Origin of the sequence: Paenibacillus sp. GCM10023250 (assembly GCF_042653205.1) — a bacterium.
In the GTDB taxonomy this organism is placed as follows: Bacteria; Bacillota; Bacilli; order Paenibacillales; family Paenibacillaceae; genus Paenibacillus_Z.
Map to the genome: position 1 here is coordinate 57,672 of NZ_JBHSHY010000009.1, position 100,332 is coordinate 158,003.

At 59.2% G+C, this 100,332-nt stretch carries 89 protein-coding genes (1 of these 89 cut by a window edge); 21 read left to right on the forward strand and 68 right to left on the reverse strand.

Annotation, left to right across the window (positions count from 1 at the left end):
* The 4 genes from ACFPB1_RS10080 to ACFPB1_RS10095 form a co-directional block, all read right to left on the reverse strand.
* Nucleotides 1–827 carry the 5' portion of a hypothetical protein gene (locus ACFPB1_RS10080; RefSeq protein ID WP_379224647.1) on the reverse strand. The gene continues 2,743 nt to the left of window position 1, outside the view, so 827 of the gene's 3,570 nt are visible here — the first part of the coding sequence; its start codon is at nt 825–827; its stop codon lies beyond the left edge, outside the window.
* Entirely contained in the window at nt 805–2,064 is a 1,260-nt protein-coding gene (locus tag ACFPB1_RS10085; RefSeq protein ID WP_379224649.1) for a tetratricopeptide repeat protein, read from the reverse strand. The genes ACFPB1_RS10080 and ACFPB1_RS10085 overlap by 23 nt, the downstream gene beginning before the upstream one ends.
* Nucleotides 2,065–2,087: 23 nt before the next feature.
* The gene (locus ACFPB1_RS10090) at nt 2,088–3,239 is read right to left on the reverse strand and encodes a HupE/UreJ family protein (RefSeq protein WP_379224651.1); all 1,152 of its coding nucleotides are present in this window, start codon (nt 3,237–3,239) and stop codon (nt 2,088–2,090) included.
* Between the two features lie 245 nt (nt 3,240–3,484).
* The gene (locus ACFPB1_RS10095; RefSeq protein ID WP_379224653.1) at nt 3,485–6,520 is read right to left on the reverse strand and encodes an S-layer homology domain-containing protein; all 3,036 of its coding nucleotides are present in this window, start codon (nt 6,518–6,520) and stop codon (nt 3,485–3,487) included.
* A 416-nt stretch (nt 6,521–6,936) separates the two neighbouring features.
* On the opposite strand from ACFPB1_RS10095, the gene ACFPB1_RS10100 reads away from it, so the two are divergent.
* From ACFPB1_RS10100 to ACFPB1_RS10115, 4 genes are read left to right on the forward strand one after another with little or no spacing between them, the layout of a single operon-like run.
* On the forward strand, nt 6,937–7,500 hold the full coding sequence (locus tag ACFPB1_RS10100) for a hypothetical protein (protein WP_379224655.1): 564 nt from the start codon (nt 6,937–6,939) through the stop codon (nt 7,498–7,500).
* Nucleotides 7,501–7,532: 32 nt separating this feature from the next.
* Nucleotides 7,533–7,925: a hypothetical protein gene (locus ACFPB1_RS10105; protein WP_379224657.1), complete on the forward strand. Its 393-nt coding sequence runs from the start codon at nt 7,533–7,535 to the stop codon at nt 7,923–7,925.
* 4 nt (nt 7,926–7,929) lie between these two features.
* Nucleotides 7,930–9,354 carry a hypothetical protein gene (locus tag ACFPB1_RS10110; protein WP_379224659.1) on the forward strand — a complete coding sequence of 475 codons (1,425 nt, stop codon included), beginning with the start codon at nt 7,930–7,932 and terminating at the stop codon, nt 9,352–9,354.
* On the forward strand, nt 9,354–9,737 hold the full coding sequence (locus ACFPB1_RS10115) for a hypothetical protein (protein ID WP_379224661.1): 384 nt from the start codon (nt 9,354–9,356) through the stop codon (nt 9,735–9,737). The genes ACFPB1_RS10110 and ACFPB1_RS10115 overlap by 1 nt, the downstream gene beginning before the upstream one ends.
* 90 nt (nt 9,738–9,827) lie before the next feature.
* On the opposite strand, the gene ACFPB1_RS10120 is transcribed toward ACFPB1_RS10115, so the two are convergent.
* Nucleotides 9,828–11,759 carry a fructose-1,6-bisphosphatase gene (locus ACFPB1_RS10120; protein ID WP_379224663.1) on the reverse strand — a complete coding sequence of 644 codons (1,932 nt, stop codon included), beginning with the start codon at nt 11,757–11,759 and terminating at the stop codon, nt 9,828–9,830.
* A gap of 592 nt (nt 11,760–12,351) precedes the next feature.
* Between ACFPB1_RS10120 and ACFPB1_RS10125 the strand changes: the two genes are divergently transcribed.
* The gene (locus tag ACFPB1_RS10125; RefSeq protein WP_379224665.1) at nt 12,352–12,756 is read left to right on the forward strand and encodes a VOC family protein; all 405 of its coding nucleotides are present in this window, start codon (nt 12,352–12,354) and stop codon (nt 12,754–12,756) included.
* Between the two features lie 226 nt (nt 12,757–12,982).
* Here ACFPB1_RS10125 and ACFPB1_RS10130 read toward each other — a convergent pair whose 3' ends face one another.
* The 8 genes from ACFPB1_RS10130 to ACFPB1_RS10165 form a co-directional block, all read right to left on the reverse strand.
* Nucleotides 12,983–13,324 carry a DUF2512 family protein gene (locus ACFPB1_RS10130; RefSeq protein WP_379224667.1) on the reverse strand — a complete coding sequence of 114 codons (342 nt, stop codon included), beginning with the start codon at nt 13,322–13,324 and terminating at the stop codon, nt 12,983–12,985.
* A 259-nt stretch (nt 13,325–13,583) separates the two neighbouring features.
* On the reverse strand, nt 13,584–14,222 hold the full coding sequence (locus tag ACFPB1_RS10135; protein ID WP_379224669.1) for an HD domain-containing protein: 639 nt from the start codon (nt 14,220–14,222) through the stop codon (nt 13,584–13,586).
* A 167-nt stretch (nt 14,223–14,389) separates the two neighbouring features.
* A complete protein-coding gene (locus ACFPB1_RS10140) occupies nt 14,390–15,559 on the reverse strand; it encodes an acyltransferase family protein (protein ID WP_379224671.1) in 1,170 nt (389 codons plus the stop codon).
* A gap of 157 nt (nt 15,560–15,716) precedes the next feature.
* Nucleotides 15,717–16,235 (reverse strand): peptide-methionine (S)-S-oxide reductase MsrA, encoded by a 519-nt coding sequence (gene msrA / locus ACFPB1_RS10145; RefSeq protein ID WP_379224673.1) that lies wholly within the window; start codon nt 16,233–16,235, stop codon nt 15,717–15,719.
* Between the two features lie 222 nt (nt 16,236–16,457).
* Complete coding sequence (locus ACFPB1_RS10150) at nt 16,458–16,871, reverse strand: antibiotic biosynthesis monooxygenase (protein WP_379224675.1); 414 nt, start codon at nt 16,869–16,871, stop codon at nt 16,458–16,460.
* 90 nt (nt 16,872–16,961) lie between these two features.
* The gene (locus tag ACFPB1_RS10155) at nt 16,962–17,801 is read right to left on the reverse strand and encodes an ABC transporter ATP-binding protein (protein ID WP_379224677.1); all 840 of its coding nucleotides are present in this window, start codon (nt 17,799–17,801) and stop codon (nt 16,962–16,964) included.
* Nucleotides 17,798–18,826 carry a FecCD family ABC transporter permease gene (locus ACFPB1_RS10160; RefSeq protein ID WP_379224679.1) on the reverse strand — a complete coding sequence of 343 codons (1,029 nt, stop codon included), beginning with the start codon at nt 18,824–18,826 and terminating at the stop codon, nt 17,798–17,800. The genes ACFPB1_RS10155 and ACFPB1_RS10160 overlap by 4 nt, the downstream gene beginning before the upstream one ends.
* A 5-nt stretch (nt 18,827–18,831) precedes the next feature.
* Nucleotides 18,832–20,103 carry an ABC transporter substrate-binding protein gene (locus ACFPB1_RS10165; RefSeq protein WP_379224681.1) on the reverse strand — a complete coding sequence of 424 codons (1,272 nt, stop codon included), beginning with the start codon at nt 20,101–20,103 and terminating at the stop codon, nt 18,832–18,834.
* A gap of 281 nt (nt 20,104–20,384) precedes the next feature.
* Here ACFPB1_RS10165 and mraY point away from each other — a divergent pair, with 281 nt between their 5' ends.
* Nucleotides 20,385–21,326 (forward strand): phospho-N-acetylmuramoyl-pentapeptide-transferase, encoded by a 942-nt coding sequence (gene mraY / locus ACFPB1_RS10170; protein ID WP_379224828.1) that lies wholly within the window; start codon nt 20,385–20,387, stop codon nt 21,324–21,326.
* Between the two features lie 144 nt (nt 21,327–21,470).
* A complete protein-coding gene (locus ACFPB1_RS10175) occupies nt 21,471–21,746 on the forward strand; it encodes a hypothetical protein (RefSeq protein ID WP_379224683.1) in 276 nt (91 codons plus the stop codon).
* Between the two features lie 267 nt (nt 21,747–22,013).
* Here ACFPB1_RS10175 and ACFPB1_RS10180 read toward each other — a convergent pair whose 3' ends face one another.
* The 6 genes from ACFPB1_RS10180 to ACFPB1_RS10205 all read right to left on the reverse strand — a co-directional run bounded on the left by ACFPB1_RS10180 (nt 22,014) and on the right by ACFPB1_RS10205 (nt 30,183).
* On the reverse strand, nt 22,014–23,027 hold the full coding sequence (locus ACFPB1_RS10180) for a polysaccharide deacetylase family protein (RefSeq protein ID WP_379224685.1): 1,014 nt from the start codon (nt 23,025–23,027) through the stop codon (nt 22,014–22,016).
* 417 nt (nt 23,028–23,444) lie between these two features.
* Nucleotides 23,445–24,920: a sulfatase-like hydrolase/transferase gene (locus tag ACFPB1_RS10185; RefSeq protein ID WP_379224688.1), complete on the reverse strand. Its 1,476-nt coding sequence runs from the start codon at nt 24,918–24,920 to the stop codon at nt 23,445–23,447.
* A gap of 48 nt (nt 24,921–24,968) precedes the next feature.
* Nucleotides 24,969–25,808 carry a carbohydrate ABC transporter permease gene (locus tag ACFPB1_RS10190; RefSeq protein WP_379224690.1) on the reverse strand — a complete coding sequence of 280 codons (840 nt, stop codon included), beginning with the start codon at nt 25,806–25,808 and terminating at the stop codon, nt 24,969–24,971.
* Entirely contained in the window at nt 25,808–26,806 is a 999-nt protein-coding gene (locus ACFPB1_RS10195) for a carbohydrate ABC transporter permease (RefSeq protein ID WP_379224692.1), read from the reverse strand. Before ACFPB1_RS10195 ends, ACFPB1_RS10190 begins: the two co-directional genes overlap by 1 nt.
* A gap of 143 nt (nt 26,807–26,949) precedes the next feature.
* The gene (locus ACFPB1_RS10200) at nt 26,950–28,491 is read right to left on the reverse strand and encodes an ABC transporter substrate-binding protein (RefSeq protein WP_379224694.1); all 1,542 of its coding nucleotides are present in this window, start codon (nt 28,489–28,491) and stop codon (nt 26,950–26,952) included.
* 249 nt (nt 28,492–28,740) lie between these two features.
* Nucleotides 28,741–30,183 carry a response regulator transcription factor gene (locus ACFPB1_RS10205; RefSeq protein WP_379224696.1) on the reverse strand — a complete coding sequence of 481 codons (1,443 nt, stop codon included), beginning with the start codon at nt 30,181–30,183 and terminating at the stop codon, nt 28,741–28,743.
* An 82-nt stretch (nt 30,184–30,265) separates the two neighbouring features.
* Here ACFPB1_RS10205 and ACFPB1_RS10210 point away from each other — a divergent pair, with 82 nt between their 5' ends.
* Complete coding sequence (locus ACFPB1_RS10210; protein WP_379224698.1) at nt 30,266–32,059, forward strand: sensor histidine kinase; 1,794 nt, start codon at nt 30,266–30,268, stop codon at nt 32,057–32,059.
* Nucleotides 32,060–32,192: 133 nt separating this feature from the next.
* Here ACFPB1_RS10210 and ACFPB1_RS10215 read toward each other — a convergent pair whose 3' ends face one another.
* The 4 genes from ACFPB1_RS10215 to ACFPB1_RS10230 all read right to left on the reverse strand — a co-directional run bounded on the left by ACFPB1_RS10215 (nt 32,193) and on the right by ACFPB1_RS10230 (nt 36,015).
* Entirely contained in the window at nt 32,193–33,581 is a 1,389-nt protein-coding gene (locus tag ACFPB1_RS10215) for a sugar phosphate nucleotidyltransferase (protein WP_379224700.1), read from the reverse strand.
* An 85-nt stretch (nt 33,582–33,666) separates the two neighbouring features.
* Complete coding sequence (locus ACFPB1_RS10220) at nt 33,667–34,455, reverse strand: DUF6492 family protein (protein WP_379224830.1); 789 nt, start codon at nt 34,453–34,455, stop codon at nt 33,667–33,669.
* A 173-nt stretch (nt 34,456–34,628) separates the two neighbouring features.
* Complete coding sequence (locus tag ACFPB1_RS10225) at nt 34,629–35,393, reverse strand: YheC/YheD family protein (RefSeq protein WP_379224702.1); 765 nt, start codon at nt 35,391–35,393, stop codon at nt 34,629–34,631.
* A gap of 211 nt (nt 35,394–35,604) precedes the next feature.
* Nucleotides 35,605–36,015, reverse strand: a complete 411-nt coding sequence (locus ACFPB1_RS10230) for an RDD family protein (protein WP_379224704.1) — start codon at nt 36,013–36,015, stop codon at nt 35,605–35,607.
* Between the two features lie 324 nt (nt 36,016–36,339).
* Here ACFPB1_RS10230 and ACFPB1_RS10235 point away from each other — a divergent pair, with 324 nt between their 5' ends.
* Entirely contained in the window at nt 36,340–36,744 is a 405-nt protein-coding gene (locus ACFPB1_RS10235; protein ID WP_379224706.1) for a CBS domain-containing protein, read from the forward strand.
* Between the two features lie 150 nt (nt 36,745–36,894).
* Here ACFPB1_RS10235 and ACFPB1_RS10240 read toward each other — a convergent pair whose 3' ends face one another.
* The 8 genes from ACFPB1_RS10240 to cls form a co-directional block, all read right to left on the reverse strand.
* Nucleotides 36,895–37,350: a GNAT family N-acetyltransferase gene (locus ACFPB1_RS10240; protein ID WP_379224832.1), complete on the reverse strand. Its 456-nt coding sequence runs from the start codon at nt 37,348–37,350 to the stop codon at nt 36,895–36,897.
* 152 nt (nt 37,351–37,502) lie between these two features.
* Nucleotides 37,503–39,266 (reverse strand): ABC transporter substrate-binding protein, encoded by a 1,764-nt coding sequence (locus ACFPB1_RS10245; protein ID WP_379224708.1) that lies wholly within the window; start codon nt 39,264–39,266, stop codon nt 37,503–37,505.
* A 324-nt stretch (nt 39,267–39,590) separates the two neighbouring features.
* The gene (locus tag ACFPB1_RS10250; protein WP_379224710.1) at nt 39,591–40,496 is read right to left on the reverse strand and encodes a carbohydrate ABC transporter permease; all 906 of its coding nucleotides are present in this window, start codon (nt 40,494–40,496) and stop codon (nt 39,591–39,593) included.
* A 13-nt stretch (nt 40,497–40,509) separates the two neighbouring features.
* A complete protein-coding gene (locus ACFPB1_RS10255; RefSeq protein WP_379224712.1) occupies nt 40,510–41,466 on the reverse strand; it encodes an ABC transporter permease in 957 nt (318 codons plus the stop codon).
* Between the two features lie 114 nt (nt 41,467–41,580).
* Nucleotides 41,581–43,179, reverse strand: a complete 1,599-nt coding sequence (locus ACFPB1_RS10260; RefSeq protein ID WP_379224714.1) for a response regulator — start codon at nt 43,177–43,179, stop codon at nt 41,581–41,583.
* Nucleotides 43,172–44,938 (reverse strand): sensor histidine kinase, encoded by a 1,767-nt coding sequence (locus tag ACFPB1_RS10265; protein WP_379224716.1) that lies wholly within the window; start codon nt 44,936–44,938, stop codon nt 43,172–43,174. Before ACFPB1_RS10265 ends, ACFPB1_RS10260 begins: the two co-directional genes overlap by 8 nt.
* Nucleotides 44,939–45,201: 263 nt before the next feature.
* Nucleotides 45,202–45,870: a GTP pyrophosphokinase gene (locus ACFPB1_RS10270; protein ID WP_379224718.1), complete on the reverse strand. Its 669-nt coding sequence runs from the start codon at nt 45,868–45,870 to the stop codon at nt 45,202–45,204.
* Nucleotides 45,871–45,916: 46 nt separating this feature from the next.
* The gene (gene cls / locus ACFPB1_RS10275) at nt 45,917–47,371 is read right to left on the reverse strand and encodes a cardiolipin synthase (RefSeq protein WP_379224720.1); all 1,455 of its coding nucleotides are present in this window, start codon (nt 47,369–47,371) and stop codon (nt 45,917–45,919) included.
* A gap of 185 nt (nt 47,372–47,556) precedes the next feature.
* Here cls and ACFPB1_RS10280 point away from each other — a divergent pair, with 185 nt between their 5' ends.
* Genes ACFPB1_RS10280 through ACFPB1_RS10290 form a run of 3 tightly spaced genes read left to right on the forward strand, consistent with a single transcriptional unit; the run spans nt 47,557 to nt 51,380 of the window.
* A complete protein-coding gene (locus ACFPB1_RS10280) occupies nt 47,557–49,056 on the forward strand; it encodes a spore germination protein (RefSeq protein WP_379224722.1) in 1,500 nt (499 codons plus the stop codon).
* Nucleotides 49,057–49,071: 15 nt separating this feature from the next.
* Complete coding sequence (locus ACFPB1_RS10285) at nt 49,072–50,256, forward strand: Ger(x)C family spore germination protein (RefSeq protein ID WP_379224724.1); 1,185 nt, start codon at nt 49,072–49,074, stop codon at nt 50,254–50,256.
* A 20-nt stretch (nt 50,257–50,276) separates the two neighbouring features.
* A complete protein-coding gene (locus ACFPB1_RS10290; protein WP_379224726.1) occupies nt 50,277–51,380 on the forward strand; it encodes a GerAB/ArcD/ProY family transporter in 1,104 nt (367 codons plus the stop codon).
* Nucleotides 51,381–51,390: 10 nt separating this feature from the next.
* Here ACFPB1_RS10290 and ACFPB1_RS10295 read toward each other — a convergent pair whose 3' ends face one another.
* The 15 genes from ACFPB1_RS10295 to ACFPB1_RS10365 form a co-directional block, all read right to left on the reverse strand.
* Nucleotides 51,391–51,606 (reverse strand): hypothetical protein, encoded by a 216-nt coding sequence (locus ACFPB1_RS10295; RefSeq protein ID WP_379224729.1) that lies wholly within the window; start codon nt 51,604–51,606, stop codon nt 51,391–51,393.
* Between the two features lie 174 nt (nt 51,607–51,780).
* A complete protein-coding gene (locus ACFPB1_RS10300) occupies nt 51,781–52,494 on the reverse strand; it encodes a FadR/GntR family transcriptional regulator (protein ID WP_379224731.1) in 714 nt (237 codons plus the stop codon).
* A gap of 22 nt (nt 52,495–52,516) precedes the next feature.
* Nucleotides 52,517–53,248 carry a LutC/YkgG family protein gene (locus ACFPB1_RS10305; RefSeq protein ID WP_379224733.1) on the reverse strand — a complete coding sequence of 244 codons (732 nt, stop codon included), beginning with the start codon at nt 53,246–53,248 and terminating at the stop codon, nt 52,517–52,519.
* Nucleotides 53,241–54,761, reverse strand: a complete 1,521-nt coding sequence (locus ACFPB1_RS10310) for a LutB/LldF family L-lactate oxidation iron-sulfur protein (RefSeq protein ID WP_379224834.1) — start codon at nt 54,759–54,761, stop codon at nt 53,241–53,243. Before ACFPB1_RS10310 ends, ACFPB1_RS10305 begins: the two co-directional genes overlap by 8 nt.
* Nucleotides 54,762–54,766: 5 nt before the next feature.
* Complete coding sequence (locus ACFPB1_RS10315) at nt 54,767–55,495, reverse strand: (Fe-S)-binding protein (RefSeq protein ID WP_379224735.1); 729 nt, start codon at nt 55,493–55,495, stop codon at nt 54,767–54,769.
* A gap of 152 nt (nt 55,496–55,647) precedes the next feature.
* Complete coding sequence (locus ACFPB1_RS10320) at nt 55,648–56,541, reverse strand: phosphotransferase enzyme family protein (protein ID WP_379224737.1); 894 nt, start codon at nt 56,539–56,541, stop codon at nt 55,648–55,650.
* Nucleotides 56,542–56,823: 282 nt separating this feature from the next.
* Complete coding sequence (locus tag ACFPB1_RS10325; protein WP_379224739.1) at nt 56,824–57,594, reverse strand: DeoR/GlpR family DNA-binding transcription regulator; 771 nt, start codon at nt 57,592–57,594, stop codon at nt 56,824–56,826.
* An 82-nt stretch (nt 57,595–57,676) separates the two neighbouring features.
* The gene (locus tag ACFPB1_RS10330; RefSeq protein WP_379224741.1) at nt 57,677–59,149 is read right to left on the reverse strand and encodes a rhamnulokinase; all 1,473 of its coding nucleotides are present in this window, start codon (nt 59,147–59,149) and stop codon (nt 57,677–57,679) included.
* 110 nt (nt 59,150–59,259) lie between these two features.
* The gene (gene rhaA / locus ACFPB1_RS10335) at nt 59,260–60,543 is read right to left on the reverse strand and encodes an L-rhamnose isomerase (protein WP_379224743.1); all 1,284 of its coding nucleotides are present in this window, start codon (nt 60,541–60,543) and stop codon (nt 59,260–59,262) included.
* 19 nt (nt 60,544–60,562) lie between these two features.
* The gene (locus tag ACFPB1_RS10340) at nt 60,563–60,940 is read right to left on the reverse strand and encodes a sensory rhodopsin transducer (protein ID WP_379224745.1); all 378 of its coding nucleotides are present in this window, start codon (nt 60,938–60,940) and stop codon (nt 60,563–60,565) included.
* Between the two features lie 133 nt (nt 60,941–61,073).
* The gene (locus ACFPB1_RS10345; protein WP_379224747.1) at nt 61,074–63,143 is read right to left on the reverse strand and encodes a bifunctional aldolase/short-chain dehydrogenase; all 2,070 of its coding nucleotides are present in this window, start codon (nt 63,141–63,143) and stop codon (nt 61,074–61,076) included.
* Nucleotides 63,144–63,737: 594 nt separating this feature from the next.
* A complete protein-coding gene (gene phnW / locus ACFPB1_RS10350; protein ID WP_379224836.1) occupies nt 63,738–64,907 on the reverse strand; it encodes a 2-aminoethylphosphonate--pyruvate transaminase in 1,170 nt (389 codons plus the stop codon).
* Entirely contained in the window at nt 64,907–65,704 is a 798-nt protein-coding gene (gene phnX, locus ACFPB1_RS10355) for a phosphonoacetaldehyde hydrolase (RefSeq protein WP_379224749.1), read from the reverse strand. The genes phnW and phnX overlap by 1 nt, the downstream gene beginning before the upstream one ends.
* 302 nt (nt 65,705–66,006) lie before the next feature.
* On the reverse strand, nt 66,007–66,492 hold the full coding sequence (locus ACFPB1_RS10360) for a GNAT family N-acetyltransferase (protein ID WP_379224751.1): 486 nt from the start codon (nt 66,490–66,492) through the stop codon (nt 66,007–66,009).
* Between the two features lie 220 nt (nt 66,493–66,712).
* Nucleotides 66,713–67,540 (reverse strand): phytanoyl-CoA dioxygenase family protein, encoded by an 828-nt coding sequence (locus tag ACFPB1_RS10365; protein ID WP_379224753.1) that lies wholly within the window; start codon nt 67,538–67,540, stop codon nt 66,713–66,715.
* A gap of 182 nt (nt 67,541–67,722) precedes the next feature.
* Here ACFPB1_RS10365 and ACFPB1_RS10370 point away from each other — a divergent pair, with 182 nt between their 5' ends.
* Entirely contained in the window at nt 67,723–68,610 is an 888-nt protein-coding gene (locus ACFPB1_RS10370) for a helix-turn-helix transcriptional regulator (protein ID WP_379224755.1), read from the forward strand.
* An 80-nt stretch (nt 68,611–68,690) separates the two neighbouring features.
* A complete protein-coding gene (locus ACFPB1_RS10375) occupies nt 68,691–69,926 on the forward strand; it encodes an MFS transporter (protein WP_379224757.1) in 1,236 nt (411 codons plus the stop codon).
* Between the two features lie 80 nt (nt 69,927–70,006).
* On the opposite strand, the gene ACFPB1_RS10380 is transcribed toward ACFPB1_RS10375, so the two are convergent.
* The 8 genes from ACFPB1_RS10380 to ACFPB1_RS10415 form a co-directional block, all read right to left on the reverse strand.
* Complete coding sequence (locus ACFPB1_RS10380) at nt 70,007–70,744, reverse strand: class I SAM-dependent methyltransferase (RefSeq protein WP_379224759.1); 738 nt, start codon at nt 70,742–70,744, stop codon at nt 70,007–70,009.
* Between the two features lie 134 nt (nt 70,745–70,878).
* Nucleotides 70,879–74,004 carry an efflux RND transporter permease subunit gene (locus tag ACFPB1_RS10385; RefSeq protein WP_379224761.1) on the reverse strand — a complete coding sequence of 1,042 codons (3,126 nt, stop codon included), beginning with the start codon at nt 74,002–74,004 and terminating at the stop codon, nt 70,879–70,881.
* A gap of 81 nt (nt 74,005–74,085) precedes the next feature.
* On the reverse strand, nt 74,086–75,477 hold the full coding sequence (locus tag ACFPB1_RS10390; RefSeq protein ID WP_379224763.1) for a sensor histidine kinase: 1,392 nt from the start codon (nt 75,475–75,477) through the stop codon (nt 74,086–74,088).
* The gene (locus ACFPB1_RS10395; RefSeq protein ID WP_379224765.1) at nt 75,470–76,153 is read right to left on the reverse strand and encodes a response regulator transcription factor; all 684 of its coding nucleotides are present in this window, start codon (nt 76,151–76,153) and stop codon (nt 75,470–75,472) included. Before ACFPB1_RS10395 ends, ACFPB1_RS10390 begins: the two co-directional genes overlap by 8 nt.
* A gap of 299 nt (nt 76,154–76,452) precedes the next feature.
* Nucleotides 76,453–77,217, reverse strand: a complete 765-nt coding sequence (locus ACFPB1_RS10400; RefSeq protein ID WP_379224767.1) for an SDR family NAD(P)-dependent oxidoreductase — start codon at nt 77,215–77,217, stop codon at nt 76,453–76,455.
* A 2-nt stretch (nt 77,218–77,219) separates the two neighbouring features.
* Nucleotides 77,220–77,513, reverse strand: coding sequence for a hypothetical protein (locus tag ACFPB1_RS10405; protein ID WP_379224769.1), 294 nt, complete (start codon nt 77,511–77,513; stop codon nt 77,220–77,222).
* A 161-nt stretch (nt 77,514–77,674) separates the two neighbouring features.
* Nucleotides 77,675–78,946 (reverse strand): serpin family protein, encoded by a 1,272-nt coding sequence (locus ACFPB1_RS10410; protein ID WP_379224771.1) that lies wholly within the window; start codon nt 78,944–78,946, stop codon nt 77,675–77,677.
* Nucleotides 78,947–79,280: 334 nt separating this feature from the next.
* Nucleotides 79,281–79,730, reverse strand: coding sequence for a hypothetical protein (locus tag ACFPB1_RS10415; RefSeq protein WP_379224773.1), 450 nt, complete (start codon nt 79,728–79,730; stop codon nt 79,281–79,283).
* Between the two features lie 261 nt (nt 79,731–79,991).
* On the opposite strand from ACFPB1_RS10415, the gene ACFPB1_RS10420 reads away from it, so the two are divergent.
* Nucleotides 79,992–80,684 (forward strand): NAD(P)H-dependent oxidoreductase, encoded by a 693-nt coding sequence (locus ACFPB1_RS10420; protein ID WP_379224775.1) that lies wholly within the window; start codon nt 79,992–79,994, stop codon nt 80,682–80,684.
* Between the two features lie 394 nt (nt 80,685–81,078).
* On the opposite strand, the gene ACFPB1_RS10425 is transcribed toward ACFPB1_RS10420, so the two are convergent.
* The 3 genes from ACFPB1_RS10425 to ACFPB1_RS10435 all read right to left on the reverse strand — a co-directional run bounded on the left by ACFPB1_RS10425 (nt 81,079) and on the right by ACFPB1_RS10435 (nt 83,397).
* On the reverse strand, nt 81,079–81,570 hold the full coding sequence (locus ACFPB1_RS10425) for a DinB family protein (protein WP_379224777.1): 492 nt from the start codon (nt 81,568–81,570) through the stop codon (nt 81,079–81,081).
* A 262-nt stretch (nt 81,571–81,832) separates the two neighbouring features.
* Nucleotides 81,833–82,216 carry a VOC family protein gene (locus ACFPB1_RS10430; protein WP_379224779.1) on the reverse strand — a complete coding sequence of 128 codons (384 nt, stop codon included), beginning with the start codon at nt 82,214–82,216 and terminating at the stop codon, nt 81,833–81,835.
* A gap of 23 nt (nt 82,217–82,239) precedes the next feature.
* Nucleotides 82,240–83,397 (reverse strand): helix-turn-helix domain-containing protein, encoded by a 1,158-nt coding sequence (locus ACFPB1_RS10435; RefSeq protein ID WP_379224781.1) that lies wholly within the window; start codon nt 83,395–83,397, stop codon nt 82,240–82,242.
* A 257-nt stretch (nt 83,398–83,654) separates the two neighbouring features.
* On the opposite strand from ACFPB1_RS10435, the gene ACFPB1_RS10440 reads away from it, so the two are divergent.
* Complete coding sequence (locus ACFPB1_RS10440) at nt 83,655–84,059, forward strand: hypothetical protein (protein ID WP_379224783.1); 405 nt, start codon at nt 83,655–83,657, stop codon at nt 84,057–84,059.
* Between the two features lie 127 nt (nt 84,060–84,186).
* Here ACFPB1_RS10440 and ACFPB1_RS10445 read toward each other — a convergent pair whose 3' ends face one another.
* On the reverse strand, nt 84,187–84,750 hold the full coding sequence (locus ACFPB1_RS10445; RefSeq protein ID WP_379224785.1) for an NAD(P)/FAD-dependent oxidoreductase: 564 nt from the start codon (nt 84,748–84,750) through the stop codon (nt 84,187–84,189).
* 122 nt (nt 84,751–84,872) lie between these two features.
* The gene (locus ACFPB1_RS10450; protein ID WP_379224787.1) at nt 84,873–85,991 is read right to left on the reverse strand and encodes a Gfo/Idh/MocA family protein; all 1,119 of its coding nucleotides are present in this window, start codon (nt 85,989–85,991) and stop codon (nt 84,873–84,875) included.
* A gap of 157 nt (nt 85,992–86,148) precedes the next feature.
* On the opposite strand from ACFPB1_RS10450, the gene trpB reads away from it, so the two are divergent.
* Nucleotides 86,149–87,312 carry a tryptophan synthase subunit beta gene (gene trpB, locus ACFPB1_RS10455; protein WP_379224789.1) on the forward strand — a complete coding sequence of 388 codons (1,164 nt, stop codon included), beginning with the start codon at nt 86,149–86,151 and terminating at the stop codon, nt 87,310–87,312.
* Between the two features lie 54 nt (nt 87,313–87,366).
* On the forward strand, nt 87,367–88,620 hold the full coding sequence (locus ACFPB1_RS10460) for an MFS transporter (RefSeq protein WP_379224791.1): 1,254 nt from the start codon (nt 87,367–87,369) through the stop codon (nt 88,618–88,620).
* 215 nt (nt 88,621–88,835) lie between these two features.
* Here ACFPB1_RS10460 and ACFPB1_RS10465 read toward each other — a convergent pair whose 3' ends face one another.
* Both ACFPB1_RS10465 and ACFPB1_RS10470 read right to left on the reverse strand, forming a co-directional pair.
* A complete protein-coding gene (locus tag ACFPB1_RS10465) occupies nt 88,836–89,285 on the reverse strand; it encodes a DinB family protein (RefSeq protein ID WP_379224793.1) in 450 nt (149 codons plus the stop codon).
* 139 nt (nt 89,286–89,424) lie between these two features.
* On the reverse strand, nt 89,425–90,081 hold the full coding sequence (locus ACFPB1_RS10470) for a DJ-1/PfpI family protein (RefSeq protein ID WP_379224795.1): 657 nt from the start codon (nt 90,079–90,081) through the stop codon (nt 89,425–89,427).
* Between the two features lie 222 nt (nt 90,082–90,303).
* On the opposite strand from ACFPB1_RS10470, the gene ACFPB1_RS10475 reads away from it, so the two are divergent.
* Complete coding sequence (locus ACFPB1_RS10475; protein ID WP_379224797.1) at nt 90,304–91,287, forward strand: GntR family transcriptional regulator; 984 nt, start codon at nt 90,304–90,306, stop codon at nt 91,285–91,287.
* 170 nt (nt 91,288–91,457) lie between these two features.
* Here ACFPB1_RS10475 and ACFPB1_RS10480 read toward each other — a convergent pair whose 3' ends face one another.
* The 7 genes from ACFPB1_RS10480 to ACFPB1_RS10510 form a co-directional block, all read right to left on the reverse strand.
* Nucleotides 91,458–92,810 carry an acyltransferase family protein gene (locus ACFPB1_RS10480; RefSeq protein WP_379224799.1) on the reverse strand — a complete coding sequence of 451 codons (1,353 nt, stop codon included), beginning with the start codon at nt 92,808–92,810 and terminating at the stop codon, nt 91,458–91,460.
* Nucleotides 92,696–93,496, reverse strand: coding sequence for a carbohydrate ABC transporter permease (locus tag ACFPB1_RS10485; RefSeq protein ID WP_379224801.1), 801 nt, complete (start codon nt 93,494–93,496; stop codon nt 92,696–92,698). Before ACFPB1_RS10485 ends, ACFPB1_RS10480 begins: the two co-directional genes overlap by 115 nt.
* 79 nt (nt 93,497–93,575) lie before the next feature.
* A complete protein-coding gene (locus ACFPB1_RS10490; protein WP_379224803.1) occupies nt 93,576–94,493 on the reverse strand; it encodes a carbohydrate ABC transporter permease in 918 nt (305 codons plus the stop codon).
* Nucleotides 94,494–94,532: 39 nt separating this feature from the next.
* Nucleotides 94,533–95,873 (reverse strand): ABC transporter substrate-binding protein, encoded by a 1,341-nt coding sequence (locus ACFPB1_RS10495; protein ID WP_379224805.1) that lies wholly within the window; start codon nt 95,871–95,873, stop codon nt 94,533–94,535.
* A 41-nt stretch (nt 95,874–95,914) separates the two neighbouring features.
* Nucleotides 95,915–96,790 (reverse strand): Gfo/Idh/MocA family protein, encoded by an 876-nt coding sequence (locus ACFPB1_RS10500; protein WP_379224807.1) that lies wholly within the window; start codon nt 96,788–96,790, stop codon nt 95,915–95,917.
* Nucleotides 96,787–97,845, reverse strand: coding sequence for a Gfo/Idh/MocA family protein (locus ACFPB1_RS10505; protein WP_379224809.1), 1,059 nt, complete (start codon nt 97,843–97,845; stop codon nt 96,787–96,789). The genes ACFPB1_RS10500 and ACFPB1_RS10505 overlap by 4 nt, the downstream gene beginning before the upstream one ends.
* An 84-nt stretch (nt 97,846–97,929) precedes the next feature.
* On the reverse strand, nt 97,930–98,832 hold the full coding sequence (locus tag ACFPB1_RS10510) for an AraC family transcriptional regulator (protein WP_379224811.1): 903 nt from the start codon (nt 98,830–98,832) through the stop codon (nt 97,930–97,932).
* Nucleotides 98,833–99,024: 192 nt separating this feature from the next.
* On the opposite strand from ACFPB1_RS10510, the gene ACFPB1_RS10515 reads away from it, so the two are divergent.
* Both ACFPB1_RS10515 and ACFPB1_RS10520 read left to right on the forward strand, forming a co-directional pair.
* Nucleotides 99,025–99,546: a hypothetical protein gene (locus tag ACFPB1_RS10515; RefSeq protein WP_379224813.1), complete on the forward strand. Its 522-nt coding sequence runs from the start codon at nt 99,025–99,027 to the stop codon at nt 99,544–99,546.
* A 133-nt stretch (nt 99,547–99,679) separates the two neighbouring features.
* Entirely contained in the window at nt 99,680–100,180 is a 501-nt protein-coding gene (locus tag ACFPB1_RS10520; protein ID WP_379224815.1) for a hypothetical protein, read from the forward strand.
* Nucleotides 100,181–100,332 lie beyond the last annotated feature (152 nt).

Genomic DNA, 100,332 nt, shown 5'->3' on the forward strand with positions numbered 1-100,332 from the left:
TCTTGCTTCTCGCCTGCGGTATACTGCTGCAGGTTTGCTCGCAAGGTGGTCAGCTGGATCGTATACCGTTTGGACGTGCCATCTTCGGCAACGACGGTTAACGTGTCGTGATTCACGATTTCATCGGCTGGCTTTTTTTCGTTGCCCGATGGATCCGTAACCGAATACTGCTGAAACGAATGGTCCGTCGAATCAATCTCGGCAAGCAATTGTTCGACATGGTACTGCGGGATCATCGAGATCGTGCGATGCGCGTTGTCGACGCTTGCTAGGTGAATGGCGTTATTCAGCAGCCGAAGCTGCGTGTTGGACGAGCTTCTGGGCTTGAAGGCGGCCTTCTTCAGCGATACCGCGGAATGGCGAATTTGCAGCGTGTACGATTTGGCACGATCCAGCGCGGGCAAATTCGTGATCGAATAAGCGATGCCGTCCGTACCCTTGAGTACGCTGATCGCAGCATGCGACAGATCGATAGGCCCCGTTCCGTCATGGATGGAGATGTACGAAGGAACGCTCCCGCTGGTCATATGCAAGAGATCGGTCGTGGAAGAGGTGCTGAACGAAAAGGTGTCCGACGCTCTAACGTTCGACGAGAAGCCCAAAGGCGTGATTTTCACAGCTTGTCCGTGATGATCATGCTTCGCCGGATTCAAGCTGTCGCCGGATTGCGGATTAGACGCGGCCCATGCGCCGTAAGCCTGACTGAACAACAGGGTCAGCGCAATCATAACGGATACAACCAACTTGTTCTTCAACGTTTCGCTCACTTCTTTCTGTTCATGTGAATGTAATGCGAGTACGCCGTCATTGGGGCTTTGCTTTTGCATATCTGAAACCGGCGATCATCGCGATGAGCAAGCTTGCGGCCATCGAGCTCCACAGCAGGATGATGTAGGTGGTGGTCAAGGGGTCTCGATCCACCTCGATCGCCGTGTTAATGACGATCTTCTTGCCGCTATACACCGTTAAGTAATAAGCCATGAACGAAGCGGCGGCCATATGCAGCCCCGTCATCGAGATGAAGCCGAATCTGCCGGTGATGCGCGACAACGGAGCGAGAAGCTTGACTGCAAGGATGGATACGATCGCCAATCCCGCTTGCCAGAAGAAAAACCGCAGGTTCGCTTCCGGCTCTTGGCTGAGCTTCAGAAATACAATAGGTCCAAGCGAAACGAGAGCAAGCAGGACCACCGGCCTGACGAGCCGCTCCAAGCCATGACCGGCGCGGGAATAACGCCGCATCAACAGGAGGACGACGGCTAGATAATAGCTCAGGCAGCCGATAAAGCCCGCCAGCATGTTCCTGTGCTTGATAATTTCGGTCCTCTTCACGGCATCGTTGAAGTTCTCTTCCGGACCTCCGAGTGCGATCGCCCGATCCAGCGCTCGAATGGCCTTGTTGAGATGATGCTGCTTCACGAGAATGCCGGCATATAAGCGCAGCGCCGAGGCTTGGTCTGCGGGATCCGTCATGCCGGCCTGGCCGAAGCTGTCGATCAAGGCTGCCGCATGCTCGCCTGCGGCTTGATAGTCGGGAATCGCCGCATATAGATTCGCCAGATAGAGATGCATCTCCGGCGCAATCAACGCGTTTTCGTTCTTCGACAGTAGGGTTTCGACGGCAGCCAGCCTTTCTTGAACGGAACGATGGTCATCTTCGGACTGCACGCTTCGAAATTCCCGCAAGGCTTGCCATTCGGAGCGTCTCTCCTCGAGATAGGTCACTCTGTCCCGAAAGTCGCCCGCAAATATCCCGTTCGGGAAACGGTCGAGATACGTATGGTACAAGGTCAACGCCTGATCGAACTCAAACAGGTAGTCATCATAGATATGGGTTAATTGCTTGTACACGATTTCATCCGTCAAGTCCGGATTCCGGGCCAGCAGTTCTTCCAGCACCGACGCCGCCTGCTCGTATTGTTGAGCGGCAACGAATTGATTCGCTTGCGCGCGGTAATCTTGTACGTCGGCGCCGGAATTGCCTGAAGCCATGCAAGTACCGGACACCAGCATGAGGAACAGCCCTAGGATGAAAGCAAAGCAATACGGTGCGCGATTCTTCATGGGTTCCTCTCTTCCCGCTTTCATTAGAAGGGTACCAGCTGCAAGTTGAACAGCCGATCGATGAACCAAGCGAGCCCAACGATAAAAATAGCGGCGGACGCGACAAGGGTCACGGTTCGGGACGAGACCTTCTTCCTGAGTAAATAGAGAAGGGGCAACGTGACTAATAAGATCGAGAGTTGTCCGACTTCTACGCCGACATTAAACGAAACCACCGAGCGAACGAGATTCGATTTGTCCGCGACGTATTCCTGAAGGACGCTGGCAAAGCCGAATCCATGAACCAAGCCGAACAAGAAGGTGACCAGCCAGCGATAATTGATCTGTTTGGACACCAGGTTCTCCACCGCGATATAACAGATGGACAGGGCAATGACGCTTTCGACGAACCTCGAGTTCAGGTTGACGATATTCATGGCCGCCAGCAGCAACGTAATGCTATGCGCGATGGTAAACGCCGTGATGATCTTCAAGGCTTCCCTGACGGATAAGCCGATAACAATCAGAGCCAGCAAGAACGCGATGTGATCATACCCGGTCAAAATATGCTTGATGCCGAGTACGATGAAAGTCGCGATGTCGGACAAGAACGACGCGGATTTATCCGTGAATTCCCATTCGGTGTGATCGGAGTCGAAGATATACTGCAGGCTCGGCTGGGTCTTATCGAAGACCGCCTGCACCGAATCGTCATCGGCATCGGTATAATAGACGTAACCGATACTCACGTGCTGATTATTGGTTTCATCAAGCAGAAGGTGATACCCAATCTTCACCTCGTTGTCTTGCCAATTAAAATCCAGATCGCTGATCTTCAGCCAGATTTCCCACAATGTCCCTTCCCGCGTGATTTTAACGACCTGCTCCGGATAGGCGCGGCCATTAATGGAGACAGACAGCTTCTCGTCGATATAGGGCTGGATGACCTTCGCGGTCATGTCGCGGAGCTGATCGTCGGTCAGATGGTCGAGGTCATACCCGAGTTCCTTAATCCCCTTGATCTGCTCAAATACGCCGGGGTCGAGCTCTACCGCGGACAAAATACGATCCTTGCCGAAGGCCCATTTCGTGCTTCCGAGATACATGTCGTGAGCAAAAACGGGCGTAACCCCGAACAGGAAAATCGCCATTCCCACGAGCAGTGCCGCTAGTTTCTTGAATCCATGTCTACGCATACGATGCACTCTTTTCTTCTTCGTGTTAGGATGCGCTCCCGGCCTGCCGGAAGTACGCAGCCAGGCTGAGGCTGAACCCCATTGCCTTGTACCCGTTTATTTTATGAAATCTATGTATGCCGAACGTTAAGGTAATATTGAGGTCTTGTTAACGTCGCTTGCTGCTCTTCAGGCATTCATCCGCTAAATAAGCAATGGCGGCGAAAGGATAGACTCCTAACGCCGCCATTGTCGAACCTATGTGCTTAGTTGCTGCCGTTTTGCTGCAGCAGCTGATAGAGATGGTAGATCATTTGCGCGGTTTCCGCTCTAGTCGCCTGACCCGTCGGGTTCAGTGCCGAGCCGCTGCCTTGGACAACGCCCGCTTTCACCATTTGAGCTGCCGCTTCGACTGCGTAAGGCGCGATTTTCGCCTTGTCGCTGAAGCCGTTCAACTCAGCCGGCTCGCCGCTCAGGTTCAGCTTGCCGGTAACTTCCATCGCCCGGCTAATCAGCACCATCATGTCCTGACGCGAGATGAATTCGCGCGGATTGAACTTGTTGTCGCCCGTGCCGTTCGCGATGCCGAGCGTCTTGACGATGCCAAGCGTTTGATAATAGTAGTCGGTCGCCTTAACGTCGCTGAAGTTGGACGTCACATCCGCCTTCAGGTCCAGCATGCGGACGAGCATCGCCATGAAGTCAGCGCGCGTAATCTGCTTGCCCGGCTCGAAGGTCGTAGCCGACGTGCCGTTGATGATGCCCTTGTCGGCCAGCACCGCGATCGCGTCCTTCGCCCAAGCGTAATGCGAATCCACGTCCTTGAACGGATTGGCCGGAATGACCGGCGTGCTGCCGCCATTGTTCGGCGTGCCGCCATTGTTCGGCGTGCCTCCGCCATTGTTCGGCGTACCGCCGCCGTTGTCCGGCGTACCGCCGCCGTTACCGCCGCCGTTACCGCCGCCGTTGCCGCCGCCGTTGCCGCCGCCGTCACCCGGGTTCGTCGTATCCGCGGTTTTGTAGATGACATGGAGCTGCGGAATTTGATCTGCGTTGTCGCCTGCGCCTTCAGAGGACTCGGCGGAGCGAGTGCCTTGACCGGCTAACAGGAAGGTCAGCGCATTTCCGGCTTTCCAGTCGGACTTATCTACGATTTCCTGAACCAAGGATGCAACGTTAGGCGTTTGCTGATCCGGACCGGCTTCATGCTCTACCGTCCACTCAGGCGCATCCTTCCAGCTTACGAAATCCTGCGTCTTCACGCGTCCAGACACGTTGCCCGGCTTCTCCAGAAGCGAGTTCGCAATGTCCTCTGCGTAAATATTTACTTCGAACGGATTCAGGTTCTTCTCAGGCTCGTCGACGGAGAACTGAATGTAAGCGTCGAGAATCTTAGCCCCTTGCGGAATAGCCAGCTCGGCGAATCGGAGCGCGATTTGCTGATTGGTTTCTTCCTGTACGATCTCGAGGTCGGAGCTTTCCAGATCCAACGAACCGTCTGCGCGTTCTTCCGTATCGTCGTAAGGATTAATAATCGACGCCACGAGCGCTTGGGCACCTTCCGCCGAAGGGCCGACGATAATCGATACCTTGTTGCTGTCGATCGTGATGCCATTGACGGTCACGACTGCCTGTACGGTCACGGCCGTCGTGCGTTCCGGCTGCTTCTTCACCGTTACGGTGCCGTCTGCGGAGATCGACAGAATATCCTCCAGGCTCGTCTTGTAGGTCACTTCAGCCTTGGACAGATCGATGGCTTTCTCCGTGTTGTCTTTCGCCGTCAAGCTCAGCTTGGCCGAAGCGTCGCCGGACAACGAACCGTGATCCGAAGCCAGGGTTACTTCTGCCAGCCCGTCCGGATTTTGAATATGGACGGTCACTTTATTACTCGTAACCAGCTTGCTGCCGTCATAGATCTCGGCCCACACTTGAGCCGATGTATTAAATACTGGCTTTTTCTTCAGCGACACGGTGCCGTCCGCCGCAATGTTCAGGTTGTCCGGCTTATCCGTGTAATATTTGACCAGGGCACCGGCCAGATCCACATTGGCACCCTTGCTGTCGACAGCCGCCAGACCGAGCTTCACCTGGCTATCAGGCGTAGCCGTCGGCAGCGTTGCTTCGTCCGGCGTCATGGTCAGCTTGGAAATATCCAATTGAACCGGTTGGTTCTTCACCGTGATGGTCTCGATTACCGTGCCGTCGATCCGACGGGAGGTGACCTTCATCGTATCTCCTTCAACATCGAACTCGCTTAAGAAGTACGATTTATCGGCCGCCACGATGTTCGGCCAGGACGGGTTCACATCATACGACGGAGCGCCGCCGCCGCCGGAGGTGACGTATTGAATGCCGTCAACCACGGCACGCGCATAGTTGTGATTATGTCCGTTCAGATACAGCGGTACCCCGAATTGCTTCAGGATAGGATGGATGTATTTTTGCAGATCCGTATTGTTCTCATGCGTGCCTGCACCCCAAGCCGGTTGATGGCCCATGACGATCTTCCACGGCTTGGTCGTGGTGGCCAGATCGTTGATCAGCCAATTATACTGCTTCGAGTCAGGCTTGAAATCCGCGTACTCGTCCAGGACGGAGACGTGGATCGGACCGTAATCGAAGGACCAGTAGAAGTTGTCCACGTACGGATACGGGTAATATTTCCCGTAGACCGAACCTACGCCCTCATGGTTGCCCCTGGCTCCCATCATCGGCACCTCGGCCTGAAGCGCGTGCATCTGCGGGTAAGCGGACTCGGGAACGAAATACTGAGCGGTCCAGTTGCTCTCGGTGTCGCTCGACGCAATATCCCCGCTGTTCAGGAGCAGCGTCTGGTAAGCCGGGTCGGCGGCATACGCCTTGCGCGCCAGGTCGGCTACCTGATCCTGCATATTCGGTTGGGTACGGCTGTCGCCGTAGGAGAGGAACTTCACGGACGTCGCGTCATCCGCAGGCGCCGTGACGAACGAACCAGCCTGACCGTCTACCTCGTAATAATACTTGGTACCCGGTTCCAGTCCGGTGATGTCGAACTTATGCTGATTATCGTCGCCGTACGTTACGACGGATTGTTCCCCCATCGTGTACTTCGTGTCTGTTCCCCACTTGATCGTATTCGGCTGGCTGTCGCTCGTCTGCCACATCACGCTCATCGACGTGTTCGATCCTTCGAACAGCAGATACGGCCCCTTGATGATCGTGCTCTCGGCAGATACGTTGTAAATGCCAATGGTGAACAGAATCGTGCATACGAACAGAGCCAAGGTTAACCCTTTCCACTTGGCCTTTAACTTCACCTTCACTTCGTCATCCCCTTCTCTGTCATTAGCAGTCGGCCATGGAACCCCGTTCACTTCCATCTGCCAATCCATTACTAGATAATGATTGCCTCCTCACCCTGCTGACATCGGCGCACCGCCTCGTGTGTTGCTGGCGCGCTAACACTCTCGTTGAATCACGAAATGGATGGCGGAAATAACAGAATATTCCCGTTCACCGTCTGCCCTAGCCATTATACTCGCAATCGATGATGTACAAATTTAAGATAAAGTTAACTTTATGTGAAGCTAATGTTAAGGCCGAAGCCGCCTCGCCCTTCACTCGGAACTGGCTCGTTCGGCCGCATTTGCAATTTCATAAACTAACATTAACATTCTATTGACAATTCTTTTCTACAATTATCGACATCCTAATCCCTAACGAAAGAGATGGACTGTCGATGAAATCATTATTTAATGCAAGAGATTTTGCGGTTACGCAAGCGAGCGTAGCCGCACTGCTTTTTTTGTCGATCCCGCTGTTTAATGTCATCGGGTACAGCAATCATAAGCTGGAAGCCGTACTGCACGGATTAGGCGCGACCATCACCGTGATCCTGAGCTGTCAGGTGCTTCATTTGACCTATCCCATGCTGCGGGGCAAGCAGGGAGCGGCGGTCAAGCTCGAACGGGTGCTCTGGCTGACGAACATTCTCGTTCTGGCGACGATCGTCCTCGGTAATTGGCTGTACATCGCTTACCGCGGACCGGACGGTCCCCAGCAGTGGCTGATGTACCGCAGTCCCGAGGCGCACTTAATCGTGATGGAATATAAAGAATTCGTCTCGCTGTACCCGCTGCCCTTGGGAATCGCGGCGGCCGTGCTGCTGCGCCGGTTTCGCCACCGGCTCGAAGCGGGCTCGCCCGTCGGCGGCATCATCGCTTTGCTGATCACGCTGTTCTGGATCTGTATGCTGATCGGTCTTGCCTGCGGATTCGGCTTAACCAAACTGAAAATGGTATGAAGTCCAACATGATTGATAGGGAGAGACAAAAGGTGAACGAACCCAAACAACGAAAAACCGGCGAAATTGCCGCCGTGCTGCTTTCCGTATGGCTCGGTATCGCAGCGACGACGGTCTGTCATTTGTGGAGCTATTACAATCCGATTCAGGCGAATCCGATTCTGCTGAAATGGGGGTCCTGGATCCCTTCTTGGTGGGGCATCGGTCCTTATACCGGCAAAGAAACGGCGGGACTGGTCGTCTGGCTCGGCACATGGGCGATCCTTCATTGGACCCTCGGACGGGCGGAGGTCAAGCTGAAGCCATGGACGATCGGATTCGCGATTGCCTTTATGGCCAATCTGATCTTCCTCTGGCCGACCGTGTACCACACCATCATGTGGTGGCCTGCCCTGCCGAACACTTTACCGGGAGGAGAGGGGTAAGCTTATGGCGGTCTTCAACAAATATAAGCTTTCTTTATCGCTGCTAGCGTTAATCGCGGTGCTGTTCGGTTCCTTCTATTGGACAAGGGTCCCCATGGAGGGATTCAAGTCCTACGCCGCGTCCCCGACATCGTTTCGGATGGGGTATTTCAGCCAGCAGGAGGGGGACATCGGGGAGTGGATGAGCCAATTCCAGGACATCTCGTATTTTGCCGCGTCCAACCGGTTGATGGAGCAGCATCCGGAGGCGCGGTCGTTCCGGCTGTACCCCGTCTTCGACGGTTCCACGACGGAACAGAAGTTCAACCAGGCCTATCCTCACGTGCCTAACGAGACGCTTCCGGGTTACGGGAAAACCGTTTACGCGGTCAAGCAAGGAAACGCCAAACTCTTCTTCCTGAACGCCGAACGGCTGCAAGAGGCGGGAGACAGCCAATTGCAATGGATCCGCACGACGATGAAAGATAACAAGCAAACCTTCGCCCTAGCTTGGCTGAGCGAAGATCCGAAACGTCCCGAGATGTGGGGTTCGCTCCGGACCGCCGGCATAAGCGCGGTCATCATTCGCGATACCGTGTACGTCCTTCATGTCGGCGTGTCCCAGACGCCGTCCGATTATCAGCCCTCCGGCTATCGAGACTGGGACATCTGGGAATTGTCCGAGATGAAGGAAGCGCCTGTCATGACGGAGCTGGAAGCCGATGCCAACACGTTGACCATTCAAGCGGTGGACGAACAGGGGCAGCCATTGGATCAGCTGAAATTGAGCGCGGATAATCTGGCTTCGTGGGATCTGGCCGCGTTGAAGGAGAAGGAAGAAATCCCGCTCGTGGGCATCCAATCCTTATGGCATTATCACCCCGGCGACGATTCGATCAAATCCATCATCCCGGAAGGCGTCGACCCGGTGGGCGAAGGTCCGATCATTGAGACGTCCCACACGGAACCGGTTCCGCTGCCGGCTGACGACTGGCGCAGTCCGGATTACGACGACTCCGGCTGGGAGACCGGCAGAGCGCCTTTGGGGTATACGAATAATCAAGAGCGGAAGACTACGCTTCAAACCACCGTGGAGACCGTCGCGTCCCCGACGTATTACTTCCGCAAGACGTTTGAATTGGATCGCGATCCGAAGAAGCTGTCCGGATTAATCTTGCACATCGCTTTCGAGGACGGTTACGTGGTCTACCTGAACGGGCAAGAAGTCTCGCGTGACGCCATAATAACCGGGGTCCTGACCGAATCCTCGCTCGCGTTTCCGAACGAATATACCTTCTATAAGCGAGTCGATCTCAAGGCTCATCTCAACAAGCTGGTGAAGGGGACCAATGAAATCGCCGTTGAAGTACACCGCGGCCATCCTGGCGCGCCTAATCTGTTCTTCGACCTCGGCCTGTCTGTTGAATCCAATGGAGAGGAACGTCAATAATGCGCACAAACCTGCAGACCTGCATTCGAAAACCCGGCATCAGGGGTGTTGCGTCATGCTCGCTGATCGCCTTCCTGGCCTTCTTGTTGAGCGGATGCGTCCCCGCTCCCAAAAGCACGATTCCGATCGCGGACATTGCCGTTACGAACAATCACCTGATTCTCATCAACGAGACCGGCTATATCTGGTATGATGCCAAGCTGACCATTGACGGCAAGTACACGTATAAAGCGTCGATGATCACCGCCGGCAAGTCCGGCATACCGCTGGCGAAATTCGTTGACGACCAAGGCCATGCGTACAAGCGCGATCGGCTGAGCATCCGCAATCTGAAGATCGATATTACCGACACGCTAGGCCGAGAGAAGCACTTTACCTGGTAAGATCGATACCCACAAGCAATGGCCGTCGAGAACGTCTCGACGGCCATTTGCTTATCCGATTCGTTCGGTTCATCGCCGCGCGAAGCCGGTTCATTTCATGTAGCGATATTCCAGAAGATGCTTCAAATTCGAGATTTTCGCCAGCAGCTTCTCCCCGACATTGGTTTCCCGCACCAGCTTCCGCTTTAGTTCTTGGTCCACCAGCCGTTTGACGGACAATACGTCCGTGCCGTTGCACAGCACGTCCTCCTTCGAAATGAATTTCTGATGGGCCACGAGCTGCATGCCGAAGGAATTATACAACAAGGTATAGCCGGCGATGCCCGTCGTGGATTGATAGGCTTTGGAGAACCCGCCGTCAATGACGACCAGCCGCCCGTTTGCTTTAACGGGGTTCTCGCCGCGAATTTCCTTCACCGGCGTGTGGCCGTTGATGATATGCCCGTGATCCGGATTCATGCCGAACTCCAGCAGAATTTTCCGGCAGATCTCTTCGTTTTCGCGCAGCTGGTAATACGGATTCTTTCGCTCCTTATAGGTTTCTTTATCTGCGATAAAATACCGTTCAAAGGTGGTCATTTCCCGCTTCCCGAAGAGCGAGGAGCATTCCCCTGTCCAGATGTACCACACCATATCCGTGGCCAGATCATCCGTTATTTCCGGGTGCGCGAAGGCGTAACGCAAATAAGCTTCAAACGCATCGAGCAGCCGGCGGCCCGAATACGTCTGGTCTTCAATCCGCATTTCTTCCAGGCTGCCGTCTTCATCCAGAGGAATGCACCCGTGAAATAACAAATTCCCGTTGTATTTTAAGTACAGGCTGCCCTTCTTCATCAGAAACTTCATATGTCTGGCCAGCTTCTCGGAATGCTGAACGGAGAACAGGAGCTTGTCCATCACCTGCCGTTCTTCCTCCAGCAGCTCTTCGGGCCGCTCTGGATTGACGGTGGCGAAGCAGGTGTTTTCCAGCGGGTACGTCTTGCCGCCGAGCTCGATTTCCGCTTTGTCGTAATCGATCTGCTCCAGCATGCGCCGCTTCGACATGTTGAAGTAGGGGCGCCGCTTCATAATCGGGAGTTCAAGCTTGAACTGGATCATGGCAATGGCTTGATGGATCTTGGTAATCTGCAGGATTTCCTGCTCCGAGCCGTTATGGTCGGTCTGCAGCTTCGGTCTGAAGGCCGGATTGTCCCCGTAGTAGTGCTCCGCCAAGTTCAGCAGCGGGCGAAGATTGATGCCGTACACGTCCTCGATGATGTCCAGGTTGTCGTACCGGGCGCAGATCCGGATAATGTTCGCCAGGCAGACGAGGGAACCCGAATAGGCGCCGATCCACAGAACATCATGGTTCCCCCACTGAATGTCGACCGAATGGTAGTTGATCAGCGTGTCCATAATTTTATCGGGGTCCGGCCCGCGGTCATAGATGTCTCCGACGACGTGAAGATGATCGACCACCAGACGCTGAGTCGTATAAGCCAGGCCGATCAGGAGCTTATCCGCCTGGCCGAGCGATATCACTTGCCGGTAGATCTCCTCGTAATACGGGTCCTTGTTGTTGGTCGAATCCGTCTTGTACAGCAGCTCTTCGACGATATAGACGAACTGCGCCGGCAGCGCTTTGCGCAATTTCGCGCGCGTATACTTGGACGACGCGAACGAGATGAGCTTCAGCATCTGTTCGATCGTTTGCCTGTACCATCGGTTCAAGGCTTGTTTATCGCACAAGTCCGCTTTCACCAGACTGATTTTCTCTTCCGGATAATACACGAGCGCCGTAAAATCATTGATGTCCTGCTCCGTCCATACCTCGCGGAACACGGCTTTGATCTTCTCTTTTACGGTACCCGAACCGTTTCTCAGGACATGCTGAAACGCCTGGTACTCCCCATGCAAATCGCTGACGAAATGCTCCGTTCCCTTGGGAAGATTGGTAATCGCTTCAAGGTTGATGATCTCGGTGATCACTTTCTCTTCCGTATCGTACTGCTGGGCCAATAAATCCAGAAACTGCGCGTCCAAGACAGACGTCCCCCCTTTTGGACTAGTTTACCATGCCGCCGATTGAAATATCCGCCCGATAATGGAAAAAGGCTGCCGTTCTCGCCGGCAGCCTGGCATAGGAAACGTCCTTTCTGACATGCGGCGCGCGAAACGCGGCAGCGGCTTAGCTAACTAGACCGGGAGCTCGTACGCGGGTCCGATTTCACCAATTCAGCATGACTGGGTTGAATGCCATGGAGTTTTTTAAAAAAAGCCAGCGCATCGCTTGGCGTCTTAATCGTCGGGCCGTAGATGATTTTGTTGTCAAACCGCCCGTTCAGCTTGAACCATACGCGAAAATGCAAATAGTGCTCCATCCCTCTTCCCCCATTCGTAATAGCGTTACCAATAGTATAACGTATGCATGCCGAATATATTGTCAAAACCTGACATCTGCTAGATTCATATCGTGGGACTTTTGTCGGCTTTAGACTGACAGCCCGTTGTCAGCAGAGGTTATATATAATCGGGACAAGCAACCTTAAAGGAGTGGGAGACACATGCAGCGTATTTTGCTTTGGAAGAATAGAAGGCCGTCTTGTAGCCTCAATGCCAGGAAGGAGGGGATCTCGTGAAATTTGATTCCGTACGCCTCATTACCGACGACGTGGATCGTCTCTCCGCGTTCTATGAGAAGGTCATGGGCATTTCGGCGGAACGCCCCGCGCCCGTCTTTGCCGAGCTCGTGTCGTCCTCGTGCACCTTGGCAATCGGCCATTCGCAGACGGTGCAGCTGTTCGGCGCTGGATCCGCCGTGGCGGCCGCCAACCGCACGGCCATCCTCGAATTCCGCGTCCACGATGTCGATGCCGAATACGAGCGCTTGAAGCCGTTTGTCGGCGAGTGGGTGAAGGAACCGACCACCATGCCATGGGGGAACCGTGCCGCGCTGTTTCGCGATCCCGACGGCAATCTCGTTAACCTCTTCGCACCGGTGACCGAGGAAGCGATCAGACGGTTTGGCGGCAGGCCGTAATCGGATCTCTAGCGGCTTGGGAGGGCCGCTGAAGGGTTCGCGCCATGCCGCTCCCTAGCCGCCTTCTTCCATGAGAAAACCGTACCCCGGGGACACCTTGGTACGGTTTCATGAAGAAGATCCTTTTTCAAGAGCGCCGCGAGATCCTCCCGGTCGCATTTCCCGATCGTCTGGCTGCATGCGACCAACCCGGCCGCCAACTATCTGAATGCGAACCCCGTTCGGATCATGCGCGCTGAACCTTCAAATCGCCTTGCAGCACGTAACGATGAATAAACCACTCTGCGATGCCTAGGACGATCGCGATAACCAAGAGTTCCCCGGCGCTCAGAGGCCAGTTAAAAGAATCGGCCGCGAGCCATAATAGCACATAAGCAAGTATCGCATCCGAGACCGTGGCCACCAGATTGTTCGTCATCCGCAGAATCAACTGGTCGCCCAGGAAATAAGCAATGATCGTGATGACGGTCGCCGTCACGATGGCATACCAGAGCGAAGCGTCCGCGTAATACATCAATGACGCAACCATAATCGCACCGTTCACGATCCACTTGAGTACAAACTTCACGGATATCCCCTCCATATTAGGTTGTCTTGATCTTCCCAAGTTTGTTTCCTAAGGACACTCCAATGTTACGTTCTCCTGCCGAGAGCCTTGTTATTCGACCCTTGTCCTCCGGCGTCGAGCACGGAAGTCCGCCGGCCGGCGAAAAAAACAGGACAGCCGGCCGCTGGCCTGCTGTCCTTTCCATATCCATAAATGCTTCGCTGTATGCGTTCGCGCCGCGAAGCCGAGCTGCCGGGACTCGCGAACCTTCGCGATTCGATTACTCTTCCCATCTGGAATGCATGACGTGGCGGCAGAAGTTCGGACGCTCATAACCCGGCAGCAGCAGCTCGCAGATATCGGCGTTAATCGTGCCGTAGGTCGTTTCCGGTTTATGCTTGAAGCCTTCTAGGAAGGCGTTCAGGATGTCCTGCTTGAACCGATTGCGCGGGAACGCGTGGACGATTTGGCGGCGCACTTCTTCCGTAATGAGGTCGAAGTTCTTCCCAACGACGTCGTACGCGACGCCGAAGTTCATCAGCGCGGCCTCGGCTTCCTTGTACTCGACGATGCCGATCGTCGTATGCAGCGCCACGGCATCCCAGACCAGCCGGATCGATTCCTCCGGTACGCCGCGGCTGCGCAGGAAATCGCGAGCGGCATTCGCCCCATCCACCTCGAATCGCTTGTCCGGACTGCGGAATGCGGGCGTGAGGCCCAGATCGTGAAAGAGCGAACTGATATAGAGCAATTCCGGATCGTACTTCGTTTGCTGCAGCTTGCCTTGGATCGACGCGAACAGAAATACCCGGTTCGAATGGTTCCACAGCAGCTCGCCTCCATGCTCGCGCAGCAATTCGGCCGCTTCGACGGCCAGCTTGCTGTCGGGGATAATAATATCTGCGATTGACGTTGTCATGGTTGATGACCTCCTAGGTGTCGTTAACCTCATACTAGAGGTTCCCCGAACGCAGATCAATGCGGCTGTTTCTATGATGATCATCGATCCGGTCAATGATTCAGCCAAGTCGCGCTGCATCGCGGTCTGATCCGTCACCGGTCCGTCAATGAAGGGTCATCGGCCGATCACCTTTTCGCCGACAGGTCGCCTTGATAGGCCGGGCGGATGATTCTGCCGCGGGTAAGGTAACGTCCAAGACGGATGGAGGGCAGCTCGATATACCGGTATGACAGCGCGGCGAGCGCCAGGCTGAGGCCCACGGTGCCGATCAGCAGCCAATACGGCGAGATATAATAGCGCGCATAATCCTCGGGATACAGGAGGGAGGATGGATTGGTGAACAAGTTCATTAGCGCGAGCAGGACGACCAGGTGCACGAGATAGAAGCTGTACGAGACGCGTCCAACAAACGCGATCGGCCGCCAGTCGAGAACGGCCTTCAGCCGCATCGACGCGATGGCCGCGATCATACAGAAGCCCGAAGCGAGCATCGTGAACCAATCCGACACCAGGTTCCCGAGCAGTCCCCCGAAGTCCCAACCGAGATTGTTGCCCCACGTATAGACGAGGAATGCGATGATCCCCCAGACCAGCCGGGTGACCATCCGGAGGCGCTTGAAGCGATCCACCAGGCGATGGCGGTGCTTCGCCAGAATGGCGCCCACGACAAAGATGAAGACGTAGTGCGCGGTATCGAAATAATTCGTGAAGAAGTCGATGCTATCTTGATAGCGTACATGCAGCAATATCCCGCAGCACGAGAGCACGAACCCGATCAAGACGCTCCATATCCAGTTGGCCTTCAGGACGAACCAGACCAGGAACGGGAAAATAAGCGCAATGCGCATCTCCATGACAAGCGACCAGACGACCGGATTGAAGTACTGCTGATGGAATTGACCGATCATGACCACGTGCTGCAAGATCGGAATCCAGCCGATCGGCCTGGACCACAGGTCGTTAATCGGAACCCGGTAGCAGAGCAGGCGCAGGGCGAGTCCAAAGGCCAGCGAGGCGATATAGGGCGGATACAGCCGGCTCAGACGCCGCAGCATGAAGCTGCCGTACCCGCGCGACTTCCCTTCGGCAAACGGCAAGGTCAACACGAATCCGCTGAGGAGAAAGAAGAAAATCACCGCCTGATGACCCGCCAGCAAGATCTGAAGCGGCGTATGATACAGCCAGGGCAATGCAGCCATGATGCCAAGCAGCGAAGCGGAATGATACAGCACCACGCTCAAGGAAGCGATTCCACGAAGAGAGTCTAATTCACTTAACCGCCCATGTTCAGCCATCCGATGTTATCCTCCTCATTATCCGATGCTTGAAGTATTCGCGACATCGTGAAGCGATCCTGCTCGCTGCTTCCACAAAAATACAATCGGTCCGTTCATAGGAAGACATATACGGCCGCAATAAAAAAAGCCGCGGCAAGCGCGGCTCTGCATCCGATTACGTCGTCCAATTGTCTTGAATAAACCGGTCGCGGCCGGACTTCTCGCGGTCTTCCTTATAATGCTTCGGATTCTTCTTGTGGTAGTCCTGATGGTACTCTTCGGCTTCGTAGAACGTCGCGGCCGGCAAAATCTTCGTCACGATCGGTTTATCGAACCGGCCGCTGGCTGCGAGCGCTTGCTTCGATTGAAGCGCCAGCTCCAACTGCTGTTCATTGTGATAAAAGATCGCGGTCGTATACTGCGTCCCGCGGTCATGGAATTGTCCGAATTCATCCGTCGGATCGATCTGCTGCCAGAACAGCTCCAATAGCCGCTCGTATGGGAAGACTGCGGGGTCAAACGTAATTTGCACGGCCTCGAGGTGGCCTGTCTCGCCCGTCTTCACCTCTTCATACGTAGGATTCTCCTTCGTGCCCCCCGTGTAGCCCGATACGATGCCCAGAATGCCGGGCAGTTCGTCGAACGGCGTCACCATGCACCAGAAGCATCCGCCGGCAAAGGTCGCCTTCTCCATCTCTATCATCCTCCTGCGATGTCGATCGCCTATCGTGTAAGCCAAGCGCTTCAAGTCAGCGCGGATTCCATCATCATATCATATTTTCGCGGTCGCGCTGGAGCCCGAAGCAAAACTTGCCATGAACTTGATGCGTCCGCGCCGGGAGCGTTCGCACAACCAAAAAGCCGCCAGAACGGCGGCTTCAAGGATCAATCAATCGGATATCCCGCTCCAGACCAACTACGCTTGTCCGGCAGCTGCGGCGGAATCGGATTCGGGCAGGTGGGAGACGAATACTTGGTAAATCGTGACTTTATTGCCGATCACGGGGCCGCTTTCGTTCGCTTCCGGCGAACCGCCATGAGCATGACCCGAAGCCGAGGGGGCTTCCCCCGCCGGACGCGCGTTCTCCTCGGCGCGGCGGCCATGCGCGCCGCGAAACGCTTGGCTGTTCGCCCAGCCTTGGAACGATTCCTCGTCCTGCCATGTCGTGCATACCCGAATCTCGTCGTTGCCTGCTTCATTGACGCTGTGCAGCACGTCCATCCGAACGAAGCCCGGAAACGTATGAACCATTTTCGGCTGACGGAAACGTTCCATGACGCTTTCGCCGAACCCTTTTTTCACTTCAATCCGATTTTCCACGAGAATCATGCCGTATCGCTCCTTCTCTTCATCCTATTCAACGGTTTCAATAACCTCAGATCATCGACGGCTTCCGACGGCCTTGCGGTTCCATCGCTCCTATCGTAACAAGCCGGGGTCAGCTTCGCAAATGCGACCTGCCGCCGATTCGGAACGGGCGATCCCGCAGGGTAGATACACCGGCACGCCCTCGTCCAGGAAGACCTTCGCCTCGATGTCGAACACGTCCCGGAAGAAGGCCGGCCGGAACACCGCCGCCGGCGTGCCTTCCGCCACGACGGCGCCTTGCTTCACGGCTATGATGCGGCTGCAGTAGCGCGCCGCTTGATTCAAGTCGTGAAGGACCATGACGACGGTCATTCCTTTGTCGGCATTAAGCTTGCGAATCAGCTCCATCAGCTCCACCTGATGCGCGATGTCCAGGTACGTGGTCGGCTCGTCCAGCAGCAGCGTTTCCGGGGTTTGCGCCATGCTCATCGCCAGCCAGGCGCGCTGCCGCTCGCCGCCGGACAATGCCGGCAGCAAGCGGTATTGGAGCCGCTCGAGGCCGGTAGCCGCGATGGCCCAGTCGACCACCGCTTCATGCGCCCCGCGGCACTCCTCATACCACCGCAGATGCGGATTGCGGCCCCGGCGCACGAGCTCCCGCACGGTAATCTCCGGCACGCTCTCCTGCGATTGCGCCAGCATGGTCAGCTGCCGGGCGACCGACTTGGCCGGCAGCCGGGCGATATTCTGCCCGTCCAGCCACACCGTTCCCCGCTGCGGGGCGAGGAGGCGCGCCAGCAGCCGAAGCACGGTGGACTTGCCGGAGCCGTTCGGACCGACGATGCCGACCCACTCGCCTCGGGTGACCGACAAGTCCAATCCGCTCACGACGGGCTGCGCGCGGTAGCCGTAGGCCACGTCCGATGCGCGCAAGACTTCCGTTTCCGTCATCGCCTGTCCCCCTTCCGCAGCAAATAAAGAAAGAACGGCGCCCCCAGCACCGCCAGCAGGATGCCGACGGGAAATTCAATGGGATCGAACCAGCTGCGCGCCGCCGTATCCGCGGCCACGACCAGCGCGCCGCCGCCGATAGCGGACACGGGCAGGAAGATCCGATAGTCGCCGCCGACCAGCAGCCGGGCCATATGCGGCACGACGAGGCCGACGAACCCCACCATGCCGACGATGCTGATCGCCGCGCCCGCCATGAACGTAGCGAGCAATATGATCCACAGCCGGCCGAGCTCGACGCGGCTGCCAAGCACCTTCGCCGCGTCGTCCCCGAGGACGAGCAGGTTCGCCTGCTTCATCAGCAAGACGGAGGCGATCAGGCCGATCGCCGTATACGGAAGCAGGCTGTCGAAGTGCGGCCAGCTGCGTCCGTTCAAGCTGCCGGACATCCACGGGAGCACCGCCTGCACCTTCTCGCTGTTCAAAATCATGAGCCCCGCCATGACCGCGCCGAGCAGCGAATTGACCGCGACGCCGGCCAGGATGAGCCGGATCGGCGATGCGCCGCCTTTCCACGCCAGCGCATAGACGGCCGCGGCCGCTGCCAACGCGCCGAGGAACGCCGAGATCGGCAGGTAAGCGATCTGCTCCGGGAACAAGATCATGATCGCGACCGCCGCCAAACCTCCGCCCGACGACACGCCGATAATGCCCGGATCCGCGAGCGGATTGCGGAATACCCCTTGCAGGAAGGCGCCGGCTACGCTCAGGCAGATGCCGGCCAGCATGCCGGTCAGCACGCGGGGAAGCCGGAGGTTCCAGACGATCTGGCGCGCTTCCGAATCCGAGGCATGGAACAGAGCGTTCACGACCTCGCGAGCCGGAATCGCGATCGCGCCGGACATCAAGCCGGTTAACAAGGCCAGGAGCAGCAGGGCGATGCCGATCGTCAGCACCGCTGCGCTTCGCGCTGCGGCCGGGTTCTTCGCCGGTACGGCGATTGGGTTGGATACCGTGACCGCCACCCGCGTTATTTCACCTCCAGCAGGATTTTGTTGATCATCGAGATGGCTTCCGGGGCGCGAAGACCGGGGTTCGCGGCGAACAGATCGGAAGGCAGCACGTCGAATCGGTCGTTCTTCACGGCGCCAAGGCTCTTCCAAGCCGGGTTCGATTCGAACTGTTTCTTGAAGCTGGCCTTCACTTCGGCCGCATCGCCGTGCGTGATCAGCAGAATCAGGTCGGGATTCGCCGCCACGATGCGCTCCAGGCTAAGCTCGGCGTATTGCGGCATCCCGTCCATTTTCGGGAAGCCCGCGGCTGCGTTCTTGCCCCCGGCCAGCTCCAGGAAATTGCCCGGATAGCTCGTCGGCAGCGCGACGACGAAGCTGCCCGGCGCGCCGTACACGATGAGCGTTGTCGGCGCAGCCGCGGGCTTGACCAGTCCGCTGACCTTCGCGTCCATGCCTTCGATCAATTGGCCGGCCTTCGTTTCTTTGCCGAGAATCTTGCCGTACAGGCGAACCGAAGCTTGAATGTCGGCATATGTATTGTGCGAATTGAAGATCACCTGCGTGCCCAAGGCTTGGATCGTCGCCTTCTGGGCTTGCAGGGCAGGGCTCGCGATGACCAGATCCGGCTTGACGGCCGCGAGCTTCTCGAACAGAATGCCGTGCGTGCTGCCGATCTCCGGTACGGACGCCGCTTGAGGCGGATTCACGGCGCCCAGCGCGGTCGGGCGTCCGACGACGGAGCCGCCGAGCGCGTAGATGATCTCCGTATCCGACGAAGTAAGCGTCGCGATCCGGCTCGGCTTCTTCTTCAACGTCACCGGACCGGAGCTGGTCGTCACGGTGAGCTCGCTGCGGAGGGCGATCGTGGCGTCCGGTTTGCTGTAGCTGACCCACTTGCCGAAGGTTTCGGAGATGAAGCGAAGCGGTACGAACATGGCGCCGTTCACGATGGCCGGGGCCGCGTCAAGCGATTGACTCGCATTGTTGACGACGGCCTTCTTCATGCCCACCGTCAATGTCACGTTCACGTCCTTGCTCGCGACGGTGACCGTTTTGGCCGAAGCGTTCCATGTCGCCTTGCCGCCCAGCGCCGAGACGATGCTGGCATACGGCACCAGCGTGTAATTGTTCACGATGCGCGGCTGCGCGTTCATCGGCACCGATTTTCCGTCCAGCGTCACTTTGATCGCGCTTCCTGCAGCGGACGCGTTCGAGCCAGCGCTTGCCAGCGTTGGCGCCAGCAGCAGCGCTGCGGCCAGCATCCCGCGCGTAAATACGTTTCTTAACATGAAACAACCCCCTAAGAGAATGATAATCAATATCATTTATCACTATAATGATAATGATTATCATTGTCAAATAGAATTTTGGTAAGTTTCGGATGCCGATCATTCTCGCTTTTAGCTCTTCCCCCGTCCGTTCATTCAACAAGTGCGGCAAAAATAAGAAATAACCCCCGATAAACCTTCTCTTTTATGGGATGCCAAGCTTCGGTAGAGTGAATGCAGAGGCATGGCCGCATCTTGAATGCATAAAATGGATAGGAAAGGAGGTTGTTGGCATGAACGACATGTTGGCGATCGCGGGTCTAGCTTTCGTGCTCGTGGCTTTCGTTACGCCGCTGCTCATATGGGGGCTTCGCCGCCTGGAGCTGACGCAGCCCATACGCGCCGAGCTGCCTGCCGACCATCACGCGAAGAAGGGAACGCCGTTGATGGCCGGCCTCGTCCTGCTGATCGGCGTCGCCGCCTGCATGCAATTCCGTCCCGCGCCGCTGACGACGCTGCTTTGCGTGACGTTTCTCTTATTCAGCGCGATCGGGTTCCTCGACGATTTCAAGAAGGCCGCCTGGCAGGATCCATCCGGCATTTCCGGGCGGACCAAGCTGGTGCTGCAATTCGCGTGTACGGGCCTGCTGCTATTCGTCTTATTCCGTTCGTTCGGGTTGACGAGCGGCATCCCGCTGTTCCACGGCGTTCAGCTCCACTTGCCCGTCTTCGCGTACGTTATCGTCCTTGCCTTGTTCGTGGTGGGTTCTGCGAATGCCATCAATTTTACGGACGGGCTGGACGGATTGCTGATTAACGTCGCGATTCCAACGTACTTTTTCTTTGTTCTCATCTCGGACAAGCCGGAGGTCCGAACCTTCTCGTTGGTCATGATCGGCTGCTTGATCGCCCTCTTCTTCTACAATATTTTTCCCGCCAGAGCGTTCATGGGAGATACCGGATCGCTGGCCATCGGGGGCTCGCTCTCCATCCTGGCGGTCATCGAGAAGGTAGAGCTGCTCATTCCCCTCTTGTTCTCCGTCTACCTGGCCGAACAATGGTCGGTCATGCTGCAGGTGTGGTACTACAAGCGGACGAAGCGGCGCTTGTTCCGCATGGCGCCGATTCATTTTCATTTTCGGTTAAAGTACGGCTGGAGCGAGAATACGATCGTCATGGTGTTCGGTTTCGTGTCTTGGGCATCCGCGCTCGGCAGCTGGCTGCTGTGGAAGTTCGCCTTTTAGGCGCGCCGCTGCGCGTCCCGTTCGGACAGGCTTGCAATCCACATGCCGCCGAAAGCTCGCGGACGAGGGAGGAAACGACGCGGTTTACGTCGAATGTGATATACGCATCAGTGTCTTTAACATGTTTACGGGAGTTGACCAGGAGTGGCAAGAGGAATTAACGGCGTTACGATGGAAATTGACTTTGAAGGCGGCAAGCGCGTACGGATCCGCAGCGAGTACGACCCGGTCAACAACGAAATGGACTTCAAATTCACGGACAAGCATAAGCGGCCGCTTCGGCTGGAGCAATGGGAGGCGGAGGACTGCCGCATCCTGTTCATGGGGCTGGCGCAAATGTTCGGGTCGGCCGCGTCGGGAACGAACGCTCCGGAGGACAAGCACGTGGACGCGAGCACGCTTCGCCAGCAAGAGCGCTAATCGAGTTGCGAAGAAGAATGGTATTGGAGCGTAGCGTCTCCGAAGCCGTCTCCGGCAGCTGCAGAACGATCTCTCGTACCACGTAATAAGGTGCCGGCTTCAGCTGGCACCTTTTTGGATTTCCTGCATAAAAAAACAGCCGAACGTAATCGGACCGCCCCCCAAAGGTTAAACACCATCGAACAACTGGAGAGGCGGTTCCAATTCGCCGGCTGCCTTCGCGTCGATATGGAATGCTCGTATCCCGTTCGCCGCAGCTTGACTCGGTTACGCCAAGCCGTTTTTTTGCGTAAAGGTGCCCCGAGCCCGTTTCGCCCGCATGAGCTTGTACGCCGCTTCCGTCCACAGGACCGCGACGATGCCCATGGCCGCGAGCGTCCACAAGGCCTGCCGCTTTCGTTCGGGCGCCCGGTCGAAATGCGCATGCCCCAGCCGCTGCTGCGCATGCTTCATCAGCGCCAGCTGCAGATCGGGATCATTTTGCATGCCGCCGGCATTGAGGCGGAAGCCGTTGCTCTGGGACCGGCGATCCAAGCCATCCTTCACCGTCAATGTGACGTCGATGCCGAGCTGCTCGCAAATCGCCAGCAGCGGCTTGGAGAACGCGCCGTAAGGAAATGCCAGCACATGGTTCGGCGCGCCAAGCTCGCGCTCCAGGATGGCATTCGCTTGCTTGAGATCGGTCTTCACACGCAACTCGTACTCCTGCTCCGTCTCCCGTCTGCCTTTGTCGGGCAAGTAGATCGGTCCGGACAACGCGGCAATGGTATACTTGCCCCCGGCATCCGTAGGCGCGTACAGATGGGAATCAAATGAATGGCTGTAAAACGAAATGCCGTTTCGTTTCATCTCCCTGACCTGATCCCACGTCAGCTTAGGCACCCCCGGGTGATGCGGGTTGCTCACCGTGCTAACGATCAGGAAACTAGTCGCAGGCGCCCCGTACTTCCGCAGGATCGGATACGCATCCTGGTAAAACGAGGCATACCCGTCGTCGAAGGTCAGCAGTACGGCATTGTCGGGGATCGGGTCTCCGTGCAGGATGAAGCCGCGGTATTGATCCATCGTGATCCAGTGGAAATTGTTGGCCTTCATCATCTGGAGCTGGCGCTCGAACTTGGCGGTGGACAGCGCTCCGGCATCCTGCGGAACCGGCACGACCTCGTGGTACATCAGCACGATCACGCGGCCCCGGTAATACGTGCCATGAGGTTCGTCGGGACCGGGCTTCAGCCCGCCGTACAAGGCAGAAGCGTCCCCCGGATTACCGATGCCGATCACCCTCCCCGCGCCAGGGAACATGCGCCCCACGATCGGCACGCGGCCATGATTGGCCTGGAGGATGAGAACCACGCAAAGCGCGGTTAAGCCAAGCAGCAAAAATGTAAGAAAACCGATTCTCGTCTTAAGTGACATCACTGACTGCTCCCGTGTGTGTTGTGTAGTCGCGGCGAACCGCAAAAATGAAAACGTCAGTATATCGACGCAGGAAACGCGTCGGAGGTTGCTGGTTTCCATAAACTTTAAGAAGGGCATCCGAAATCGCGCATCCTTTCTCGGTGAATGGGCAAAAAAGGCGATCCGGCTGACTGCCGGACCGCCTGAATTAATGAAACTTAACATCAAGAAAGGCACCCGATCGTCCCCGATCGGCTGCCTTTTTGCTGTGATCATACCCTCAGCGCGCGTCCGGCCTCATCACATCCGCCGGTTCGTCTTCAATGGCACGACGTCCGACGTCTCCATATAAAACGTCAACAACCGCTCCTTGAGCGCAGCCAGCACGTCCCTCAGCTCCGGATCGTCGATCCGGTTGTCAACCTCCATCGGATCGCGCCGAAGATCGTAGAGCTCATCCGGCTCATAGAACCGCCGCACGTATTTGTAATCGCGCGTTCGGCACATGACCGCCTTCGTATGCTCCGGCCCTTCTTGCTGCTGCAAGCCGACGCGCGGCCAATAGAGACCGCTCGGCGAGCTCATCGACGTGCTCTCTAGCTCCATCGCCTGCGTCTCGCCGTGGAGCCGCCCTCCCTCCGCGAATACCGCATCGCGGTGCTCGTCCGTCTCACCGGCCAGCAGCGGCAGCAGCGAACGGCCAAAGTGAGTATGGCCGGGCGTCAGCTCAAGAAGCGCCTCGACCGTCGCCGGGAAGTCAATCAACTCGACCAGCGCCTCGCTGACGCGCGGCTTCACTGGCACGCCTCGCGGCGGCTTAACAACGAACGGCACATTAGTCAGACAATCCTCAAAGGTGTTCTGCGTCTTCTCCACAAGCCCGTAATCGCCGGTGAAGTCGCCGTGATCGGAGAAAAAGAACACCGCCGTATCATCGTAGATGCCCGCCTCCTTTAGCGCGTCCAGCACGAGGCCGAATTGATGATCGACGCGGGCACACATCCCATAGTAGGTCCCGCGAAGCTCGGTCCATCGATCCTCGGTCCAGCCCTGCAGCTTCTGCCGGTCGTAGATGCCTTTCAGGAGGCTCGGCTTCTTCGACCAGTCGGGCGCCGGCGTCCGCTCGGGCAGCTTGCCGCGATCGATCGCCCCGTACCAAGGCTCCTCGACGCCGTACGGCGGATGCGGATACAGCAGCGGCAAATAAATGCACATCGGCCGATCCTGCGGCGCACTGCGGATAAAATCGATCGCGCCGAGCACCATTGCCCAGTCCCCGTCGTAGTAAGCCTTCTCATCCGGCGCCTTCTCCAGCTTTCCGGCGTAGAACGAGTAGTAATTGTCCCCATCGGGATCGCCGCGCCAGCCGTCGGCGCCATGCAGGTTCGTCTCCGGCCGCGGCCGTTTCTCCGGCACGTATTTAACGTCGCAATACGCATCGAAGCCATTCTCGGCGGGGACGAGATCGTTCTTGCCGCCCCACCATACCGTATATCCTTCGTCCTTGAGCGTCTTGAGCAGCACCGGCTCGTCCTCCCGCATCATGTGGAACATCGTCCGGTGACCGCGGACATGGGGATACCAGCCACTCATGAATGAACATCGGCTGGGCGTGCATACGGGGTTCTGGCAGAACGCGCCCCGAAACGATACCGCTTCGCTCTCCACGAGGCGATCCAGGTTCGGCGTGACCGCCGCCGGATTACCGAAGTGGCCGATGACGTCCGCGCGCCATTGGTCGGGATTGAAAATCAGGATATGCGGCCTTTTGGACATGACGATACCTCCTCTTTCGTCGTATTCGATGCCGTGATGCCGGTTCGGTCAACCCTTGACCGAACCGGCAATGCCGTTAATGAAGTAGCGTTGAAACAAAATGAACACAAGAATGACGGGAAGCAGAGAGATCGAGGCGCCGGCGGCCATCCCCGTCCAATCGACGGTATTCTCCCCGGTGAACGCGAACATGCCGACCGCCAGCGTCCGAAGCTCAGGCTTGTTCAGGGTGAAAATGAGCGGAACGAAAAACGAGTTCCACGTCCAAATGAACTGCATGATGACCGTCGTGGAGACGACCGGCATGGACAGCGGCAGCATGATCTGACGGAACGTGCGGAAGAATCCGCTGCCGTCGATCTCCGCCGATTCCTCCAGCTCCTTGGGCAGTGAGCGGAAATGCGCCGCGTACAGTAAAATGAAGAGCACATGGGCGCCGGACGATTCGGCCAGGATGACGCCGGGAATCGTATTCAGCAGCCCGAGATGCTTGATGATCTGATACACCGGAATGATTGTGTACCCTTTCGGAATGAACATCGTCGCCGTAAACGCCAGCAGCAGCCATTTCGCGCCAGGGAAACGCACACGCCCCAGCGCGTAGCCCGCCAGCGCGGCCACGACGACGACCAACAAGACAGTGGCGGCCGTCACGATCGCCGAGTTGAGAAAGTAGGTCGAGAAATGGCCGACCCGCCATGCGCGGGCGAAGTTGTCCCACTGCGCCGCTTCCGGCAGCAGCCGGATGCCGGCGGCGATATATTCGGTATTCGTCTTCAGCGAGGAGAAGAACATCCAGACGAACGGGTAGACCCATGCCGCACCGACCGCCAGCAGGAACAGATGGAGCAGTGCGTCGGGTCCGCGCTTCGAGAAGTGCCGCTTCATCACCCGACACTCCTCTCCGGGCTGCCGGGCAGGACTCCGCCGCGGCCGCCTGCGGAACGAACCAGCAGGCCGAGCAGCAGCGTGATCACGAAGATCGCCAACCCGTACACGATGCCAGCCGAGGACGCGTAGCCGATCTGCGGAAATCCGCTCGTATTGAAGGCATAATCGTAAATATGCAAATCCACCGTCTCCGTCGCGTAGAACGGTCCGCCCCCCGTCAGCGTCTTGACCAGATCGAACACATGCATGCTGTTGACGACGGTGAGGAGCAGCACGACGGCAGCGACCGGCTTCAGCAGCGGCAGCGTCACGTATAGCAGTGTCTGCCCGCCGCGCGCGCCGTCGATTTTGGCCGCCTCGAACACTTCGCCGGGCAGCGATTGCAATCCTGCCAGCCAGTAAATCATCACCATGCCGAAGAACTTCCAGGAGCCGACGAGAATGAGCACGCCCATTGCCGTGCCCGCCTGTCCGAGCCACGGGACGGGAGTGGAGAGCAGCCCCAGCCGCTGCAGCAGCTCGTTGACCAACGCATTCTCGTTGCCGAATATAAATTTCATGAGGATGCCCACCGTCGAAGCCGCCGTGACGACGGGCAGGAAATAGACCGTTCGGTAAACCACTTTGCCCCGGAACAGCGATCGGTTCAAGACGAGCGCCAACAGCAGAGACGAAGGCAGCAAGAGGACCGCAGTGGCGCCGATATAGATCAGGCTGTTGCGAAAGGCGTTCCAGAACGAAGGGTCCGCAGTCAGCTTGGCGAAATTAGCCCACCCGACGAATGTCTCGAGCGGCCCGATGCCGCTCCAGTCGAAGAACGAATACACGTAGCTCATGACGATCGGATAGACAGTGAATACGACGAACAGCAGCAGCTGCGGCAATATAAACAGATACGCCCACAAGAAACGGATGCGCTTCCGGCCGGACACGGTCCCCGCGGGACGGTCCGTGCCGGCCGTAGCGCCGGCCGCACGCGCGTTGGCAGCAAGCATGAAGCAATTCAACCCCTTTCGTAGCGGAACTACGTCCCAAAGCGCCAAAGCGCGATACAAACGAAGGAGCCAGCTCGCCGGCCCCTCTTCGGCTTTAGTTTGTTGAAATTGATGGTTGCGATCGGTTGACGTCATGGATACTGTTACGGCTGCGACTTCGGCAAATCCTCGTACAGATCGCTCGTATACGGCGTGAACGGCGTCCAGTTCGGGAACCGATAATCGTCCGCGCTAATGCGCTGTCCGGACCGGTCCGCTTTCTCGATCGATTCCTTAAGCGCCTGGTTGTAGCCGGCACTCAGCTGCGCGAGCTGACTCTTCACGTCCGCGATTTGGCCGGTCAGGTACCCTTCGACGATCTTGCCGACGGTCTCCTTCGGCTTCTTGCCGTTCAGCTCCGTGTTGACCTGCACGGCCGCCTTGTTGCGCGTATACGGATGCGGCGACAGGATGAATGTCTTATCCTGAATCTCCTGCGCCCGGTTGAACTGCGGATTGTCGACCTGGGTCGTCTCGTTCTGCTTGATAATCGGCGAGCCTTCGACGCCGAGCTTCAACTGGTTGACGTAGAAGTGGTCCATGTAATAGTTCAGAAACAGCTTAACTTCCTCATAATGCTTCGTGTTCTTGCTCACGTGCACCGTCGCCTTGGTTTCGCCCTGGAAGGCGTAATAGGAGGGCTTGCCGTCCTTGGTCGGCAGCGGCGCCACGCCGAAGTGTTCGAATTTGTTGTTCTGCTGCAGCTCTGACGAGAGGAACGTCCCGTCGATGATGAAGGCAGCTTTGCCGGCGGCGAACAAGCTGGACGCTTCTCGGTAATCGATGACGAGGCTGTTTGGGTGCAGCACTTTGTCGTCCTGCAGCTTCTTTAAGAATTCAATCGACTCCACATAACCCGGCGAATCAAATTCGTATTGACCCGTCTTCAAATTGAACCCGTCGTTCGGCACGACGTCCGGCTTGATCGCGGTCGCCATCTGCCCGACGTATCCGGTAACGAGCCAGTCCGTCTTGATACCGAGGATGAGCGGATAGACGTCGCTTCCGGCTTGCCGGATCTTGCCGCTTGCCCGCACAAGTTCCTCCCATGACTTAGGCACGTCGTTCTCCGTCAATCCGGCCTTCTCCAGAACATCCTTGTTGTAGTAGAGCACGTGGGCGTAACGGCGCGGCGTGAAATGCGGCAGCGCGTAGACGCTTCCGTCCAGCGTCGTGTAGCCTTCCGTCCACGTCCCTTCGTAAAATTGCGTTCTTCGTCCGTCCGTCAGCACATCGTCGAGATTGTGAATGAGTCCCAACCGATTCAACTGATCGATCGGCGCGGCGTTGGCATTAGCGAAAATATCGGGCAGGCTATTGCTCGATATCGCCGCCTGCAGCTGGGCGGTGTACTGCGAGGAGACGATCTCCGGTAAATTCACGTGAATATTCGGATACTCCGCTTCGAACTGCTGGATCGTCTGTTCGATGGCCTGGCGCGATTCCGGCCAGCGGCTCCAATACGTGATTGTAACTTTCTCGCCTCCGGCCGGCTTCGCTCCGGATGCCTCGGATACGGTCGGCCCCTTACCCCCGTTGCCGCTGTTGGCGGAGTTGACAGGGCTGCCGTCGTTACCGGAGCAGCCGGACAGCAGCAACATGGCGGCGGCGGTTGTTGCAAGCATAGCGAGTGGTTTGTTTTTCATGACGACATTCTCCTCGGATGAAAGATGGATGTTGCGTTCCGCCTTCTTTCCTCCGGTGGTCCGGTCGTCGCTGGCGTATAACATATTTCTCTGATGTATTAACTCGGAATAAATGATGTGCTATCTCTGTCGCTGATCTCTGCTCCCCATTATAAGAGCACGGAGCAGCGGCCCGCATCGGGAAAAATTTAGCGCGGCGTAGGAATTTATTAGCCCTCGCCGGCGGATAACTCAACCGGAGCTGGAGTGTTAAACATGCGGCGACCTGCCGTTGCGCTTGCGGTAATTGCCCGGCGTCACGCCGAACGACTGTTTGAATAACCTGCTGAAATATCGAAGATCAGCATAGCCAACCTTCTCCGCGATCGCGGTGACGGAATCACGGCCTTCCAGCAGCAGCTCCCGCGCTTTGTCCATGCGCCGCTGCGCCATATAGCGGACGAAGTTCGTGCCGTTGTGCTGCTTGAACAACCGGCTGAACGTGACCGGGTGAATGCCCGCCCGCGCGGCCGCTTCCTCCAGCGTCAAGACCGGCCCCGCCCGATCCTCCAGCACCCGCATCGCAGCCTCCCAGGCATCCGGCGGCGGTGCGTCTCGCGCTTCCCGATCCGCTGGCATATAGCCGCACAAGGTATCGCGCAGCCAGCCACGTAGCTCGGTCCAAGTCCGCGTCGTGGCGATAACAGCCGTCCGCCGGCGGACGGCTTCCGCGGACGGCTGCCCCGATCCCCGCCCCGCGAGCACGCCGTCGTCCAGCATCGTCAGCAGATTCCCGCATTCACGGCGAAGGGAATCGACGCGCATCGCTTCGAGCGCGCGTAGCCACAGCTCCGTGGCCTGTTCCAGCTGCTGCGGGTTCTCGTCATACACCGCCTGCAGCACTTGCCGGCGGGCCTGGACCGCTTCTTCGGATGCGGAAAGCGGCTTCTGGCGCCGCGCGCCCGGCGTTTGCTTCGGACCGAAAAATCGTTTCGCCTCCCAGTCGCCGTACGCGGCCGTCCAAGCCTGCGGGAACTCTTCCACGCGCCGAAACGAGGCATTCTCCGCGGATGCGGAGGCGACCGTCACGATCGCTTCTCCATCTCCGAAACCTATTATCCCGATAACGCTTCCCGTTCCGGACGAAGGGAACGGCTCGCCTTCCGGCAGCAGCAGCCTTGTTCTCGCTTCAGCGTCGGGCCGCTCAACAATGCGAATCGTCTTCCCTACGCGCTCGTCGAACCAAGGCGACAGGTTCGCGCCGCATACGACGGGCGACATGCCGCCCGAGGCGAAAGGCTCTAGCTCGCGGGCGAGCATCGCGGACACCTGTTCCTCAAAACGGCTGCAGAGCCGCTCGTACACGTCGCGGACCAGGCGCCGCAGTTGCTTCCGATCCGCCGGCTTGAGCAGATAATCGAGTGCTCCCCCTTGCAGTGCCGTGCGGGCATAATCGAATTCCCCGTAACCGGACAGCACGACGACCTCCGTCTGAGGCCTAAACCGCTTGACTGCGCGCAGCATCGACAATCCGTCCAGCTCAGGCATCCGAATATCGACGAAGAGCAGATCGGGCCGGACAGCCACGACGCAATCGAAAGCCTCTTGCCCGAACCCGACATCGAAGACTTGTCCGTACGGATGGCAGTCTATCAGCTTGCGGACAATGCTCTCGCGAACTTGCTTCTCATCGTCGGCAACGCAAATTTTCATAACAATCCCCCGCCGTTGAACGTTTTCGTGTACACTAGTATATCATAGTAAATTGATCGATTTAATCGGGGTGGGAATAAAAATGCGTAAATCGACGGTTCAAGACGGCGGCATGTTCCGTCTGTCGCTCAAGCTTAAGCTGCTCCTCGTGCTGATATCACTATCCATCGTACCGGTGGTCCTCGCCAGCATCGGGTGGTACCAGGCCATGTTCCGCTCGAGCATGAAGCATTCCGCCGAGATTACGTCCCAATATACGAAGCTGGTCGCCGACGGCATCGATCACTATACAAGCGGCATCAATCGGTCGCTCGATCCGCTGCTCATCGATCCCAACTTTCAGAAGCTGATTCGCACCCCGCGATCCGACATCGTGCAGCAAGCCCGGTATTCGCTTGAATTCGAGCCGATGCTGCAGACGTTCCTGCAGTCCCATAACGAGGTGCTAGGCATTCTCTATCTGGATGTGCAAGGCAAAGTGCTGTACCAGTCGGTGCGGAAAAGCATGAATTACCTTTATCCCTTTGCCGACGACGCGTATTTTACATACATCGACGCGATCCGCGCAACCACGTTGAGCACCGTTCATGCGTCGAATTATTTGCTCGGCCAGCCGGAAGAGATTCTCTCGATCATCCGTCCCGTCATCGACTTGTCCGACGGGCAGGTAACATCATGGCTGCTGGTGGACATTCGCGTAAACTACTTCCGCATGCTGATGACGGGCCGATCTCCCGGAGAAGATGGGCAGATCATGCTCTACGACTCGGTTACCGGGGCGATAGTCGCCAATCAGCGAATCGACGAGACGCTAATGCGCGGAATGTCGGCACAACTCGCGGAGCACACCGGCGCATTTACCTGGAAATCGGGCCGGCTGCTGTACCAAGCCGTACCGGAAAAGCTCGGCTACGGGGACTGGACCTTGATTTGGGTATCCCCGCTGGAGGCCATCTCCCAAGGGGTGAGCCAATCGCTGCTCTGGACGCTGATCATTGCGTCATCGGCGCTCCTATTGTGCGGCATCATCTCGTTCCCGGCGATGAACGTGCTCCTTCGTCCGCTCGACAAACTCATCGGCGGCATGCGCAAGTTGTCCCGCGGCACGTACGAACCGGTAGACGGTCCGCAGGGCGGCGATGAAATCGGCTTTCTCGTGCGAACGTACAACCGGATGCTGGTTGAATTGGAACGGATGGAACGCGAGGTGTACCAAGCGAAACTGCGGGAGCGCGAGAAGGAATTGCTGCAACTGCAGGCGCAGACCAACCCGCATTTCTTCTTCAACACGCTGGAAACGATCGAGGCATTCGCCGATCTGCACAACGGGGAAGCCGTCGGCGATCTGGTGCAGCGCGTATCTCGGATGATGCGTTACACGGCACGCAATGACGCCGGCTGGGCGCCGCTGCGCGAGGAATTGTCGTTCATCCGCGATTTTCTGAGCGTGCACGAGCAACGGAACGGAAAGGCGGTTCGGACGTTCTGGGCAATCGATCCCACCCTGCTAGAGATGCCGGTCATGCGGCTCAGCATACAGCCGTTCGTGGAAAACGCGATGAAATACGGGTGGAGCCCGGCGCTGCCCGAAGACGGCTTCGCGCTGACGATCGCCGCCGAGCGAACGGCGAACTCGGTGCGCTTCCGCATCGCCGATACCGGCGTCGGCATCGGCCTGGATATCCTGGAGCAGCTGAACCGCCTGCCGGAGCAGGCTGATGGGGAGCCGACCCCATACTTCCGGAAGCACACGGGCATGTACAATCTTTGCAGGCGTTTGTCGCTCGTCTACGGCGGGCGCGCGCGCGTCCGATTTGCCGTCGGGCCGGAAAGAGGGACGGTGGTGGAGCTGACGATCGAGGACGAGGGTAAATAACGATAAAGAGAGAAATAAGGCTATTATTCGAATGTTAAACGTTACACCAAAAAGGAACGGTTGCCCGCTCCTCCGGATTGGTTTATTTTTGAAGGGAAACGGCGCGAGGCCTGCTCCAGAATCATCGACACGGTTACTCCGACGGCGGACTCCCCCCTGCGCAAAGCTGAAGAATCTCCTCCCAGGTCATGGCAAGGCGAATGCTGTCTTCTTCAAGCAGCCCCGTCCCGGTTTGGATGACCATGTATTCGACCTGCGTAACCGCCTTGACGGCATGCCCCACGCCAACTGGTATGTGCAGAATGTCGCCGGTTTGAAAGCCGAACTTGACCCCGTCCAGGACGAACTCGCCGGTTCCTGTAATGATCGTCCAGATTTCTTTGCGCCTCTGATGCAAGTGGTAGCTTGTATGCTTCCCCGGCAACAGGCTTACTTTTTTCGTTAAGGTTTCCGATTGGGCATCCGACGCTGAATGGTCCACTATACGAACAGAGCCCCATCGTTTCTCCTCGTACATCGGCTTCGGGCTGGAACTCCGTATCGCTTTGATTTGATTGGCTTTGTCCTTGCTTGCAACCAGAATGCCATCTGCGCTCGCGGCAACGATCATATTCAATGCACCGATGACGTGTATCGGCAGCGCGAGTTCGTTCACGACATGCGTGCGGGAGGAGTCGCTTGATATCTCCCCGCGTCCGATGACCGGTTGTTCAAAATAGTCCGGAAGCACGCTCCAATCGCCGAGATCCCGCCAAAGCCCGTCGTAAGGTATCACCACCGCTGGCCGTGTGTTCTCCGCGATTTCCACGTCAAAGCTGGCTTCCGGCAAATGCTCGCAGCATGCCGTCAGCTCGTCATAGGCTTCGGGCAGCCCTCTGTTCTTCAGATCGGATAGCATGAAAGAAAGCGAGAAAGCGTACACGCCGCAGTTCCACATCGCTTCGCCGCTTATCAACAGGCGTGCGTGATCGGCATTCGGTTTCTCGACGAAATGCGCGATCGGTTTATACCCGGGCGCCGAACCCCTGCTCGCTTGCTCCGGCACGATATAGCCGAATTGACTGGAAGGAGACTTCGGCGTCGAGCCAAGAAGGGCCAGCCTCGCGCCCGACTCCGCCAGCACTTCGGGAAGTTTGCGCAGCACTTCAAAAAAAGCACGCTCTACGAAGAGATCGGCCGGCAGCACGCATACGATTTCATCCCGGTCCGCGTTCAGCTTGGTATGCAAATAACTTGCGGCTAACGCAATAGCCGTGTAGGTTCCCCTTCTATAGGTTTCCGGAATAAAAGGAATGCCCTCGCCCACATGGTTCTGTACGATTTCAGCTTGGCTCCGATGAGCGACAATGGAGGCGGACGGGAGCAAACCCGCCTCTTCCAGCTGCCTGCACAGCCGCTGAATCATGGATTCCCGTCCCCCGTCTCCCGCCTTCAGCAGCTTTAGAAATATTTTCGACCGACTCTCATTGGATAGCGGCCAGAGTCTTTTTCCAGAACCGCCGCTGAGCAGAACAATGCGCACGTGACATTCCTCCCCACGCAAGGTTCGGAGCCGGCGTTTGCGTCAGCTCTTGTTACCGGCCCCTTCCATTTGACCTGACAGGGAGTCATTGCTTCGTCGCCTTTCTCGAATAGCCGCGGCGCTTATGAAAAGAGATCGAACGGAACCGCTGCGACAGCGTCCGGAGCCTTTGCGGCGTGATGTTCGCGATATTCATGGATAGGCTTTTGTTTAACGCGGGACGTAGCACGAGCCCGCTAGGATTACGGGCGTACAGGAAGTTGCCGTAGGTTTCGAATTCGGAGAACGCAAACTGCTTCGATTTGTCCATTTTTCTCAGGACGGCCGAATACCAGCGCATGCCATGCTTCTTGGCAATGGTACGTTTTAACTGCCGCAGCTTCGATTTCTCGAACAACATGTAGTGGGTCACGAAAGATTTCGGCGCGGAAGCTTTGTTGCCGAGAAGCTTCTTGTACGTTCTGAAATATTCGGGCTGGCTCCACGATCTGCAGTAAAAAACCGCCTTGTTCCCGGTTCGGAACGCATGCGGGCGAATCAGCACGGTGTCGGCATCGATGGCCAGAAAATAGTTCGCGGAACCGATCTTGTCACCGCTCATTTTCAGCAGCTGCTGGAACAGCCAGCCTGACCGCTCCCATTTCTTCGAGCGGTAATGAATGTTGTTCTTCGTAATGGGAAGCATAGTATTCTCATTAATGAACCTGCATCCTTTTCGCCTGCACATCTGTCGAATTCGTTTCTGGTTCGGCGCCACGATCATGATGCTGCCGATCGGATGCTTCACCTGTTTTCTGACGGCGTCTATGACATAGGGCAGCGTTTGTAAATCCTTAGCAATCGCAGGAATGAGCACATCGATCTTGACTGGCATCGCTTCATCTCCATGTTCACGGATTAATGTGATCATGATATGCATCGGCGGTGCAGAAGCAATAGGCAGCACTCTAGGAGCGCTGCCCGCTTGCAATAATATGGATGGTCCTAACCGATTACGCCGGCGGTAACTCCGGATCGCGCGCAGGCCCGCGGCGGGCGGCGCCTCGCTCATTTCGATCTTCCGTACTGTTTCCCGTAACGGACGATGGTGCGGTAGAAGCGCTTGTCGCCCAGCGATTTCAAGGCCGAGTAGTTCGGCCGGGTGTTCACTTCGAGAATCCAGAGCCGTCCGCCGCGATCCAGCGCCACGTCGAGGCCGAGTTCCTTGAACCGTTTGGCATGGCGGTCGAAGCAGCGGGCCGTTTGCATGCCGATCGATTTCAGCCGCTTCCTATAACGGTTAATCTGCGCCCGGGAATACCCCGATCGCCGCAAGGTCGGTTCGATGTACGCCAGCTTGCCGCCCTGATGATAGTTGGTCACGACCTTGTTCTTCCTGCCGAGCTTGACGAACATGACGCTCTGCACCCACTTGCCCGCTGCCGTCTTTTGCATCGTGACCCGCAGGTCGAACGGCCTGCCGCGGGACGACTGCAGGTAGATGCCCTTCTGAAGCAAATAGCTTCGGCCGCGCGCGATCTTGTTCAACCGGCCGTAGAGGGAAGCCTTAGAGGAGACCTCGAACGTTCTTCCGTCTTTCTTGACCCGGAACTTCCGGGAGGATCGCACGATGCGCGCGATGCCGCCGCCCCCCGTCCCGGAAGTCGGCTTGAAATACACCATTTTGTACCGGCCGGTCATCGCGTTCAGCGACGAACGGGTATACGGCTTCGTCTTGGGAACGAAGGATTTCAATCGGCGATCCGCCAAGAGCCACTTCGTTTTGGTCCACTTGTTCTTAATCGATATGCTGCTGCCGCCTTTACCAGGCATCCGATCCTCTCCTTCGCGTCGACTCGAGATAGATTATTATCCCCCTCCGGAAAGGTGACGGCGGATTCCCCGGGAGGCGCTATATATCGAGCCGATGAAAGGCTAACGGACGAAGCGGCAGCCGGCATGCGCTAGACGACGCGAACCGGCAAGGCCGGCGGCCGCCCTTTTGCTGTTTCTGCCGGATAGGCGGCCGATCAGCGTCCGCGAATCAGCGGCCTGCGTGGACGACCTGCGTTCCCGCGATCAGATCATGAAGCGCCCGCTTGTCTTCGCGGAGCCCGACCATGCACGCGCTCACGATGATGGCGATTCCCAGCGTCAAGACATACACCAGCCCTGCCACCACGTTCCGCATCAGCATCGTTCCCAGCCCCGGCGCCCGCCCGTCACGGAGTCTGACGATGCGAATCCCGCATATTCGTTTGCCGATCGTGTAGCCGTTCCACAGCACCGGGAGCAGGAGGCTGTACAGGAACGAGAGCATATCCGTGGATTGCTTCTCTCCGAACTCCCCGGTAAAGAAGAACGAAATGATACTGAGCGAAATGCCCACGATAATCGCGTCAAGCAGCACCGCGCCCAAACGAATCCAGAATCCGGCAGCGTCCCTCGTCTCCAAGTCCGTCTCAGCTCCATTCGTATCGCTTACAAATTCTGCAAGTTCGTCAATTGCCCCATACCACGTATAGTATGTGCAGGCAGGGAGCGAAAGACGTTCAATGAGCGATTCAATGAGCGATTCAATTAGCGGTTCAATGAGCGGTTCATTTAGCGGTTCATTTACGGCTGTGCTTCGGTCATGCACCGAACGCGGCAGCCGTTTTTTCACGCCGAATATGGCCCTTGAACAGGCGGTTGGACGAAGTCGCGGCCCCGTTACCTCTCACTACCACGTGCACCCCGCGGCGAAATATGCTTTAATATACCAAAGGAGCGTGATTACGTGGACATCCAATCCTTCCTCTACCCCAAGCACGAGGTCGCTTATCTCACGACGTCCTCCACCATGAAAGATGCCTTGGATAAACTGGAGGCTTGCCAGTATACGGCCATTCCGATCCTGGACGAGAACGGCCTCTATTTCGGGACGCTATCCGAAGGCGATCTATTATGGAAAATGAAAGCAACGCCCGGTCTCACCTTCGAGACCTTGCATGAAATCCCCCTCGCCGCCATCAAAAAACGGATGAAAATCGAATGCGTCACGATCGGCGCCGATTTGGACGATATGCTCACGCTGGCGGCCGACCAGAACTTCGTTCCGGTCGTCGACGACAATCGCTCGTTTCTCGGCATTATTCGCCGTAAGGATATTATCGAATACTACACCCGGAATATTACGGATTAATCCCAAACAACGACCCGATCGCACGGCCATGAGGCAAACTCCAGGCGCGGCACGCTGTAAGCGCATGACAACCGCATTCACCCCCGAACGGCAAATTCGCCGCCCGGGGGTGATTTTGCGTTGCTTAGGCGGCACCGCCCGCTTCGCCGCTCACGGCGCCCTCGTCATGAACGCGCTGTTCGGGTCCTCGCCATAATCCGCGAACGGCGCGCAATAGTCGAAGCCGAAGCTCTCGTACAGCTTCCGCGCCGGCTCGAACGAGGCCATGGCGCCGGTCTCCAGGCTCAGCCGCGTAAAGCCGCGCCGTTTCGCTTCGGCGAGGATGTGATTCAGGATGCCGCGCGCGACGCCCTTGCGCAGATGCGCGCTCGCCGTCCGCATCGATTTCAGCTCGCCATGCCCGCCGCCCAGGTCCTTCAGCGCGCCGCAGCCAAGCAGCTGCTTCCCGTCCCATGCGCTCCAGAACGTGATTTCGGGCTTGCGCAGCCCGTCCAAGTCGAGCGCGTGCACGCTCTCCGGCGGCGATTGCGCCGCCATGCTGCGCAGATGCTCGCTCAACAGCTCGGCCACCTCCGGGCCGGTCAAATCGTCGACGATAATTTTCATGTCCATCTTCCGTTCCACTCCGTTTCTCGATTGCGGCCTGCGCCCGGCGCCGCAAGCCGCATTCCCGCTGCCTCAATTCGGCGTGTTCGTGGTCCATGCGCTCCCACCTTGCAAGCCAAAAGCCCGGACGGCTGTCCGGGCTTTCGCTTGCTTTATTTCGCGGCCGCGCTCCACAATTCCACGCGGTCCTTCACGTACTTCTCGTAGCCGTCTTCCATCTTCTCGACGCCGGCTTTCTTGAGCTCTTCCATGTACGCGTCCCACACCTTGTCGAAGTCGGCCGGCTTCGCGAGAATCGCTTCCGGAATCCGCTTCCACGTAATATCGCGCATCTTCAGGCCCAGAATCGTCACTTCGTCCTCGCCCGGGATGGAGATGTTCCACGCCGCGCCGTACGCCTTGACCTTGAACTCGTCTTCTTTCGGGAAGAGGTCCTTCCACGTCGTCGCCTTATATGCCGCCAGCGTTTCCTTCTCCACGTCGCTGTAGCCGTTCACGAGCTGCTCGGGGAAGTTCTTCGTGTAGTAGTTGCCGCTCGGATCCTTCGCGCCGTCGCCGTAGTGCGCCATGATGTTCCAGTAGAAGCCGATGCCGGACTCCTTCGTGAACGCCGTGTTGTCGTTGTTGATGCGGTCCTGCACTTCCTTCGGCACGACGCGCTTGCCGTTCTCCATGACGTAGTGCTTGCCTTCGATGCCCCAGTTGTTGAGGACTTGGCCTTCGTCGGACGCGAGGAAGTCCAGGAACTTGATCGCGCGGACCGGATCTTTACACGTGCTGGAGATCGCGATGCCGTAGCCGCCCATGAAGCCCGTCGGCCAGAACGACGTATCCTTGTAATCCTTCGTCAGCGTGACTGGGTAGTGGCCGTACGTCTGGTCGAACTTGCCGGCCGTCTTCAGCGCCTGCTGCGCGTCGTTATAATCCCAGTCTTGGTCGATGAGGCCAAGCACGCGGCCCGTCGCGACCTTCGCCTTGTACTGGTCGTACTTCTGCACGAAGCTTTCTTTGTCCAGGAGGCCGATGTCGTTCATGTGGTTCAGCCAGCGGAAATATTCCTTCTCTTCCGGACGGCGGAAGTGGTACGTCACTTCGTTCGTCTCTTGATCGATGAAGTATTCGCCGTCATCCGAGCCGCCGGTCGTCAGGAACGCCGGGTTCGTCACGGAAATGTACATATGCCAGTCGTCGGCGTTCAGGGAAAGGCCGATGTTCTTGTTGCCGTTCTCGTCGGTCGGGTGCTTCTTCAGATAGTCCGAGATGACCTTCTCATAATCCTGCACTGTGCGGATCTCCGGATAGCCGGCTTCCTTCACGACGCGGTGCTGCAGCTCGAAGCCGCCGCCGGCCACGAAGCGCTGCTCGTCCGCCGCCGCCCAGGTCGGGATGGCGTAGATCGCTTGGTCGTCGTTCGTATACTTCGCGCGCACCATGTAATCGCCGAGCACCTTCTTGATATTCGGCGCGTATTTGTCGATCAGTTCCGTCAGATCGAGCACGGCGCCGGCATCCACCAGCTTGCCGATATCGCCCTTCGCCGCGATCAGGTCCGGATATTCGCCGCTCGTCGCGATGAGCGCCACTTTCTGCGTCGGATCGCCGACCGCGAATTCGGCATCCAGCGTTACGCCGGTGCGCTTCGTGATTTCCTTGGACACGTCATCCTGCATGTTGTTCCAGTTCGGGTTCGGGTCTTCGCTGAAGTAAGAGAATGTAATCGGCGACAAATCTTCGGCCGCGTCCTTGCCGCCGTTCGTATTTGCATTCGTGCTCGCGTTCGCATTGCCGTTCGCCGCGGCACCGCTGTTGTCCGCGGTGTTGTTGCCGCCGTTATTGCCGCCGCATGCCGCCAGCATGCCGCTCAGCAGCACGACGGAAAGCACCGTCGTGGCCTTCTTCGAAATCCCTCGCTGCATCTTGCAAACCCTCCCAATTTTGAATATCGGTTATTTGTATTGTATAAACAGGAACCCTGTCGATACCGGTGCGGTGTGGTGCCTCATGTTTCCGTGATTCGCGAGCTTGCCGCGCCGCAGGGCTTCCATACTCGAAGCCCTGCCTGGCCGTAAGGCCCGGTAAAAAGAGACCGAAGGTCGAAGCGGAGTAGGAGCAACGTCAGTGGTCGCCTTTGTAGCCGGATTTCCACCGTTCCTGAATTCGCCAATTCAGGAAATTCGGCTACAACAGCGAGCGGATACCCGCTTCGACCGCAGGTCGCTTTTTACATTCCGGGCCGACGCTCAGCTCTTAACGGCGCCCAGCGTCATGCCCTTCACGAAATACCGCTGCAGGAACGGATACACCACGAGGATCGGCACCGTCACGATGATCGTGATCGCCATCTTCACCGACTCCGGCGAGATCTGCGCCATAACCTCCGTCATGTTGCGGCCGCGGAAGCTGTCGGCGTTCGTCGTGGTGCTCTGGATGACCTTCATCAGCTCATATTGCAGCGTCGTCAGATGATCCTTCGACCCGTTGTACAGGTACGTGTCGAACCAAGCGTTCCACTGCCCGACCGCTAGGAAGAGCGCGATCGTGGCCAGCGCCGGCTTCGTCAGCGGCAGGATGACCCGCCAGTAGATCGTGAAGTCGTTGGCGCCGTCGAGCTTCGCGGATTCCTGCAGCGCGTAAGGAATGCCGTCGATGAAGGAGCGGATGACGAACACATTGAACGCGCTTACGAGTCCGGGCAGGATGTAGACCGCGAACGTGCCCATCAAGTGCAGATCCTTAATCAGGATGTAGGTCGGAATCAAGCCGCCCGAGACGTACATCGTGAGCGCGAGGAACGTCGAGACGAAGCGCCGTCCCTGGAAGTCGGCCCGGCTGAGCGTGAACGCCAGCATCGAGGCGCTGATCAGGCCGAGCACCGTGCCGATGACCGTGCGCAGCGTCGAGATTTTGAGGCCCGTGATGAGGCCGGAGAACGCGAATATCGTTTCGTAGTTCTTGAACGTGAATTCCCGCGGGTAGATCGTGATGCCGCCGCGCACGCTGTCCGTGGAGTCGTTCAGCGAGATCGCGAGCACGTTCAGGAACGGATACAGCGTGACGATGGTCACCAGTGTGATGACGATGTAGACGACGAGATCAAAGACGCGGTCGGACCAGGGCGTGCCGCGTGAGAAGATGCCTGCTTTCATGCCCTACCCTCCCTTAAATGATGCTTTCCTTCGTGATTTTCTTGAAGATGCCGTTGGCCGCGAAGAGCAGGATGACGCTGACGACGGAGTTGAAAATGTTGATCGCCGTACCGAATGAATACCTGCCGGTGCCGAGCCCGTAGTTGAGCGCGTACAAGTCGAGCGTCTGCGAATAGTCGCGGACCAGGTTATTGCCGAGCAGGAACTGCTTCTCGAAGCCGATGCTGATAAGGTGGCCGATCGAGATGATGATCAGGACGATGATCGTGGAACGGATGCCCGGCAGCGTGATGTGCCACGCCTGCTGCAGCCGGCTGGCGCCGTCGACGCGCGCCGCCTCGTACAGCTCTGGTCCGATGCCGGCGATCGCCGCCAGGTAGATGATCGTGTTCCAGCCGGTTTCTTTCCAGACGTCGGACGCCGTGACGATGCCCCAGAACAAATTGCCTTTGCCCGAGAACTGGATCGGCTCGCTGATCAGGTGCAGCCCGACGAGCAGCTCGTTGACCGCGCCGTTGTCCGTCGACAGCATCTTCGTGACGATGCCCGCCGCGACGACCCAGGACACGAAGTGCGGCAAGTACGAGACCGTCTGTACGAACCGCTTCAGGAAGCCGACCCGCACCTCGTTCAGCAGAATCGCGAACACGATCGGAATGATGAAGCCGGCGATCAGCCCCATGATGCTCATCGCGAGCGTATTGCGCAGCGCCTGGAAGAATTGATCGTCGTGGAACAGCTCCCGGAAGTACTGCAGCCCGACCCATTTCTGGTCCAGGAACGAGCTCTTCGGCTTGAACTTCTGGAATGCCATCGTCCAGCCCCATAACGGCAAGTAGTTGAACACGAATACCCAGAGCACGAACGGGACCGACATCAGGTACAAATATTTCTGCTGGAAGAACTTGTGCCAGAACCGGGATTTCGGCCGCGCCGCCGCTTGCGGCTTCGACATTGTAACGGCTTTCATAAGGCGATACCTCCTTGCGTATGCCTTCATGATAGCGGAAATGAAGCGCTTCCAATACCACTACAATTGAGGGTAAAATCATGCGAAAATTGCATCATCCGAACGAGCCATGCGCTATTTTTTCCGGTAGGCGGACGGCGAGACGCCGACGTATTTGCGGAATTTGCCGTGGAAATAGTCGACGTTCGCGTAGCCGACCTTCTCCGCCACCTGGTAGATTTTCAGCCCTTGGTCCAGCAGCTCCTTGGCCTTCCCGATCCGCACCTTGTCGAGGTACGTGTTGAAGTACTCGCCGGTCTCGCTCTTGAACAGCTTGCCGAGGTAAGCGCTGTTGTAATTGAACACCTCCGCCAGCGTCTCCAGCTTCAGGTTCTCGTCGTAGCTACGGTGGATCAAATCGATCATCCGCTTGATCTGCTTGTCACCGCTGCAGGATGCGCCGCCCGTCGCCAGCTTCGGCAGCGTCTCGGTCAAGTCGCGCTCCAGCTCGTCGTAGCGGACGTGGCGGTAGATCGCCTTCATGCACGCGGACAGCCGCGCGTTGTCGAGCTTCCGGTCGTCGCCGCCGTGGGACAGCTTGCCGGCCGCGGCCGCGACGAGGTCCGCGAACGCCGTCTTGATCGCTTCCTCCGAGCGGCCGCCGGCGATGAGGCGGCGCCCCAGCCCTTCGACGAGCTGCGCGACCGCGCCGGCGTTCCCGACGTCGATGGCGAAAAACAGCTTGTCCGCGAGCGCGGGCAGGCCGTCCGCGATATCCGCCTCGCCGCCGTCCGCGGTGCCACCGTCCATCCCGCCGGCGGCCGCCTCGGCGCCTCCGGCTTCCGCTGGATGCAGCGGCGCCGTCGAAGCCGCGATCAGCTCGCCGCTCGCGTAGAAGAACGAGCGGTCGAGCAGCGCCGCCGCTTCCGCGTACGATCGGCGCACGTCCGCGAGCGACGCGACCGGCGAGCCGGCCGCCGCCGCGATCTGCGCGCACGGCTCCGCCACCAGCCCGGCGATGTCGGCGTAAACGCGCCGCCGCGCCGCTTCCGAGCCGAGATCGGCCGGCAGCAGCAGGACGATCGCCGCCTCCATCGTCACGGCGACGCCTTTGTCCTTGGCGTCGTAGGCCTGCAGGAAGCGCTCGCGAATCGCGGCGAACCGCTCAGGGTTCGGCTCCATCCCGCGCAGCCTGACCGCCGCGACGCTGTAGCGCTCCCAGCGCAGGCCGAGCGCCTCCAGCTCCTCGGGCTCCGGCAAGCGCTCCTGCCGCGCCTTGCCCTGCGCGAGCAAGGCGTGCAGCAGCTTCTGGCGGCTCCACGCCCGCCGCGCTCCGCTTTCCTCCCGCTCCTTCCGGCTCCGGTCCAGCACGCCGCGCAGTCGGACCAGATGCTCCGCGAGCTCATCCTCGTCGACCGGCTTCAGCAGGTAGCCGTCGATGTTCAGCCCGATGGCCTTCTTGGCGTAATCGAAGTCGGCGTACCCGCTCAGAATGAGCACGCGCACGCCGCTGCCCGTTTTCCGGACGGCCTCCACGAGCTCGAGCCCGCTCATGCCCGGCATGCGAATGTCCACGATGAGCAGGTCGGGTTGATGCCGCTCGATTTTGCGCATGGCGTCGCCGCCGTTCGCGGCCGTGTCCGCGACCCGGTACCCGAACGCCTCCCAGTCGATTAACGTACGCAGTCCTTCGCGGATCGTCGGTTCGTCGTCGGTAATCAGCACGTTATACATCGTTGTTCGCCTCCATCGGTATCGAAAAGTGTACGCTTGTTCCCACGCCCGCCTCGCTCTGGATCCGCAGCCCGCAATCCTGGCCGTACATGAGCTTCAGGCGCATATGCACGTTGCGGAGCCCGATCCGGTGGCCTTCGCGCTCCTCGGTCTCGTCGAGCGACCGGTTCAGCGCCTCCAGCTTCTCCCGGGGCATGCCCGCTCCATCGTCCGCGACTTCGATGTCGATTCTATTCGCGCGGCCGTCGCTCGGAGCCGCGGTGATGCGCACGCTGCCTCCCGCCTCGCGGTTCTCCAGGCCGTGAATGACCGCGTTCTCGACGAGCGGCTGGATGATCAGCGGCAGGATCGGCACGTCCTGGACGCCGGGATCGATCCGCAGCTCGTACCGCATCCGGTCCTCGTAGCGGAATTTCTGGATGTCGAGGTAGCAGCGCACGAGATCGATCTCATGGCGCAGCAGGACGGTGCGGCTGCCGGCCTCGAGGTTTTTGCGCATCATTTTGCCGAGCAGCCGGACGACGTTCGAGATGTCGCGTTCGCCCTTCAGATGCGCCTTCATGCGGATCGATTCGAGCGCGTTGAACAGGAAATGCGGGTTGATCTGGCTCGCCATCATCTTGAACTTGATTTCGTTTTGCCGCGACTGCAGCTCGACTTTCTGCCGGTTGGAATCCTGCAGCTCGACGATCAGGCCGTTGATGCTGGCGACCATGCCGTTGAACTGGCGCGACAGCTGCCCGATCTCGTCCTTGCCGTCGATCTCGAGTGCGACGTCCAGATTGCCGGTGCCGACCTTCGCGATATGTTTGCTGAGCCGCATCATCCGTTTGGAGAGCATGGCGGAGAAGCCGTAGACGAGCATGATCGCCACCGCCAGACTGACGAGAATGACGGTCAGGGCCAGCTTGATGATCCGGTTCGGCTCCTTCATGATGTCGTCGAAGGAGAAGACCGAGATGATCCGCAAGTCGTTCAGGCTCGATTCCGGCACGAGCGGCTCGATCTGGATCTGCGACGACTTGCCGTCGACCAGCGCCTTGAAGCTCCCGCTCTTCGCCGCGATCACCTTCGGGTCGTAGCTGATGCTCGCGAGCGTGCTGCCGATGCGGCCCGGCCGGTTCGCCGCGACGATCCGGTTATTCCCGTCCACGATCATCGTCTCGAACGGCTCCTGGCTCAGAATTCCGCTCAGCTTATCCGAACTGACGTTGATGACGAGGACGCCGCTCGTGTGCTCCGTCAGGAAGTCGATTTTGCGCACGAGACTGAGGTAATAGCGGTTGTCCCGCTCATCCTTCATGTAGTACCAGGCGGCCAGGCCGCTGCTCGTCAGCGCCCGCTGGTACCAGTCGGATGCGACGGTCGCCTGCGTCGGCTGCAGAAATTCCCAGTTGTTCAGCAGCGTCCGGTTGTTCACGTACAGGCGAATGTTGGAGATGTCCTTGTAGAGCCGGATGTAATCCTTGATGTCCGGGTATTCCTTGTACGCCTTGACGACCTCGTAGACGGACTCGTAGTGCCGGTTGGCCAGCGTCTCCAGGCGGCTGTCGTTGGACATGCGGTACGAGATGTCGTACGACACGTTGATCACCTCGCCGGTGCGCTTCTTGACCCGTTCGACGTTATTCGCCGTCTGCTCGAGCGCGTTGTCGAGCGCCATGTTCTGCAGCTCGCCCGTCAGGAAGGCGCCGACGATCAGGACGGGCACGAACGCCACGAATATAAACGAGAGCACCAGCTTCGTGCGAAGCTTCATATCGTTGATGGCGCGGATCATGAAGTGGATCAGGCGAATACCCCTTTCTAGTGGCGAAACTCAAATCTATCCGTTCATGGACCCCGGTTCTTGTTGCGAGCCTCATATATTGAAAGCGTTTACATAAGCTAGCAAAAGAAAATGGTCATTGTCATTGTAAACAAATGACCATTCCATCGCTAGAGTAAAATTTTTCCCTTTTTTCATATCATAATTAGTGATTTTCAGTGAAAAACTGTACTTTTCCCAGTCCGGCCGCGTCTTCAGGTGGTGCCTGGCAGCATCGGCAGCTGCAGTTTGACCGTCTCCTCGCCGTCGCTGAACTTCTGCACCTCGTCCTTCAGCAGCAGCATGCGGCGGTCGAGCATGCCGATCATGTCCGCCGTCGCCTTCAGCTGCTCGCGGATCGTCGCCGGCATGTCGTCGTGGAACTGATAATAGATCTTATGCTCGAGGCTGGCCCAGAAATCCATCGCGATCGTCCGCAGCTGAATTTCCACGTTCACGAGCTCGGTCCGGTCCGACAGGAAGATCGGAATCCGGATGATCAGGTGCAGGCTCTGGTAGCCGTTCGGCTTCGGATGCTTGATGTAATCCTTCACTTCGACGACCTCGACGTCGCCTTGGCTGCGGATCATGTCGTACACGCGGTAAACGTCCGTCGTGAAGGAGCAGATGACGCGGACGCCGGCGATGTCGCGAATATGCTTCGCGGCGTTCTCCTTCGATACCTCGAGCCCTTTGCGCTGCAGCTTCTCGACGATGCCCTCGGGCGATTTGATCCGCGTCTTGACGTGCTCGATCGGGTTGTAGTTTTGAATGAATTGCAGTTCTTCGTTCAGGATCGTCAGCTTGGTGCTGACCTCGTCCAGCGCGAATTTATAGCTCATGAGCATTTTCGCCCATTCCATGACCATTTGTTTATCCATCATCGTTCATTTCACTCCTGCTGCGTAATCGTACGGAATATGCGATTCGTCACAAGATCGGAGACAGCAGCCGCACGCATGATTCCCGGAACCGCTCCAGCCGCGAGCGCCGCTGGTACTGCTCGTAGGTCAGCTCCGTGCAATACCGCATGTCTTCCTCGAAAATCCGCTTCAACGCCATGGCCGTCTTCGTGTCGTACAGGATGGCGTTGATCTCGAAATTCAGCTTGAAGCTCCGGATGTCCACGTTCGCCGTGCCGACCGAGGCGATGGTGCCGTCGACGACGAGCGCCTTCGCGTGAAGAAACCCTTTCTCGTACAGGTAGCACTTCATGCCTTCCTCGAGCAGCTCGCCCAAATACGAGAAGGTTGCCCAATAGACCATCTTATGATCCGGTCTGCTCGGCAGCATGATCCGCACGTCGATGCCCGACAGCACAGCCAGCTTGAGCGCGTTCAGCAAGCTTTCGTCGGGGATGAAATACGGCGTCTGCATGTAAATCGAGTGCTTGGCGGAATGAATCATCTTAATATAGGCGTTCTTGATCTGCTCGAGCGTCTGGTCCGGCCCGCTGGAGACGATCTGAATGCCCGTCGTCCCGGTGTTCGCCGCCGGCGGGAACAGGCCCAGCACCTCCCGGCTGAACGTCGTGTGGCTGGCCAGATTCCAGTCCATCATGTAATGGGCCTGCATCTGGAGAACGGCATAGCCGGTAATGCGCAGATGCGTATCGCGCCAGAAGCCGAACCGCTTATTAAGGCCCATATACTCGTCGCCGACGTTGAAGCCGCCGATGTAGCCGATCTGGCCGTCGATGATGACGAGCTTCCGGTGGTTGCGGTAATTCACGCGGATGTTCAAGTACGGAATCTTGGACGGGAAGAAGTACGCCACTTCCCCGCCGGCCTTGACCAATTCGCCGAAGAACTCCCGCTTGAGCAGCGAGCTGCCGATATCGTCCACGAGGAAGCGCACCTTGACGCCCTGCTTCGCTTTCTCGGTCAGCGCGTCGACGAGCCGTCTGCCGAGCCCGTCGTTATGGACGATATAGTACATCAGGTGAATATGGTGGGTCGCCCGCTCGATATCCGCGAACAGCGCGTCGAACTTGTCGGGGCCGTTCGTGTAAATATCGACGTGGTTGTTCTGCGTGTACAGCGCGAACCCGCTCGTCAAATTCATGCAGATCAGATCCATGTAACGCTCCGCCGCATCATCATTAAACACAATCCGATGGTCGCGAAACTCCCGCCGCTGCTGCTCGATGAGGGCGTTCATCGTTTCCCTCGTCCGCTTGTTCAGCTTGTACAGCTTCTTCTTGCTGAGATTCTGCCCGAAAACCAGGTACACGACGAACCCGACCGCCGGCAAAAACAGCAGCACCATCAGCCACGCCCAGGTGACTCCGACGTTCCGGCGTTCCATGAACATGACCGCGATCGCTAGCGGAATGTTGATGACGGTTATGATGGTTACGAAGTTCGATAAGAAAAAATGGGTCATGACGTCGGTTCCTCTCGGCTCGGCGTTGCGGTAGTTCGCTTGTCCAGTATACCCCATCCGGGGGGCCGGAGGAAAATCGGGCGGGGAGAATGGCAAGCGCTTCTCGAATTTGCATAATTTGCCGTTATTTCGCAAATGATATCCGGGATATAAACGGAAGAGAACGATTGGTGGGATAGATCGAGATGTCGAATCATAACGATGCAACTTCCGGCCACAGCCCAAGTCAATCCATGCCTGCCGAAGCGCCGATCGATACCGACCTTCTTCATAATGTCGCCAATATCCGAGAGGCGCTGGACAACAGCTCCGATCTGATCGTTCGCTTCATCGATCATGCCGGTCGTCCGGGCGCGCTGGCGTTGCTCTATATCGACGGGATGTCGAAATCCCAAACCATTAACGAATCTATTTTAGATCCTCTTACTTCATCCCAATCCGGGCCGGTTCCCGAAGCGATCAAAGATCGCGTGAAACAAGCCATCTCCATTGCGAATATACAGGAAACGAATACGCTGCCGGCTATTCTTTCCGCGCTTGTATCCGGAAGAACCGTGATTGCGATCGATGGCGGCTCGAGCGCTCTCCTATTGGATACCAAACAAATCGAATCGCGCACCATCTCCGAACCGACCACGCAAACGGTCATACGCGGCCCCAAAGATTGTTTTACGGAGAACCTCAGGACCAATACATCCTTGGTGAGGGCGCGTATTCAAAGTCCGAAACTGCGGCTTGAACAGACGAAGATCGGGGACGTGACGCAGACGGCCGTCGAAATCATGTACCTGAAAGACATCGCGGACGAAGGCATCGTCACAGAAGTCAGGCGGCGTCTGCAAAACATCCAAATCGACGGCATACTCGAATCGGGCTACATCGAAAGCTTCATCCAAGACAAACAACAATCGCCCTTTCCGACCGTGCTGAATACGGAGCGTCCGGATATCGTGGCCGGAAATTTGCTTGAAGGGCGCGTCGCCATTTTTATCAGCGGCACGCCTTTCGTTCTCATCGTGCCCGTAACGTTTACGCAATTTTTTCAGTCCCCGGAGGATTATTATCAGAATCCCTATATCGGCAGCATGCTGAGGTTTTTGCGTTTGGTGGCGTTCCTGCTCTCGCTGTACGCGCCTTCTTTATATGTCGCCATGATTACGTTTCACCAGGCTCTCGTGCCTACCGTTCTACTGATCAGCATTGCCGCGCAACGGGAAGCCATTCCGTTTCCGGTAATCGTCGAGGCACTTCTCATGGAAGTCACCTTTGAAGTGCTAAGGGAAGCCGGCATCCGCATGCCGAGAGCCGTAGGCCCGGCCCTCTCGATCGTAGGCGCGCTTATCTTGGGTCAAGCGGCCGTGGAGGCAGGTCTCGTATCCGCCGCGATCGTAATCATCGTGTCGATCACCGCGATCGCCAGCTTCGCGCTTCCCAACTACAACATCGGCATAACGGCACGCTTGCTTCGTTTCCTGCTGCTCTTCGTTGCTTCCTATTGCGGGTTGTACGGGCTCTTGATCGCGACGCTTATCGCGGGCATGCACATGTGCGGCCTTCGGTCATTCGGAGTTCCCTACCTCGCTCCCATGGCTCCGTTCAGGCTTCGCGAGCAGAAGGACGTGCTGCTGCGCTTCCCGATCCAAAGCTTGTCAGGGCCAGACGTCTCGAAACGAACAAACGAATAAAGCGGGGGAGCGTAAGTGAAAACGACGTTAGGCTGCATGATCATCATGGTATTGCTCGCTCTCGCGGGGTGCTCGAATTACAAAGAATTAAACGAGCTTTCCATTGTCCTCGGTTTGGGAATCGATTATTTGCCCAATAAAGACATGTACGAGGTTACGTACCAGGTGGTGAATCCGATCGAGAATGCCGCCAAAAGCACGGGGTCCGGAACTACGCCTGTCATCGACATTAAAACGACCGGCAAGACGCTGGCCGAAGCGGCGATTAACCACGCAAATGTTTTTTCGCGGAGAAACATTTATTCGCACATTCAAGTCATCGTGCTCGGCGAGACGCTGGCGAGGAAGGAGAGTTTAAACTTCATATTCGACATCTTCGAGCGGGATGCCAACGTGCGCGTGAATATTCCAATCTTGGTAGCCCGAAATACGGATGTGAAAACCCTCCTGGATACTCTTGTCACGATCGATAAAATCCCCGTTCGGTCGCTGGAAGGTAAATTGGAGAACTCTTCGCAAATTCTGGGGGACCACGCCAACACCAAAATCTACGACGTCATCGAAGATTTGACGAACCTGGGGTCGGAACCAGCCATAAGCGGAATTACCGTCATCGGCAATAAAAAGACCGGCATTACGAAGAAGAACTTGGAAAGCATGGAGAAGAGCTACGCCGCACTCAACGGAATAGGGCTCTTTCGCAAGGGAATGCTCGTCGGGTGGATGGAAGGGCATAAGACAAAGTCGCTCCAAATCATAGCCAACAAAATAAAAAGAACCTACTTGCGGATCCCGTGCGACGAGAAGCACTATAACGCGGTTATCATCGACCGGCTGCGCAGTCATACCCATGTCGATGTGACAAATAATCAAACCGAGATTACCGTACAGGTCCAGGGTTACGGATTCATCGCCGAAATGCTGTGCAACACGGACATAAGCCAGCGCAATGTGCTCCGGAAATATGAAGATGAGGCAGCACTGGAGATGGAGAAGGAGATCAAGGAAGGCATTAGGTTCGCGCAAAAGATGAAGAGCGACGTGTTCGGCTTCGGAGAAATCCTGCACTATTCGCATCTTCGGAAATGGAACGACCACAAAGGTCAATGGGATGAGTTATTTTCGAAGGCGAAGATAACCGTTCACGCGAGAATCGACATCGAAGGGGTGGGCATGAGAATCAAGCCGTATCCTTATTGATCAAGGAGCCTGATAGCAAGATGCGCCAGGAAAACATAAACGGGTTTCAGCTGTTTAGCGTCATGTTTTTATTCGAGCTTGGAAGCGCCATTCTGGTCGGACTGGCCGCCGACGCCCATCAGGATGCCTGGATGTCGGTCATCTTGGCAGCGGGTTTGGGCTGCATTCTGTATTGGGTGTACGCGAAGCTGAGCGGCCTATACCCGTCCAAGACGCTGATCCAATATCTCCAAAGCATTCTGGGTACGTTTCTAGGCTGGCTGATCGGGCTCGCATATGTCGTTTATTTCATTTACGTCGCATCCCGCGTCCTGCGCGATTTCGAGGAGCTCCTCGTGATTACCGCCTATCGGTCTAGCACGCTCCTGACCATCGGCATCATCATGATGATTTGCGTCATGTATGCGGCCCATCAGGGCGCGGAGGTTTTTTTCCGCATCGCGGAGATTTGCTTTTTCGTCATCGCGTTCATGCTGCTTTCGTTGGTGATTCTTGAAATCGCAAGCGACATACTGAAATTGCATCATTTTCTCCCGGTATTGGAGCATGGGTGGGCCCCCGTTTTCAAAAGCGTATTTCCGAGTACGTTGACGTTTCCGTTCGGAGAAATGATCGCGTTCACGATGCTGCTGCCCTTCCTGAACAAGCAGGAACGGGCGAAGAAGGTCGGCATGGCCGCGATCGGTTCGAGCGGACTGATTTTGACGGTGTTTACGCTAACGAACATCGCCGTCTTGGGCGCCACTGTCATCGAACGCTCGGCCTTCCCGTTCCTTACCGCGGGAAGCTACATCGACATCTCGCATTTTCTACAGCGGCTTGATATCGTGGTGATCATATGCATGGTCATTCTCGGATTCGTGAAAATCGCGGTCTATTTCTACTGCGCCCTGATCGGGGCTGCTCAATTGTTCAACATCCGGGAAAGAAGAAAAATGATTTATCCGACCGGGATATTGGTGTTGATCGGCTCGCTTGTCATTGCGCCTACGTATATTCACCATATCCACGAAGGGCTGAAGGTCGTACCCTATGTGTTGCATCTTCCGCTGCAAATCGCCGTTCCCGTCCTGTTGCTGCTAATCGCATGGATTAGAAAAAAAGCCGCAAAAGCCGCGAGCTGACTCGCGGCTGCTACATACGCTTCCGGAACATCCGCTTGGCGCAGGAAATCAGAAGCGGCAGCAAAAATACGAGGCCGAGTAAATAGTCTTCTATCCCGCTTCGATATTTGATTTTGGTCAACGCATGCCACGTTTCGAAAATGCCGAACCCTTGCAGAACATCCAGCCAAGTATCGAGCGCGTAGACGAGGAGAAATAACAACACGAAAACGAGCAGCTGCTTCAAACGAATCACCTTTCCGACGTTTTCGGTAGTATTCGATTCCCGATACGGCTCTATCCGAAGTCTCCCGTCAACCCGTAAAAAAGAAAGGTGCCCGCCCGGCAACCTGCCGAGCGGGCATCATTTGGCGTACTCTACCGGCCGCCGCTTGTTCGGGAGCGAGTCTCCCTGACGGTTCTAAAGCACGCGCAGCAAATCGTCAACCACGTGCGCCAGATGCGCCTTCATCCGCTCGCTGGACTGCGCTGCGTCGCGGGCAGAGACGGCTTCGAAGATGGCGAGATGCTCGCGGTACAGCCGTTCCGCCACGGACCGGTTGGCGTAAATCTCCACGCGCCGGATGTCGCGGATGACCGACTCCAGCTGGCCGACGATCGATTCGAACAGCCGCAGCATGATGGAGTTGCGCGTCGCCTTCGCCAGCGTCAGATGAAACTGCAGGTCCGTCCGCTCGCCCTCGAGGTCGTCGCCGATCGCCGCTTCCATCTCCCGGACGAGTCCGCGAAGCACCGCGAGGTCGTCCTCCGTCGCCTTCTCCGCGGCGATCGAGGCGTTCGCCACCTCCAGCGCGTGCCGCGCCTCGAGCAATTCCAGCAGCGTCTCGCGGTTCATGCGCAGCGCCTGCAGCTCGGGCAGCTCGACCAGCGCCGGCGCCGGGGCGGCGCTGATTACGCGGCAGCCGCCGCCCTGGCGAATCTCGATATAGCCCATCGCTTTCAGCGCGCTCAGCGCCTCCCGCGTCGTGGACCGTCCGACGCCGAACTGCTCCGACATCTCCTTCGTCGAAGGCAGCTTGTCGCCGACCTTCCATTTGCCGTCCAGGATCAGCCGCTTCAGCTGCTCGGCAATCTCCTCGTAATGGTTGCGTTTGGACAAACGGGTGATTTCCATGCCGAAGCTCCTCTCCTTCCCGTTACCCGACGATCAGCGCGTACACGATGCCCGGGCCGTGCACGCCGATCGTCAGATCGTTCTCGATGTCCGCCGAGCGGCTCGGGCCGGAGATGAAGTGAATGCCGGCGGGCAGATTGCCGCGGCCCGCGCGGTCGAAGTTCACGAGAATTTCGCCGAGCCGCGTGTGCAGCCGCTCGACCGGAATGATCGCGATGAGCACCGTCGGCAGCAGGCTCACGGAGCGGCCCTTGTCCTTCGAAGACAGCACCGCGATCGAGCCGGTATACGCCGCCGCGTAATCCGCGACGACGATGCCGAAGTCCGCTTCCGCCGCGCGCGCCTTCCACTGCTCTTGCGGGTCGCTGTTCCAGACCGCGAATGAAGCGTCCGGCATCGCGTCTTCCAGCCCGAGCGCGTTCAGCTCCGGCTGGTTCTGGCGGATGACGTGCTTCGCGCCCATCTCCGCCGCCTTGCCGGCGATGAACGCGCGCGCGTCCTCCATCGTCGCGAGCCGCTCCGTATGGCCGCCGGCCGCCTTGAAGTTCGCGCGGAACCGCTCGATCCGCTCCTCGAGCGGCCAGGCGAAGCCGTTCCAAAAGTCCGGCGCCCCGCGGAACGGATGCGCCGGCGGCTCCGCCGCGCGCGGCCGCCGCAGCTTGGCGGAAATGCCGCCGATGAAGCCTGCTTGCTTCTCCCGCGACCGCGCGTCCAGCTCAGCCAGCCACGCCCGGTGTTCGTCCGTATTAGCCATGATGTCCGCGACCTCCTTTGCTTGTATTTCGTTCCTGCACGATCCGCTCCATGCGGCTCTTCATCGCTGGATCCATCTCCTGCAGACCGCGGCGGATTTCTTCCTCCATCGTCTTCCACTGCTGGCGGAACGACCGCTTCGCCAGGCTCGGCGCGACCCGGTACGTGTTCCAGCCCTTCAGCGGCCCGGCTTTCGTCCGGATCCCGCCGTCCTTCACGACGAACCGCTGGCCGAGCTGACCAAGCTTCAGCGCCGCGCCGTAGCGCTTCGCGTTCGAGACGACGGCGGCGAAGCCTTTCATCCCGAGCGCCTCGAGCTTGTCGCCCCGGCCGGCCTCGAGCTTGCGGCGGCGCAGGTAGATCAGCATCTCGTGCAGCGGTATCTTCACCGGGCATGCCTCGTAGCAGGCGCCGCACAGGCTCGACGCGTTCGCGATGTCGTCCCACTCGGCGACGTTCTTCTGCAGCGCGGGGGTCAGCACCGCGCCGATCGGGCCGCTGTACGTGCCGCCGTACGCATGGCCGCCGATGTGCCGGTAGACCGGGCAAGCGTTCAGGCAGGCGCCGCACCGGATGCAGTTGAGCAGCTCCTGGAATTCGGGATCGCCGAGCTGCAGCGAACGGCCGTTGTCGACGATGATGATGTGCATCTCCTCCGGCCCGTCGGCGTCGGCCTCGCGGCGCGGGCCGGTAATGCCGGACATGTACACCGTCAGCTTCTGGCCGGTGGCCGAGCGCGGCAGCAGCGTCGCCATCACTTCGAGATCCGACCAGGACGGAATGATGCGCTCCATGCCCATCAGGGTGATCTGCGTCTTCGGCACCGTCGACACCATCCGGGCGTTGCCTTCGTTCTCGAAGAGCACCATGGAGCCCGTCTCGGCGATCGCGAAGTTACAGCCCGTCATGCCGATGTCCGCTTCGAGGAACTTCTCCCGCAGCTTGCGGCGCACGAAGCCGGCCAGCACCTGCGTGTCCGGCGCCAGCGTCTCGCCCGCATCGGCCGACAGCAGCTCCGCGATCTGATAGCGGTTCTTGTGAATCGCCGGAATGATGATATGCGACGGCGTCTCGCCCGCCAGCTGGATGATGTATTCGCCGAGATCCGTCTCGATCGCCTCGACGCCGATCTCCTCCAGCGCGTGGTTGAGGTGCAGCTCCTCAGTCACCATCGACTTCGACTTCACGACCGACTTCGCCTCCGCGTGCTTGGCGATATCGAGCGAGATGCGGACCGCCTCGGCCGCGGTATCGGCGAAATGCACGTGCACGCCGTTCGCCCGCGCGTTGTCCGCGAACAGGTTGAGGTAATAATCGAGATGCGCGATCGTATGCAGCCGGATCTGCCGGCCGCGCTCGCGCCATTCCTCCCAGTTGCCGTGCTCGGCCGCCGCGTTCTCCTTGCCGCTCCGCAGCCGCTCCGTCGTGAATTTGACCGCTTTCCGCAGAAAATCGTTGTTCAGCGCCAGCCCCGCGCGCTCCTTGACAGTCCCGCCGCCCGCCTGCGTTCCCATGCCGCTCATGCGCCCTTCACCCCTTCGTACAGCAGTTCGGCCAGATGCATGACGCGCACCGGCTTGTCGCGGTACCGCAAATTGCCCGCGATGTTCATGAGGCACGCCATGTCGAGCCCGACGAGCACCTCGGCTTCCGTCTCCAGCACGTGATCGGTCTTCTCCGTCACCATCGCGCCCGAAATATCGGACATTTTGATCGCGAACGTGCCCCCGAAGCCGCAGCAGTCGTTCGCGAAGGGCAGCGGCACGAGCTCGAGCCCGTTCACCCGCTCCATCAGAAGCAGCGGCTCCTCCTTCACGCCGAGCAGGCGGCTGCCGTGGCAGGACGGATGGTACGTGACCTTGTGCGGAAAATGCGCCCCGACGTCCGTGACGCCGAGCACCTGCACGAGAAACTGCGTGAATTCGTAGGACTTCTCTTGCAGCTTAAGCGCTTTCTCCAGCATGACGGGATCGTGCTCGAACAGCTTCGGATAATGATGGATCATGCCGGTACAGGAGCCCGAAGGAGAAATGACGAAATCGGCGTCCTCGAACGCGGCGATGATCGTCTGCGCGGCCTCGCGCGCTTCCTTCCAATAGCCGCTGTTGAACGCCGGCTGCCCGCAGCATGTCTGCACGGCCGGAAATTCGAGCGTGACGCCGTATTTGGCCAGCAGCCGCACCATGGCTTCCCCGACGCGCGGGTACAGCGCATCGCTCAAGCACGTTATGAATAATGACACTTTCACCTCAGCCGGCACCTCGTTTCGATGGTCTATGACGATTATTTTATCAGGTTATCAGACAACTTGACAATAGAAAATGCGGTCCGCAAGCGCCTATTTTTCGCCTTCCTTGCGGCCGCATCGTTGGTACAACCTGTCCTTGCCGGAAACTTCGCTTAGGGGTACGCCGCGGCATCCCGCCCCATCAAAGGCGAACGCACCAGCAATTTGTTGACGATCCAGCCGTCGTCCCGCGTGCCTTCCGCCAGATGGCGGCAGGCAAGCTCGATGAGTCCCGCCCACCACATCGGCGTGAGCAGCTCCCACTCCTCGGGCTCGAGCGGCGACACCTCGTCGTACCCGTATACGACCTCGTCGTACCGTCCGCGCCACGACAAGGCGAAATCGCCGACCCGGTGATCCCAGTGCGCAAGCTCGAAATCCAGAATCCCCGTCAGCTTGCCGTCTTGGAAACGCAAATTCCACGGCGTGAAGTCGCCGTGCACGACGATGCCCGGGCGGGCCCGAAGCCGCAGCCCAGCCGCGCGGTCGCGCGCACGCTCGAGATGCCAGCGCACTATCCGGACTTCCTCCGGACGGTTGCGCTCCTGCTCCGCCAGCACGCGGTCCAGCGTCTCGTCGCCGAGAATCTCCTCGCATCGCCGCCAGCCGGCGCGCTGCCCGATGCCGTCAAGCTTGGCAAGATCGGCATGAAGCCGGGCCAGCAGCCGCCCCCGCTCCCGCCGTTCCGCATCGCCGCCATCCCCGGCCGGCGGATCTCCGGGCAGGAAGGGATGCAGGCTCCACGTCTCCCCCTGCACCTCGAGCGGTCCTGCGACGACGGGCGCGACCGGCCAGCCGAGCGCGGCGACCCTTGCCAGCAGACGCACTTCATAGTCGATAGCCTCCCGCGCGGTCGCCGATGACCAGCGGCGCAGCACCAGCCGTTCGTGTCCCGACGCCACCTGCCAGTGAACGTTCAGCCGCCCGCCCAGCGGCACGGCCGACTGGACGTTGAACCGCTCCAGCACCTCTTGGCCGGGCATACCCGTTTCAGACGCTTGATCCATCAACTTCCTCCTCTCGCCCACGGCTTCCGGATTCTGCAAGTCTCATGCTAAACCTAAAGTTCGACTCCTAAGCCGCTAATCCTTCCGCTTGCCGGCAAGAACGTCCGGCCGCTTCGCCGAACGGCCGCGCGGCGTTAACGAACAAAGCAGCCGATCGCGGCGATCGGCTGCTCCGTGTTGGCTTACTCATGGTATAGGACGCTTCGTATGGTTGGGCGGTTACGGCCGCCGAGCGGCTTCTCCCGCTCCCGGCCCGTCTCCCGCCCCGCGGACGCCGGCCGCTCACACGATGCGGACCGCGATCGACCGCTCCGCCAGCGAGGCGAGCGTCTCCGGGGAGACTCGCTTGTCCGTGACGATCGCGTCCACGTCGCCGAGCTCCGCGACCTGCGTGAACGCCTGCACGCCGAATTTGCTGGCATCGGCGAGCAGGACGACTTCGTCGGCCATGCCGAGCATCTTTTGCTTAATGCGCGCCTGCAGCTCGTTGGCCTCGCTGATCCCGCGCTCCAAGTGCACGCCCTTGCAGGAGAAGAACGCCTTGTCGACATGGTAGGCGTCGAGCGAGCGCTCCGCCAGCGGGCCGACGTAGGAGAGCGAGCGCTGCGCCAGCAGGCCGCCCGTCGAGATGACCTCGATGCGCTCCTTGCTGCTCAGCTCCACCGCGACCTTGATGGAATTGGTGAGCACCGTCAGCGACATATCCGGCAGATACGACGCCATGTACCAGGCGGTCGAGCTGGCGTCGAGCAGCAGCCGGTCGTTCGGACGGACCAGCTTCACCGCCTCCTCGGCGATGCGCCGCTTCTCCTCCGCGTGCGCGATCTCGCGCTCTGCGTACGGAATTTCCGGCTGCTGCTGCTGCGGCAGGTCCTTCACGCTGACCGCGCCGCCATGAGAACGGCGAAGCCGGCCGGCCTGCTCCAGCCGGTCCAGGTCGCGGCGGATCGTCTCCTCCGTCACCTGGCACAGCTCGCTCAGCTCCGTCACCCGGATGCTGCCCCGTTCATTCACCAGCCCAACGATCATCTCATAGCGTTCCGCAACCAGCATTGTCGATCTCTCCCGCATCTAACGAAATAGTAATGATATAAAACGGATATAAAGCGCTTGGCGCGAAGCCCGCGCCAAGCCGTTACGCCAAGCCCGCCAGCGCGCGGAACCGGCCGTACGCCTCGTCCCAGGCCGCGCCGTCCCGCGGCTCGTACGCCGTCACCGGGAATGAGTCGCGGATGACCCTGCGCGCTTCCCAGATGTCCGCGAACTCGCCCTGCGCGATCCATTGGACCGCGAGGTTGCCGAGCGCGCTGCCCTCGACAGGACCGGCCCATACCGGCTTGCCGATCGCGTTCGCCGACCATTGGCACAGCAGCGCGTTCTGAATGCCGCCGCCGACCATGTGGAGGCCGCCGAACCGCTTGTTCGAGAGCCGCTCCGTTAATTCAAGCACATAACGGTATTTGAGCGCAAGGCTTTCGAGGATGCAGCGGACGATCCCGCCGGGCGTTCCCGGCGCCTTCTGACCCGTATCCGCGCAGTAGCGCGCGATGCGCGCCGGCATGTCGCCGGGGTGCAGGAACGCCGGATCGTCGGGATCGATGAACGCGCCGAACGCCGGCGCCTGCTCCGCCAGCCGCACCAGCTCGGGGAAGCCGAGCGTCAGGCCCGCCTTCTCCCACGTCCGGCGGCTCTCCTGCAGGATCCACAGCCCCATGATGTTCTTCAGCAGGCGGAACGTCCCGTTCACGCCGCCTTCGTTGGTGAAATTCAGCTCCCGGGCCAGCTCGCCCATGACCGGGCGGTCGACCTCGGTGCCAATGAGCGACCACGTGCCGCAGCTGAGGTAGGCAAAATCTCGCTCCAGCGCCGGCACCGCCGCGACGGCGGAGCCGGTGTCGTGCTCCGCGACCGCGTAGACCGGCACCGCGCCTACGCCGAGCTCCTCCCGCAGCGAGCCGCGAACCGCCCCGACCCGCGTGCCCGGCTGCACGACCGGACCGAACAGCGCCGGCGATACGCCGATTTCCGCGATCAGCTCTCCGTCCCAGCCGCCGAGCAGCGGATTGTACAGCTGCGTCGTCGTCGCATTCGAGAATTCGCTATGCATCTCGCCCGTGAGGAAGTAGCGCAGCAGGTCCGGAATCATCAGCAGCCGCTTCGCCTGCTCCAGCAGCGGGGAATCCGCCTCCTTCAAGGCCGCGAGCTGATAGATAGTATTGAACGGCAGGAACTGAATGCCGCTCCGGCCGAAGATCCGCTCGGGCGTCAGCCGCGCCATTGTCCGCTCCATGACGCCGTCGGTATGGCGGTCGCGGTAATGGTACGGATTGCCGAGCAGCTCGCCGTTCCGGCCGATCAGGCCGAAGTCGACGGCCCACGAGTCGATGCCCAGGCTGACCGGCTCCTCGCCGGCATGCTTCGCCTTCAGCAGCCCCTGCTTGATGTCGTGGAACAAGCGGAGGATGTCCCACTGCAGGCGGTCGCCCACCGCGACGGGATCGTTGCCGAAGCGGTGAATCTCCTCCACCTCGATGAGGCGGTCGTTCAATCGGCCGAGCAGCGCCCTGCCGCTGCTCGCGCCGAGATCGTATGCCAGTATGCTCGGCAAGCGGCAACCCTCCCGATGTCGTGCCGAAGAGGGCCGCGGCCCTCTTCGGCGAACTCGCTTCTTCTAAATTGGCGATCGTTATCGCATTTGCTGAAGCCGATCGTGCCCGATTAGTTGTTCGCGACGGCCGCCTGCGCGCCGCGCTTCAGCAGCACGTCCTTCTCGTACGCCTTGACCTCGGCGAGCCACGCTTCGCGCACGGGCACGCCCTGCTGCGCGCAGTAGTAGTCCCATACCGCGCCGAACGGATACGACTTGAACTCCTCCTGCAGCGCGAGGCGCGTCGTGAAGTCGAACTCGTTCTCCGCCTGGCGGAGCGCCTCGACGGGATCCAGGAAGCCGCGGAGCAGCGCCTTGATCGTGTTGCGCGTGCCGATGACCCACGCCGCCACGCGGTTGATGCTGGCGTCGAAGAAATCGAGGCCGATATGCGTCTTGCCTAGCAGATCGCCGCGGACGAGCTCGCGCCCGATCTCGATCAGCTCGTCGTCGAACGTCACGACGTGGTCGCTGTCCCAGCGCATCGGACGGCTGACGTGCAGCAGGATGCCGTCCGCGAAGAGCGACAGCGCGGACAGCTTGTTCGAGATAACCTCCGTCGGATGGAAATGGCCGGCGTCGAGGCAGATCAGCTTGTTGTTGGCGATGCCGTAGCCCATGTAGAATTCATGCGAGCCGACGACGTACGCCTCGGAGCCGAGGCCGAACAGCTTGCTCTCGACGGCGTCGAGGTTATGCGCCGGGTTCAGCTCCTCCGCGAATACCTCGTCGAGCGCGTCCTTCAGCCGCGCGCGCGGCGCCAGGCGGTCGGCCGGCGCATCCTTGAAGCCGTCCGGGATCCACACGTTCGTCACGCAGGTTTGGCCGAGCTGCTCGCCGAAGTAGGCGCCGACCTTGCGGGCCGCCTTGCAGTGGTCGATCCAGAACCGGCGGATGTCCGGATCCGGATGGCTCAGCGTGAAGCCGTCGGCCGACTTCGGGTGCGAGAAGCAGGTCGGGTTGAAGTCGAGGCCCAGCCCCTGCTCCCTTGCCCAGTCGACCCAAGACTCGAAATGCTTCGGCTCGATCCGGTCGAGCTCCACCTTCTCGTCCGTATCCGCGTAAATCGCGTGCAGGCTGACCTTATGCTTGCCCGGAATTAGGGAAAACGCTTTCTCCAAATCGGCGCGAAGCTCCTCCGGCGTGCCTGCGGCCCCCGGGTAGTTGCCCGTGACAGAGATGCCGCCCGTAAGCGCTTGCGATTTGTTCAAGAAACCGCGGACGTCGTCGCCTTGCCAGCAGTGCATCGAGATCTTGATCCCGGCGAGCTTCTCGAGCGCCGCGTCGACGTCGATGCCGTGCTCCGCGTACAGCGCCTTGGCGGCTTCGTAATTCGCGATAATGCGTTGGTCCATGTTCATTGCTCCTTCGCTCTTATTTGATAGGATGAGCCATGACAGACATGAGCGCGTTGGCCGCCTGCGTGGCGTCCAGCCGGCTGTACTGCACGATGACCGGAATGTCGCTCAGCACTTCGATCGCGTAAGGAACGCCCGGCGGAATGGACGCTCCTGTAGCCGAGAGGGTGGACGTGCGGATATGCTTCGTTCTTCGGCCGGGGACGACCGCCAGAATATTCTCGAGCGGTTCGCGGTCTTCAAAAAAGATCGTCAACCGCAGCAGCGCCTCCTCGGAGGAGCAGTTCAGCACGCAGATGGATTCGTGGCTCTCGTACGCGCTCCCCTCGGCGCTCGTCGGCGGAATAAAGCCGTCCGGGATGATCCAATGCTTCTCGCCTCTTGCTTGGTACATGCTCCGCACTTCCTCTCGTCATATGAAAATGGTCTTGAACGATTCCCGCCCGCGAAGCCGCCTGCATAGCGGCTTCGCGCATGAATGCCGAGCGCGGGATCGCTTTTCGCGTGAACGACGTGCGCGGAATGGCTTATCGCGTGAACGCTGCCGGCACGCCGCCGTCGATCGTCAGCATACAGCCTGTCGTCTTGTCCGCCCTCGACGAGGCGAAGAACGCGATGCCTTCGGCGATGTCGCGCGGGTAGATGTTGACGAGCAGTGTCGTGCGCTTGCGGTAATACTCCTCCAGCTGGTCGGGCTCGATGCCGTAGGCTGCGGCGCGTTCGTTGCGCCAGCTGCTGTTCCAGATCGCGGAGCCCTGCAGGATCGCGTCCGGCAAAATCGTGTTGACGCGGATGCCGAATTCGCCGCCCTCCGCCGCGATGCAGCGCGCGAGGTGCGCTTCGAGCGCCTTCGCCGAGCTGTAAGCCGACGCGCTCTTGCCCGCGTAGATGGAGTTCTTCGAGCCGATGAACACCATGTTGCCGCCGATCGCCTGTTCCTGCATCAGCTTGAACGCCTCGCGCGCCACGAGGAAATAGCCGGTCCCGAGCACATTGATATTCAGGTTCCATTCCTGCAGCGACGTCCGGCCGAACGGGCTCGACGTCGCGAGGCCGGCGTTGTTGACGACGATGTCGAGGCCGCCGTAGGCGAGCGCCGTCTCCGCGATCGCGGCGATGACCGCCTCCTCGCTCGTCACGTCCATCTTCACCGCGAGCGCGCGGCCTTCGCCGTGCCTCTCGTTGATTTCGCCGGCGACCCGCTCCGCTCCTTCCAGGTTCAGGTCCGCCAGCACGACGTGCGCGCCTTCGGAGACGAGACGGCGGGCCGTTTCGCTGCCGATGCCGCCGGCGCCGCCGGTAATGAACGCGATCTTGCGGGAGAACTCCGCTTCCGCCGGCGCAAGCGACAATTTATACAGCTCGAGCGGCCAATACTCGACGTTGAACGATTCGTTCTCGCTCAGGGACACGAAATTTCCGAGCGCCGTGGCCCCCCGCATGACCGCGATCGCGCGGTGGTAGAGCGCACCGCTGACCTTGGCGTTGGCCCAGCTCTTGCCCGTGTTGATCATGCCGACGCCCGGAATGAGGATGACGCGCGGCGCGGCCTCGAACATGACGTCGCCTTCGTTCTTGTTGCGCTCGAAATAGGCCTCGTACTGTTTCTTATACGCCGCGACGCTCTCTTTCAGAATGGCTTTCAGCCCTTCGGCGTCGCTCGCGTCCGGCGTCCAGTCAATGAACAGCGGCACGACCTTCGTGTGCACGAGATGGTCCGGGCAAGCCGCGCCGACCTGCGACAGCGCGGCCGAATCCGCGCCGCCGACGAACGCCAGCACGTCCGCCTCATCGTCGAACGTCAGGATCATCTTCTTCGCGCCGCTGACCGCGCCGCGGATCGTCGGCATGACCTGCGCGGCCAGGCTTCTGCGGTCGTCGGCCGGCAGCGCCGCGTGCTTCGTACCGCCGAACAGCTTGGCTTCGTTCACGCGCGCTTCGATGAACGCTGCCGCTTCGTTGATGATCTTGATCGTTTGCGCGTACGCCTCTTCGCTCGTCTCGCCCCACGTCACGAGGCCGTGCTTCTCCATCAGCACGAGCTCGGCCTGCGGGTTGCCCAGCACGCCCTGCGCGATCAGCTTGGACAGCGCGAAGCCGGGACGCACGTACGGCACCCAGACGAAGCGGTCGCCGAAAATCTCCTTCGCCAGCTGCTTGCCGTTATCCGCGCAGCAGAGGCTGATGATGGCGTCCGGATGCGTATGGTCGACGTGCTTGAACGGCAGGAAGGCGTGCAGCAGCGTTTCGATGGACGCGCGCGGGTGCTTGGCGTCGATCATGCAGTGCCCGAGGTACGCGACCATCTCTTCGTCGGTCATGGCGTCGCGCTCGAACAGCGGACGGATGTCCTCGAGGCGCAGCCCCGTGAAGTTGCCGGCCTTCATCGTCGCGAGGTCGGAGCCGCTGCCTTTCACATACATCACTTCGACGTCGCGGCCGCGGAAGTCGGTGACCGTCGTTTTCGCGGACGTGTTGCCGCCGCCCCAGTTGCAGACGCGCCGGTCCGCGCCGATGAGGTTGGAGCGATAGACGAGCTGCGCGAGACCGTCCCGCTGCTCCGAAGCCTTCACGTGATCCCATAAGCTTTGTACCATTTGTTTCCCTCCGAATGAGTAGGATAATTTGCGGTTGAGCCCAGTTTAGCATGTTTGTTTGTGTTTGAATATACATTTTCAAACAAAAACAAAATGATTTCAGTCCTAGATCGCATGCAAAGAAAGAGCGAAAGCGAGCCGATATCCGCCCCAAGCTGATTCGATGGCCCCGCTTGGCGGTGGCGGCGGGGGAGCCCCGCTCCCGCGGCGTCCACGCGCGCGCGGCCGGCCGGCCTAAGGCGCGGGAATAACCTTGCTGACCCGCACGCCAAAAACGCACCTGCCGGCCGGTTAAGGCTGACAGGTGCGTTTTGACTTGCGTGGCGTCTAGGGGAGCGCGAGGTGGTTTAGATGAGGATGGGCGGCTGCGAGTAAGCCATACACCGCGCCATGGTGGTACTCGGCGCTCCTCTACGTGCCCATCTTCCTGATCCTCCGGCGGCAGATCCTGCTCAAGCGGCGCCTGCTTCGGCTCGACCGCGCGTAGCGGCACGGCCCGCGCATGACCCGCATACTTCGCCGGCGGCGCCGCAAGGACGGTCCGCGGGCTCCGCGAATCCCGCGAATGCCGCGAATGCCGCACGCTGGTCCGGGCTACCAGAAACGCAGCTCCTCGATCGCTTGCAGCAGCCGGGCGATATCCGCGCGGTACACCTCGCCGATGTTGCCGATGCGGAACGTATCCGCGGCGCTGAGCTTGCCCGGGTAGATGACGAAGCCCGCCTCCTTCAGCCGGTCGTACAGCCGCTGGAAGCTGAAGCCCTCCGCGGGCGGATAGTAGAACGCGGTAATGAACGGCGACTGGACGTCCTGCTTGAGCAGCGAACGGAAGCCGAGCCTGTCCATCCCGTCGGCCAGCAGCTGCTGATTGCCCCGGTAGCGGCGGCAGCGCGCTTCGACGCCGCCTTCCTGCTCCAGCTCGCGCAGCGCCTGATCGAACGCCCGCACGACGTGCGTCGGCGACGTGAATCGCCATTTGCCGCCGCCGGCTTCCATCGCTGCCCATTGGCCGTGCAGATCCAGCGACAAAGAACGGGCCTGGCCTTCGCATGCCGCCAGCGCGCCGATGCGGGCAATGACGAAGCCGAAGCCCGGCACGCCCTGAATGCACTTGTTCGCGCTGCTGATCAAGTAGTCGATGCCCAGCTCGTGCACGTCCATCGGGATGCCGCCGAAGCTGCTCATCGCATCCACGATGTACGTCTTGCCGCGGCGTTTGACGATCGCGGCGATCTCCGCGATCGGGTTCAGCATGCCGGTCGTCGTCTCGCAGTGCACGACCGCGACATGGGTAATGTCCGGTTCTTCGCCGAGGCGCCGCTCGACCGCTGCCGGTTCGACGCGGTCCGTCTCGTCGAACTCCAGCATGGACAAGGCGATGCCGTAGATGCGGGCCATCTGCGCGATGCGCTGGCCGTACGCGCCGTTCGCCAGCACGAGCAGCTTGCCGTCCTTCGGAACGACGGTGCCGATGACCGCTTCGACGCTGAAGCTGCCGCTGCCCTGCATCGGGACGGCCGTATAGGCGTCCGGCGCGGCGGCGGTGGCCAGCCGGACGAGCCGGCGGCGGATGCTCTGCACGAGCGAATGATAATCTTGATCCCACGTGCACCAGTCACGCAGCATCGCTTCCTTGACAGTGTCGGAGGTCGTGAGCGGTCCCGGCGTCAACAGCAGGTAGGGCCGCTGCGGCGCGCGCCCTTCCTGCGCCTCGGAGTGCTCCTCGCCGCTCGCCGGCGCCGGTCCGTTCGCGGCATCGCGCATCATGGGCGCTCCCCTCCCGCGATTCGCGCGTTCAGCTGCGGGATCAGGCCGTCCAGCTCGCCGATCCGGTCGATCACATAGTGGGCGCCCGCTTCCCGCAGCCGCTTGGCGACGGCGTCTTTGCGCGCCTGCAGCTCACCCGCCTCGCAGGCGTCCGCTTCCGCTGCCGTCATGCCGAGCTCGCTGCCGCCGAGAATGACGCCGACGGTCCAGCAGCCCGCGTTCACGCCCTCTTGCATGTCGCTGACCGTATCGCCCGCCTTCACCACATGATGCATTGGATAGACATCGAGGTGCTCCGCGTTGCGGTAAATCATCCATGGATACGGCCGGCCGGCGCCGGCTTCGTCCGGCGTCACGAGATAATCCGGCGCGTACCCTTGCGCTGCCGCGCTCGGGCAGACGACGTCCATCATGGCCCGGGTATAACCGGTCGTAGAGCCGATCTTGATGCCCTGCCCGCGCAATCGGGCCGCCAGCTCGACCGCGCCGGGCACGGGCGTCGCGTAGTCCTTCAGCGTGCGGAACAGCATCGGCTCGAAGTCCGCATACAGCGCGTCCACGTCGGCTTCCGCCGGCGGCGCGCCGAAGCGGCTCTCCCAGAGGCCTGCGATGCGTTCCATCCGGCACATGGCTTGAATATGATCGCGCTTCAGCATCCCCATCGGTCCGCGGGCTTCCTCCGCGGTGACCTCGATGCCTCTGCGGGCGAAGACGTCCACGAATGCGTTTAAGGGCGCGAAGCAGCCGTAATCGACCATCGTGCCCGCCCAATCCAGCATTACTGCTTGAATCATCAGTCCATCACTCCTTCATGTTCTCTCGTTGGCCAAACCTGCGCGTCTCTCTCTCTCTTCAAGATCAACATCAGCATAATAGAACAATGTAAACCCAGAATAAAAAGCAGATTAAAATTTTGTTTGTTTATTTATTTTAATTGTTTTATGTTGTTTTTCCAATACAAATTTCAAATGATCCTCTATAGCCATGCTTTTTGCCCCACACTTTCGCCCCCCATTGGTCGCGAAAAAAAGCCTTTGCGTCCGCGCGCAAAGGCTAGTCTACAACTCCCCGCATGCCGGTTCTCCGAACAACGCGGCTAACGGGCAAACGCCCCCGGCTCGCCGCCTCGCCGCTCGAGCTCCGCGATCCGGAGCCCCGGCACGGGCTCGAATGTCCGCGACTCCGCAAAGCCCAGCTTGCGGTACAGCCGCAGCGCCGGGAGATTCGCGGCGCCCGTCGCCACGAGGAAGCGCTCCACGCGCCCGGCGTACTGCGCGAGCACGTGCCGGAGCAGGCTTTCGCCGATGCCCTTCCGGAACCAGGCCGGGTGCACGACGAGCCTGTGAATATCGACGACATCCGCGTCCGTCTTGAACGAGATCGCCCCGGCCAACGCGCCCGACTCGTAGCGGCCGTAAAACGTTTCGCCGCACGCCCCCAGCGTCTCCTCCGTATCGCGCAGCCCCGGAATCGCGTCGAAGCCGATCAGCTCCGCCTCGATTCGATACGCCGCCCGCTGAACTTCAAGCAGCTCTCGGACCGCCGCCGGGTCCGTCAACGATATCGGCCTTATCATGTCCATGTGCGCCATCCCCTTCATCCTCGGTTGCTATCTCTATAGAGCATGCACGGACCGCGGTCCAAAGCAACCCGAATCGCGCCGCCCTGCACGCCAAGCAGCCGATCACACGCAATCGATCTTCATGCGGCCGAATCCAGGCATCCTCATCATGCGAGCAAAACGCCGTCCCCCCTGGGAACGGCGTTAGGCGTTCGACGTTTATGCGCTGCCCGCGCAACCGTTATTTCGCGTACAGCAGCGGGAAATATTCCTCGCGGTCGAAGCGCATGCCCGGCTCCGGACGCGCGCCCAGCAGGCGGAGATTGTCGTGCTTGAACCGGCCGCCGCGGAAATACGTATCGCCCGGCATCAAATGCGCGACGACCGACAGCCGCGGCTCGCTTGACAGGTTCGGCCCCGAGCCGTGGAATGTCAGCGCATGGTGGAAGCTCGCCTGGCCCGCTTTCAGGATACAGGGCTCCTCGACCCAGTCGCGCTTGGCGAACTTCGCCTTCAGCTTGCTCATGTCCTGTTCGAAGAACGTGTCGCTGCCTTCCACCGCCCCCCATTTATGCGAACCGAGAATCGTCATCATGCCGCCGTTCGACAGGTCCGTGTCCTGCAGCGCGATCCAGACCGTGACCATGTTCGTCGTGCTGCTGACGCGCCAATACCCGTAATCCTGATGCCAGCCGACGTTGCCGGCGCTCGTCTCCTGGCCGTTCGTCCCCGGCTTGTAGATGACCTGGTCGTGCCACAGCCGAATGGCATCCTCGTTCAAGAGCGAAGCCGCCATCTCGCCGAGACTGCGGTCGGTCACCACGGCGCGCACCTCGTCGTTGATCCACCAGCCGTTATCGAACTTGCGCAGCGCGTGCGGGTTGTCGGACAGCGTGAAGTGGTGCATCGGCAGGCCGTATCCGTCGTACTTCCTGCTCCAGATGCGCTCGTGCGCTTCCCGCAGCCGCCCGATCGTCTCGTCGTCCAGCAGCTTCGGGCTGATCCAGTAGCCGTCCTCGTCGAACCGCTTCTTGTCCTCTTCGGTCACCTGATACGGAATTACGCCCATGTTCGTCGTCCCTCTTTCGTTTCGCGGATGGAATTGCTTCGTTCGATAGCTTCATTGTAGGGAACAACCCGGCGCGTTGACTTCCGGAAACCTATCCAATAGGATTAGAAACATCGAGACGATCAGAAACAAATCCGGACGTTGAAGCACGAGGAGAAACCACCGATAGGAGCTGATCCGCTATGTCCCGCGGCAAGACCGATTCCGCGCGCTGGGAGCACGAATGGAGCGCTTCGGGCGCGTTCGCCGGCTTCCCCGAGCTGGAAATGATGGGCTACGACCGGCTGACGGAGGCGACGCCGCTCTCCGACCACCGCCACGAGCGCTGCTACGAATTCGTCTACGTCGAGAGCCGCCGGGTGACGTGGGAGGTCGGCGACGCGCTGTATCCGTCGCATGCCGGCCAGTTCTTCCATACGAAGCCGGGCGAATGGCACCGGGCCCGGTTCCGCTACATGGAGCCGTCCATCATCTGGTGGATCATCGTCGTCGATCCGGCCGAGCTGCCGGGCTGGCTCGGCTTCGGCGAGGCCGACCGCGCCCGGATCGGCGCGGCGCTGAGCGTACTGCCGCGCATCGTGACCGCGGATCTGCGCGCGCGCGAGCCGTTCGCCAAGCTGCGCGGGGTGCTCGAGCACGGCACGGCGGACGACCTGTTCCGGGCGCGCCACTACCTGCTCGACATCCTGCTGCAGCTGCTCGATCCGCCGGCCGCCCGCCAGCTTCCGCTCGACCTGCGCGAGGCGATGCTGCGGCTCTCCGCCGACCTCGAAGCGGAGCCGGAACGGCGCTGGACCAACAAGGAGCTGGCCGCGCGGGTCGGCGTCAGCGAATCGCATTTTTACCGGCTGTTCCAGGAGCTGCACGGCCAATCGCCCGCGAGCTACGTCGACCGGCTCCGCATGGCTCGCGCCTGCGAGCTGCTGCGGCGGCCGGAGAGCAGCGTCACCGGCGTAGCGATGGATCTCGGCTACAAGACGAGCCAGCATTTCGCGACCTTGTTCAAGAAATACGTCGGCGCGTCCCCGACGAGGTGGCGTTCCGCGCAGGATGCCGATTTAAAAAATTAATTTATCCGACAGTTGTACGTCCGCATGCGCTATAATAGAAGCTTGTCAGCTTTGTTCAACGCATCGGGGGTGTCCATCATATGCTTGCCGCTTATCCTAAAGAAATCAAAGTGTTCCTGCTCGCCAGCCTGATCAACGCGATCGGCAGCGCGCTCATGTGGCCGCTCATCACCATGTTCGTCTTCGACGAGCTCGGGCGCAGCATGGCCGACGCCGGGCTCGTCATCCTCATCCAATCGATCGGCGGCATCGCGGGCCAGCTGCTCGGCGGCGCCTTGTACCACCGCATCGGCGTGAAGCGGCTCATTATCGGCTCGCTGGCGCTTAACGCGGCCGGCCTGTTCCTGCTGCCGGCGATCAGCCACGCCTGGTCGGCCTTCATCGTCCTCATGGGCTTGATCGGCTTGTTCAACGCGCTGTCGATGCCGGCCATCCAGGCGTTCGTCGGATTCCGGTTCGCGGATCGGCGCGGCGAGCTCTATAACGTCATCTACGTCGCCAACAACATCGGCGTGGCGGTCGGCACCGCGCTCAGCGGCTTCCTCGCCGCGGTGTCCTACTCGCTCAGCTTCGTGCTGAACGGCGTGACGGCGGCGGTGTTCGCGTTGTTCTTCCTGCTCTATCTCGGCCGCGTCGGCTCGGCCGGCGGCGCCGCAGCCGGAAGCGGCCTGCCGAAGAAGCGCGCCGCGCAAGCGGGCGTCTGGACGCTGCTGACCGACGTCCGCCTCTACCTGTTCATGGCGCTCGGCGGCATGCTGATCAACCTCGGCAACAGCATCTGGAACACCGGCGTGTCGCCGTTCATCATCGAGCACGGCATGTCCAAGCAGATGTACGGCTTCCTCTGGACGTTCAACGGCATCCTGATCTTCGTCGCGCAGCCGCTGACGAGCCTCATCAAGCGGCTCGCCGCCGGCACCGTCAAAGCGCAGCTCACGGCGAGCGCGGTCTTTTACCTCGCCGGCTTCGCCGCGATTCTGGCGACGCACAGCTTTCCGGGCATGGTGCTCGGCATGTTCCTCACCACGCTCGGCGAAATGCTGATCGCGCCCGCGATCCCGGCCTTCCTGAGCGAGAATGGCGGCGCGCACGCCCCGTTCTACCTCGGGCTGGCCGGCGGCATCGGGTCCGCGGGACGGGTCGTTGGCCCCTACGTGATGGGCGGCCTCTACGACGGCGGCGGCTTGACGCCGGTCGCCTGGCTCGCGGTCGTCACGGCGGCGATGGCCGTCGGCTCGTTCGTCGCGCACGGCGCCGTCAACCGGCGGGGCTCCGCCGAGGCCGCCGCGCGGACGGGCGAAACGCTGCATACGTAAGCACGAGCGCATGAACATGACCAGCCCCGGGCGATCCGATGGAGAGATCGTCCGGGGCTGGTCTTTTTATGCTGCCTGCTCTAGTCGAGCCGGTCCGCCGCGACCATCAGGAAGAGCGGCCGGCGCAGCTCGTCGCGCATCGCGGGGTTCTCCGCCAGCAGCTCCGCCGCGGGCTGCGGCTCCGACAGCTTCCGGATGCGGAAGCCCGCTTCGATCAGCGCGTTCAGCATCGTCGACACCGTGCGATGGTACTTGATGACGTCGTTCTCGAGGAACCGCGCTTCACGCAGTCCTTCCTCGTAATACTGGTCCACCGGCCAATGCAGCTTCTCGCCCCCGGGACCGTAATGCCAATCCTGCGCGGCCCGCGCTGTGAACACGGGATGCTCCACGGAGAATACGAAGCTTCCGCCCGCGGCGAGCAGCCGGTGCACGGTCCGGCAGACGTCGTCGAACCGTGCGATATAATGCAGCGCGAGCGAACTCACGACGACGTCGAATGCGCCGTTCGGGTAGTCGAGGTCTTCGATCGCCAGACGGCGGTACGTGATCGTCGGGTCCTCCGTCAGCTCCCGGGCACGCGCCAGCATGTTCTCCGAGATGTCGATGCCGACGACCGACGCCGCGCCCTGCCCGCGTACGTACCGGCAGTGCCAGCCGAAGCCGCAGCCGATGTCGAGCACCCGCTTGCCCGCCAGCTCCGGCAGCATCGGGCGGAACGATTCCCATTCCCCCGCGGCTTCGAGCCCGCCGACCGAACGCGGCATTTGGCTGTAGTTCGCGAAGAATCCGGGATCGTCGTATTTGTTTTGCTTCATTTCGCGTCCACCTCCTGCCCCCAGTGTACCGGGGTTCTCTTCCCAAAATCAACCAAAGGCACCTTTCCGCTGAGGAAAGGCGCCTTTGGAGCATGCTCGGCGATGCCGCGCACGATAGACGGGATGCGTAACCGTTAGATCTCCAGGTCCTGACGCACCTTGCTGCGCTTGCCCGTCAGCTCGTAGATGACCGGCACGACGATCAGCGTCAGCAGCGTCGAGGTCGCCAAGCCGCCGATTACGGTGACGGCCAGGCCGCCGGAGATCAGGCTGGTCGACGATTTGGACAGCGCGAGCGGCAGGAGCGCGAGAATCGTGGCGCAGGCCGTCATCAGGATCGGACGAAGCCTTGTCTTGGACGCCTCGACGAGCGACTCGCGCAGGTCCATGCCGGCCTTGCGGTTGTTCTCGACACGGTCCAGAAGCACGACGGCGTTCGTAACGACGATGCCGACCAGCATCAGCATCCCGATCATGGCGCTCATCGAGAGCGAATTGCCCGTGACCAGCAGGGCGCCCAGGGCGCCGCTCGGCACGAAGAGCAGGGACGAGAGAATGATGAGCGGCGTCCGAAGCCCGCCGAACGTGACGCTCATGACGAGGAAGACGAGGCCGACGGCCGCGGCCATCGCGATGCCGATGCTCCTGAAGCCGCTGTTGATCATCTCGAGCCCGCCGCCGATCTTAACGTCGACGTTGTCCGGCAGCGACAGGCTGTCGATGTCAGACGTGATCGACTTCGTGACGGAAGCCGTCTTGTCCGTGTCTTTGACGTTCCCTTTTACTTCGGCGTACGTCTTGCCTTCTTCGTGATTGATGGCGACCGGCGCCTCCGATTCCGACACGTCGACGAGGTCGCCCAGCTTCTTCATGCCGGCGGCTGTCGGGATGCCGACGTTCTCGAGCTCGGATTTGGACGTGATCGGCTGCTTATAAGCCATCGTGATGTCCCAGTTCTTGCTGTCGAGCGTATACGTGCCAACGTCGACGGGACGAAGCTGCTCGCCCACGGCGGCCATGATTTGGTACGACGAGACGCCCAGGTCCTTCGCGGATTGCTTCAGCGACAAGACCCATTTCGGGGACACGTCCTTCAGATTGTTTTCGACGTCCTTCATGTCCGGGCTCGCCTTCATCAGGTTTTCGACCTGCACGGCGGCTTTGGACAGGGCTTCGAGATCGTCGGAATACAGGTTGACCGTGACCTCGTTGCCCGTCGGCGGACCGTTCTGCTCGCCTTCCTTAATGTCGACCGTCGCCTTCGGCGATACGGCCGTCACGAGCGCGTTCAAGTCTTTGTTCGCCTTGTCGACAATCGCATTCGTGTCGACGTCGGCGCCTTCCTTGAAGATCACCTTGAACGACGCGGTGTTGGTGCTTGGAATTTGCACGAACGGATTGTTCGCGCCGCCGATCATTGCTTGATAATTGTCGATGTTCTTCAGGCCTTTGAGGTAGTTCTCCACTTTCGCGCCGACGGCGTCCGTCTCCGCGAGCGGCGTCTGTGCCGGCATCTTCACGTTGACCGTGATGGAGGCCGTCTCGCCGGCCGGCAGGAACGCCACGCCGAGCAGCGGAATCGTTCCGAACGACGCGAACAGGAGTACGATGGCCAGCGCCAGCACCCACCCTTTGCGCTTCAGCGCGCCGCGGATGAGCCGCTCGTAGCCGCTTATGAATCGGCCGCCTTCCTTATGCGGCTTGATCGAACGGAAGAACTTCGCGCCCAGCACCGGGATCAGCATCATGGCGACGAAGAGCGAGCACAGGATCGAGATGACGACCGCCACGGCGAACGGGCGGAAGAACTCGCCGATGATGCCCGTTACGAACGCCAGCGGGAGGAACACGACGACCGTCGCGATCGTCGACGAGCCGACCGCGCCGATGACTTCCCGCGTCGCGCGGTACGCCAGCTCCTTGCCATTCATGTCGCGGCCCTTCTCCTGGCGCCAACGGTAGATGTTCTCGATGACGACGATGCTGTCGTCGACGATCCGGCCGACGGATACGGCGATGCCGCCGAGCGTCATAATATTGAGCGTGTAGCCCATCTGGTTCAGCAGCGCGATCGTCGCGAAGATCGAGATCGGCAGCGACAGGATGGAGATGATCGTCGCGCGGACGTTCCGCAGGAACAGGAAGATGATGACGACGCAGAACAGCGCGCCGTAAGAGCCTTCCCGGATGAGCGAGGACACGGAATGTTTGATGTCCGCGCCCTGGTCCTGCACGAGACGGACGTCGAGCGTGCCTTTGTCCTGGTACGTCTTCAGCACGTCCTTGACCGCGTCGGACACGTCGGCCGTGTTGGCGTCCTGCGTCTTCACGACGCCGACGATGAAGCTCGGCTGGCCGTTGTAGCGGGTAATCTCGTCCTGCGACGAGACGGTGTTCACTTCGGCGATGTCGGACAGCTTGAGCTTCGGCGCGCCGGCCGCCCCTTGGCCTTGGCCGCCCGCGCCTTGGCCGGCACCCGCTGCGGCTCCCGCGCCCATGCCTTGTCCAGCGCCCGCGCCCATGCCCGGGGTCAGCGGCAGGTTCTTGATCGTATCCAGCGATCCGATCTTGCCGACGAGGCGGATCGGAATCGTGTTCTCGCCCTGGCTGACGGAGCCGAGCGGCACCGCGTAGTCGAGCGACTTGATCGCGGACTGGATCGCGCTCAGCGAAATGCCGTATTGCGCAGCCTTATCCTTGTCCACCTCGATGCGCAGCTGCTGCGACACCGTGCCCTTCAGCGACACGGAGCTGACGCCGGCCACCTTCTCGAGCTTCGGCACGACGTCGTTTTCCAGCGTCTTTTGCAGCTCTTCGGCGTCTTGCTTGGAGGAGAAGATCGCCGCTTCGTAGATCGGCGCTTCGCCGAACGACAGCCGCTGCACCGTTACCTTCGCGTTCTCCGGCAGCGTCAGCTTGGCGACGGCGGCTTCCGCGTCCTTCATTTTATCGTCCATGTTCGTGCCGAACGGATATTGCAGGAAGATGCTCGAGGAATTTTCCGAGCTCGTGCTCGTCAGGGAATCGTAATTCTTCAGCCCGATCAGGCTTTGCTCGATCGGCTTGGTCACCTCGGACTCGATTTCTTCGGTCGAGGCGCCCGGATATACCGTCTGAATGAAGACGGCTGGGAATGTCACGTCCGGGAACGTCTGCTGCTTGATCTGGGTCGTCGAGTAGAAGCCCAGGATCAGCACGAGGACGCACAGGATGACGACCGCCACGCTGTTCTTCAGGCTGAAACGCGTTAAACCGTTCATACTTCTTTCTCTCCTCTTCTCTTTATATAGAGGGATGATACCCGACGTTTTTGAACTGAGCATGAACGGGCCGTTACAAAATCAAACAGGGCCGAGGTTCGGCCGGGCCGGCAGCCGGACGACGAAGCGCGTTTCCACGCCGGGCTCGCTCTCCGCTTCGACGGTCCCGCCGTGCAAATCGACGATCGCTTTGGCGATCGACAGGCCGAGGCCGTTGCCCTTGACGGCGAAATCCCGGGAGCGGTCGGCCTTATAGAACGGGGTGAAAATATGCTGCAGCTCGTCTTGCTCGATGCCGCGGCCGTTATCGCGCACCTCCGCGACCGCCGTGTCGCCCTCCCGCCGGAGCGAAATGGCGATCCGTCCGCCCGGCTCCGCGAATTTGACGCTGTTGCTAATCAAATTATGCCACACCTGTTCCAGACTATCCGCGTCGCCGAAGACCGTCACGCCGTCCAGCTCCAGCTCCGGCTCGATGCCTTTGGCCCGCCACTGCGGCTCGCTCGCGATGACGCAGCGGCGGATCTGCTCGTCCAGCCGGAAGGCGGCCGGGTTGTGCGGCTCGCGGTTCTGCTGCAGCACCGAGAGGCGGAGCAGGTTCGCGCTCAGGCGGGACAGCCGCTGGCTCTCTTCCTCGATGATGGTCAAGTACCGGCTGCGCGTCTCGTCGTTCAGCGCCTTCGTGCGGAGCGCCTTCGAGAAGCCCGCGATGGACGTGAGCGGCGACTGGATCTCGTGCGCCACGTTGTTCACGAAGTCCGTGCGCAGCTTGTCGAGCATGCGCAGGGAGCCGGCCATTTCGTTGAAGCCCGCGGTCAGCACGCCGAGCTCGTCCTTGCGCTTCGACGCCAGCACGACGCCGAAGTCGCCCCTCGCCATCCGCTTGGTCGCGTCGGTCAGCCGCTGCACCGGCTTGACGATGTATCGCGCCGCGAGCAGGATGAGCAGGCTGCCCGCGGCGAGGACGTAGCCGAGCACCGTCAGCGTGAATTTGCGGAACATCTCGAGCAGCCGGTCGATCTCCGGCGTGATGTAGAGCGCGTACGGCCGGTCGCCCAGCTGGAACGGCAGGCCGATCAGGAACGACGGGCCGGCATGCTCGTCCTTGCCGTAGGCCACCATGCCCCGGTAAATGCCGCCCTGCAGCACGGGCGCCAGCTGGGACGCGGCGATCGGCGTGTTTTGCTTGCTGCCTCCGTCGCCGTACGCGACGGTCCACCCGTCCGCGTCCATGATTTTGACGCGCAGCCCCGGCACTTCCACCGCGTTCTCCATCACCGCGTCCAGGTCCGCCGGCGCCGCCTCGCTGAGCTCGGCGATGATCTTCTTGCCGTGGGCGATCATCTGACCCTCCGCGAGCGATTTGACGTTGCTGCTGTACATATGGATGGCGAGCACGAACGCGAAGACGAGGCTGACGATGACGGCCGCGATGAAGACGAGCACCGTCCGGACGTACAGCGACCTAGTCATTCAGCACCTCGAGCCGGTAGCCGAGCCCGCGGAGCGTCACGATTTTGAACTGGTCCTCGTACGCGGCGAAGCGTTCGCGCAATCGCTTGATGTGCACGTCGACGGTCCGGTCGTCGCCCGCGTATTCGAACCCCCAGATCTGCTCGATCAGCGCCGCCCGCGTGAACAGCTGGCCGGGATGGCTGGCGAGCTTGTACATCAGCTCGAATTCCTTGAGCGGAATGGTGACCGCCTCCTCGGTGTCTTTGAAGATCACCTGGTACGCGAGCCGGTCCAGCACGATCCCCCCGACCGTGATCATCTGCGAAGCCGAGATCCGGTACCGCTTCAGTACCGCCTTGACCCGCACGACCAGCTCCATGGGATCGAACGGCTTCGTCATGTAATCGTCGGTGCCGAGCTGGAAGCCCTTGATCTTCTCCTCCGACTCGCCCTTGGCCGTGATCATTAGAATCGGCATGTCGCCGGCCGCCCGCAGCTGGCGGCACAGCTCCCACCCGTCCATGCGCGGCATCATGATGTCCATAATGACCATATCGATCCCGTTCTCGGCGATATAGTTCCATGCCGCTTCGCCGTTCCCGAACTCGACGATCTCGAAGCCTTCGTCGCGCAGATAGAGCCCTACCAGCTCGCGGATATGCGCGTCGTCGTCCACGACCGCAATTTTTGCCATTGCCGATTACTCACCTCGCGTTTCCGTATGACACAGGCGCTTGCCGCACCCCGATCTATTTATTATTGCGAATTGCGGGCCAAGAAGCTAGTCCGGCAGCCTCCCGGCATGGATCGGGCCGCCCCCGCGCGCCGGACCGGGCCATGCGCTGCGGCAAGTTACCGCGCTGCCTGCGCATGCCAAAAAAGGCGATCCCGGCCGTCGTGCGACGGCGTGCGGAATCGCCCTTGTCGGCGCAGGCGGCCGAGCGGCACCGGCGGGCGGCCGATGCCCTGCTCGCCGGGCGCGCGTTGCCTCGATCAGATGGCGGGCATAACGTTGCCGCCGCAAACGGGAATATAAGCGCCCGTGATGAATCCGGCGAGATCGGACGCCAGGAAGGCGACCGTATTCGCGATATCTTGGTCCGTGCCCCTGCGCTTCAGCGGCACGCGGCTGTCGTAGCTCTCGCTGCGCTCCGTGCCGTTCGTCCGGTCGCGCTCCGAGATCGTCCATCCCGGCGCGACCTGGTTAACGGTGATCTGGTGCGCGCCGACTTCCTTCGCCAGGATCCGGTACACGCCGTCCATACCGCGCTTGCCCGCGACGTACGCGGACTGCGTCTCGAAATTTTGCATCGCGCATTCCGTGTTGATGCCGATCATCCGTCCGGCGCCGCGCTCGATCATCGCCGGCACGAACGCCTTGGCCAAATGGACGCTCTGCAGCACGCACGATTCGAACTGGCTGCGGTAATCGTCCTCCGACTGCTCCAGCACCGACGTCCACTGGTATTGCACGACGGCGTTGGCGACCACGATATGGACATGGCCGAGCTCGGCGGTCACGGCGTCGCGCATCGCCAGAATGTCATCCAGCTTCGTGATGTCCGCCCGCACGACGGCCGCGCGGCGGCCGGCAGCCCGGACCTCCGCCGCCAGCTCGTTCGCTTTCGCTTCGTTCGTGTTGTAATGTATGGCCACGTCCGCTCCGCACGCCGCCAGCGTGCGCACCATGACGCGCCCTAATTCCCCCGTCGCGCCCGTAACGAGCGCGGTTCTGCCGCTTAGATCGATTCCGATCATGATTAATCCTCCCCGTCTTCGATATCGTCCGGCAGCGTGTCCGCCGCGGCGTCGATCAGCATGTCGAACAGATCGTCGTCGGCTTCGATCGCCGCCTCCACCTCGCTGATCTGTTCTTCCGAGCCGGACTCTTTCGCGAAGCGGAGGCTGTAGTCCCACGTCGTCCCGCGCAGGCTGTTCAGCTGCAGCGTGATTTCATACGGATGCTTGTGCCCCTCCGCCTCGAACTGCACGGACCCCCGGTACCCGTTCTCCCGGTCATGCGTCATCTCGGCATGGATGATCGTTACCTTCATCTCTCGCAAACCTCCACTCGGACAAGTTGAACCAGGGACATTATACCATAATCGGCGCCGCGGCCAAGCCCTTGCCATGCCAACGGTTCGCCACTCAAGACAGCGCCGGGGATCGAAGGAGCCGGCTTCCGCCGCGATCCGCTTGAATACGGAGGCCGGTGCTAATCCGCGGTCATCGCCGACGGGTCGGCCACGCAGCCCATGAACGCGAGGACGCCCGTCGTCGCGTTCGCGATGGCGAACAGGAACGGCCGGTCGGCGCGGAATTCGAACGCGTGGACTGGGCCCGAGGCTCCGCTATCGGCTGCAATCACCGTCGCCGCGGCCGCCTTCGTTCCCGCTTCATCTACTTCGATATATGCCTTGTGGAGCACGCGCGAGACGAACAGTTCGGCTTCGGCGCCCGCGATGCCCGAGAAATCGGCCGATCCTGGGGTCTGCGACTGAACCATCCCGAGCGCGCTCAGAATTTCAGTCAGATCCGTCGCCGCTTCGATCTTGAACCGCGGCAGTGCCAGCGCCGTTTCGCCTTCCTCAAAGCCTTCCGTCCACTCGCCCGGGCCGCGGAGCAAAGCCGCTTCGGCTTCCTTCAGCGTCTTGCCGTCGGCGGGCAGCACGGCGATGAAGCGCCATTGTCCCGATCCGTACGGAATCTGCACCGCCTTGTACGCAGGCGTCGTCTTATGTGGCAGCGCCTCCCGCTTCCCCATCATGGGAACCGTCACGTCCGTGCCGTCCTCCCGGTGAAATGGCGCATCGCGCGTCTCCGACTGCTCGAACGGCTCCGTCCATATCCCGTGAAAGTAAATCGCATTCGCGAGCATCATCACGGTCCGCCCGGTGATGACATCCTCCGTGACGAGGTCGCGGATGAGCCCTTCGGTCCGATCGCTCACCCAGCCGTTGATCGTCTTGACCGCGGCCAGCTTATTTTTGAAATCCATCGGCGCGATCTTCGCGGCGTACACCTGTTTCATCGCCTTCACGTACTCGTCCTGCAACGGCAAGCCTTTCTGCGCCCAGATCGCATTGGCGATCCGGACCTCCGTCTTCGGATCATCATGCTGAATCAGATTCAGCAGCACTTCGCTGCCATGATTGATTGCGTCGCGCCCCATGCCCTGAATGGTGAGCAGCTTCAGCAGCTCCTCCCGTGTCTCGCCCCTCGCGCCGTCCAGCATAAGCGAGAGCGCAAGTGAGACGCTGAACGGCGAGAAGACCGTGTTGCCCCGCTCTCCATCCTCGTTAGTCAGCAGGGGCTCGGCAAGCCGCATGGCAAACTCGCCCTCCCCAGTCACCAACTCGCGATTCAAGTCGGACGCTTGGTACTTCGGCGATTCAACGCTCTCCCCGCAGCGTCCGAGCAGGCAGGCCAGCGCGACGGCCGCCGCCGTCAACCGGAGCGGCCGGCGAAGCATGGATTGTTCTCTCATCTTGATCCCCCCAGTGATTCCGGTTACTGGTTTAACGTGTCAAGATTGGAAAAGGTTGCTGGGACTCTTGCACGCGATAAGCTGCACAAGCAGCCGATTCCACTCGAAGCATTTCCCCGGAAATAAAATATCGCCGGCGCAGACTCAAGGTCGAAAACCTGGGCAACGGGGAGGAGGCGAGGCGTCGGATGGTTGGACATGCGGCAAGGCGCAACAAAAACGGCGGCAATCGGGATGGCGATGTCATCCCCGATTGCCGCCGTTTCGCGTTTGCCACGGGCGAGGCGGTTGCGCCCCGCGCAAACGGAAGAACTCCGCAGCCGGGCTATCAGCGCTAAGCCTCCCGTTCGCTCCAAGGCGCCAGCTCCTCTCGGCTCTCGCTGCCCCATACGATCGTCCAGCAGGACGTTGCTCCCAGCCGGCGAAGCGCCTCGTGCCGGTGGTTCCCGTCGCGGATCGACAGCTTCCCGTCCACGACTTGGGCGATCAGCGGCGGATACGCCCAGCCCTCCCGAAGGACCGCCTCGAGCTTGGCTACATGCGCGTCCCAGCTGTCCGCCGGGTTGTGAAATTCCATCTCCGGTTCCGGCCCGCAGCAGCGCGCCAGCTCCCCGAGCGGCAGCCGCACAGGCCCGGCCCAATACCGCTTCTGCAGCTTGAGTCCGTCCGAGAACGGCAGGTTGCCGCCGGCCGTCTTCAAGAACAAATGCACCCATTCTTCCAAGCAGCCTTCCGCTGCATAGGCCGCCGCTTCTTGCGGCGTAAACGTCATCGGCAGCGCCATCGTTCCATCCCTCCACGGAAGCGTCATCGAAAGCAAAGTCGCGGGTTCGTTCGGCCCCGCGCCTATTCCTTCGCGGCCGCCCCGCCATTCTCCTGCGCGCCGGCGCCGATTCATTCGGCGCGCTTGCCCAGTCTTGCCGCGCAGCCTGTCACACCCGGAAGCGCCGCGTCGTTCTATGTACGAATGACCGGCTGCCAGATCCACGACGCTTCTGACGGTCCAGCTCGTTCAATCAAATCATAAGAAGGACGTGCTTTTTCAATGTTGAACCGATTGACGCCTTTATTCGCCGCTTCCGCCGCCGCATCCGGCGAGCCGGGCCAAAAAGTCCTGTATATCACCGCCAATCCGAATGGGGTCGAGCAATCGTACAGCATGGCCGTGGGCAAGGAATTCCTCGATGCCTACCATGCCGTGAATCCGAACGACGTCATCTACCACCTCGACTTGTTCCAAACGGACATTCCGCTCTTGAACGAAGAGGTCTTCGGCGCTTGGGGCAAGCTGCGGTCGGGTACGCCGTTCGCGCAGCTGACGGGATCCGAGCAAGCCAAGGTCAGCCGGCTCGGCGAGCTGGTCGACGAGTTCGTCGAAGCGGACAAATACATTTTCGTCAATCCGGTGTGGAACTTCTCCTATCCGCCGGTACTGAAAGCGTACATCGACGCCTTCTTCATCGCCGGCAAAACGTTCCGCTACACCGCGGACGGCCCGATCGGGCTACTGGCCGACAAAAAAGCGTTCCACATCCAAGCCAGCGGCAGCGTGCTGTCCGAAGGCCACTTCGCCGAATTCGAAATGGCGCACCGCCATCTCGGCGCTGTGCTCAAGTTTCTGGGCGTGCCGAGCTTCGAGGCCGTGTACGTGGAAGGCATGGCCGCGCAAGCCGACCAAGCCGAAACGATCAAAGCCCACGCGATCGTCCAAGCCCGCGAAGCCGCGAAGCGCTTCTAAGCCAGCTTATGCGCGGTTATCGTCACGCCAACAAAACCTGCCGTCTATTCGGCAGGTTTCTTCGCGTTTATTGGCGTCATCAGGGTTCCGGTCGTACGCCGATCTGCCCGGCCTCGGGGGCAAGCTTCTCATCGCGGTACGGCAGATGAGCCAGGCCGGAAACACGCCGAGCAGCAGCGAGAGCGAAGCGAACAAGCCGATTTCCCTCAACCAACGGTTGAATTCGCGATTGGACATTCCGATCGGGAAAATCCTCGCGGTAATCGCAAAGTAACGATAACGCGAGGACACGTCTGCCCGCTGCGGGTACCCTCTTCAATGAGCCGCAAGCGGACATCCGCGCGGGCAAATAGGCCGCCGGCTGTCCCGGCGGCCTTTTCCCTGGATCGGCAGGTCAGTTCGCCGCTTCCGTCTTGTACAAGCCCCGGCGGATCAAATTCGCGGTCACCGGCTGCTTGCCGAGCTCGCGGGACCAGACGGACAGCTGGCCGATGTGATGGATCTCATGGGCGATTACGTGCCGCATCACTTCGCCGTACGCGAAGCTTTCCCGCTGCCCTGGCGGGCCCTCGCCGGTCAGCACCAGGTGCTCCATGCCGCTGTTCCACTCCCGAACGAACGGCTCAACCATCGCGCGGCATTGCTCCGAGAACGCCCTGACCTTCTGCAGACTCGCATACTCCTCGAACGGCGGCTCTCCTTGGTCCGGCTTGCCCTGCAGCCCGCTGATCCAAGCATACTCGCATTCCGCGATATGAAACAGCGTATAGAGAATGCTCCCCGGCCCGCCCGTCCGACGCTTCAGCAGTTCCTGCTCGTCCACCGTCTCGCACCAGTCGAACCAATCGTCGCGCACCTGCCAATTGTATTCGAACAGTTTCCGCATCGCATTCGCCTCCCGATTTCAACTCCGTGCCTCAGTCGATTCCGTACCTACTTCGCCAACGGAAGGCGCATATCCTGCTAATTTCTGTAAAAATCATTTCGTTCTTCGTTTGGGCGGACGCGGCTTGCGTGCCGGCGTTGACAGGGCAAAAGGCAGCCGCGCTTGTGAACTGCACTTCCAATCGTTAGATGGTGTCTAACAATTGGGGTGCGGTTCACCCGCGGCTGCCTCTCTTCGCTTCCTGCAAGGTGCTCCCTGTTCCTCAGTCGAGCGGGGTTGCGAGCATCCATACGTGGCCGAACGGATCTTCGATTTTCCCTACCCGATCCCCATGAGGCTGGTCTTGGACTTGGCGAAGAATCTCGGCCCCTTCCAAAACGGCTCTCGTCACGGCTTTGTCGACGTCGCCGACGTATAGGTACAGCATGACTGGCGTGCCGCCGAGTGAAGCGGCCGACCGGTTATGTCCGGGAAACTCGTCCGCGATCATGATCCGGGCTTCCCCGATCCTCATCTCAGCGTGCGCGATTTTCCCTTCGTCCGTCGCGATGCGATGGACTTCTTCGGCGCCGAAGGCGCGCTTGTAAAACGCGATGGCGCGCGCGGCATCCTCGACCGCCAGCATCGGAATCGCAGCTCCATTCATTGCGATGGTTCCTCCTCCCGGGCTTACTCCGCCGCGCGCGGCAGCGTCCGCTCCAGCATGCGCCGGACGAGCCGCTCCAGCGACGCCTTGTCCATGAACGGCGCCAGGCTCGAGAGCACGTCGGCACCGAGCGCGCCGGATTCCGCGTGCTCCAGCAGCTTCCCGATGCTTTCCCGGGACAGAAACGGCGCCAGTCCGACGAGATGTTCGACGTCGATGGTGCCGTCAATGGCCCCGTCGGCGAGGCGGTCGAGCGTGCCGCGGCCGATGAACGGCGCTAGCGCGTGAATGGATTCCCAGTCGAGCTCGCTCGCGTCGCTCTTCAGCACGAGCCGGTCGAGCTGCTCGGCGTCCAGAAACGGCGCCAGTCCGACGAGATGGCGCATCTCGAGCTTGCCTTCAGCCGCGCGGTCCACCAAGCGGGTGAGCGAAGCTTTGCCGATGAACGGGGCGAGCGCATGGAGGACGTCCGCATCCGCCAGTCCCTCCTCGACGTAGCCGAGCATCACGTCGATCGTGTCGCTGCCGAGAAACGGCGCCAGCTGCAATATCGAATCCAAGCTCGGGAGTCCTTCGCGCCGCTCGCCGCGGGCGGTCTCTTCTTCCCGTTCGGCGCCGGCGCTCTCGTCCGCATCGGCAACGGCGAGCGCTCCCGAAGCTTCGGCATCCGCTCCGTCTTCGTCCGCCTCGGCGGCCGCGTCCCTGCTCTCCGCCGCTTCGGACGTCGCCTCTGCCTCCGCTTGCGCGTCCTCGCCTTCCGCCGCCTCGGTCTTCGCCTCCGCTTGCGTGTCCTCGCCCTCCGCCGCTTCAGCCTTCGCCTCCACCTCCGCGCCCAGCTCTGCCACGGCCTCCGCTTCTGCGCGCTCCGCCTCCTCGACTACCGCCACCTCGGCCATCGCCTCCTCGGCCGCCGCGACCGCGGCTTCCGCGGCGACTGCCTCTGCCGGCGCGGCTGCCGGCGCGGCCGGCACCCGGCGCTCGCCCTCCAGCAGCTCATCAATGGACGTGCCGAGCAGCCGGGCAATGGTCGGCAGCAACCCGATATCCGGAAGCGATTCGCCGCGCTCCCATTTCGATACCGCCTGATGGCTCAAGCTTAACCGTTCGGCGAATTCCGCCTGCGTCATGCCTTTTTCTTTTCTCAATCTGGAGATATACGCGCCGATCTTCCGCATTTCCATTCCGAACCGCCTCCGATAAACGAAATTGTACAGTGCGCACTGTCTGGGTTCAGCATAGCATGGCTGCCGCTTCCGCTCTAGCAAACGTCGGTTGAAGCGTCCCATTCAACCGGCGGTAGAATCGCAAACGCATCCGTGCGCCTTCGGCCGTCCCGGACGTACGGCCATTATGCCGGATGCGGGACATGCGCCATTTCGGGCATCCAGCGCCGGACATAAGCTGGAGCAACGACTGGACAATAAGGACGCTGATGCGAATGGCCTGCTGGATTCAAACCGCAATCATCGTGACCAATAAGGGGACGATCCTGTTCGGCAACGCCGACATTCTCCCGATCATCGGCAGCGGCGGCGGCAGTACGAAGGACGTCGCCGAAAACAACGAGGAGACGAACATTCCCGGCGGCGGGGGAAGGGGCCGAAGGCGTCGCGAACGCCGCGTCGTAGAGACGCGGCTCGCGGCGGAAGCAGCGGCGGTATACGAGGCGGCGCTATCGCCGCCTCCGTCTTGCCGGCGGGATGCCGCGCGCCGCCAGCGCCATGCCGCGGCACGCCATGCGCGCCGGCCGGCGCCTGCCAGCCGGCCGCCTCGGCCCAGCGCCGGCTCCGCCGGATCGAGGCGCGCGGGACGGCGCGCCGCTCCTTCATGCGTTCGCACCTAACCCATTCCCGCTCGGTCCGGCGATTCCCTGCCGGCGGCGCGAATGAAAAACTCCCTTTCCCGCGGCGCGTCGGCGGCTGCCGGCGCTCCGGGAGAAAGGGAGAAAAGCGTCGTTCGGATTAGGCCGATTATTTCAACAAATCGTGGTCGACGTACCGCGCGCCGTTCAGCTCGCTGATGACGTTGATGGCAACCTTCGCGCCGTCGCCCGCGGTAATGATCGTGTGCACGCTGACGCCCGCGCACGTGCCGGCCGCCCAGATGCCCGGCACGTTCGTGCGGCCTTCCGCGTCCGCGTCGAGAATCGTCTTGATCCGCGGCTCCGTGCCCGGCTTCGTGCTCAGGCCGGACTTCTCCGCGAAGTCCAGGAAGAGGCCGGACGCGACGATGACGACCTTGGCGTCGTACGATTCGCCCGACTCCGTCGCGATCCGGAAGCCGCCGTCCGTCTTGGCGATCTCGGTCACTTTGCCCTGCACGTACTCGGCGCCGAATTTCTTTGCTTGGTTAATGCCGGTCTCGACCAGGTTCGGTCCCGTGATTTCCGGTACGCCGTAGTGGTTCTCGATCCAGGCCTTCTTGGTGATGCTCTGATCGCTGTCGATCAGCAGCGTCTTCTTGCCGGCCTTGGCCGCGAACAACGCCGCGCTTCCGCCCGCCGGTCCTGCTCCGATGATTGCGATTTCCGTCATGTTCTTACCTCCCGAATGGAATTTAAGATACAAGCGCTTTCGTCCCCTATATTACGCTTTGAATCCGGGTTGTTCAACTTGTCATATCCCTATGTTGCGAATATCGCCGGGCCGCCCGATCGCTACGAAACCGGGCTCGCCTGCGCGCGGCCCACACGCTGCTCCGCCTCGTCCATCGCTTCGACCAGCATCCGGAACAGCGCCAGATCCTCCGCCGCGTCCTCCGGCGTCGTCTTGATCGGCGCGCCGTGCGCGATGGCGTCGTGGAACAGCCGCAGCTCGATCGTATACGAATCCGTGAACGTCGGGCGGATGACCGACTCCTTATACGTCTCGCCGTCCGATTCCGTCACCGTCAGCGTCGTCGGCAGATGGCGGATGTAGGCCGTATCGTAGTCGACCTTGACCGTGCCCGTCTCGCCCATGACCTCGATCGTCGCGTCGAAGCGCCCCTGATGGTCGATGCCGGTCTCGAACAGCGCGTTGAAGCCCGCGTCGTATTGAAACATCGCGCTCATGAACTGGCCGTCGTTCCAGCGGGACGCCGCCAGCACCCGCGACGGCATGCCGAGGATCTCGCGCATCGCGGACAAGTCGTGGCTGCTCAGTCCCGCCATGAGCCGGTACGTGCCGTAAAACCGTTCCGCCCGTTCGCCCAGCGCCTCCTTCACCTGCGCCGCCCCGCGAACGCGCCGGTCCTCCGCCTGCTCGGCCGGAATGTCGTCGAAACGAAGGACGCTCGCGGTCTGACGGATGAAATAGCTGTTCGGCCCGATGATGTCGCGCACCCGCGCGTAATTGATCCGGCCCAGCTTCTTCGCTTCCGCCACGCCCTGCACGAACGCCGGCGCGTAGCGTCGCATGTAGCCGACCATCGCCTTGCCGGCGGACGCGTTCTTCGCGGCGATGATCCGCCTCGCGTCGGCGTCGTTCAGGCACATCGGCTTCTCCACGAAGACGTGCTTGTTCCGCTGCAGCGCGCCGACGACGCAGTCCGCGTGGTATTCGTCACTGTTCAGCACGAGCACCGCTTCCACTTCCTCGTCGTCCAGCAGCTCCTCCGCCGACGTATACCGCCGCGCGACGCGGTATTGTTCCCCGACCGCGTGCACGAGCCCCGGCGAGACGTCGCAGATCGCCGTGAGTTCGAACCGGTCCCGCATAGCCTCCAGAACGGGCAGGTGAATGACCTGCGCCGCCTCTCCGAGCCCGATCATACCAAGCTTTACGATATTGCTCATTGCTTATATGCCTCCTTGTTTTCTTACCGGGTTCGAGGCGATGATTGCGTTTCCAATATTTCGCCCGCGCTCCGAGTTTTTCCCAAGACCATTGCTACGAATTATGCTACCATAGAAACGAAAGGGATGACTATAGGAAAATGGAGGCGCTTGCAAAATGACGGAAACCTTAAAGCCCGAAGGCTATTTCGGCGAGTTCGGCGGCAGCTTCGTCCCGCCCGAGCTGCAGGAAGTGCTGGATTACTTAAGCGAACAGTTCCATACATACAAGGACGACCCGGCGTTCAACGAAGAATATCGCTACTACCTGCGCGAATACGTCGGCCGCGAAAATCCGCTGACCTTCGCGAAGCAGCTGACGGAAGCCTGGGGCGGCGCCAAGATTTATTTGAAGCGCGAAGATCTCAACCATACCGGCGCGCATAAGATCAACAACGTCATCGGCCAAATCCTGCTCGCCAAGCGGATGGGCGCGAAGCGCGTCATCGCGGAGACCGGCGCCGGACAGCACGGCGTCGCCACCGCCACGGCCTGCGCCATGTTCGTCATGGACTGCGTCATCTACATGGGCGCCGAGGATACGCGCCGCCAAGCGCTCAACGTCTTCCGCATGGAGCTGCTCGGCGCGACCGTCGTGCCGGTCGCCAAGGGCCAGGGGCGGCTGAAGGACGCCGTCGACGAGGCGCTGAACGACCTCATCGCGAACTATAAGAACACGTTCTACCTGCTCGGTTCCGCCGTCGGCCCGCATCCGTTCCCGACGATGGTCAAGCATTTCCAATCCGTCATCAGCGAAGAATCGAAGCGGCAAATCCTCGAGAAGGAAGGCCGGCTCCCGGATGCCGTGCTCGCCTGCGTCGGCGGCGGCAGCAACGCGATCGGCGCGTTCGCGCATTACCTGGACGAGCCGTCCGTGCGGCTGATCGGCGTGGAGCCGGACCAGGCGGCGACGCTGACCCAAGGCGTGCCGAGCTTGATCCACGGCTTCAAATGCTTGGTGCTGCTCGACGAGGAAGGCAATCCGAAGCCGACGTATTCCATCGCGGCCGGCCTCGACTATCCGGGCATCGGGCCGGAGCACAGCCACCTGAAGGTGTCGGGCCGCGCCGAATACGTCACCGTCTCCAACGAGGAAGTGCTGGCGGCGTTCCGGGAGCTGAGCCGCGTCGAAGGGATCATCCCGGCGCTTGAAAGCGCGCACGCGATCGCCCATGCCAAGAAGCTCGCCCCGACGATGGCCAAGGACCGCATTCTCATCGTCAACTTGTCGGGCCGCGGCGACAAGGACGTCGAGCAAGTGTTCCGGATGCTGAATCCATAAGCGATCGGAACTCAAACGACTGCGCCCATTACGCCAGACGGAAGGATGAGATGGATGACGGACGATCGGCCGGCACCGGCCTCTTCGCTGCTTCGCAACCGGTTCGTGCAGACGATTATGATTTCGACGTTGTTTTTGGAAATCGGAATATGGGTGCGCAATATCGCGATTCTGCTGTACGTCAAACACATGACGAACGACGATGCCTTCGCCGTGTCGCTCATCTCGGTCGCGGAGTTCGCGCCGATCTTCGTTTTCTCGTTCGTCGGCGGCGCGTTCGCGGACCGCTGGCGGCCGAAGCGGACGATGGTGTGCAGCGACCTGCTTAGTGCAGCCTCCATTCTGGCGATCTTGGCGGCCATGGCGCTCGGCTCCTGGCGGGCCGTCTTCTTCGCGACGCTGGTCTCCTCGATCCTGTCGCAGTTCTCGCAGCCCGCGGGCATGAAGCTGTTCAAGCTGTACGTCCCCGAAGAGCTGGTCCAGAAAGGGATGTCGCTCCATCAAACGATGTTCGCGGTCTTCATGATCTTCGGGCCGGTCATCGGCATGTTCGTGTTCCAGCGCTTCGGCATCGAGACGTCCATCGCGATCATGGGCGCCGCGTTCCTGCTGTCGGCCGCCACGCTGTCGCTGCTGCCGCGGGAGACCCGGAGCGCGGAAGCGGCGGAGAAGCGCAGCGTGCGGGAAGACATTCGGGCGGGATTCGCCTACATCCGGGCGAGCCGGGTCCTCCGCAAGCTCGGCGGCGGCTTCTTCGCCGTCGGATTCGGCCTCGGCCTCATTCAGCCGATGGGCATCTTCCTCATTACGGACCGGCTGGGCCAGCCCGAAGAATCGCTGCAGTGGTTCTCGCTGAGCAACGGCGTCGCGATGGTCGTCGGCGGCGTGCTGGCGATGACCTTCGCGAGCAAGCTCCCCCCGGCGAAGCTGATGACGTGCAGCATGGCGATCGTCGGCCTGACGTTCATGGGCATGGGCCTGACCACGAGCTATCCTGTAGCGCTCGCGTTTCAATTCGCCGGCGGTCTCGTCATTCCGAGCGTCAACGCCGGCATCAATACGCTCATGCTGCAGCATACGGAGGATGCGTTCATCGGACGGGTGAACGGCTTCCTAAGCCCGATGTTCACCGGCGCGATGGTCGTGACGATGATGCTGTCGAGCGTGGTCATGACCGCGCTGTCGCTCGTCTCCGTATACGTGCTGGCGGGGCTGTTCATCCTCGCGGGAGCGGCCGTGCTGCTGCCGCTGATCAGGCTGAAGACGGCGCCCGCGAAGCCGGAGCTGGATAATGCCTTGGGCGGCTGAGCCGCCCGGCGTGCCGGCATCTCAATCATCGCGCCGCTCTCTCCGGCGGTTCGAGCAGCGCATCGAAGCGATCGAGCGGGAGATGCTCCGGCTCACAAGCGGCTTCGACGCTGTTGGGGCATATAAAAGCACCCCGTATCGTGGACATCGGCATACACTAACGTGTTCATCCAATATCCACGATACGGGGTGCACTTCTAAATAAAGCACCTCAATTATTTGCGCTGCTTCGCGATATAAATCATTTGGCCCAAATGCTCGGAATAATGCTCGATGCCGCGCAGCAGTATTTCCAAATTGGTCATCTTACGGTTGCCCGACACCGTCTGCTCCATCAATAGCTCCGAATCGGATAGCTGTCTTACGGTACCTTCCAACATGGCGAATACCTCGCTAACCGTCGCAAGGAGTGAACTTTTGTCCAAATTCAAGGATGTTGAGAATTCGGCTTCCCTGTCCCGGACATATGGCACATCCCTCATACCAGATCCAACTCGTTGTCGAATATGCCCGGCGATATGAACGGTTAAGTTCGCGATGCTGTTGCTGGCTTGATTCGGCCGCCAGTTTAAATCTGCGTCTGACAATCCGGATATCAGGGCTGCCAGCCGTTGTTCCAGCTCCTCGGATCTCTTGACCAAATATCCCCTCATAAAGTCAAGCATACACGTACTCCTCCTTATTTCTTACATTAGCATGAGTAAAAGGCCGAATACCTATTCATTAACTTATTGCAACACTCGGTGAGCTGGCCGATCTTGTGATGTCGTTCAATATATCCGCTCCAATACGCACCTGTATGGTTTATTTAAAGTACTCGATATCCTCTTTATAATTTTCATAGGCCTTCGAATATTCCATGATCCGGGCTACATCCGAGATAAAGGCCTCATCATATCCAGCTCGACGCAGCAGATGAAATCCCATTTCCATGCCAGATGCGATACCGCCGGCTGTGATGACCCTTCCGGAATCAACAATGCGCGCGCTGCTGATTTTACACGCAGGTGCAATTTCGGCTAATCGGTCAATCGGTACTTTACCAAAGCTGCTTGCTTCGATCCGGTCGGGTTCTTTACGATTGGTTGCAGCCAAGCCATCAAGAAGTCCCATATTGCCGTATATCCAAGAACCTGTACATACGCTCGTCAGAAGTGTGGTTTCAGGCAAGGAACGTATATATTCATGCAACCGTTTGTTGTAGGTTTCTTGTCGTGTCCCGAAACCTCCAGGAATCAATAAGGCATCCATATCAGGACGATCACTAAAACTGTAATTCGGATGAACGATTAAACCGGCTTGCGTTTGTACGGGCCTAATGGAGTCGGCCACGAGGAATGCATCAAGCTCCGGATCAAGTCTCCTTGCTACCGAGAACACTCCCATTGGAGCGGCATAATCGATAATTTCAGCGTCTTTAAAAATGTAAATTCCCAACCGAAATCCGCTTTTTTTACTCATCTTATTTCCTCCTCGTTTTGGATAATTCTAAATCACTGCCCCCACAATCTCCTACTAAGCCATTCCTTCATCATTTCATCCGGATCCCCCTTCTTATAATGCTTAAATTAATATTTGACTAGGTATATATTAATTTATAATTCGCCATCCGCCTTTTGTCAATGTCGAAACGGTGTATTATAATGACATAAACCTATATAACTATGAAATGAGGAGTTATGAGTGATCCATAAAAATTTGATGCTTAAAATTGATCCAAATTTAACGTTTGGTGTGAATACGCAAATCAAAGAACAACTCAAATGGCTGATTGGAACTCGAAAAATCGAGCCTGGCGACATGCTCCCTGCTGCCAGTCAATTGGCGGATGACTTATTGCTGAACCGCAATACAGTGAACTGGGTCTATAATCAATTGCGTGATGAAGGGCTTGTCACGATCCATAAAGGGCGTGGAACGATCGTGACTCGAGGGCCGGAGGTTCAAAAATTACAGAATGAGCGTGAACCGATGTACCGTCTGTTCATCGAAACCATAGACAGCGCCAAAAAGGAAGCTATCGATCTGCAATCTTTTTTTATGGCGGGGCTTGCTTTTGTTCTTCTCCAGGAAACAGCCATGAATCAACCAAAACGAATTGTTTTCGTGGAATGCGGTGAACACGATTATCTTTTTTATCAGTCTGAGATTCAACGTATCACCGGCTGCGAAGTAACGGTCCTGTTTATCGAGCAATTGGAGCGTGAGCAATTGGCGGTGAGTGATCTGTTATCACCTTCAGATATTTTAATTACGACCGTAAACCATGCCGATTCATTAAGGAAAATAATGGGCGGCCATGATTATCATATTCATGTGATTGGCGCTACTATTGATCCGCAGACCTTGTTGAGTCTCGCCAAGTTAAGTGAGGGTACTCAGGTGACCTTTGCTTGTTTAGGGAAGATTGGCGGGGAATGGATGTCTAGTCGAGTTCAAGATGCGGGGATCCATCACATCCAGGTTCATTCCGTTGGCGTTCATGACGAGGGATTTGAACAGGAATTGGACGTGACCAGGCAATCCGATATCGTGTATGCTTCTTCGGCTGTATTTCAGCAGATCCGAAGTGTGATACCTGATAAAGTCGTTCTTTACCCGATGCGACTTGAAACGAGCAGTGAAGCTCTATTAAAGGAGCTTTCCGATAACCTTCGAAAGGGATAACGACGTTGTTCTGCATCTTAAAGGTCGGCGTAGACCGAGCTATGCCAAAGGGAGCGTTTGGAACGCTCCCTTTTCGTTACATATCCCAAAGGTAAAATGAGCGAAAAAGACCGTTATTCTGCTTCGCTTTCCCTTCGGAGCGAAATCATTCATAGCAATAAACACGCAGCTCACCCCGAGTGCCCCCGCGTTCGGCCAGACTGCTGGTCAAATACGGTGCTGCCTCTTCCAAGCTGAAGCCGCTTCAACCCCCGCAAAAGTGGGCGGTCGATCAGGCATTCGAAGCAGATTGAAAGTAAGGCGATCGGGGGTACCGATAGCAGAACGGTAAGCGCGACCGCGAGCGGGTAGGGAATGACCGAATGCAATCGCGCGAATAACCAACTCGACCAGCTGCAAAGCACAGCGAAATGTACGAGGTAGACGGAAAAAGAAAGCCGTCCGAGCATTCTCATCATCCCCCCCGTCAACAGGTGTTGTACACGCGGGCTGAGAAGTAGACCGAGCAGCAGCAGAAACGAGCCCCAGATGCGGCAGCCGATCGGATCGAGCCGCAAGCCTTGGCCGACCGGCAGCCAGTCGTACCAGGGGCCAGGCGGGTTGACGTACGGATAGGAGCCCAAGTAAAAGCCGACTGCGCCGAGCGTCCCCGCTACGATGCCGCTACGGCGCAGGAGGTTCCGGAGTGGCGCGCCTGACCTACCAGCGCTCGCGGACCGATCACGCGAAGGCGCCCATTCGCAAGCGATCATTCCGAGCCAGAAACCGAGGTAGTACGTATTCCAGGACAGCGCTATCCCCACTGCGTACGCCAGCAAGCGAGCCAGCCGACAGCCGTGCCGCCGACTGCCGCCGAAAGCGAGCAATACGGCGAATACCGAAAGCGAACCGAACCATTCGTAGGTCATCGTCCACAGTACCGGATTGTAGGCCATGCCGTAGCTGAAGAAGGTATGCCAGATCGTCTGCCAAGCAGCCTCGGCCAGCGTCGGCGTAACGCTCCACGGATCGGGCATCGTCGCCGACGACAGCTTTGACGCCTCCGGGTAAAACGACAACCCAGCCGCCATTAGGCACCAGCACAGCAGGACCGATGCGAGCGCCGGCAGCGCCAACCGGAAATAGCGGCGCAGTAAGCTCTCTGCCACTGCCAGGCGGTTGCCGCCTCGAAATGACTTCATGCTCAGCACATACCCGCTCAGCACGAAAAACAAACAAACGGCGAAGTTGCCATTCCACAGACCGTTGAGCGGAGTCTGTGGCGCAAATCGGTCGAACGCCGTATGCGTAAGCGCCGGATTGCGCTCGAACATAGCCGGCAGCAGCACCTGAAAAAAATGCGCCAGCACGACGGCGCATGCTGCAAGGCCGCGCATACCCTCCAGATGCTGCAGTTTCCTCTCCCCGTTCATTTGAAGCCCGTCAGCGCCGAGCCGGATTTCATGAAATACTTCTGCCCAAAGAAATACAACACGATCATCGGCAGCGTAACAAGCGCCGAGGCGGCCATCAGCTGCTCCCATTGCGCTCCATGATCTTGCAGGAAACTCTGCAAGCCGACGGTAACGGTCCATTTGGCCGCATCGTTCAGATAAATGAGCGGCCCCATGAAATCGGTATAGGTGTTGACGAATGTAAACAGGGCGATCGTCATTAGCGGCGGCTGAAGCAATGGGAGCATGATCTGGGCATAAGTGCGCAGCTCGGACGCCCCGTCCATTTTCGCCGACTCGATCAACTCGCTAGGCAGACCGAGCATGAACTGGCGAAGCAGGAAAATATAGAAGGGAGCGCCGAAGAAGCTGCCGATCGTAAGCGGCACAAACGTGCCGACCAAGCCGAGTTTCGAGAAGATAATATATACCGGAATAAGCTGCACCTGGCCAGGCAAAATCATTGTCGCTACGATTAAAGAGAAAATGACGCCGCGCCCCTTCCAAGGAATTTTCGAGATGGAATAGGCGACAAGCGGCGCGGACAGGAGCTGCCCGACGATGTTGATCGCGCAAAGCAGCAGCGTGTTGCCCATATAACGACTGAACGGAATCGCCGACACGGCGTCGGCGTAGTTCGACCATTGCCAATCCTTCGGAAGCAGCGAAGGCGATACGGCGAATATTTCCTCCGGCGTTTTCAGCGCGGTCATAAACAGCCAGACAATCGGAAATAGGAACAAACAACCGACAAGCGCGAGCGCCGCATGTGGCATAATCGTGCGCGTCCACAGTTTCTGTCGCGAGCGAACGAGCCGGGAAAGCTCGGTGGCAGACTTGGATTCCGGATTTATGCTAATCCCCTCCATAATAAACCCAACGGGCCGATGTTCGAAGTACAAGCAGCGTCAACAGCACGACGATGACGAACAGGATCCAGGCGAGCGCCGACGCGTAACCCATCTTCAAATAAATAAAAGCGTTCTGGTATAAATAGATGGCATAAAAGAACAGCGACTGGTCCGGCCCGCCCATCGTGCCGGAATTCGCACCGCCGCCAAGAATGAACGACTCGGTGAAAATCTGCATCGCGCCGATCAGTCCCATCAAAAACTGAAACAGCAGGATTGGAGACAACCCCGGCAGCGTAATATGCCAAATGCGGCGGTACCAGGCAGCCCCGTCAATCGAGGCCGCTTCATAATATTGTTGCGGAATCCCCTGCAGCGCCGCGAGAAAGATGAGCGCACCTGCTCCCGAACCCCACAGTCCCATCAGGATGAGCGAAGGTTTCGTATAGTGCGGGTCGAGCAACCAGGCCGGGTCGGACAGGCCGAGCGCGCGCAGGCAGATATTGATTAGACCGTAATCCGGATTCAGCAGCCAGGTCCACAAGATCGCGCTTGCCACGATCGGGATAACCGCCGGTACGTAGTACAGCGTGCGATAGAAGGTGATGCCGCGCACCTTCAGATTGAGCAGGAGCGCGATCAGCAGGCTGGCGACTAGCCCGAACGGCATCGCGATAAACGCCATGTAGAACGTATTGCGCAGCGCCTTATAAAAGTTCGGATCGGATGCGATCGCCTGGTAATTGTCCAACCCGATCCATTGGGGAGGCGAAAACAAATCATAGCTCGTAAAGCTGAAGTACAACGAGCCGAAGAAAGGATATACGGTAAAGGCGAGAAATCCGATCATCCATGGCAGGGCGAAGGCAACGCCCGTCCAGAAGATGCGCCGTCTGCGTTGAAGCGGTGTACTTTGCTTCATTGGGCGATCCTGAGTGAGGATACTCATCGCCGGCCGCCTTTACTTGACGAGCGGCTGGATCGTCTTCTTGACGCCCGCCAACCCTTCGTCGATCGTCGATTTTCCGCGCAGGATGTCATTGACCGCCTTGTTCAGCGCGTCGCTGTATTCGCTGAAGAACGGCAGAGACGGGAATGACTTCAAATTCAAACCTTTCGCATATTCGGTAAATTCCTTGAAGCCAGGCACCGCGTCGTATGCCGGATCGTCGAGCACCGAGGCGCGTGTTGGCAAATTGCCGAGCGCGGCCGTGAACTGGATTAACTGCTGCTTATCCGAGAACCATTTGATGAACTCCCAGGAGGCGTCGGGGTGCTTCGCGCCTTTCGGGATATAGAGCACGCTCGTGTTAATATTACCGGCGTTTTTCAGCTCGGGATGATCTTCACTGTACGGAATCGGCGCAATGCCATAATCGAGGCTCGGGGCAAACTGCTTGATAAACGTCGGCAGCCACTCGCCGTCGATCGTCATGGCGTACTTCCCGCTGAAAAACGGATTTTGCGCGGACTGGTATTTACCGAGCGATGCGGAAAAACGATCAAGGTTTTCGCTGCCGAATTTATCCCAGAGCTCCTTGGAAAATTGAACGGCTTGCTTGAAGCCGGGATCGTCCGGCGTTACCTGCTTCGTCTCCGGATCCCAGAATTTGCCGCCGTACACCTGCGAGAACGTGTACGAATCGATGCCCGGCCACAAGCCAAGCACCTCGAGGCGTCCGTCCTTCTGCACGACGCTCAGCTTCTCGGCGTACTCCTTCAGCTCCGACATTGTCGCCGGAGGCTTGCTGTAGCCTGCATCCGCAAGCAGCTTCTTGTTGTAGAACAGCATCGTGAAATGCATCGCGATCGGCAGGGCATACGTATGCCCGTCGTACTGGCTGCTGGCAAGCGCACCGGGAATAAAGTCGTTTAAGTCGAAAGCGTCCTTGGAAATGTAATTGTCGAGCGGCAACATGGCGCCTTTCGTGCCCCAGGCAGCGACGTTTTGACCGAATTGCGAGGCAATATCGGGCGGGTTGCCGCCGGTGATGGCGGTCAGTTGCTTCTGATAGTCGCTCTGGCTCAAGCCTTTGATCGATATATTCGGATGCGTGTCGTTGAACTGCTTAATCAGCTTCTCGATCGCCTCGCCCTCTGGTCCGGTCCAGCCGTACCAGAAGTTCAGGGTCACTTTTTCCTGTGACGGCTCGCTTGTTGTCGGCTCGGCGCTTTTGGAGGCGTCCTCGTTTTCCGCAGTTCCGGAGCTACCGCTGCCGCTGCAGGAAGCAAGCAGCAGGCTCAAGCCCGCCAGCACGGCAAATGGCGTATTGCGTGTAAATAAACGGATGCCCATTGACATTCGAATCCCTCGTTTCCACGATATTTGACTGCGGTCTTGCTTCACAGTTCAACCCATTCGCCTATCCGCTGCCGCGCCATTCGAGCGGCGTCGATCAGCGCCATCGTCCCGATCGTTTCCGCTGAAGCAACCGGAGCCTCGCTGCTTTCGAAAAAACGCAACAACTCCAGAATGAGTCGTGGAAAGTAATCCGTACATGCAACGAAAAATTCCGTATTTCCGTTTGCATCCGCGTACGAGGCTTGAAACGGTGCTGCGGCCGGTTGCACGACCGTACCCTGCCGCCCGCTGCCATAGTCAACGATGTAGGTGAATAGCTCCGCTCCCCCGAACGCTTTCAGCCGGGTCTCTCCCGTACCCATCATGACGGTTAGCATCTCAAAGCTGTGAACGGCATAATTGTCGAATGCACCGCCTCCGCAGACAAACGCGGCACGGTTTTCCTTCGCCCGGTCTCGCCGCGCCTGCCACGGCTCCAGCTCGCGCGCGAAACGAAGCGCAGAACTGGAAAATAGAGGCGTACCGTATGTCGCAGCCAGCTTGAACATGCCGGCCGCAGCTGAAGCGTTGATTGCAAACGTCTTATCTACGTAAACCGGCTTCCCCGACCGTAGCACCTCGTCCGCAAGCCGCTCATGATGCTGCGGATGATCGGGGGACAAGACGACTACAGCGTCGCAACGCTCGATAAGTTCGCTTATCGAGGCGGCCCGCTCAACGCCGTGCTCCGTGCACCACTGCGTGGTATTGCGAGCGGGGTTCTTGTCCGGATCGTATTCGGGAGGAGCGTCAACCTCCGCCCAGGCAAGCGCGACGTCCCACCTGCCGCCGCTTTCCTGGCGAATCCAGCCGGGGTAGTTGTTGGCATGCCATTCATCGAGAAAGTAGTCGATAAAGCCGACTTTGTTTGCTGTCACAGCCGTATCTCCTTCCTTTCAGCCGCTGAACGGTAGATCGCGTCCATCACCTCGGAGGTAATGAGCGTTCGGTCGATATGCGCCTGATTGGGAATGCCGCTATGGATGCTGGCGAGAAAGCTGTCGATTTCCTCCTGAAAGGCATTGGCCATATGGAAGGTCGGTTTCACTTCGTAGAGCGCTCCTTCGCGAGAGGTGTAGTAGGTGAAGCCGCCTCCGTAGTCGAGCTTAACGCCGCCTTTGTCTCCGAGGAACTCAACGAACATGGCGGATTCGCCGATGTTTTGCGCCCAGGCGCCATTCAGCGAGAGCGTCGGACCGGAAGTGCGAATGAAGGCGGTGACGAAATCCTCTACATCATAAACGCCGCCGTAGTCGGGAGGGCCAGCCCACATATCGACATAGACGTACTCCTTCAGATTGCGGCCGAGCAGTCCGTGCGCTGCTCCCGAAACCGACTCGACCTGCGGCCCTCCGATCGCATACAGCATCAGATCGAGAAAATGGACGCCCCAGTCGATCAGCACGCCTCCGCCGGACATCGCCTTCTTCGTGAACGGACCGCCTAAGCCGGGAATCGAGCGATGTGCACGGAACGAGCCGTAACAATGATAGAGCTCCCCAAGATCCCCGAGCTCGATCATGGCTTTGATTCTGTTCACGGAACTATTGAAGCGGTTAACTACGCCGATGCTCAGCATGCTCCCGCTGCGGCGAGCTTCTTCCTGCATGAGGCGCGCTTCCTGCACCGTCGCCGCCGCCGGCTTCTCGCACAGCACATGCTTGCCAGCACGCAGGCAATCGATAGCGATCGCGGCGTGAACCGCGTTCGGCGTGCAGATCGAAACAGCCTCGACTTCTTCGTCGTCCAGCATGTCCCGGTAATTCGTCAGTGGAATGGCCCCGTTGCATAGCTCGGCCGCGCTGCGGGCACGCTCCTCGACGGAGTCGATCACATACTTTATTTGAGCTGCCTCGCTGCGGTTATAAGCTGGAATATGCTGGCTGCGGGCGATCGACCCGCAGCCGATGACGGCTACCTTTAGGCTTGCCATTGCTGCACATCTCCTCCCTTTTGTTGCAACCATCATAGCAGGGATGGTGAGCGCATTCTTTAGCCTCGGTTGACGTCGTATTGGTCATTTTTTGCTGTTTTCCAGCCACTGCTTGTACATCGTCGGGGACATGCCGAATTTGTTGCGGAAGGCTTTGCTGAACGTGTGAATGGAACGGTAGTGAAGCCGCTCTGCGATTTGCGTGACGCTGAGCTTGCTGCTCTGCAGCCAGAGAATCGCTTGCTCGAAGCGTTTTCGGTCGAAATATTCTTTAATCGTCAAGCCTGTCTCGCGTGCGAAGAGGCGGGAAAGATACGGATAGCTGTAATGCAGTTCGTCTGCAATCATCGACAGCTCGGTAATGCGCAGCAATTTGGAGTCGATGAATTGCACCAGTTCGTAGACAAGCTGCTTTTCCTCGTCGACCTGAGTGTAGGAGGGGAATATCGGCTCGGGTTGCTCGTACAAATTGCGGCAACCAAGCACGAGTATCTGATGCAGGAAGGCGTGAATCATCAGTCCGGAACCGCTGCTAGGATGGTACAGCTCCGCGAGCAGACCGGATAAAGGACGTGCGATGTCCAGCCGATCCTTCACTTGCCGCACTTTGCGCTGGTCCAGCAGCTTCTGCAGCGGGCGAAGCGGGTGCTCGTCAGGCTCCCCGGCGAAATCGAATTGAAATCCGACATAGTAATAGCGGAACGGCTCGATTGAGTCGGCGACACCGTCGTGCATTTCGCCGGGGTAATTGATCAGCAGATCGCCTTCCTTCACCTTGCAAACGGTGCCGTCCGTTTCGTAGACGCCTTTGCCGGAGACGATATAACTGATTTCGTAGCATACCTGCCGGTGTAGGCCGATGCGGTAGCCACCCTGGCAGAATAGATCGCCGACTTGATACAGCTTGACCGGGCCGTAGGAGCGTGGTTCCTCAAAGTATCCTTTATCGAAATGAAATTTGACCGTTTTCTCGCTCGATTCTTCCATTCGGTTCCTCCCCCGTACTTAACAAGTTTAATTGTGACTGAGGATAAGAATACAGGCAGACAGCCGGCCTGAAACGATCGGCTGCCTTTGTTCAACTAATAGGCAGTTTGGCGCAACTACTGATTAGAAAGATGCGTACTTATAGAGAAGCTCATAAAATATAAAATTTGGAATTCAACTGGAGGATGGATTATGAATAAGAAATACTTAGGTACGGTTACAATCATCATTTTTGTTCTCATTTTTTCCATTCTCGTGGGATGTAGCAGTGAGAATTCTGATGACAAAGAAGCAATTCAAGTTGCAACTAAATACAAGGAAACCGAATATAAAGTAGACGATTACCATAAAGTCACTCTCCCTGAAGGTATTCAGGCAAAAGCGGATGAAACTAAGCCATACGTGACCAATGACTTCTATAACAGCCAAATGGCAAACCGTGTTACTGGCTTACCATTGCAAATAGCTCAGTCGGAAAAGTCGAGTATTAAAGCAGATAAAATTCACTTTGAATCGGCTCAAAATGAAGAAAGTGGAGTCAAGAGCCTGAGCTATGACCTGGTCTTGGAGCTTACAAATGACCAAGGCACTTCGAAGGAAATAAAAATAACAGGTGTATTGACAATGACCAAGGTCAATGAAGAATGGAAAGTGAAATATGACGTAAATCACAATCTAAATGAACTTTCAAATCTGGCACAAGCAAAAGGTTAAACATTATGAGGGCTGTCAAGTTGATAGCCCTCCGTTACGCTTGTTACGCTCCTAACGGGGCAGTTTAACGCAACTATCCAAAAATTGGAACGCATATTGTTACAATACGGTTTTCCGTGAAAGAGGGGATGTTGTGAAAAAAGTGTGCTTGTATGTTATTTTTCTGTTCACATTAAGTGGCTGTTCAGGTGGAAAGCCAGTCGAAGACAACATAATCTTTCAGTCCGAAGGACAGCTATGGAAAGCCACAATTCAGAACAAAGTTATTGAACACGGTGGGAAGCACTATTTTAATATAATTTATCAATATAAAGGTGACTTAGAAGACCTTCATGAGGTGGAGAAGATTTCCTTTGCACAAGGGACAGCATTAGGCACACAAATAGTAAACATTTACGACCCATCCTATAAATCAGAATTGATAAATAACGGAGGATATCAGGAAGAATATGAGGGGAAGTATGGGGTTATCATTGATGACATTAAAAAGCGAAATACGAATGAATTTACAATAAAATATGCCATGATTATCGACAATGCTTATACAACACTAGATGCCATACAGAAAGATAGAATATCAATCATTATTAACTGGGAAACTCAAGAGAAGAAGTACGAAGATAAGATAAAATGATTAACGTGGAAACTAAGGGGTGTTACTAAACATTCCTGTTGAGCCTAAGAAATGGGCTTTGTAAAAAAGGGAGCGCCTCAGTATGATGGGTTTGTCGACAACACATCAAGGAGGCGCTCCTACTATGAAGTTTAAGCAATCAGACGTACAAA

What these genes read in the sequence shown, in the direction of transcription:
- ACFPB1_RS10085 (WP_379224649.1), bottom strand. Translation starts at nt 2,064, where the DNA reads ATGAAGAATCGCGCACCGTATTGCTTTGCTTTCATCCTAGGGCTGTTC.
- ACFPB1_RS10090 (WP_379224651.1), bottom strand. Translation starts at nt 3,239, where the DNA reads ATGCGTAGACATGGATTCAAGAAACTAGCGGCACTGCTCGTGGGAATG.
- ACFPB1_RS10100 (WP_379224655.1), top strand. Translation starts at nt 6,937, where the DNA reads ATGAAATCATTATTTAATGCAAGAGATTTTGCGGTTACGCAAGCGAGC.
- ACFPB1_RS10110 (WP_379224659.1), top strand. Translation starts at nt 7,930, where the DNA reads ATGGCGGTCTTCAACAAATATAAGCTTTCTTTATCGCTGCTAGCGTTA.
- ACFPB1_RS10115 (WP_379224661.1), top strand. Translation starts at nt 9,354, where the DNA reads ATGCGCACAAACCTGCAGACCTGCATTCGAAAACCCGGCATCAGGGGT.
- ACFPB1_RS10135 (WP_379224669.1), bottom strand. Translation starts at nt 14,222, where the DNA reads ATGACAACGTCAATCGCAGATATTATTATCCCCGACAGCAAGCTGGCC.
- ACFPB1_RS10140 (WP_379224671.1), bottom strand. Translation starts at nt 15,559, where the DNA reads ATGGCTGAACATGGGCGGTTAAGTGAATTAGACTCTCTTCGTGGAATC.
- msrA (WP_379224673.1), bottom strand. Translation starts at nt 16,235, where the DNA reads ATGGAGAAGGCGACCTTTGCCGGCGGATGCTTCTGGTGCATGGTGACG.
- ACFPB1_RS10150 (WP_379224675.1), bottom strand. Translation starts at nt 16,871, where the DNA reads ATGATTCTCGTGGAAAATCGGATTGAAGTGAAAAAAGGGTTCGGCGAA.
- ACFPB1_RS10155 (WP_379224677.1), bottom strand. Translation starts at nt 17,801, where the DNA reads ATGACGGAAACGGAAGTCTTGCGCGCATCGGACGTGGCCTACGGCTAC.
- ACFPB1_RS10165 (WP_379224681.1), bottom strand. Translation starts at nt 20,103, where the DNA reads ATGTTAAGAAACGTATTTACGCGCGGGATGCTGGCCGCAGCGCTGCTG.
- mraY (WP_379224828.1), top strand. Translation starts at nt 20,385, where the DNA reads ATGTTGGCGATCGCGGGTCTAGCTTTCGTGCTCGTGGCTTTCGTTACG.
- ACFPB1_RS10185 (WP_379224688.1), bottom strand. Translation starts at nt 24,920, where the DNA reads ATGTCCAAAAGGCCGCATATCCTGATTTTCAATCCCGACCAATGGCGC.
- ACFPB1_RS10190 (WP_379224690.1), bottom strand. Translation starts at nt 25,808, where the DNA reads ATGAAGCGGCACTTCTCGAAGCGCGGACCCGACGCACTGCTCCATCTG.
- ACFPB1_RS10195 (WP_379224692.1), bottom strand. Translation starts at nt 26,806, where the DNA reads ATGCTTGCTGCCAACGCGCGTGCGGCCGGCGCTACGGCCGGCACGGAC.
- ACFPB1_RS10200 (WP_379224694.1), bottom strand. Translation starts at nt 28,491, where the DNA reads ATGAAAAACAAACCACTCGCTATGCTTGCAACAACCGCCGCCGCCATG.
- ACFPB1_RS10205 (WP_379224696.1), bottom strand. Translation starts at nt 30,183, where the DNA reads ATGAAAATTTGCGTTGCCGACGATGAGAAGCAAGTTCGCGAGAGCATT.
- ACFPB1_RS10210 (WP_379224698.1), top strand. Translation starts at nt 30,266, where the DNA reads ATGCGTAAATCGACGGTTCAAGACGGCGGCATGTTCCGTCTGTCGCTC.
- ACFPB1_RS10220 (WP_379224830.1), bottom strand. Translation starts at nt 34,455, where the DNA reads ATGCCAGTCAAGATCGATGTGCTCATTCCTGCGATTGCTAAGGATTTA.
- ACFPB1_RS10225 (WP_379224702.1), bottom strand. Translation starts at nt 35,393, where the DNA reads ATGCCTGGTAAAGGCGGCAGCAGCATATCGATTAAGAACAAGTGGACC.
- ACFPB1_RS10240 (WP_379224832.1), bottom strand. Translation starts at nt 37,350, where the DNA reads ATGAAAATTATCGTCGACGATTTGACCGGCCCGGAGGTGGCCGAGCTG.
- ACFPB1_RS10245 (WP_379224708.1), bottom strand. Translation starts at nt 39,266, where the DNA reads ATGCAGCGAGGGATTTCGAAGAAGGCCACGACGGTGCTTTCCGTCGTG.
- ACFPB1_RS10250 (WP_379224710.1), bottom strand. Translation starts at nt 40,496, where the DNA reads ATGAAAGCAGGCATCTTCTCACGCGGCACGCCCTGGTCCGACCGCGTC.
- ACFPB1_RS10255 (WP_379224712.1), bottom strand. Translation starts at nt 41,466, where the DNA reads ATGAAAGCCGTTACAATGTCGAAGCCGCAAGCGGCGGCGCGGCCGAAA.
- ACFPB1_RS10260 (WP_379224714.1), bottom strand. Translation starts at nt 43,179, where the DNA reads ATGTATAACGTGCTGATTACCGACGACGAACCGACGATCCGCGAAGGA.
- ACFPB1_RS10265 (WP_379224716.1), bottom strand. Translation starts at nt 44,938, where the DNA reads ATGAAGCTTCGCACGAAGCTGGTGCTCTCGTTTATATTCGTGGCGTTC.
- ACFPB1_RS10270 (WP_379224718.1), bottom strand. Translation starts at nt 45,870, where the DNA reads ATGATGGATAAACAAATGGTCATGGAATGGGCGAAAATGCTCATGAGC.
- cls (WP_379224720.1), bottom strand. Translation starts at nt 47,371, where the DNA reads ATGACCCATTTTTTCTTATCGAACTTCGTAACCATCATAACCGTCATC.
- ACFPB1_RS10280 (WP_379224722.1), top strand. Translation starts at nt 47,557, where the DNA reads ATGTCGAATCATAACGATGCAACTTCCGGCCACAGCCCAAGTCAATCC.
- ACFPB1_RS10290 (WP_379224726.1), top strand. Translation starts at nt 50,277, where the DNA reads ATGCGCCAGGAAAACATAAACGGGTTTCAGCTGTTTAGCGTCATGTTT.
- ACFPB1_RS10300 (WP_379224731.1), bottom strand. Translation starts at nt 52,494, where the DNA reads ATGGAAATCACCCGTTTGTCCAAACGCAACCATTACGAGGAGATTGCC.
- ACFPB1_RS10305 (WP_379224733.1), bottom strand. Translation starts at nt 53,248, where the DNA reads ATGGCTAATACGGACGAACACCGGGCGTGGCTGGCTGAGCTGGACGCG.
- ACFPB1_RS10310 (WP_379224834.1), bottom strand. Translation starts at nt 54,761, where the DNA reads ATGGGAACGCAGGCGGGCGGCGGGACTGTCAAGGAGCGCGCGGGGCTG.
- ACFPB1_RS10320 (WP_379224737.1), bottom strand. Translation starts at nt 56,541, where the DNA reads ATGGATCAAGCGTCTGAAACGGGTATGCCCGGCCAAGAGGTGCTGGAG.
- ACFPB1_RS10325 (WP_379224739.1), bottom strand. Translation starts at nt 57,594, where the DNA reads ATGCTGGTTGCGGAACGCTATGAGATGATCGTTGGGCTGGTGAATGAA.
- rhaA (WP_379224743.1), bottom strand. Translation starts at nt 60,543, where the DNA reads ATGGACCAACGCATTATCGCGAATTACGAAGCCGCCAAGGCGCTGTAC.
- ACFPB1_RS10340 (WP_379224745.1), bottom strand. Translation starts at nt 60,940, where the DNA reads ATGTACCAAGCAAGAGGCGAGAAGCATTGGATCATCCCGGACGGCTTT.
- ACFPB1_RS10345 (WP_379224747.1), bottom strand. Translation starts at nt 63,143, where the DNA reads ATGGTACAAAGCTTATGGGATCACGTGAAGGCTTCGGAGCAGCGGGAC.
- phnW (WP_379224836.1), bottom strand. Translation starts at nt 64,907, where the DNA reads ATGCGCGATGCCGCGAACGGACCGGCGCCGGCGAGCGGCGAGGAGCAC.
- phnX (WP_379224749.1), bottom strand. Translation starts at nt 65,704, where the DNA reads ATGATTCAAGCAGTAATGCTGGATTGGGCGGGCACGATGGTCGATTAC.
- ACFPB1_RS10360 (WP_379224751.1), bottom strand. Translation starts at nt 66,492, where the DNA reads ATGGACATGATAAGGCCGATATCGTTGACGGACCCGGCGGCGGTCCGA.
- ACFPB1_RS10365 (WP_379224753.1), bottom strand. Translation starts at nt 67,540, where the DNA reads ATGGGCGTAATTCCGTATCAGGTGACCGAAGAGGACAAGAAGCGGTTC.
- ACFPB1_RS10370 (WP_379224755.1), top strand. Translation starts at nt 67,723, where the DNA reads ATGTCCCGCGGCAAGACCGATTCCGCGCGCTGGGAGCACGAATGGAGC.
- ACFPB1_RS10375 (WP_379224757.1), top strand. Translation starts at nt 68,691, where the DNA reads ATGCTTGCCGCTTATCCTAAAGAAATCAAAGTGTTCCTGCTCGCCAGC.
- ACFPB1_RS10380 (WP_379224759.1), bottom strand. Translation starts at nt 70,744, where the DNA reads ATGAAGCAAAACAAATACGACGATCCCGGATTCTTCGCGAACTACAGC.
- ACFPB1_RS10385 (WP_379224761.1), bottom strand. Translation starts at nt 74,004, where the DNA reads ATGAACGGTTTAACGCGTTTCAGCCTGAAGAACAGCGTGGCGGTCGTC.
- ACFPB1_RS10390 (WP_379224763.1), bottom strand. Translation starts at nt 75,477, where the DNA reads ATGACTAGGTCGCTGTACGTCCGGACGGTGCTCGTCTTCATCGCGGCC.
- ACFPB1_RS10395 (WP_379224765.1), bottom strand. Translation starts at nt 76,153, where the DNA reads ATGGCAAAAATTGCGGTCGTGGACGACGACGCGCATATCCGCGAGCTG.
- ACFPB1_RS10400 (WP_379224767.1), bottom strand. Translation starts at nt 77,217, where the DNA reads ATGATCGGAATCGATCTAAGCGGCAGAACCGCGCTCGTTACGGGCGCG.
- ACFPB1_RS10405 (WP_379224769.1), bottom strand. Translation starts at nt 77,513, where the DNA reads ATGAAGGTAACGATCATCCATGCCGAGATGACGCATGACCGGGAGAAC.
- ACFPB1_RS10410 (WP_379224771.1), bottom strand. Translation starts at nt 78,946, where the DNA reads ATGAGAGAACAATCCATGCTTCGCCGGCCGCTCCGGTTGACGGCGGCG.
- ACFPB1_RS10415 (WP_379224773.1), bottom strand. Translation starts at nt 79,730, where the DNA reads ATGGCGCTGCCGATGACGTTTACGCCGCAAGAAGCGGCGGCCTATGCA.
- ACFPB1_RS10420 (WP_379224775.1), top strand. Translation starts at nt 79,992, where the DNA reads ATGTTGAACCGATTGACGCCTTTATTCGCCGCTTCCGCCGCCGCATCC.
- ACFPB1_RS10425 (WP_379224777.1), bottom strand. Translation starts at nt 81,570, where the DNA reads ATGCGGAAACTGTTCGAATACAATTGGCAGGTGCGCGACGATTGGTTC.
- ACFPB1_RS10430 (WP_379224779.1), bottom strand. Translation starts at nt 82,216, where the DNA reads ATGAATGGAGCTGCGATTCCGATGCTGGCGGTCGAGGATGCCGCGCGC.
- ACFPB1_RS10435 (WP_379224781.1), bottom strand. Translation starts at nt 83,397, where the DNA reads ATGGAAATGCGGAAGATCGGCGCGTATATCTCCAGATTGAGAAAAGAA.
- ACFPB1_RS10440 (WP_379224783.1), top strand. Translation starts at nt 83,655, where the DNA reads ATGGCCTGCTGGATTCAAACCGCAATCATCGTGACCAATAAGGGGACG.
- ACFPB1_RS10445 (WP_379224785.1), bottom strand. Translation starts at nt 84,750, where the DNA reads ATGACGGAAATCGCAATCATCGGAGCAGGACCGGCGGGCGGAAGCGCG.
- ACFPB1_RS10450 (WP_379224787.1), bottom strand. Translation starts at nt 85,991, where the DNA reads ATGAGCAATATCGTAAAGCTTGGTATGATCGGGCTCGGAGAGGCGGCG.
- trpB (WP_379224789.1), top strand. Translation starts at nt 86,149, where the DNA reads ATGACGGAAACCTTAAAGCCCGAAGGCTATTTCGGCGAGTTCGGCGGC.
- ACFPB1_RS10460 (WP_379224791.1), top strand. Translation starts at nt 87,367, where the DNA reads ATGACGGACGATCGGCCGGCACCGGCCTCTTCGCTGCTTCGCAACCGG.
- ACFPB1_RS10465 (WP_379224793.1), bottom strand. Translation starts at nt 89,285, where the DNA reads ATGCTTGACTTTATGAGGGGATATTTGGTCAAGAGATCCGAGGAGCTG.
- ACFPB1_RS10470 (WP_379224795.1), bottom strand. Translation starts at nt 90,081, where the DNA reads ATGAGTAAAAAAAGCGGATTTCGGTTGGGAATTTACATTTTTAAAGAC.
- ACFPB1_RS10480 (WP_379224799.1), bottom strand. Translation starts at nt 92,810, where the DNA reads ATGGGAGCAGCTGATGGCCGCCTCGGCGCTTGTTACGCTGCCGATGAT.
- ACFPB1_RS10485 (WP_379224801.1), bottom strand. Translation starts at nt 93,496, where the DNA reads ATGCCACATGCGGCGCTCGCGCTTGTCGGTTGTTTGTTCCTATTTCCG.
- ACFPB1_RS10490 (WP_379224803.1), bottom strand. Translation starts at nt 94,493, where the DNA reads ATGAAGCAAAGTACACCGCTTCAACGCAGACGGCGCATCTTCTGGACG.
- ACFPB1_RS10495 (WP_379224805.1), bottom strand. Translation starts at nt 95,873, where the DNA reads ATGTCAATGGGCATCCGTTTATTTACACGCAATACGCCATTTGCCGTG.
- ACFPB1_RS10505 (WP_379224809.1), bottom strand. Translation starts at nt 97,845, where the DNA reads ATGGCAAGCCTAAAGGTAGCCGTCATCGGCTGCGGGTCGATCGCCCGC.
- ACFPB1_RS10510 (WP_379224811.1), bottom strand. Translation starts at nt 98,832, where the DNA reads ATGGAAGAATCGAGCGAGAAAACGGTCAAATTTCATTTCGATAAAGGA.
- ACFPB1_RS10515 (WP_379224813.1), top strand. Translation starts at nt 99,025, where the DNA reads ATGAATAAGAAATACTTAGGTACGGTTACAATCATCATTTTTGTTCTC.